The 115,343-nt window shown below is 42.7% G+C and carries 99 protein-coding genes, 1 pseudogene and 1 riboswitch (1 of these 101 cut by a window edge); of the genes and pseudogenes, 67 read left to right on the plus strand and 33 right to left on the minus strand.

The annotated features are described in order from the left end of the window. The 14 genes from DVB69_RS05835 to DVB69_RS05900 all read left to right on the plus strand — a co-directional run. Positions 1 to 833, plus strand: the 3' portion of a protein-coding gene (locus tag DVB69_RS05835; RefSeq protein WP_116017531.1) for a YfcC family protein. Its footprint begins 571 nt before the window's first position; the window shows 833 of its 1,404 coding nt (coding positions 572–1,404); its start codon lies beyond the left edge, outside the window; the stop codon is at positions 831 to 833. Positions 834 to 1,123: 290 nt separating this feature from the next. Continuing rightward, positions 1,124 to 2,551: a M20 family metallopeptidase gene (locus DVB69_RS05840; RefSeq protein WP_116017997.1), complete on the plus strand. Its 1,428-nt coding sequence runs from the start codon at positions 1,124 to 1,126 to the stop codon at positions 2,549 to 2,551. Between the two features lie 14 nt (positions 2,552 to 2,565). Continuing rightward, positions 2,566 to 4,089: an AbgT family transporter gene (locus DVB69_RS05845; protein ID WP_116017533.1), complete on the plus strand. Its 1,524-nt coding sequence runs from the start codon at positions 2,566 to 2,568 to the stop codon at positions 4,087 to 4,089. 18 nt (positions 4,090 to 4,107) lie between these two features. Then, positions 4,108 to 5,394: an amidohydrolase gene (locus DVB69_RS05850; RefSeq protein ID WP_116017535.1), complete on the plus strand. Its 1,287-nt coding sequence runs from the start codon at positions 4,108 to 4,110 to the stop codon at positions 5,392 to 5,394. 1,014 nt (positions 5,395 to 6,408) lie between these two features. Then, the gene (locus DVB69_RS05855) at positions 6,409 to 7,107 is read left to right on the plus strand and encodes an MgtC/SapB family protein (protein ID WP_116017537.1); all 699 of its coding nucleotides are present in this window, start codon (positions 6,409 to 6,411) and stop codon (positions 7,105 to 7,107) included. 85 nt (positions 7,108 to 7,192) lie between these two features. Then, entirely contained in the window at positions 7,193 to 8,833 is a 1,641-nt protein-coding gene (locus tag DVB69_RS05860; protein WP_116017540.1) for a glycerol-3-phosphate dehydrogenase/oxidase, read from the plus strand. A 64-nt stretch (positions 8,834 to 8,897) separates the two neighbouring features. Next, entirely contained in the window at positions 8,898 to 9,284 is a 387-nt protein-coding gene (locus tag DVB69_RS05865; protein ID WP_116017542.1) for a DUF302 domain-containing protein, read from the plus strand. Positions 9,285 to 9,639: 355 nt separating this feature from the next. Continuing rightward, entirely contained in the window at positions 9,640 to 9,936 is a 297-nt protein-coding gene (locus tag DVB69_RS05870) for a rhodanese-like domain-containing protein (RefSeq protein ID WP_116017999.1), read from the plus strand. A gap of 38 nt (positions 9,937 to 9,974) precedes the next feature. Continuing rightward, positions 9,975 to 10,589 carry a sulfurtransferase TusA family protein gene (locus tag DVB69_RS05875; protein ID WP_116018001.1) on the plus strand — a complete coding sequence of 205 codons (615 nt, stop codon included), beginning with the start codon at positions 9,975 to 9,977 and terminating at the stop codon, positions 10,587 to 10,589. Beyond that, on the plus strand, positions 10,543 to 10,938 hold the full coding sequence (locus DVB69_RS05880; RefSeq protein ID WP_116017544.1) for a DsrE/DsrF/DrsH-like family protein: 396 nt from the start codon (positions 10,543 to 10,545) through the stop codon (positions 10,936 to 10,938). The genes DVB69_RS05875 and DVB69_RS05880 overlap by 47 nt, the downstream gene beginning before the upstream one ends. 33 nt (positions 10,939 to 10,971) lie before the next feature. Further along, entirely contained in the window at positions 10,972 to 12,093 is a 1,122-nt protein-coding gene (locus DVB69_RS05885) for an MBL fold metallo-hydrolase (protein ID WP_116017546.1), read from the plus strand. 19 nt (positions 12,094 to 12,112) lie between these two features. Next, positions 12,113 to 12,340 carry a sulfurtransferase TusA family protein gene (locus DVB69_RS05890; RefSeq protein WP_116017548.1) on the plus strand — a complete coding sequence of 76 codons (228 nt, stop codon included), beginning with the start codon at positions 12,113 to 12,115 and terminating at the stop codon, positions 12,338 to 12,340. Between the two features lie 61 nt (positions 12,341 to 12,401). Next, a complete protein-coding gene (locus DVB69_RS05895; RefSeq protein WP_116017550.1) occupies positions 12,402 to 13,178 on the plus strand; it encodes a sulfite exporter TauE/SafE family protein in 777 nt (258 codons plus the stop codon). Positions 13,179 to 13,226: 48 nt separating this feature from the next. Next, a complete protein-coding gene (locus tag DVB69_RS05900) occupies positions 13,227 to 14,108 on the plus strand; it encodes a DMT family transporter (protein WP_116017552.1) in 882 nt (293 codons plus the stop codon). A gap of 59 nt (positions 14,109 to 14,167) precedes the next feature. On the opposite strand, the gene DVB69_RS05905 is transcribed toward DVB69_RS05900, so the two are convergent. Then, complete coding sequence (locus DVB69_RS05905) at positions 14,168 to 14,455, minus strand: hypothetical protein (protein WP_116017554.1); 288 nt, start codon at positions 14,453 to 14,455, stop codon at positions 14,168 to 14,170. A gap of 76 nt (positions 14,456 to 14,531) precedes the next feature. Further along, positions 14,532 to 14,629, minus strand: a riboswitch (SAM riboswitch). 523 nt (positions 14,630 to 15,152) lie between these two features. Between DVB69_RS05905 and DVB69_RS05910 the strand changes: the two genes are divergently transcribed. The 8 genes from DVB69_RS05910 to DVB69_RS05945 all read left to right on the plus strand — a co-directional run bounded on the left by DVB69_RS05910 (position 15,153) and on the right by DVB69_RS05945 (position 22,009). After that, on the plus strand, positions 15,153 to 15,497 hold the full coding sequence (locus tag DVB69_RS05910; protein WP_116017556.1) for an antibiotic biosynthesis monooxygenase: 345 nt from the start codon (positions 15,153 to 15,155) through the stop codon (positions 15,495 to 15,497). A gap of 125 nt (positions 15,498 to 15,622) precedes the next feature. Then, the gene (locus DVB69_RS05915; protein WP_116017558.1) at positions 15,623 to 16,633 is read left to right on the plus strand and encodes a dipeptidase; all 1,011 of its coding nucleotides are present in this window, start codon (positions 15,623 to 15,625) and stop codon (positions 16,631 to 16,633) included. Further along, positions 16,633 to 17,859 (plus strand): DUF819 family protein, encoded by a 1,227-nt coding sequence (locus DVB69_RS05920; RefSeq protein WP_116017560.1) that lies wholly within the window; start codon positions 16,633 to 16,635, stop codon positions 17,857 to 17,859. Before DVB69_RS05915 ends, DVB69_RS05920 begins: the two co-directional genes overlap by 1 nt. Positions 17,860 to 18,019: 160 nt before the next feature. After that, positions 18,020 to 18,916: an ABC transporter ATP-binding protein gene (locus DVB69_RS17670; protein WP_199562810.1), complete on the plus strand. Its 897-nt coding sequence runs from the start codon at positions 18,020 to 18,022 to the stop codon at positions 18,914 to 18,916. Beyond that, complete coding sequence (locus DVB69_RS05930; RefSeq protein ID WP_199562811.1) at positions 18,917 to 19,654, plus strand: ABC transporter permease; 738 nt, start codon at positions 18,917 to 18,919, stop codon at positions 19,652 to 19,654. It abuts the gene before it with no gap. A gap of 3 nt (positions 19,655 to 19,657) precedes the next feature. Then, on the plus strand, positions 19,658 to 20,773 hold the full coding sequence (locus DVB69_RS05935; RefSeq protein WP_116017562.1) for a sensor histidine kinase: 1,116 nt from the start codon (positions 19,658 to 19,660) through the stop codon (positions 20,771 to 20,773). Next, on the plus strand, positions 20,770 to 21,375 hold the full coding sequence (locus tag DVB69_RS05940) for a response regulator transcription factor (RefSeq protein WP_116017564.1): 606 nt from the start codon (positions 20,770 to 20,772) through the stop codon (positions 21,373 to 21,375). The genes DVB69_RS05935 and DVB69_RS05940 overlap by 4 nt, the downstream gene beginning before the upstream one ends. A 133-nt stretch (positions 21,376 to 21,508) precedes the next feature. Next, entirely contained in the window at positions 21,509 to 22,009 is a 501-nt protein-coding gene (locus DVB69_RS05945; protein ID WP_116017566.1) for a DUF1648 domain-containing protein, read from the plus strand. 254 nt (positions 22,010 to 22,263) lie between these two features. Here DVB69_RS05945 and DVB69_RS05955 read toward each other — a convergent pair whose 3' ends face one another. Next, positions 22,264 to 22,527, minus strand: a complete 264-nt coding sequence (locus DVB69_RS05955; RefSeq protein WP_116017570.1) for an excalibur calcium-binding domain-containing protein — start codon at positions 22,525 to 22,527, stop codon at positions 22,264 to 22,266. Positions 22,528 to 23,100: 573 nt separating this feature from the next. On the opposite strand from DVB69_RS05955, the gene DVB69_RS05960 reads away from it, so the two are divergent. The 5 genes from DVB69_RS05960 to DVB69_RS05980 all read left to right on the plus strand — a co-directional run bounded on the left by DVB69_RS05960 (position 23,101) and on the right by DVB69_RS05980 (position 29,145). Continuing rightward, positions 23,101 to 23,940: a MurR/RpiR family transcriptional regulator gene (locus DVB69_RS05960; protein WP_116017572.1), complete on the plus strand. Its 840-nt coding sequence runs from the start codon at positions 23,101 to 23,103 to the stop codon at positions 23,938 to 23,940. 110 nt (positions 23,941 to 24,050) lie between these two features. Beyond that, on the plus strand, positions 24,051 to 24,944 hold the full coding sequence (murQ, locus tag DVB69_RS05965; RefSeq protein ID WP_116017574.1) for an N-acetylmuramic acid 6-phosphate etherase: 894 nt from the start codon (positions 24,051 to 24,053) through the stop codon (positions 24,942 to 24,944). A 50-nt stretch (positions 24,945 to 24,994) separates the two neighbouring features. After that, complete coding sequence (locus tag DVB69_RS05970) at positions 24,995 to 26,374, plus strand: PTS transporter subunit EIIC (protein ID WP_116017576.1); 1,380 nt, start codon at positions 24,995 to 24,997, stop codon at positions 26,372 to 26,374. A gap of 79 nt (positions 26,375 to 26,453) precedes the next feature. Beyond that, the gene (locus DVB69_RS05975; protein ID WP_116017578.1) at positions 26,454 to 27,524 is read left to right on the plus strand and encodes a DUF871 domain-containing protein; all 1,071 of its coding nucleotides are present in this window, start codon (positions 26,454 to 26,456) and stop codon (positions 27,522 to 27,524) included. 187 nt (positions 27,525 to 27,711) lie between these two features. After that, positions 27,712 to 29,145 (plus strand): GGDEF domain-containing protein, encoded by a 1,434-nt coding sequence (locus DVB69_RS05980; RefSeq protein ID WP_158541038.1) that lies wholly within the window; start codon positions 27,712 to 27,714, stop codon positions 29,143 to 29,145. Between the two features lie 106 nt (positions 29,146 to 29,251). On the opposite strand, the gene DVB69_RS17530 is transcribed toward DVB69_RS05980, so the two are convergent. From DVB69_RS17530 to DVB69_RS06030, 9 genes are all read right to left on the minus strand, one after another. Further along, complete coding sequence (locus DVB69_RS17530; protein WP_158541039.1) at positions 29,252 to 30,496, minus strand: Ig-like domain-containing domain; 1,245 nt, start codon at positions 30,494 to 30,496, stop codon at positions 29,252 to 29,254. A 241-nt stretch (positions 30,497 to 30,737) separates the two neighbouring features. Then, positions 30,738 to 32,471 carry an AMP-binding protein gene (locus DVB69_RS05995; RefSeq protein ID WP_116017586.1) on the minus strand — a complete coding sequence of 578 codons (1,734 nt, stop codon included), beginning with the start codon at positions 32,469 to 32,471 and terminating at the stop codon, positions 30,738 to 30,740. Between the two features lie 81 nt (positions 32,472 to 32,552). Further along, on the minus strand, positions 32,553 to 34,031 hold the full coding sequence (locus tag DVB69_RS06000) for an aldehyde dehydrogenase family protein (RefSeq protein WP_116017588.1): 1,479 nt from the start codon (positions 34,029 to 34,031) through the stop codon (positions 32,553 to 32,555). 431 nt (positions 34,032 to 34,462) lie between these two features. Next, a complete protein-coding gene (locus DVB69_RS06005) occupies positions 34,463 to 35,611 on the minus strand; it encodes an acyl-CoA dehydrogenase family protein (RefSeq protein WP_116017590.1) in 1,149 nt (382 codons plus the stop codon). Between the two features lie 22 nt (positions 35,612 to 35,633). Beyond that, positions 35,634 to 36,827 carry an acyl-CoA dehydrogenase family protein gene (locus DVB69_RS06010; protein ID WP_116017592.1) on the minus strand — a complete coding sequence of 398 codons (1,194 nt, stop codon included), beginning with the start codon at positions 36,825 to 36,827 and terminating at the stop codon, positions 35,634 to 35,636. 223 nt (positions 36,828 to 37,050) lie between these two features. Further along, positions 37,051 to 37,485, minus strand: a complete 435-nt coding sequence (locus DVB69_RS06015; RefSeq protein WP_116017594.1) for a Zn-ribbon domain-containing OB-fold protein — start codon at positions 37,483 to 37,485, stop codon at positions 37,051 to 37,053. Between the two features lie 13 nt (positions 37,486 to 37,498). Then, positions 37,499 to 38,662, minus strand: coding sequence for a thiolase C-terminal domain-containing protein (locus tag DVB69_RS06020; RefSeq protein WP_116017596.1), 1,164 nt, complete (start codon positions 38,660 to 38,662; stop codon positions 37,499 to 37,501). A 17-nt stretch (positions 38,663 to 38,679) separates the two neighbouring features. After that, positions 38,680 to 39,123 (minus strand): MaoC/PaaZ C-terminal domain-containing protein, encoded by a 444-nt coding sequence (locus DVB69_RS06025; protein WP_116017598.1) that lies wholly within the window; start codon positions 39,121 to 39,123, stop codon positions 38,680 to 38,682. Next, entirely contained in the window at positions 39,124 to 39,573 is a 450-nt protein-coding gene (locus DVB69_RS06030) for a MaoC family dehydratase N-terminal domain-containing protein (RefSeq protein WP_116017600.1), read from the minus strand. 139 nt (positions 39,574 to 39,712) lie between these two features. On the opposite strand from DVB69_RS06030, the gene DVB69_RS06035 reads away from it, so the two are divergent. Next, on the plus strand, positions 39,713 to 41,761 hold the full coding sequence (locus DVB69_RS06035; protein ID WP_116017602.1) for a helix-turn-helix domain-containing protein: 2,049 nt from the start codon (positions 39,713 to 39,715) through the stop codon (positions 41,759 to 41,761). Between the two features lie 50 nt (positions 41,762 to 41,811). Here the strand turns inward: DVB69_RS06035 and DVB69_RS06040 are convergent, their stop codons facing one another. From DVB69_RS06040 to DVB69_RS06055, 4 genes are all read right to left on the minus strand, one after another. After that, a complete protein-coding gene (locus DVB69_RS06040; protein WP_116017604.1) occupies positions 41,812 to 42,138 on the minus strand; it encodes a DUF378 domain-containing protein in 327 nt (108 codons plus the stop codon). A gap of 145 nt (positions 42,139 to 42,283) precedes the next feature. Continuing rightward, positions 42,284 to 42,784 carry a competence protein ComK gene (locus DVB69_RS06045; RefSeq protein WP_116017606.1) on the minus strand — a complete coding sequence of 167 codons (501 nt, stop codon included), beginning with the start codon at positions 42,782 to 42,784 and terminating at the stop codon, positions 42,284 to 42,286. Between the two features lie 585 nt (positions 42,785 to 43,369). Continuing rightward, entirely contained in the window at positions 43,370 to 44,863 is a 1,494-nt protein-coding gene (gene glpK, locus DVB69_RS06050) for a glycerol kinase GlpK (protein WP_116017608.1), read from the minus strand. A 137-nt stretch (positions 44,864 to 45,000) separates the two neighbouring features. Next, complete coding sequence (locus DVB69_RS06055; RefSeq protein ID WP_116017610.1) at positions 45,001 to 46,011, minus strand: YsnF/AvaK domain-containing protein; 1,011 nt, start codon at positions 46,009 to 46,011, stop codon at positions 45,001 to 45,003. A 306-nt stretch (positions 46,012 to 46,317) separates the two neighbouring features. Between DVB69_RS06055 and DVB69_RS06060 the strand changes: the two genes are divergently transcribed. Then, a complete protein-coding gene (locus DVB69_RS06060; protein ID WP_116017612.1) occupies positions 46,318 to 48,138 on the plus strand; it encodes a cation:proton antiporter in 1,821 nt (606 codons plus the stop codon). A 23-nt stretch (positions 48,139 to 48,161) separates the two neighbouring features. Here the strand turns inward: DVB69_RS06060 and DVB69_RS06065 are convergent, their stop codons facing one another. From DVB69_RS06065 to DVB69_RS06075, 3 genes are all read right to left on the minus strand, one after another. After that, positions 48,162 to 49,073 carry a methyl-accepting chemotaxis protein gene (locus tag DVB69_RS06065; protein ID WP_233505334.1) on the minus strand — a complete coding sequence of 304 codons (912 nt, stop codon included), beginning with the start codon at positions 49,071 to 49,073 and terminating at the stop codon, positions 48,162 to 48,164. A 396-nt stretch (positions 49,074 to 49,469) separates the two neighbouring features. Continuing rightward, entirely contained in the window at positions 49,470 to 50,171 is a 702-nt protein-coding gene (locus DVB69_RS06070; protein ID WP_116017614.1) for a YflT domain-containing protein, read from the minus strand. A 227-nt stretch (positions 50,172 to 50,398) separates the two neighbouring features. Beyond that, positions 50,399 to 51,628 carry a polysaccharide deacetylase family protein gene (locus tag DVB69_RS06075; protein ID WP_158541040.1) on the minus strand — a complete coding sequence of 410 codons (1,230 nt, stop codon included), beginning with the start codon at positions 51,626 to 51,628 and terminating at the stop codon, positions 50,399 to 50,401. 207 nt (positions 51,629 to 51,835) lie between these two features. On the opposite strand from DVB69_RS06075, the gene DVB69_RS06080 reads away from it, so the two are divergent. The 6 genes from DVB69_RS06080 (at position 51,836) to DVB69_RS06105 (ending at position 59,308) form a co-directional block, all read left to right on the plus strand. Continuing rightward, entirely contained in the window at positions 51,836 to 53,272 is a 1,437-nt protein-coding gene (locus tag DVB69_RS06080; protein WP_116017618.1) for a carbon starvation CstA family protein, read from the plus strand. A gap of 110 nt (positions 53,273 to 53,382) precedes the next feature. Then, positions 53,383 to 54,783 (plus strand): MBOAT family O-acyltransferase, encoded by a 1,401-nt coding sequence (locus DVB69_RS06085; RefSeq protein ID WP_116017620.1) that lies wholly within the window; start codon positions 53,383 to 53,385, stop codon positions 54,781 to 54,783. A 13-nt stretch (positions 54,784 to 54,796) separates the two neighbouring features. Beyond that, the gene (locus tag DVB69_RS06090) at positions 54,797 to 55,858 is read left to right on the plus strand and encodes a hypothetical protein (protein WP_116017622.1); all 1,062 of its coding nucleotides are present in this window, start codon (positions 54,797 to 54,799) and stop codon (positions 55,856 to 55,858) included. A gap of 126 nt (positions 55,859 to 55,984) precedes the next feature. Next, positions 55,985 to 57,391, plus strand: a complete 1,407-nt coding sequence (locus tag DVB69_RS06095) for a GGDEF domain-containing protein (protein ID WP_116017624.1) — start codon at positions 55,985 to 55,987, stop codon at positions 57,389 to 57,391. Positions 57,392 to 57,641: 250 nt separating this feature from the next. Continuing rightward, positions 57,642 to 58,448: an SDR family NAD(P)-dependent oxidoreductase gene (locus DVB69_RS06100; RefSeq protein ID WP_116017626.1), complete on the plus strand. Its 807-nt coding sequence runs from the start codon at positions 57,642 to 57,644 to the stop codon at positions 58,446 to 58,448. Positions 58,449 to 58,666: 218 nt separating this feature from the next. Further along, the gene (locus DVB69_RS06105; RefSeq protein WP_116017628.1) at positions 58,667 to 59,308 is read left to right on the plus strand and encodes a class D sortase; all 642 of its coding nucleotides are present in this window, start codon (positions 58,667 to 58,669) and stop codon (positions 59,306 to 59,308) included. Positions 59,309 to 59,701: 393 nt separating this feature from the next. On the opposite strand, the gene DVB69_RS06110 is transcribed toward DVB69_RS06105, so the two are convergent. Together DVB69_RS06110 and DVB69_RS17925 are read right to left on the minus strand one after the other, a co-directional pair. Beyond that, positions 59,702 to 61,033, minus strand: a complete 1,332-nt coding sequence (locus DVB69_RS06110) for a S1C family serine protease (protein WP_199562821.1) — start codon at positions 61,031 to 61,033, stop codon at positions 59,702 to 59,704. A 12-nt stretch (positions 61,034 to 61,045) separates the two neighbouring features. Beyond that, positions 61,046 to 61,108, minus strand: a pseudogene (locus DVB69_RS17925) (zinc-ribbon domain-containing protein); the annotation flags it as partial. A 302-nt stretch (positions 61,109 to 61,410) separates the two neighbouring features. Between DVB69_RS17925 and DVB69_RS06115 the strand changes: the two are divergent. The 5 genes from DVB69_RS06115 to DVB69_RS06135 all read left to right on the plus strand — a co-directional run bounded on the left by DVB69_RS06115 (position 61,411) and on the right by DVB69_RS06135 (position 68,280). After that, the gene (locus DVB69_RS06115; RefSeq protein ID WP_116017632.1) at positions 61,411 to 62,625 is read left to right on the plus strand and encodes a hypothetical protein; all 1,215 of its coding nucleotides are present in this window, start codon (positions 61,411 to 61,413) and stop codon (positions 62,623 to 62,625) included. Positions 62,626 to 62,651: 26 nt separating this feature from the next. Then, positions 62,652 to 64,715, plus strand: coding sequence for a hypothetical protein (locus tag DVB69_RS06120; protein ID WP_116017634.1), 2,064 nt, complete (start codon positions 62,652 to 62,654; stop codon positions 64,713 to 64,715). A 207-nt stretch (positions 64,716 to 64,922) separates the two neighbouring features. Beyond that, the gene (locus DVB69_RS06125; protein ID WP_116017636.1) at positions 64,923 to 66,002 is read left to right on the plus strand and encodes an S-layer homology domain-containing protein; all 1,080 of its coding nucleotides are present in this window, start codon (positions 64,923 to 64,925) and stop codon (positions 66,000 to 66,002) included. Between the two features lie 40 nt (positions 66,003 to 66,042). Next, the gene (locus DVB69_RS06130; protein WP_116017638.1) at positions 66,043 to 67,119 is read left to right on the plus strand and encodes an S-layer homology domain-containing protein; all 1,077 of its coding nucleotides are present in this window, start codon (positions 66,043 to 66,045) and stop codon (positions 67,117 to 67,119) included. Between the two features lie 93 nt (positions 67,120 to 67,212). Then, on the plus strand, positions 67,213 to 68,280 hold the full coding sequence (locus DVB69_RS06135; RefSeq protein ID WP_116017640.1) for an S-layer homology domain-containing protein: 1,068 nt from the start codon (positions 67,213 to 67,215) through the stop codon (positions 68,278 to 68,280). A gap of 509 nt (positions 68,281 to 68,789) precedes the next feature. Here the strand turns inward: DVB69_RS06135 and DVB69_RS06140 are convergent. From DVB69_RS06140 to DVB69_RS06150, 3 genes are all read right to left on the minus strand, one after another. Then, positions 68,790 to 70,643: an LTA synthase family protein gene (locus tag DVB69_RS06140; protein ID WP_116017642.1), complete on the minus strand. Its 1,854-nt coding sequence runs from the start codon at positions 70,641 to 70,643 to the stop codon at positions 68,790 to 68,792. A gap of 114 nt (positions 70,644 to 70,757) precedes the next feature. Next, positions 70,758 to 73,271 (minus strand): phosphodiester glycosidase family protein, encoded by a 2,514-nt coding sequence (locus DVB69_RS06145; protein ID WP_116017644.1) that lies wholly within the window; start codon positions 73,269 to 73,271, stop codon positions 70,758 to 70,760. 295 nt (positions 73,272 to 73,566) lie between these two features. After that, complete coding sequence (locus tag DVB69_RS06150) at positions 73,567 to 74,187, minus strand: S-layer homology domain-containing protein (protein ID WP_116017646.1); 621 nt, start codon at positions 74,185 to 74,187, stop codon at positions 73,567 to 73,569. Between the two features lie 481 nt (positions 74,188 to 74,668). On the opposite strand from DVB69_RS06150, the gene galU reads away from it, so the two are divergent. Then, entirely contained in the window at positions 74,669 to 75,553 is an 885-nt protein-coding gene (galU, locus tag DVB69_RS06155) for a UTP--glucose-1-phosphate uridylyltransferase GalU (RefSeq protein WP_116017648.1), read from the plus strand. Positions 75,554 to 75,598: 45 nt separating this feature from the next. Here the strand turns inward: galU and DVB69_RS06160 are convergent, their stop codons facing one another. Genes DVB69_RS06160 through DVB69_RS06175 form a run of 4 tightly spaced genes read right to left on the minus strand, consistent with a single transcriptional unit; the run spans position 75,599 to position 78,949 of the window. Next, positions 75,599 to 75,940, minus strand: coding sequence for an EamA family transporter (locus DVB69_RS06160; RefSeq protein WP_233505335.1), 342 nt, complete (start codon positions 75,938 to 75,940; stop codon positions 75,599 to 75,601). After that, positions 75,930 to 76,274: an EamA/RhaT family transporter gene (locus DVB69_RS06165; RefSeq protein ID WP_116017650.1), complete on the minus strand. Its 345-nt coding sequence runs from the start codon at positions 76,272 to 76,274 to the stop codon at positions 75,930 to 75,932. Before DVB69_RS06165 ends, DVB69_RS06160 begins: the two co-directional genes overlap by 11 nt. Further along, positions 76,267 to 78,012 (minus strand): DUF6020 family protein, encoded by a 1,746-nt coding sequence (locus DVB69_RS06170; protein ID WP_116017652.1) that lies wholly within the window; start codon positions 78,010 to 78,012, stop codon positions 76,267 to 76,269. The genes DVB69_RS06165 and DVB69_RS06170 overlap by 8 nt, the downstream gene beginning before the upstream one ends. Before the next feature lie 4 nt (positions 78,013 to 78,016). Then, positions 78,017 to 78,949: a glycosyltransferase family 2 protein gene (locus DVB69_RS06175; protein ID WP_116017654.1), complete on the minus strand. Its 933-nt coding sequence runs from the start codon at positions 78,947 to 78,949 to the stop codon at positions 78,017 to 78,019. 678 nt (positions 78,950 to 79,627) lie between these two features. Here DVB69_RS06175 and DVB69_RS06180 point away from each other — a divergent pair. Next, positions 79,628 to 81,349, plus strand: a complete 1,722-nt coding sequence (locus DVB69_RS06180) for a phospho-sugar mutase (RefSeq protein WP_116018007.1) — start codon at positions 79,628 to 79,630, stop codon at positions 81,347 to 81,349. Positions 81,350 to 81,657: 308 nt separating this feature from the next. Next, positions 81,658 to 84,174: an S-layer homology domain-containing protein gene (locus tag DVB69_RS06185; RefSeq protein ID WP_116017656.1), complete on the plus strand. Its 2,517-nt coding sequence runs from the start codon at positions 81,658 to 81,660 to the stop codon at positions 84,172 to 84,174. Positions 84,175 to 84,240: 66 nt separating this feature from the next. Here the strand turns inward: DVB69_RS06185 and DVB69_RS06190 are convergent, their stop codons facing one another. Further along, positions 84,241 to 84,729: a YflT domain-containing protein gene (locus DVB69_RS06190; RefSeq protein WP_116017658.1), complete on the minus strand. Its 489-nt coding sequence runs from the start codon at positions 84,727 to 84,729 to the stop codon at positions 84,241 to 84,243. Positions 84,730 to 84,929: 200 nt separating this feature from the next. Between DVB69_RS06190 and DVB69_RS06195 the strand changes: the two genes are divergently transcribed. The 3 genes from DVB69_RS06195 to DVB69_RS06205 are packed head-to-tail and all read left to right on the plus strand — an operon-like array spanning position 84,930 to position 87,910. After that, positions 84,930 to 85,391, plus strand: a complete 462-nt coding sequence (locus DVB69_RS06195; protein ID WP_116017660.1) for a MarR family winged helix-turn-helix transcriptional regulator — start codon at positions 84,930 to 84,932, stop codon at positions 85,389 to 85,391. Beyond that, positions 85,388 to 86,035, plus strand: a complete 648-nt coding sequence (locus DVB69_RS06200; protein ID WP_116017662.1) for an HlyD family secretion protein — start codon at positions 85,388 to 85,390, stop codon at positions 86,033 to 86,035. The genes DVB69_RS06195 and DVB69_RS06200 overlap by 4 nt, the downstream gene beginning before the upstream one ends. A 15-nt stretch (positions 86,036 to 86,050) precedes the next feature. Next, positions 86,051 to 87,910: a DHA2 family efflux MFS transporter permease subunit gene (locus tag DVB69_RS06205; protein WP_116017664.1), complete on the plus strand. Its 1,860-nt coding sequence runs from the start codon at positions 86,051 to 86,053 to the stop codon at positions 87,908 to 87,910. A gap of 54 nt (positions 87,911 to 87,964) precedes the next feature. Here the strand turns inward: DVB69_RS06205 and DVB69_RS06210 are convergent, their stop codons facing one another. From DVB69_RS06210 to DVB69_RS06220, 3 genes are all read right to left on the minus strand, one after another. Next, the gene (locus DVB69_RS06210; protein WP_116017666.1) at positions 87,965 to 88,189 is read right to left on the minus strand and encodes a hypothetical protein; all 225 of its coding nucleotides are present in this window, start codon (positions 88,187 to 88,189) and stop codon (positions 87,965 to 87,967) included. A 70-nt stretch (positions 88,190 to 88,259) separates the two neighbouring features. Then, positions 88,260 to 88,751: a VanZ family protein gene (locus DVB69_RS06215; protein WP_116017668.1), complete on the minus strand. Its 492-nt coding sequence runs from the start codon at positions 88,749 to 88,751 to the stop codon at positions 88,260 to 88,262. A 603-nt stretch (positions 88,752 to 89,354) separates the two neighbouring features. Beyond that, complete coding sequence (locus DVB69_RS06220; RefSeq protein WP_158541041.1) at positions 89,355 to 89,753, minus strand: helix-turn-helix domain-containing protein; 399 nt, start codon at positions 89,751 to 89,753, stop codon at positions 89,355 to 89,357. Positions 89,754 to 90,062: 309 nt separating this feature from the next. Between DVB69_RS06220 and DVB69_RS17930 the strand changes: the two genes are divergently transcribed. From DVB69_RS17930 to DVB69_RS06325, 20 genes are all read left to right on the plus strand, one after another. After that, positions 90,063 to 90,293, plus strand: coding sequence for a helix-turn-helix transcriptional regulator (locus tag DVB69_RS17930; RefSeq protein ID WP_116017672.1), 231 nt, complete (start codon positions 90,063 to 90,065; stop codon positions 90,291 to 90,293). 33 nt (positions 90,294 to 90,326) lie between these two features. Continuing rightward, the gene (locus DVB69_RS06230) at positions 90,327 to 90,605 is read left to right on the plus strand and encodes a hypothetical protein (RefSeq protein WP_116017674.1); all 279 of its coding nucleotides are present in this window, start codon (positions 90,327 to 90,329) and stop codon (positions 90,603 to 90,605) included. 63 nt (positions 90,606 to 90,668) lie between these two features. After that, positions 90,669 to 91,304 carry a CpsB/CapC family capsule biosynthesis tyrosine phosphatase gene (locus tag DVB69_RS06235; RefSeq protein ID WP_116017676.1) on the plus strand — a complete coding sequence of 212 codons (636 nt, stop codon included), beginning with the start codon at positions 90,669 to 90,671 and terminating at the stop codon, positions 91,302 to 91,304. A gap of 88 nt (positions 91,305 to 91,392) precedes the next feature. After that, a complete protein-coding gene (locus DVB69_RS06240; RefSeq protein WP_116017678.1) occupies positions 91,393 to 92,325 on the plus strand; it encodes an NAD-dependent epimerase/dehydratase family protein in 933 nt (310 codons plus the stop codon). Between the two features lie 433 nt (positions 92,326 to 92,758). Next, entirely contained in the window at positions 92,759 to 93,736 is a 978-nt protein-coding gene (locus DVB69_RS06245; protein WP_116017680.1) for a glycosyltransferase family 2 protein, read from the plus strand. Between the two features lie 10 nt (positions 93,737 to 93,746). Then, on the plus strand, positions 93,747 to 95,243 hold the full coding sequence (locus tag DVB69_RS06250) for a lipopolysaccharide biosynthesis protein (RefSeq protein ID WP_116017682.1): 1,497 nt from the start codon (positions 93,747 to 93,749) through the stop codon (positions 95,241 to 95,243). A 96-nt stretch (positions 95,244 to 95,339) separates the two neighbouring features. Then, positions 95,340 to 96,551, plus strand: a complete 1,212-nt coding sequence (locus tag DVB69_RS06255) for an ATP-grasp domain-containing protein (protein WP_233505337.1) — start codon at positions 95,340 to 95,342, stop codon at positions 96,549 to 96,551. Positions 96,552 to 96,586: 35 nt separating this feature from the next. Beyond that, positions 96,587 to 97,855 (plus strand): type III PLP-dependent enzyme domain-containing protein, encoded by a 1,269-nt coding sequence (locus tag DVB69_RS06260; protein WP_116017684.1) that lies wholly within the window; start codon positions 96,587 to 96,589, stop codon positions 97,853 to 97,855. 224 nt (positions 97,856 to 98,079) lie between these two features. Then, on the plus strand, positions 98,080 to 98,922 hold the full coding sequence (locus tag DVB69_RS06265) for a lipid II:glycine glycyltransferase FemX (RefSeq protein ID WP_158541042.1): 843 nt from the start codon (positions 98,080 to 98,082) through the stop codon (positions 98,920 to 98,922). A 44-nt stretch (positions 98,923 to 98,966) separates the two neighbouring features. Further along, a complete protein-coding gene (locus DVB69_RS06270) occupies positions 98,967 to 100,115 on the plus strand; it encodes a DegT/DnrJ/EryC1/StrS family aminotransferase (RefSeq protein WP_116017688.1) in 1,149 nt (382 codons plus the stop codon). Beyond that, a complete protein-coding gene (gene rfbA, locus DVB69_RS06275; protein WP_116017690.1) occupies positions 100,112 to 101,002 on the plus strand; it encodes a glucose-1-phosphate thymidylyltransferase RfbA in 891 nt (296 codons plus the stop codon). Before DVB69_RS06270 ends, rfbA begins: the two co-directional genes overlap by 4 nt. A gap of 43 nt (positions 101,003 to 101,045) precedes the next feature. Then, positions 101,046 to 102,077, plus strand: coding sequence for a dTDP-glucose 4,6-dehydratase (gene rfbB, locus DVB69_RS06280; protein WP_199562812.1), 1,032 nt, complete (start codon positions 101,046 to 101,048; stop codon positions 102,075 to 102,077). A gap of 27 nt (positions 102,078 to 102,104) precedes the next feature. Further along, positions 102,105 to 103,157: a glycosyltransferase family 2 protein gene (locus DVB69_RS06285; protein WP_158541043.1), complete on the plus strand. Its 1,053-nt coding sequence runs from the start codon at positions 102,105 to 102,107 to the stop codon at positions 103,155 to 103,157. A 44-nt stretch (positions 103,158 to 103,201) separates the two neighbouring features. Beyond that, on the plus strand, positions 103,202 to 104,413 hold the full coding sequence (locus tag DVB69_RS06290; RefSeq protein ID WP_147300759.1) for an O-antigen ligase family protein: 1,212 nt from the start codon (positions 103,202 to 103,204) through the stop codon (positions 104,411 to 104,413). Next, the gene (locus DVB69_RS06295) at positions 104,406 to 105,251 is read left to right on the plus strand and encodes a glycosyltransferase family 2 protein (RefSeq protein WP_158541044.1); all 846 of its coding nucleotides are present in this window, start codon (positions 104,406 to 104,408) and stop codon (positions 105,249 to 105,251) included. The genes DVB69_RS06290 and DVB69_RS06295 overlap by 8 nt, the downstream gene beginning before the upstream one ends. Beyond that, positions 105,208 to 105,870 (plus strand): sugar transferase, encoded by a 663-nt coding sequence (locus tag DVB69_RS06300; protein ID WP_116017698.1) that lies wholly within the window; start codon positions 105,208 to 105,210, stop codon positions 105,868 to 105,870. Before DVB69_RS06295 ends, DVB69_RS06300 begins: the two co-directional genes overlap by 44 nt. A 33-nt stretch (positions 105,871 to 105,903) precedes the next feature. Continuing rightward, on the plus strand, positions 105,904 to 107,247 hold the full coding sequence (locus DVB69_RS06305; RefSeq protein WP_116017700.1) for a tyrosine-protein kinase domain-containing protein: 1,344 nt from the start codon (positions 105,904 to 105,906) through the stop codon (positions 107,245 to 107,247). 1,076 nt (positions 107,248 to 108,323) lie between these two features. Beyond that, positions 108,324 to 109,250: an LCP family glycopolymer transferase gene (locus DVB69_RS06315; RefSeq protein WP_116018013.1), complete on the plus strand. Its 927-nt coding sequence runs from the start codon at positions 108,324 to 108,326 to the stop codon at positions 109,248 to 109,250. Between the two features lie 881 nt (positions 109,251 to 110,131). Continuing rightward, positions 110,132 to 111,157: an acyltransferase gene (locus DVB69_RS06320; protein WP_116017704.1), complete on the plus strand. Its 1,026-nt coding sequence runs from the start codon at positions 110,132 to 110,134 to the stop codon at positions 111,155 to 111,157. A gap of 871 nt (positions 111,158 to 112,028) precedes the next feature. Continuing rightward, complete coding sequence (locus tag DVB69_RS06325; RefSeq protein WP_116017706.1) at positions 112,029 to 112,724, plus strand: uracil-DNA glycosylase family protein; 696 nt, start codon at positions 112,029 to 112,031, stop codon at positions 112,722 to 112,724. Positions 112,725 to 113,003: 279 nt separating this feature from the next. On the opposite strand, the gene DVB69_RS06330 is transcribed toward DVB69_RS06325, so the two are convergent. Beyond that, entirely contained in the window at positions 113,004 to 114,050 is a 1,047-nt protein-coding gene (locus DVB69_RS06330) for an IS30 family transposase (RefSeq protein WP_199562818.1), read from the minus strand. A gap of 88 nt (positions 114,051 to 114,138) precedes the next feature. Here DVB69_RS06330 and DVB69_RS06335 point away from each other — a divergent pair, with 88 nt between their 5' ends. Further along, positions 114,139 to 114,756, plus strand: coding sequence for an Ltp family lipoprotein (locus DVB69_RS06335; RefSeq protein ID WP_233505339.1), 618 nt, complete (start codon positions 114,139 to 114,141; stop codon positions 114,754 to 114,756). Between the two features lie 215 nt (positions 114,757 to 114,971). Here the strand turns inward: DVB69_RS06335 and DVB69_RS06340 are convergent, their stop codons facing one another. Next, positions 114,972 to 115,181: a hypothetical protein gene (locus tag DVB69_RS06340; RefSeq protein ID WP_116017712.1), complete on the minus strand. Its 210-nt coding sequence runs from the start codon at positions 115,179 to 115,181 to the stop codon at positions 114,972 to 114,974. Between the last annotated feature and the right edge of the window lie 162 nt (positions 115,182 to 115,343).

Raw genomic sequence — 115,343 nt, forward strand, 5'->3', positions numbered from 1 at the left:
AGTTGCCTTTATTCTCAGGAATCGGGTATCGAGTGATAATTTATATCGCTATTCTTTTGGCGACAATCCTTTATATAGCATGGTACGTTAAAAAAATTCAAAAGAATCCAGAGAAAAGTGTACTAGGTTCAAATCCATTTCCAAAGATTGAAGAACGAGATGAATTGAACAAAGAAGTGAAAATTACGGGCACACATAAACTAGTACTTATATGGTTGGTTCTAGGAATTGCTGCATATGTATTTGGTGTATTTAAATATGGATGGTCTTTAAATGAAATGGCGGCCATTTTCCTGATCATTGCAGTTGGAACCGCTGTGATTGCAAAATTAACACCCAATCGACTAGTCAAAGAATTCTTTAATGGTGCCAAAGGATTGGTTTATGGTGCGATGATTATTGGAATGGCTCGCTCGATTGTGGTCGTACTAGAAAAAGGGAACATTCTAGATACAATCGTAAATGGAATGGCCCACGTAATGACACCATTTACAAGTGTCAGCGGTGCGGTCGTCATGTTCATCGCAAATGAGCTTTTCAATGTCCTTGTATCATCAGGAAGTGGACAGGCTGTTATCGTCATGCCAATCATGACACCGCTTGCTGATCTAATGGAAATCCCAAGACAAGTGGCGGTTCAAGCGTACAAAATGGGGGACGGATTCACAAATGTCATTACGCCGACTTCCGGTATTTTGATGGCGAACTTAGCAATTGCAGGGATCTCGTGGACAAAATGGGTGAAGTTTGTTTTCCCGCTTTTATTAATTTGGACGGCATTGGGAATTATCTTCCTCGTTATCGGCGTGTTGATGAATTGGGGCCCTATGTAAGTGCATAGACTAACTCATAAAAGAATAGACTTCAAGATCAGGTAGGTAGTCCAATAAAACACTTCTCCACAGAATGACTGTGGGAAGTGTTTTTAATTACTTCCCTAATTTATTGGAAGACTTAAAGGCGAAGAAATGAATAACCTACTAAATTTTAGTAGTTTCCAGAACTTTTAAAAAATTTATTCGACAAAAGTGCTGTCGACTATTGACGAATCTCGAAAACCTATTTACTATATAATCATTCTATTGAAAGTATTCAATATATCGAGGGGGAGAAATTAGTGAGTTTGCAAACGTTCACAAAAGAGTATATCGAGAAACACGCAGCCTATTTCGAGGAAATCAGTGAATACATCTTCAATCATCCAGAAACACGATTCGAAGAATATGAATCTGCCAAGTATTTATCCGAAAAATGTGAAGAGCGAGGCTTCCACGTAGAACGAGGTGTTGGCGGAATTGAAACCGCATTCACCGCGACTTTTGGAGAAGGCCATCCTGTCATTGGATTTCTGGGGGAATTCGATGCGTTGCCTGAGCTAAGTCAGGAACCAAATTCTATTGAAGAAAAACGCTGGGAACGACATATTGGCCATGGTTGTGGTCATAATCTGCTAGGGACAGGTGCTTTTGCAGCCGCATGTGCGGCGAAAGCCTATTTGGAACAACATCAGCTATCCGGAACTGTGAAATTTTACGGTTGTCCTGGTGAAGAGGGGGGATCTGGCAAGACGTTCATGGCTCGTGAAGGCGTGTTTGACGGAACGGATCTCGCACTCTCGTGGCACCCATCACCGACGAACAGCATTATGAGTTTGAGTACACTTGCGAACATTCAAGTGTTTTATCGATTCAAAGGGGTTCCATCACATGCCGCTAGCACACCGCATTTAGGTCGCAGTGCACTCGACGCATTGGAACTAATGAACACGGGTGTTCAATACCTACGAGAGCATATGCCGGACCAGGCACGCATTCACTATGCAATCACTAATACAGGCGGATTTGCACCGAACGTCGTTCAAGCGAATGCAGAAGTACTGTATTTGATTCGCGATGTCGATACCGAAAGCGTTATGGATTTGTTTGAACGAGTGAACAAAGTAGCTCAAGGTGCTGCTCTCATGACTGAAACAACTATGACCTATGAAGTAGATAAAGCGTGTTCAAATTATATTCCGAACCGCGCACTGGAAGGCATTCTGTATGAAAGTTTAACGGAAATTGGAATTGAGCCGCCTACTGAAGAAGAGAAAGAATATGCAAAAGGAATTTTTGAATCACTCTCTAAAGGAGAACAGAAAGATTACCTTGGCGTCATGAAAGGATTCGGATATGTAGGGAACGGCTCTGAATTCAAAGGAAAGTACGTGTCAGATTGTATTGCACCGTACGAAGTACCAACCGAAGTTTTGACCGCTTCCACAGATGTCTCCGATGTTAGCTGGATATTGCCGACAGCGCAGTTATCAACATCGACATCAGCACTCGGGACACCGCTTCATACGTGGCAGATGACGAGCCAAGGGCTATCAACAAATGCACATAAAGGGATGTTACGAGCAGGGGCATCTATGGCGCTCACGGCATTGAAGATTTTTGAAAACACAGACTTACTTGCGCCGATTCGTGATGAATATATCGAGTTTGCCAAGGAAAATCCATATACATGTCCGATACCTGACGGCGTAATGCCTTCACCACTCGGAAGCTAAGAAGAATAGGGGGAATGAGCGTGGAAACAGCGAAGAAGGGGTTTTTTAACAAAGCATTGAACGGCATTGAACGAGTGGGGAATCGTTTGCCGGATCCGTTCATCCTATTTGTAGGAATGGCTGTAGCAGTCATGATTGCATCGTTCATCTTCAGTATGTTCGATGCATCGGTAAAGCACCCGGGTACTGGCGAAATAATGCCAATTAACAATTTACTATCAGGTGAAGGATTAAAGTACATTCTAGAAACGATGATTACGAACTTTACAGGCTTTGCACCACTTGGCATCGTACTTGCAATGATGCTCGGTATTGGATTGACTGAAAAAGTTGGATTATTCGATTATGCAATCAAGAAATCGATTATGAAATCACCGCCTTGGTTGCTAACTTATGCAGTTGCATTCGTAGGTATCATGGGGAACATTGCATCAGATGCAGCGATGCTTCTAGTTCCGCCGCTAGCAGCAATGATTTTCTACAAAGTAGGACGTCATCCACTTGCGGGTCTAGCAGTTGGTTATGCTTCAGCAGGTGCAGGATTTACCGCCAATCTTTTCATCGTAGGAACAGACGCATTGCTATCTGGTATATCAACAGAAGCTGCGAAGATTGTAGATGATTCAATTACTGTTTCACCAGTGGATAACTGGTACTTCAATATGGTTTCTGTATTCATGCTTACACTTCTCGCAGGTTTCATCACATCTAAATTTATCGAGCCGCGTCTAGGTAAATACAAAGGCGATGCTGTTGAATTGGAAGTGGAAGAAGAAGATCCGCGTTCTGGAAAAGCGCTACGCAACTCAATGATTGCAGGTCTTTTATACCTCGCAATCCTAGCAGTAGGAATCTTTTGGCCAAACAGTCCTCTTCGTGGTGAAGGAGGCACAATGATTCCGTCGCCGTTCATCTCAGGGATTGTTCCAATTATTCTATTCCTGTTCTTAGTAGTAGGAATTACGTTCGGGATCTCGGTAGGGAAGATTAAGAGCGGAAAAGATATTGCGGGTTACATGGCGGATTCGATGAAAGACATGTCAGGTTATATCGTTCTGATCTTCGCTATTTCTCAGTTCATTGCCTACTTCAGCTGGTCGAACATCGGTACTTGGATTGCAGTAAATGGTGCCGAGTTCTTAGAATCTGTTAACTTTACCGGAATCGGTCTTATTATTGGCTACATTATTTTTACAGCAATGATGAACTTCTTAATTACATCCGGATCTGCAAAGTGGGCATTAGAAGCACCAATCTTCGTGCCGCTCTTTATGCAACTTGGCTATCACCCAGCGTTCACTCAAGTTGCGTATCGTGTTGCCGATTCATCGACAAACATTGTTACACCACTATTGCCATACATGGTTGTCGTGCTGACATTTATGCAAAAGTACGATAAAAAGGCGGGAATTGGAACGCTCATTTCACTTATGCTTCCGTTTTCGATTTGTTTCTTGATTGCTTGGATTCTGCTTATTCTCTTATTCTTCTATGCAGGCATTCCATTCGGACCAGGAATCACACCATTTTTGAAATAACCGTTAGGGGGAAACAAGATGGTTTACACGCTTGAAGAAAAACTAACGGAATGGCGCCGCGACTTGCATCGCCATCCTGAGCAAGGATTTCTAGAAATGCGGACGGCTTCTATTGTAGCTGCGGAAGTAACTAGGCTTGGATTTGAAGTTCGACTTGGAAAAGACGTAATGGTAGAGAATGAAATACTAGGCAAACCGTCAAATGAACAGGTAGCGGCACACGTACAGTGGGCTATTGATCATGGAGCAGTTGAAGAGTTTTTACCTTACTTTAAAGAAGGCTTCACAGGAGTTGTCGCGGATTGGAATACAGGTCGGCCTGGGCCTATTACTGTATTCCGTGTCGACATGGATGCGCTGCCGATCTTTGAGTCAAAAGATGATGCACACGTACCAGGGCAACTGGGTTTCCGCTCAATTGCGGAAGGCTCCATGCATGCATGCGGTCACGATGCGCATACAACTATCGGACTTGGACTTGCGACAATGGTTGCAGAAGATCCGGATGCATTCAATGGAACGATCCGAATTGTGTTCCAGCCAGCGGAAGAAGGCGCTCGCGGTGCTAAATCGATGACGGAAGCAGGCGTTGTCGATGATGCAGATTTTTTCATTGCAATCCATATCGGCACAGGCGTCCCACACGGTGAATTTGTGTCAGCGGCGAACGGATTTATGGCGTCCACGAAAATGGACGTCACGTTCAAAGGACGCGCATCCCACGCTGGAGCACAGCCGGAAGAAGGAAAGAATGCATTGCTCGCAGCAGCGAGTGCAACATTGAACTTGCATGCAATTTCACGGCACTCAGGAGGAACTTCACGAGTGAACGTCGGTGAGCTTCAAGGTGGTGGAGGACGCAATGTCATTGCGGATACAGCCATCATGCAACTTGAAACTCGTGGTGAAACTTCTGAAGTGAATGAATTCATCCGGAAGCAAGCAGAGAACGTACTACGCGGTGCGGCGATCATGTACGACGTGGAGTGTTCGATTGACATTGTCGGTGAAGCAATCAGCTGCAAATGCTCGGAAGGGTTAGCCGCAATGATGGGTGCAGTTGCAAACGAGACGATTGGGATTACAAAAGTCCATCATGCAGACAATGCATCTGCAGGGTCAGAAGACGCGACGTACTTTATGGAACGCGTGAAGGAAAAAGGCGGTCAGGCGACGTACTGTATTTTCGGCACGGAGCTTGCGGCGGGTCATCATAATGAACGATTTGATATTAAGGAAGAGACTTTGCCAGTAGCGGTCGATGTATTGCATCGAACAGTTCTTGCACTGAATGGTCGAGAATAGAATAAGTAGATCCTCGGTTGAGCCGTTTAAGAAAACGGTGAAGCCGGGGGTTTTTTGATGTGTACATGGGTCATGTTTAAACAATCGAAGCTCAACTAATTAATCACTTTAAAGGGGGTGAATTGTGTCCCGTTATCGAGAAACTTCTCTATGTGTCGGAGAAATCTTGCTATGTGATCGAGAAGTTGACTGCAATGTCCGAGAAATATCCCCATGTGTACGACAAACACGAAGAACTGTCGGGCAACGAGTGAAGCTGCGTAACAGTGGAGGAGTCCATCCCCCAACAAGCGAAGCGCTACTAATTAATTCCTTAAAGCAGCTGAATTGTGTCTCGTTATCGAGAAACTTCGCTATGTGTCGGAGAAATCTTGCTATGTGATCGAGAAGATGACTGCAATGTCCGAGAAATATCCCCATGTGTACGACAAACACGAAGAACTATCGGGCAACGAGTGAGGCTGCGTAACAGTGGAGTAGCCCATCCCTCAACAAGCGAGGCGCACCCAATTAATCCCTTAAAGCAGCAGAGTTGTGTCCCGTTATCGAGAAACTTCGCTATGTGTCGGAGAAAACTTGCTATGTGACCGAGAAGTTGACTGCAATGTCCGAGAAATATCACCATGTGTACGACAAACAAGAAAAACTGTCGGGCAACGAGTGAAGCTGCGTAACAGTGGAGGAGTCCATCCCCCAACAAGCGAAGCGCTACTAATTAATTCCTTAAAGCAGCTGAATTGTGTCTCGTTATCGAGAAACTTCTCTATGTGTCGGAGAAGTCTTGCTATGTGATCGAGAAGTTGGAATAAGTGTCGGAGAAAACAACAGGTGTGTCTGACAATTATCTTGAGATGTCGGACAACGTGGATGGGGAAATCACAGGCGAGATAGGTCATTCCTAAACAAGTGAAACATTAATCTTCAATAATGTATTCACTTTCTAGCATGTTAGGGCATTCTTCGAGTACACTGAAAATACACTTATAGAAACAAATCGTTCAGGAGGTGCAGCAGATGGACTTTTGGCTGGAAGCAGAAATGATTATGAAGTTGAGCATATCGGCAGTTCTAGGTCTGATAATCGGTCTGGAGCGCGAACTAAAAAGCAAACCGCTCGGCCTGAAAACAAGCCTTGTCATTAGTATCGTCAGTTGTTTGTTGACGATTGTTTCTATTGAATCGGCATACTCGTTTCCGGATAGTATGAGCGGAGTCAAAATTCAGATGGATCCTCTCAGATTAGCTGCTCAAATTGTATCGGGTATCGGTTTCTTAGGTGCTGGCGTAATCTTACGACGTGGAAATGAAAGAATTTCAGGTCTGACAACGGCTGCGATGATTTGGGGAGCAGCTGGAATCGGGATTGCAGTAGGTGCTGGTTTTTACACGGAGGCCATTTTCGGTGTGCTATTACTCATACTGAGTGTAGAACTGATTCCTTACATTGTTACTAAATACGGACCAAAACGGTTGCGTTACCAAGAGCTAACATTACGAATCAAAGTGAACGAACAGTCGAGTATTGAAACGGTGATGCTGGAATTACAACGTCAACGCTTTAAAATATTCCAATCTCGTATTAAAGATCTTGACGAGGAAGATATGCATTTGTTGGAGATCAAGGCAAGAGTCTCCGTCAAACGAACCCTTCCGGGGATCTATAACTTGATCAAACAAATTGAATTCGTTCACACAGTGGAAGTCATCAGCTAGTAAATGCAGGACTTTGCACCTCGTAACGAGTACAGTAAGGATAGAATCTATTAATGCGAACTAGAAAAAAGGAGACGATTTGCTCATGAAGCCATTTTCACACACGAATCGAACTCATATTTTACAACAACTTTCGAACTCTCATTACGATGTCATCGTCGTTGGTGGAGGTATTACTGGAACCGGTATTGCGTTGGATGCTACGACGCGTGGGTTAAAAGTACTTCTAATAGAAATGCAAGACTTTGCAGCAGGAACGTCAAGCCGCTCCACTAAACTGGTTCATGGCGGTCTTCGCTATTTAAAACAACTTGAAGTGAAACTAGTTGCAGACGTTGGGAAAGAGCGAGCAATTGTCTATGAAAATGCACCTCATGTAACGCACCCCGAATGGATGCTGCTGCCATTTTATAAAAGCGGAACGTTCGGCAAGTTCTCGACGTCGTTTGGTCTTCAAGTGTACGACTTTCTAGCAGGAGTGAAAAAGTCTGAACGGAGAAAGATGCTGTCTAAAGAAGAAGTACTCGAACATGAACCTCTATTGAATAAGGAAGGATTAATCGGTGGTGGCGAATATGTGGAGTACCGTACAGACGACGCCCGATTAACGATGGAGGTCGCAAAAAAAGCCCATGAACAAGGGGCAGATTTGATTAATTACACAAAAGTTACTAAGTTTTTATATGATGAACAAGGTCAGGTCAATGGTGTCCAGATGGAAGACCAGCTCACTGGTGAACCGTATGCTACACTTGGTGCAATTGTCGTGAATGCAGGAGGACCGTGGGTGGAACAAGTGATGGATCTTGACGAAAAAGTGGAAGGCAAGAAATTGCTGTTGACGAAAGGTGTCCATTTAGTATTCGATCGTTCCGTATTGCCACTCCATCAACCGATTTACTTTGACACGCCAGACGGACGAATGATCTTTGCGATACCGCGCAATGGAAAAACGTACGTTGGAACGACAGACACTGTTTATGAAACGGATCTTAAAAATCCTAAAATGACTGATGAGGATAAGGAATATTTATTGCGTGCAATCACAAAAATATTTCCCAATGCGTTTATCGGAATGAGTGATATTGAATCTACATGGGTAGGGGTGCGTCCGCTGATCCAGCAAGAAGGCAAAGGGCCGTCTGAAATCTCACGAAAAGATGAGGTGTGGACTTCTTCAACTGGACTGCTAACGATCGCAGGCGGGAAACTGACAGGGTATCGAAAAATGGCACAGTCCATTACAGATACAATCAGTGAAAAGCTGGAAGCACAAGGTGTTAAAGCGGGACCTTGTGTGACGAAGACTCTGCCTTTGTCTGGCGGAGATTTTAACAAATCCAGTGATTACTCGCATTATGTAGAAGATCGAGCACACGAACTGACAAAGCTTGGTTTGTCTTTCCAAGATGGACTCAATATAGCATCTATGTACGGAACAAACACGAACCAAGTCGCAGAACTTGTGAGTCGTGTGAATCCATCCAGCGAACTACCGCGCGCGATCCAACTCACTCTGCTATACGCGATTGAGTACGAAATGGCGATGACACCTGTCGATTACTTCATGCGCAGAACAGGCGCCATATTCTTTGATATCAACTGGGTTGAGAAATGGAAAGCACATGTCATTTCTTATATGAAGGAAGTTCTTAATTGGTCAAGTGAACAAACGAACCAGTACAGTGAAGAACTCGAAGCAAGGTTAGCAGACGCGAAAGGGTAAGTATGCCAACTAGTCATTTAGAAGGAAAATATTGACAGCCGTGAAGGTGAGGAGGAACTATTAGATGAACACATATATTAAAGAAACTACTAAAACACGCAACGAAGCGATTCAAGCGATAGAAATATCTTTGCAACAAGCAAAATTCGGAGTGCTTTGGAACTTTGACTTGAGTGCAAAACTTGAGGAGAAAGGCGTTCAGCCACCAGCGCCATATACAGTTCTTGAAGTTTGCAAACCATCTATAGCTGCAAACGTTCTAAATGAAAGTTTGCTAGCAGGAGCCTTCTTGCCATGTAAGATTGTCGTGTATGAAGAAGATGAAGTCATTAAGATTGCCATGCCTTTACCGACTAAGTTAATGGAAGGCTTTGACAACGAACGTATTCTTACCGAGGTTAAAGAAGCTGAGCAGCAACTAATCAGATGCATCGATCAAGCCGCTGATTAATGATAGAAGTATGTTGAACGCCTCCTTGGATGGAGGCGTTTTTGCTTGGTTAAAGGGTACTAGGGCTGGGCAAGTTGTAGGGGGGTATGAAAGTTTATGATTTGCTCATAAATCACGAAAAGTGATCATAAAGATGAGATTGCGCTCATAATTCACAGAAAGTGATCATAACCCCAGATTTTCGCACATCGGTTTCTCTCACCTATGCTATTTATCTTATTTTCATTACTAGCCAAAACACGGACTTTGACAAGCAACTATATACTGTGTAATATACGGCATGGGGTATTTATTCCTAAATATATTTTTATCTAAAATTATACCCCTACGGGTAATTTGGAGGCGGAAGATAATGATGAAAGAAATAACACCACAAGAAGTACAACAGCTACTAGCTGGTAAGCAACCTATTCATTTGATTGATGTGCGTGAAACAGATGAAATTGAAAGTGGCAAGATTCCTGGAATCACACACATTCCGCTTGGTCTTCTTGAATTCAAATTACAAGACTTAGATAAAGCAAAACACTACATTGTGGTATGTCGCTCAGGTGGACGAAGTGGCCGCGCCGTGCAACTTCTTGATGATCACGGTTACCAAGCCATGAACATGGTAGGTGGAATGATGGCTTGGGACGGAGAAATCGTATAACACCAGTTGATGAACTAGCTGGAATTGGAGGTAGCGATGTGATTAAGACTGAACATATTCTTGATGCCAAAGGGCTCGCGTGTCCAATGCCAATTGTGCGTACGCGAAAGGCGATGAATGACTTGTTTTCCGGAGACATTTTGGAAGTATTGGCGACTGACAACGGCTCGACCGCAGACATAAAAGCTTGGGCGGCGAGTTCTGGCCACGCCTACTTAGGAACAGAAACTGAAGGGGATGTGTTGCATCATTTCATGAAGAAAGATAGCGCCAACGTGGAAGTGAAACAAGAAGTTCCAGTGATCAAACTGGATACATTTTTGAGAAAACTTGAGCAAGATTCCTCACTGGTGATTATCGACGTCCGTGAAGTGAAGGAATATAACGAAGCCCATATTCCAGGTGCTATCCATTTCGCTCTAGGTGAAATCGAAACAAGTATGCATGAATTGAACAAAAGCGAAGACATATATCTAATCTGTCAAACAGGAAGAAGAAGTGGAATAGCTGGGATCCAACTAGCAGAAAATGGCTTCAAACACGTATACAACGTAGTACCAGGCATGACCGAATGGAAAAAAAAACAGACAAAAGGGGAAATTAATTATGACAACTCGTACAGCAATTATCGCAGCAAATGGAGAACTTTTTGACGCGTACAAGGTATTCAACATCGCAACTGCAGCAGCTGCAAGCGAACACGAGGTCACCATCTTCTTTACGTTTGAAGGCTTGAACTTGATCCACAAACAAGCATCTGCCAACCTTCCATTACCTGAAGGGAAAGAGCATTTTGCAAAAGGATTCAAAAATGCAAACGTGCCAGCCATTCCGGAATTGATTGCGATATCGCAAGAGCTTGGTGTGAAATTCATTGCGTGCCAAATGACAATGGACGTCATGGGGTTGGAAGTTGACGCATTTGTAGACGGTATCGAAGTTGGCGGCGCAGTAACATTCCTGGAGTTTGCGAAAGAAGCAGACGTGACACTAACGTTTTAACTAGAGATTTAATCATAGAAAGAGGTTGTAATCATGCCAGTTCGAATTATGAAACCACAAGAAGTTGCACGATACAGTATCGACAAAAAGCCTCTCTTCATCCTAGATGTGCGGAATGAAGATGCGTTTACAGATTGGAAAATTGAAGGTGAGTCTATTGAGTACTTGAATATTCCGTATTTCGATTTATTGGACGGTGTCGATGACATTAAAGGAAAATTACCTAAGGACCGGGACATTCTTGTTGTTTGTGCTAAAGAAGGGTCTTCACAAATGATAGCGGAAATGCTTTCTGAGGAGGGTATAAAAGTTTCATATCTCGAAGGCGGTATGAAAGCTTGGAGTGAATACTTGGAGCTTGTGAAAGTTGGCACGTTAAAAAGTGGTGGAGAACTCTATCAATTCGTCCGTCTAGGCAAAGGGTGCCTCTCCTATATGGTGATTGACGCAGGCAAAGCAGCAGTCATCGACGCAACACGCATGACAGATGTATTCTTCAACTTTGCGAAAGAAAAGGGAGTTACAATCGAGCACGTTTTTGATACGCATTTGCACGCGGATCACATTTCGGGTGGACGTGTCATTGCAGAAGCAACAGGTGCGAACTATTACTTACCGAGTCAAGATGCAGAAGAAGTCGTCTTTGACTATCACAAATTAGCAGATGGGCTTTGCATCACTGTAGGCGAAACGTCAATAGAGGCTGTATTCTCACCAGGTCATACAAGTGGATCAACGTCATTTGTCGTAGATGAAGCTTACTTGCTCACTGGAGATATTTTGTTCATCGACTCGATCGGACGTCCTGACCTTGCAGGTATGGCGGACGATTGGGTAGGCGACTTACGTACGACACTCTACAATCGCTATCAACAGTTATCTGAGGACCTGCTCGTGCTACCTGCGCACTTCATGGAAATGAAAGAAGTGAATGTAGACGGTAGCGTCGCAATGAAACTCAGCACACTCTTCTCAGAAAATCACGGGTTGCAAGTTGAGGATGAAAACGAATTTCGTACACTCGTAACAGAGAATTTACCACCACAACCAAATGCGTATCAAGAAATCCGTAAAACCAATATGGGTGTCCTCACTCCAGACGATGAAACACAGCGCGAGATGGAAATCGGACCGAATCGTTGTGCCGTACGATAACTAAGGAGGAATTTTGAAAATGAAAGTAGATCACTTTTTAGACGCAACGGGACTGTCTTGCCCGATGCCAATCGTTAAAACACGCAATGCAATGAAAGACATCAACTCAGGAGAAATCCTTGAAGTGAAGACAACTGACAAAGGCGCAAAAGCTGATTTGACTGCGTGGACAAAGTCAGGTGGACATGAACTACTGGAGCAAACAGAAATAGATAACGTCCTTACGTTCTTTATTAGAAAAGGATAAGTTTGAAAAAAGAAAGAGGACATGTATGTCTCCTTCGTTTTCTTGAAAGAAGGTTTGTGAGATGAGTATCAGTTTCATCGTCGTTTTATTTCTAATCGGGTTTGTCGGGTCGTTTTTATCGGGAATGGCAGGTATCGGCGGCGCCATCGTCAAATATCCGATGCTCCTATTCATCCCACCGTTATTCGGATTAACCGCGTTGACAGCTCATGAAGTGAGTGGAATCAGTGCAGTAGAAATCTTCTTTGCGACGATTGCGGGAGTTTGGGTATATCGTGGAACAGGACTTCTGCACAAGACGCTCATCCTTTATATGGGTATATCAGTGTTGGTAGGAAGTTTCATCGGGGGACTTGGTTCGAGTTGTCTATCTGAGCAAGCGGTCAATATGGTGTACGGTGTGCTTGCAGTGGTTGCGGCAATTCTGCTATTCATTCCACGAAAAAAGGTGGAGGATCGACCAGCAAGTGAAGTGACATTCAATAAGTGGCTTGCGGCAGTGCTTGCATTTGTCGTTGGAGTAGCTTCAGGAATTGTCGGGGCAGGAGGCGCGTTTGTGCTCGTTCCAATCATGTTGACCGTCCTCGGGATCCCGACTAGAGTTACAGTTGCGTCGTCCCTTGCGATTACGTTCATTTCTTCGATTGGTTCTGCGACAGGAAAAATCGCAACAGGGCAAGTGTTATGGGGCCCAGCGATTGTCCTCATTCTGGCGGCACTCATTGCAGCACCACTTGGCGCGAAGGTCGGACAGAAAGTGAATCCCAACGTGCTGAAATGGATTCTTGCGATGCTGATTTTAGCGACTGCAATCAATATTTGGAGCGATTTGTTATGACGGTATGTGGTAAAATACTATCGTATTTACCATAGACCGGAGGCTATTATGACAAATCGTAACAAAGGAATATTATTGCTTTTAGCGTCGGCACTCGGCTTTTCACTTATGACCGCATTCGTGAAATTGTCCGGAGATGTCCCAACGATGCAGAAAACGATTTTCCGTAATGGCGTATCGATGATTATCGCATTTTTCTTCGTCATTCACTTCAAAGAAAGATTGTTCGGTAAGCGAGAAAATCAGCGTCTGCTGCTGGTGCGGTCTGCACTCGGAGCAATCGGCATCGTGTTATATTTCTACGCGATTGACCATCTCGTTTTGGCGGATGCCGATATGTTGAACAAAATGAGTCCATTCTTTACGATTGTGTTCGCAGCACTATTTTTGAAAGAGCATGTAAAACCATTTCAGATGTATAGCATTTTACTCGCGTTTCTCGGGACGTTGTTCATCATCAAACCGTCGTTTTCACTCGATGTTCTCCCCTATGCAGCAGGGATTTTATCGGCCATATTTGCAGGTGGTGCATATACCGTATTGCGTGCACTTGGGAGTCGTGAACAGTTTTACACCGTCGTATTTTACTTTTCGACATTCACGACCGTCGTGCTATTGCCGTTCGTGATTTTCACCTATCAATCCATGACATTACAACAGACAGTGTATTTGTTAGCAGCTGGCGTGTTCGCGACTGTTGGTCAATTCGGGATTACGCTCGCGTACAAATACGCACCGGCAAAAGAAATCTCCGTGTTCAACTATTTCACGGTCTTGTTCTCTGCGATCCTTGGCTTCGTGCTGCTCGGACAAATTCCGGATGTCTATAGCTTCATTGGCTATTTCATTATATTTGGAGCATCACTCTACATGTTTTTACGCAATCGTGGCGGGGAAGAAGTGCCTGCTGAATTGGTAAGTAAAAAGTAGTTTTGTTATGAATAAAACCCTCATTCTCACGAGATTTCGTGGGAATGAGGGTTTTTGCGTTATTTGAATAGATGTGTCGCATCTGGACCGAATGTGTCCTGAAGCAGTTTTTGTTTGCGTGTTTGAATCTGGCTAGTCAGCTCATCAGCCTGTCGTTGCATCGCCGCGATTTCTTGCAGTTCTTTCTGAAGTGATTTTTTCGATAGCAAGTCGCCCTGGTCGAAGTAGTCAATTTTTTGCTGTACACGTACAAGTGTCTGATGACGCTTCATAGCACCAGCTGTACTGCGTGGTTGTTCTTTTAAAATCTGCTCTTTTTCTGCAATAAATCGTTCAATCGTTCTCATCTGGATCACTCCTCAAAAATTTGCCAAACAAAAAACTCTTCCCCCGAGCAGAGAAGAGTTGCTTAAGCGCAAATTCTCCTCATCGTCCAGGTTTCCCTGTTGGCAGCAGCACCTTGCGTGAGCAGGTTGCTGAGACGTCATCGGGCCAAGTCCCTCGGTCTCTCTGGATAAGAAAAGAGTCGTTCATTTAGTTAACGTAAGTGTAGCATATCGCACCGCACAGGGCAATATGCCCTTTAGGTGGGCTACTCCGTTGTAGGAGATATTTGACCTAACACGTTGTCCGACAGTTCTCAAGGTTTGTCGGACACCTAGCTATATTTCTTCGACACATATGCCAACTTCTCGATCACGCCGCAAGATTTGTCCGACACCTAGCGAAGTTTCTCGATAACGGGACACAATTCAACAACTTTAAAGGACTAATTGGGTGCGCTACGCTTGTTTGGGGAGGGCTATACCGCTGTTAGGGTGAGCATCGGCAGATCCAGACAACAATCGGCCACATCAAGGGATTAATCGGCAACGAGACACAACTTAGCCAAGGGAATTCCCTATTTCATTGGTGGAAACATTGTCTGGGGATTCGGGGAGGCGTATGCTTGAGTAAGAAGTCATTAGCACGCCTGTGTAGACACATAATCTTAGCATCCGTGCGCACAAAAGTGGAATTGCCAACTACAAAGGAGGCGCTCATATGAGCCAGATGACAGCAGTGAACGTGATACGTATCGAAAAAGGAAAAGGAGCCGAAGTAGCCGAACGCTTCGCAAAACCCAAATCAGTCCATACCTTTCCTGGATTTGTTCGGATGGAAGTATGGATGAAAGAAAATCCTGAAGACCATGATGAGCTCCATGTTTGCACGACTTGGAAAGACGAAAAATACTTCACGGAGTGGCGTGAAAAGCGTGCAATCGAAAAGGCGAAGATTCGCGCTGAACAAGAGAAGAACCAAACCGGTACACCCCCTCATAATCCGATTCTTGGTACTGAATTATCTACGTACGTCACAATGGTTCAATATTTACCTACAGAATAAAAATAGATTCAAAAAGCTTTGCCTTGTGCAAAGCTTTTTTTTATGGAAAAGTAAAAGAAGTTACTGATAAATATGATACAATGTATTAATTCCAATATATTAGAATACTTATAAGGGAGGATTCTATGAAAATTTTCGACTTACATTCAGATTTGTTTACGGACATCGCCTTTCGAAGAGCCCGCGGAGAGACGAACGTTTTTGACAGAATCCATTATCCAGCACTAGAAAAAGGGGGCGTGAGTTCAATAATATGTGTGTTTTGGACGGAACCTATTTTTTCTGAACAACCACTAGAGCGTTTTTATGATCTTATCAAGTACGTTGAAGCAGACTTACTAGAGTCTAAATACGCGGTTGTTCAGCCTCTCGAAGGTATTCATGAAGAGTCTATTTCAGATGGGAAAGTTAAGGTTTATCTAGGTATAGAGGGTTTATCCTCCTTAGATCAGTGGATTACGGAGTCAGAAAATGAAGCAATCGACACCGCTTTCGATTTCATGAAAGAAAGAGATATTCAACACATCATCATGGCATGGAACGAACAAAATGCTTTCGCGAGCGGGACGGGAGCACCCTCTATCAAGGGGGACCTGGGGGTATCTTCACTGGGTCTCGATTTGCTAGCCCAGTCGGAAAAGTCAGGCTTCATCATCGATGTCTCCCATTTAGATGAACCAAGTTTCTGGGATGTCATCCACAACACAACCGCCCCCATTATCGCTTCGCATAGCAATGCACGTGCTATATGTGATCATGAACGAAATCTAACGGATGATCAAATCCGTGTCATATCTGAACAAAACGGGTTAATCGGGTTGAATGCTTATGGAGAATTTGTAGATGAACGGCATCCAACCGTTGACCGATTTATTGATCACATCGACCATATTGTATCCATTGCAGGCATCCATCATGTTGCATTTGGATTCGACTTTCTTGATTACTTAAGTGATCATCCGCTAGGCGGAGGGATGGATGTATTAACGGAAGGGCTAGAAGATGTCACGAAAGTTCCAGCATTACTGGAAAAGATGAAACACCGTGGGTATTCTGAAGGTGACATTGAAGCCATCAGTTACAAAAATGCCGAGCGGTTCATGACCAATCTAATATCAGAAAGAAGGCGCACATAATGACGAATACATGGATTCAGCCAGACGACACGCTCACACTATGGGGGATTATTGTCGTAGTGGCATCTCTCAGTATCTATTTAGAACAACGTTTCAGTTGGGCTTCCAAGATTTCGGGAGCAATCATTGCGCTAGTTGGCGCTATTTTTCTATCAAATACAGGTATCATACCTACTGAATCTCCAGTGTACGACGCAGTATGGGGTGTCATTATCCCACTCGCAATTCCGCTCTTACTTTTCCACGTCAACATTAAGAAAATATGGACAGAGAGTGGTAAACTACTCGCGCTATTCCTATTAAGCTCAATCGGAACAGTAGCTGGAACCATAATTAGCTTCTTTCTATTGAAAGATCACATCCCTTATCTAGATAAAATCGGTGGGATGATCAGCGCGTCTTACGTCGGAGGAGGTGTGAACTTTGCAGCGATGGCAGGCAAGTTTGAAGCACCTGGTGACCTCGTATCTGCAACAGTCGTCGCAGATAATCTCATGATGGCCGTGTACTTTGTCATCTTAATGCTCATTCCGACAATCGGATTCTTTAGAAAACGCTTTTCTACACCACATATCGATCAGGTGGAAAAAGGAGTATCAACTGAAGACGGCAAGACTCTAGCAGAAAGTTTTTGGAAGAGGAAAGACATTTCGTTAAAAGATATCGCGATGGCGGTGGGGACAGCATTCTTCCTTGTTATCGTATCGTTCAAACTAGCGGACTTTATTGGTGGTCTAATTCCTTCTGGTGAAAATGTTTCAGGAATTATGAACTTGGCAAACGCGATTTTTGGAGATAAATATCTTGTGTTGACCACGGTGACGTTTATCGTTTTGGCGTTGTTCCCATCTTATTTCGAAAAAATCAATGGCAGTCAAGAGTTCGGGACATTTTTGATTTATTTATTCTTTGTAGTCATTGGAATCCCAGCATCGATTCCATTAATCGTACAAAATGCGCCATTGCTTCTTGTTTTCGTATTCATCATTGTTATGGTTAATATGGTCGTTTCGTTGACGGCAGGCAAACTGTTGAATGCCAATCTAGAAGATACGCTTTTGGCGAGTAATGCCAACATTGGTGGGCCAACAACTGCTGCTGCATTGGCAATTGCAAAAGGGTGGAAAGACTTGATTGGCCCAATATTAGTCATAGGAACACTTGGTTATATTATTGGGAATTACATCGGTACGGTACTAGGGCTTTGGTTTTCAACTTTAATTTAAGAAGTATCCGAAATTTCACCGATACTTGTATGAATAGACAAAACGCTTTGCCTTCTGTGCAAAGCGTTTTTTGATATGACAAGTGTCATACGAACCGATGACAGAAGGGACTGCAACGCACTCGCGACTTTCATTACCATAAAGTCAAAGGAGTGATTGTATGACAACGATCATCGATTGTATGGCAGTGGGAAAGTCATTTAAAGGAAAGTCCGCTGTAAAAGACCTGTCTTTTCAGATGAAAAAAGGAGAAGTGGTGGCGTTATTAGGACCGAATGGAGCTGGGAAAAGTACAACAATCCAGATGCTTCTTGGTCTAATGGAACCTTCAGTAGGGAGGGTCACCATTTCAGGACAGAACCCTAAATTGAAGGCAGTCCGTGAACGAATAGGTGTCATGTTACAGGAAGTTCGATTGTTGGATACTGTCACCGTAAAGGAAATCCTTCAGCTAGTTCGAGGATATTATCCACGCCCGCTTTCGATGGAACAGTTAACCAGGTTAACCGGATTGGATGAATCTTCACTGAATACGCGTACTGAAAAGCTGTCTGGCGGCCAAAAACAACGTGTCAGTTTTGCACTAGCGCTAGCTGGTAATCCAGATATGCTGTTTTTAGATGAACCAACTACCGGCATGGATGCTATTGCACGAAAAACGTTTTGGAAATCAATTCGGGAACTTGCAGAACGTGGAACAACCATCATTTTCACTACACATTATTTGGATGAAGTGGAGGTTGCAGCGACCCGCGTTTTGATGATGAATCACGGGGAACTGATTGAAGATGCGACGCCCGCAATGATGAAAAAGAAGTTGGGGATGCAACGAATTTCATTCCTAACTGACGCGGTGTATCGTCCCGAAACTTATCAAGGGCTTGCTGCTACCGATATTCGTATAGACGGAAAGAAAGTGACCATTCTCACCGGGAATGCAGATCACTCATTGAAAATTTTGTATGCACTTGAACTTGAAATCAGTGAAGTGACCGTTAATAGAGGCACACTAGAAGAAGCTTACAGTCAGCTAACGGACAGTCCGGAGGTGAGCTGATTGAAAATATTATGGAATGAATGCTGGTTAGAAGCATTACGTGTCTTCAGGAATCGCTACTTCATCTTTTGGTCGCTCATAATGCCGATTGTCTTTTACGTATTTTATACTAAAGTCATGGTTCAAGATGTTGGGGATCCTAAGCTTTGGGAAAAGCATTTACTCATGTCAATGGCTGCGTTCAGTGTAATGGGAAGTTCGATTATGACGCTTGGACTTCGTCTCGTTCAGGAGCGGAATCAGGGATGGACGACATACTTGAAAACAACTCCGGTGTCTGGAGCTGTATATTTCATTGCAAAAATGGCGGGACAGACATCGGTCCATATTTTTACGATTTCAGTGATTTTTACAAGCGGTGGGTTGATTAATGGAATTTCGATGCCTGCTATCGAATGGATCACAGCAGGTATGTGGATTTTAATTGGAGCGATTCCTTTCCTCGCACTAGGCGGATTAATCGGTACGATGAAGAAATCGGATACGGCATCAGGTGTAAGCAATCTAATCTATTTAGCGCTGGCAGTAACGGGAGGCATGTGGATGCCTATGGAGTTTATGCCAAAGCTGCTACAACAAGTGGCACAATGGATACCCTCTTATCAATATGCTGCGGGCGCTTGGTCGATTATTCGCGGAGAAGCGCCTGGTTTAGTCGGTATCCTAGTTTTAATCGCTTATACAGTTGTTTTCATGATACTATCGATACAAAGAAGGCGGATGCAGGAGGCGATTTAGCGAATGAAAACATTTGAATTATTTCCACGGCGATTCGGCTGGATACCTTATGTATTTCTTGCCTATCTCACATTCCCACTATTTCATGTACTGTCGGAAACCGGTCTAAAACGAATCCTTGGGTTTGTGTTGTTAGCGGTATTTGTTATCGCTTATCGAGAAGCATATCGAGCGGTGACGGATGCTGGCCTCATTGGCTGGTCAACTATCTTAATGGTCTTCATTATCGTGTTGGCTTGGTTTTATCAACCTTATAATTTAATTTTAGCTTTTTATGTTTCGAACTTCATTGGAGGAATTGGGGATGCACGTCTGTTTAAGAGGGCAATAGAAGTATTCGGAAGTGGATTAGTTCTATGTGGAGTATTGCTAGTCTCCGAATATGGAATGGAAACAGGTATTGGATTTTTCCCTTTCATTATAGTAATGGCACTCACGCCTATCGCTGTACGTAATAGCGCAGAACGTGGCAGACTTGAAGAAAAATTGGATGCTGCGAATGAACAAATCCGTGAACTGAGTCGACAAGAAGAGCGTGTACGAATCGCACGCGATCTGCATGACACACTCGGTCATACGTTGTCATTAATCACGTTGAAGAGTCAGGTGGTCCAACGCGTTCGAAACGATTCTGATAGGGTCTTAGAAGAAGCAAAGGGGATTGAAAACACATCCCGTTCAGCGTTAAAGCAAGTAAGAGAGTTAGTGAGCGACATGAGAGGAAGTTCAGTTGCAGAGGAGCTTGTGCAAATGCAAGAAATCCTTTCGGCTGCATCCATCGAGCTAAAAACGGACTTTCCTGATCCCCTGCCAGACCTCCCCCCGCTGAAACAAACGATTATTGGGATGTGTATCCGAGAGTTGGCAACAAATATTGTCCGGCATAGCAATGCTTCAACTTGTCTGATATCAATTCGGGAAACAGACGATGGGTTAGTAACGCGCGTCAAAGATAACGGGATTGGCATGACTGGGGCTCATTATGGAAACGGCTTAAACGGTATCGTCGAACGGCTAGCGTTAGTGGAAGGAACACTTTCAATTAAAGAGCAATCCGGTACTCTATTTAAGCTAGTCGTGCCACTTCCCATTACAACAAGAGGGGGAGAGACTGGATGATTTCACTCGTGATTGCAGAAGACCAAAAGATTTTACGTGGCGCACTTGGTACGTTGCTCGATTTTGAAGAGGACCTGACAGTAATTGGGCAAGCGCAAGATGGAGAAGAAGCATTACAATTAATTCAACAACTGAAACCAGATGTATGCATTCTGGATATTGAAATGCCAAAGAAGAGTGGCTTAGATGTTGCGGATGAATTAAAAACAGCGGGCTCTTCTTGCAAAGTTGTTATATTGACGACATTTGCCCGACCCGGTTACTTTGAACGTGCTCTTCGATCGGATGTCAGAGGCTATTTGTTAAAAGATGGGTCCATAGATGAACTGGCAAATGCGATCAGAGCTGTGATGCAAGGTAAACGTGAGTTTTCATCAGAACTTGTGATGGGTCATTTCTCGAATGAAAATCCGTTAACAAAACGGGAGAAAGAAGTGCTAAACCAAGCAGCAAATGGCCTAACATCAAAAGAAATCGGGACGGCGCTGTATTTATCTCCAGGGACAGTCCGGAACTACTTATCCGAAATCCTGCAGAAGGTTAGTGCGAAAAACAAAGTGGAAGCGATTGTGATTTGTCGAGAAAAGGGATGGTTAGATTGACGAATAATAGGAAAATGGAGGCCGCCCACGCGTCATTGTGAGAGCGGTTTTTGTATGGGACAGTATTTGAAACTTATCTTAACTCCTTTCGTAAAATAGGAAGTAGAAGTGATATGTAAAGGAAGTGAACGAGATGCAAAAGCCGCCCAAACATGTAGAAACCCATAAAACAAGGATAGGTCAGGCTTGTGACGTGATCGGCATTCTCCTCTTTCTAGCGATAATCTTTTATACGGTGTTTCAATGGAATAGGCTTCCAGAAGAGGTTCCAATCCACTTTAACGCTGCCGGTGAAGTAGATAACTATGGATCTAAATGGGCCTTGTTGCTAGTACCACTAATTAGTGTGGGACTGTTTGCATTGCTTGAGTTTTTAGAGCGACATCCAGAGTGGCATAACTATCCTAAACGTTTAAATGAAGTGAACGCACCTCGGTTCTACCAATCCAGCCGAGAACTTTTAAACCGAGTGAAAAACCTTTCACTTCTTTTGATGACTTATACCCAGTGGGAAATTGTCCGCGTCGGACTTGGTGATTTAGACGCAATGAGCGAATGGGGGTTCGGCGGCATACTTGCGCTGATGTTAATCGTAATCTATATGGGTGTGGCCAAACAGAGGAAGATAAAATGAAAAGAAGCATCCTCCAGACTAACAAATGGAGGACGCTTCTTTTACTGTTCGGATTTAAGTTGTCGCATAGGGCGAATGAGATAAATATAAATCTGATAGACGCCGAATAACAAGGTTAGCGTCAAAATTGGAGCCAAGATGTTTTGTGGTTCTACGATGAAATAAACGCAAGCCAGGGCAGTTACGTAGACAAGGTAACCAATTGAAAAGAGATTTTTACTCGTCAATATCTTCCCTCCTAGTGTTTGCGGAGCTTATCGTTCGCAGGCGATACCGTCTTTGTCTCGATCCAAGCCTTTATTATTGTTGTACACAGCAGTGTTTACAGTTGGCGCATATTTAGTTTTTCCACCTTTGTTGCGAACCTTAGCATTCATCGCGACTCCGCCTTTGTACGTCTGATTCAGCATTGTACAGTTTTTGAATTTTGCAGGTGCAGCATCAGCGGGTTGTGCAGGGATGGTAGCGACTCCAAGTGCTAACACTGTTGCGGTAAGAACAGCTCCAACTTTTTTCATCATAAGCACTCCATTCGAGTATTGTATTTTAAGATAATTATACAGCCTTTCCAGCTGGATGGATAGACAAATTATTGAATAAATTGATGAAATGTGCATGGAATCCGATTAATTCTCCTATGTGACCTATTCTTGACTGGATTTTGCTGATTCATAAGGCGATTTGAGCGACTATACTTGTCAACGGGCTGATAATACGATTGATCTAGCCGAATCGACTCGCGCACAGTGAATTTCCATCCCTAAACGCGCGAAGCGCCACTAATTAAGCTCTTAATGCCATTGAATTGTGTCCCGTTACCGAGAAACTTTGCTAAGTGTCGGAGAAATCTTCCGATGTGATCGAGAAACTACGTCCAGTGTCGAAGAAAGTTCTCTACATGTCGGACAAACCTTAAGAACTGTCGGAGAACAGGAAAACGGCAGCTGGTAGAGAGGTAGCTCATCCCTAAACGCGCGAAGCGCCACCAATCAATCACTACTCCTACATAAGTAGTGGTACTTTCATTTGAGCATTGTCAAAAGGCTCGCACTTCAGTCATAATGGAAAGAATAGAGTAGGGGGCGGTCAGAGTGCTAGGACAGATTAAAGATCAATTGAATCGTTTTTCAAAAACAGAGCTAAGAATTGCAGAGTATATCTTGAATAATGCGGAACTGATCCCAACGATGACTACAAAAGAATTGGCTGCAAAGACTGACGTCAGTGAAGCCTCTGTTGTTAGGTTCACCAAGTCCGTGGGAATTGGTAGCTTCAAAGCATTCAAGATTTTATTGGCACAGGAGCTTGCGAAAACAGAAGAATACATAACTGACTTTTCCATCACACAGAAGAAAGATTCTCCCTATGAATTGTTTCAAAAAGTAGTTCATGTGAATCGTGGAGCAATCGACTTGTTACTGGCATCGATCGAAAAGAAAGAACTCGAGAAGGCAGTCAAAGCGTTTCAATCGGCGCACAGAATATTATTTTACGGAGTTGGTGGCTCAGCAATTGCAGCGATGGATGCTCAATTCAAGTTTGCAAAACTCGGGTACCAAGTGGAATATCATGCGGATTTCCATTACATGCTCTCAGTTATCCCTTTTTTAAGCGAACACGATGTGTTTGTGGCAATTAGTATGTCTGGTGAAACCAAAGATGTTGTCGAACTTGCAAGGTTTGCGAAAAAACAAGGAGCTACTCTAATTAGCATTACCAACTTGAACAAATCTCCTTTATCAAAGGAATCCGATATTCAACTCGCAACTCCGAATGTAGAAAAGGATTTTCGCGTCGGAAGTATCACATCACGCATGACGCAGCTGACAGTAATCGATAGTTTGTACATTAGCTTAGTAAACCAAATGGGCGAGTCGATTATAGATCGTTATCAGAACGCTCGGGAACAGGCGGTGAAATTGAGAAGATAATGATTTTTGCATAAAATGAAATTTAATTTCATATAATTCAACTAAACTATTGACTTGTAATTTCCTTGAGGCGTACAATAAAGCCAATGCAACGTTGAAGGAGTGAGCGCATGCTTGAGAAACTAGGTACGGAACAACGGAATGTACATACGATGTCATTGGATACGATGAGTGTTGCCGACGTGTTGAAAGCGATGAATAAAGAGGATGGATCAGTGATTGAGGGAATCCACGCACAGTTGCCAACGATAGAAAAAACGGTCAACGCCGTTATAGATTCGTTTCAAAAAGGTGGAAGACTGATTTATGTCGGTGCTGGAACAAGCGGACGTCTAGGTATTTTAGATGCAGTTGAATGTGTCCCGACGTTTGGAGTATCACCAGACATGGTAGTTGGTTTAATAGCCGGAGGATTGAAAGCGTTCACAAAGGCTGTGGAAGGTGCTGAAGATAATCCGGAGCTAGGCGTACAAGACTTGAAAGGCATCCAGCTGAATGAAACCGATACTGTCATCGGCATCGCAGCAAGTGGCAGAACACCTTATGTCATAGGCGCGCTGGACTATGCACAGAAAACTGCCGCTCATACAATCAGTATTAGTTGTAATGAAGGCGCAGAAATGAGTAGTCATGCTGACATTGCAATTGAACTTGCGACAGGTCCTGAAGTGTTAACGGGTTCAACGAGATTGAAAGCAGGCAGCGCGCAGAAAATGGTGCTGAATATGATTTCAACAGCTGCGATGATTGGGATTGGTAAAGCGTATGAAAACTTGATGATCGATGTGCAAGCGACGAACTTGAAACTGCAAGAGCGCTCGAAACGGATCATTATGGAAGCGACTGGAGTAGATTTCGAAACAGCAACGTCGTTCTATGAATCTTCCGGTAAACACGTGAAGACGGCAACTGTCATGATTTTGCTAGATTGTTCGAAGGAACAGGCGCAAGAACGAATTGAAGCAACGGATGGATTTGTTCGTAAAGCGATTCAACAAGCATAAAGATTATTGTAGAATCATTCACTAATAAGGGGAGAAAGGAAGGGTTCAAAATGAGAAAAGAGCAACAAATGGCAAATGGAATACTCGAGCATGTCGGCGGAAGAGACAACATCCGTAAGATTGCCCACTGTATGACAAGACTTCGCCTGACATTGAAAGATGATAGTAAAGCAGATATTGCCGCATTGAAAAAAGTCGACGGTGTCATGGGGGTTGTCGTCGACGAAACCTTGCAGGTCGTCATCGGACCAGGGACTGTGAACCGGGTCGCGGATGAAATGAGCCAGTTGACGGGTCTTGGTATTGGAGAAGAGTCTGAACCGGAGTATGACAGTTTGACATTTGAAGAGCGCGCTGCGGTAGATAATGAACGGAGAAAAGAGAAAAACCGTACACCGTTCAAAAGTTTCCTAAGACGTATCGGTAACATTTTTATCCCACTGATCCCAGGACTTGTCGCTTCAGGGATTATCAATGGAGCTGCAAACTTTGCGAAAAACGCAGGAGTCGATCCGACTCAGACCTGGATGCAAATTTTACTACTTCTCGGATCGAGTGTCTTCACGTACTTAGCGGTAATTGTTGGTTGGAATACGGCGAAAGAATTTGGTGGAACACCTGTATTAGGTGCAATCGCCGGTATGTTCTTATTCAATCCATTCCTTGCAGAGATTACGATTTATGGTGAACCTTTAGTTGTCGGTCGAGGTGGTTTATTCGGAGTCATCTTTGCAGCATTCCTTATGACATTTGTTGAAAAGAATGTGCGTAAAGTTATGCCAGCAGCGATTGATATCATCTTTACCCCACTCGTTACCGTACTCACTGTCGGTTTCTTCTCACTCTATGCAATTGTACCGGTTGCGGGCTTACTTGCAGACGGGATTACAAAAGGATTGATCGCCGTTCTAGACGTAGGCGGAGTTGTCGCGGGTGCTGTCCTTGCGGGATTCTTCCTACCACTCGTTATGGTTGGTTTGCATCATGGACTGACACCAATCCACTTGGAATTGATCAACACATATGGAAATACAGCATTGCTAACAGTTCTCGCAATGGCTGGAGCCGGGCAGGTTGGTGCAGCAATGGCTATCTTCGTGAAAACGAAAAACCGTCGTCTCCGTAATATTATTAAAGGGGCATTGCCTGTTGGATTCTTAGGCATCGGGGAACCGTTGTTATACGGGGTTACGTTACCACTCGGCCGCCCGTTCATCACCGCTTGTATGGGTGGAGCACTCGGTGGTGCATTCCAAGCAGTGATGCATACAGCAGCGACAGGAATTGGAGTTTCAGGAATTTCGTTAATTCCTCTAATTGCGGATGGTAAGTACTTGTACTACTTCCTTGGATTGCTCATCGCTTATGGTGGCGGATTCCTCTTCACGTATCTATTTGGATTCAAAGAAGAAATGGCACGCGATATTTAACAAAAACAGCATCCATCTCCGTTAGCTAAAATGGGGATGGGTGCCTTACTTTTTTGCCGAATAAAGGAGGAGAATTGAGATGCTTGGGTTGTCTGTCTATTTAGGAACGGTAAGCTTTGAGGAACATGAAAAGCGCATACGGGAAATGAACACAGTCGGTTTTAAATCCATTTTCACATCACTGCATATTCCGGAAAATGATGCGTCTGCGTATAAAGAAGAAGTTCAGCTCCTTGGAAAATTAGCGAAGGAACTTGGGATGGAACTGATGGTGGATGTAAGTCCAAGTGCGCTTGATAGTCTTGGCTTTACGTTGCAATCAGCAGAAGGCTTATTGGAATGGGGAATCAGCGGACTACGTCTAGACTATGGAATCTCTCCAGAAATGATCGCAAAACTATCTCGAGTAATGCGTGTGGCAGTAAACGCCAGTACAGTGACCCATGAAGAGCTAAGTGAGATGAAAGCTGCGGGACTTCGACTGGAAGGGACGGAAGCATGGCATAACTTTTATCCTCGACCCGAAACGGCGCTAGGTCTGGAAGAGTTCACTCAACGAAACAGTTGGCTTCGTGAAGAAGGAGTTTCAGTGATGGCTTTTGCACCAGGAGATGGACAACTTAGGGGTCCACTGTTCGAGACGTTACCAACGCTTGAGAAACACCGTCACAGATTACCGCTCGCAGCAAGTTTAGAGCTGATGAAAGATGCAATTGTTGATAAAGTGCTCATTGGAGATCCGGGATTAAGTGATTCAAGCTTAACGCAATTCGAAGCATATCAGAACGACATCATTCGACTTCGTGCTAAGTCTTTTGAACAAGCAGATCCAGAAGCATTGAAAACGGCTGCGACACTCCATACAAACCGTCCGGACAGTGCGCGAGACGTCATTCGTTCCAGTGGATCACGTCCTGCGGCAATGAAATCAGGAAATTCCGTTTCTGCGCAATATTGCGCATCGCGACCAAAAGGAACAATCACCGTCGATAATGAGCGCTATTTACGCTATCAAGGTGAGCTCCAAGTGACGAAAACTGATTTACCAGCAGATGAGAGAGTGAATGTCCTCGGTCAAGTTATTGAAGAAGACATAGCGTTACTGAAATACATCGGTGGCAATCAGCAATTTGAGTTAGTTTGGGTTTAAAAAGACCACCTCTGACAATGTGCAGAGGTGGTCTTTTAATAGCGTTTTATCGGTAAATAGTATGACTATGTGGAACTATTTCTCAATTTAATGATTCTATAAACGTTGGACTATGTTACTATATAGAGAATAGAGTTTTTAGCTTTTATTCCCACTACTAACTAGTATGATTACGGAGGAAATGCGTATGACTGATGAATTGTTAACTCCCTTGAGGGAAAAGGCCTTGCAGTTAAGGATAGAAGGTCGTTATAAAGAGTTAATCGAGCATTGTGATGTACTACTGGAAAAAGGGTTGAAACAACTAGACCATAAGGCTGTACTATCCGCGCATATTCATCATGCATCCGCTTTCTATAGCATCGGTGCGATTGAAGAGGCATTTTTAAGTGTGGATGCACATTTACACTATTGTTCCCAATATGGTGACGAGAATGAACAATTGAATGGCATTAATATACTTGTCATTTTATATGACTACAATAAAGAATATGAAAAAGCGAAAGGTGCGTTGAAGCGGGGCATCGAATTAGGGACACGTCTTAAGCATTGGAATATGGTTAGTAATGCCTACAGCAATTATAGTCATATTTGTGCGAGTGAAAATGATTTTGCCGGTGCTCTTGAAAATGGGCTGATTGGTCTGGAAATGGCAGAACGATATGTCACGGATAGTTCGATTTTAAAGTTCCATGTGAAGTTGAACATTGCAAATGCGTACGTGGGACTCGGGGATACTAAACATGCTGGACCTATGATTGAAGAAATGCTGGGGGATTCTATCTTATCTACCTTTAAACGTGAGAGAGCCCAAAGCTACGATTTGTACGGACGCTATTTAGTGAAGAACAAAGAGTTCTTAAGTGCTCTAGAAGCATTTGATGTTGCTAAACATGAAGCATTGGACATTAAAGATCTCCTCCTATTAAAGGAAATTCAAGAAAGACGGTGTGATCTTTGTGAAATTCTAGATGATCGGCAACTAGGATTTGTCGTGCAGCAAGAATATATTAAGCTGTTAAAAACGCTGCAAGAACAGGAACTAGCCATGACTGCGTTAAAACTGGAAGTAAAGCATAATGTTACCTCCATCGAACGCAATGCAAAAGTAGATTACCTGACTCGTTTATTCAACAGAAGACATCTAGAAGAAGTTGCAGCGAATTGGCTGGCACAAGCAGCAGAAGCAGGCAGTTTTGTATCGTGTATTGCACTCGATCTCGATAACTTTAAGTCAATTAACGACACGTATGGTCATTTGGCTGGAGATGAAGCATTGCGGGAAATTTGTAATACATGTCAGCGAATTCTCTGGAAATCGGACTCAACCGAATTATTAGCACGATATGGGGGCGATGAACTGGTCTTCCTCCTAAACGGGGCGTCCCTGGATGACGCCAAGGAGAGAGTCAACCTGCTAATAGCTGAAGTTAGGCAACTGAAAATCGCTTTTAATGGAGAACTTGTTCCAGTCACTGTAAGTGTAGGTATAGCGGATAATGCAAACGGAACATTCTCACAGTTTGCAGACGTTTTTTACCGTGCAGACCAAGCCTTGTATCAGTCAAAAGCGAATGGGAAAAACCAAATATCCGTGTTTGAAACTTCAGTAACGCAGTGAGGATGAATGAGCACCTTCTTTTAGGGAGGTGCTTTTTGAATTGGGCGTGCATCTGAGAACTAAAAACTCACCTTCTTTTAGTAGTAAGAAGGTGAGTGGAGAATTCTTATTTCACATAGAATGTTTTCTTGATTGATTTCTTCAATGTCATACCATTGTGGCTCTTAATCTCTTTGTCGATAAACAACGTATATCGCTCACCTGTTTTATAAGCCTGTTGAGGTGTGATGACAAGGGATTTCGTTGCAACATCATATGTTGTAGTGGTTGCGATCAAGTTATTATTAGAATCAACAACTACAACGTTTAATTCAGAAATTGCTTGTTCATCTAAAGGCTTACTAAACTTAATGTTCCAAGGTTTGAAAGCATCTTCAACTGGCGCCTCAGGTTTAACCTCAGCATCGTGATCATTCTTGATTTTCTCGATGACTGTGTTTTGAATACCGTTTATTTTATCTGTTGCAGTAGTTAAATCAAGTTGCAACTGCTCAATCCGTTCATAACGTGGAGCGAGTAATGCAGGGTCTGAAATACGTGTAGCCAACGAATCTAACTGGTGAGAAATTCCAACTAATTGATAACTAAGTGAAGTGAATTTACCTGTATAATCGTTATACTCTTCAACTGCCTCTTCAAGTTCTTCAGCAAGATCTTCTTCTTTTTCGGCTTTTTCTTCAGCTTCCTCTTCGGCCTTTTCCTTGTCTAGATCAGCTTGTTTTTCAGCTTCTTCATTATCTTTCTCGGCTTGTTTTTCGGCTTTTTCTTTATCTTTTTTAGCTTGTTTCTCAGCTTTCTCTTTTTCCTTGTCTGTTAATGGTTTTTCAGAAGGGGCTGCGTCCTTTTCAGGTGATTCAACAGTCTCATCGGAAACGCTTAAAGGCATAACCAGTCCTGGAATCTCTTCGGAGGGTTGTGGTTCTTGGTTTTGATCTTTAACCTTATCCTTGTCTTTATCTTTATCTTTATCTTTGTCTTTATCCTTATCCTTATCCTTATCTTTATCTTTGTTTTTATTTTTATCGTCATCAGTCGTCATTTTCTCAAATTTGTTTTGGTATTTGAAGATGAGCTCTTCTACTTTCGTCAATTGCTTATCAATTGAAAGTAATTGTTTTTCTGCACCTTTATTTGCGTAATCTCCACCGTTTTGTTGTCCGCCGGCATATTCAGGGTTTTGTCCGTTTTGGTTATTTGATCCTGACGGGTTTCCATTATAATAAGGGTTTTCATAACCGTTAGGATTTCCGGGGTTTGACGAATTATCATAAGCTGATGCAATAGAAATTGGTGACAAAAATGTACTAGCTGCGAACGTAGCGGCAATGATAGGTGCGTATAACTTCTTCATACTAATTCTCCTCTGGCCATTTAGGCAATTTATCGTTTTATGTAACTAAATCGTACACCTGGAAAGTTGGATAATCCTAGTGCCAAATGAAACCATTTACGTAAATGGAAATGTAATTTTGGTTATATTATAGGTAATAATACCTTGTTTTTGGAATTTCTTTAATATAAATAGGACTTCGTAATAATAACCTATGGAGAACACAAAAAAACACCCCGCCACTAGGGCGAAGCGTCCAGAATCATTGGTTTTTAAGTTCCATCTTCTTCAAATGAACTTTTGAAATCTTTCCAGCAGCCGTCATTGGGAATTGTTCCATGAACTCGAGTTCACGCACTTTAGAGTAGTGGACGACACGCTCGTTCGTATACGTCATCAGCTCTTCAACACTTAACGTACTCCCAGGTTTAACGATAACAAACGCTTTTGGAATCTCACCGACCGCATCAACAGGCTTCCCAATCACAATCGCATTTTGCACTGCGGGGTGGGAGACGATTACTTCTTCGATTCGGCTAGGATACACGTTATATCCGTTGTAGATCAGCATCTCTTTTTTACGATCCACGATTGCAAGGTAGCCGTCTTCATCGATAATTCCGATATCACCGGTATGCAGCCAGCCACCGCGCAATGTGGCTGCAGTTTCTTCAGGTTTGTTGAAATAGCCTTTCATCACTTGGGGCCCTTTAATACAAATTTCTCCGCTTTCTCCTGAAGGAAGAGGTTCTTCACTGATTCCGTCGAGCGAAACGACTTTGATTTCTGTATTATACGTAGGCAGTCCAACAGTCCCGATTTTATGGACTCCGCCAGAAATCATAACACTGCCGGCCACAGATGCAGTGGCTTCCGTCAATCCGTAGCCTTCTCCGACACGTGCATTCGGGAACATTTCTTTCAGCAAGCCCATTTCTTTTTGAGAAAGCGGGGCAGCTCCAGAACTGATGTTGCGAATGGCAGAGAAATCATATGAGTCGATTCCGGGCAAATTCAGCAATACATTCCACATCGCAGGTGCTCCATTAATGGAAGATACCTTATAAGTCTCCATTAACTCCAAAAATTGCGCAGGAACGAAACGATCAGGCAGGAGCGTCGTGCTGCCAAGTGACATTGGTGAAACAATCATGCCGATTCCGCCAGTAATATGAAATAGCGGGGAAGGGCTTAACCGAATTTCCTCCCCAAGGGGAATCAAATACTTTTTCTTGTAAGAGTCTCTGTCCTGGTCCACCGCAACAAAACGCAAGGCTCCGTCTTCATCGACAACAGGTAAAGCCCCAGCCGTCCACCCTGCAATTTGTGTAATGTTACTCACTAAATTCGCATGCGTGATCATAACGCCTTTCGGACTGCCTGTCGTACCACCTGTGTAAGCGATGTGTACCAAGTCTGTCTGAGGATCAATGCCAGGATCAAATTCTTCATCTGAAGCAGCCGCTTTTAGTGCCGCAAAACTGTGCCAGCCCTCGAAAATCGAGACATCTACCGGCGTATCATTCGAATAGATCTCTGATTCACCTGTTATTATGACGTGCTGCACGTCTGTATCCGCTAAAACTTCTTGAATCTGATTAGCTACCGATTCGTGAGTAATGACGACTTTCGTTTCAGAGTCATTCAACTGAACCGTTAAGTCACCCGCAGGCAAGTACGGATTCAAAGGGGAGTACGCAGCGCCGGATAAAATAATTCCATAATATGCAGCTACGTATTGGGGACACGTAGGAAGGTGTGTGGACACCGTCATCCCACGCCCTACGCCAAGCATACGCAGTGCATTCGCAAACCTTTTAGCTTCTGTGTAAATCTGGTCATACGTAATCCGCGTGTCGCGATAAATATAAGCATCTTTAGCACCGTATTGTTTCACACTGCCTTTTAAAATAGCGCCCGCTGTCACGTTCGGAATGTCGAGTGTTTCTGGCAAATCTTGATCGTAATTTTCTCTTTTTGAAAGTTTCACGTTCATTTGACCACCGCCTCTCTCGAATATAGACCCAATCCCTGCAGTACAAGCTGAATGAAGTATCTCGGTTACCGAGACTGTAAATTAAAGCTCGATGACACATGCCTTTTCACGTGAATACTCTTCAATTGAATCTGTTCCAAATCCACTGCTCTTCACACCGCCAAATGGTAGCTCTACACCAACGCGCGCATAGGTATTGACCCAAACGTTTCCTGCTTCAAGTGCGGCAACCATGCGGTGTGCTCGGCTTAAATCTTTCGTCCAGACGCCAGCAGCCAGTCCAAATTCCGTACCGTTCGCAAGTTCAATCGCTTCTTCTTCGGTATCGAAAGGAATCATGACAGACACAGGACCAAAGATTTCTTCCTGGCAAACTCGTAATGAATTTGACTCGGACTTTAATAGGGTAGGCTCAATCCAATAGCCATCTGCCAAGTCACTTCGATCAGGAACGAGTTCTGACCCACCAGAGCGCCCGCCGTAAACGAGTTCTGCTCCTTCATCCAAACCTAATTGAATATAAGACTTTATTTTTTCGTATTGAGATTTATTGGCGATAGGACCTGTTGTTGTCGTTGGATCTAGCGTTGGACCAAACTTTTTCAACTCTGGATTTGAGAGATAGTTTTTAACCCCTTCAGCTACTTTGTCAATAATTGACCAGTGAACGAGAAGGCGTGAACTTCCAACACAAAGTTGCCCGGAGTTACCTGTGAATATACTGTATGAACTAATAGCTTCCACTGCTTTTTCAATATCAGCGTCTTCAAACAGCACATTAGCCGACTTACCGCCAAGCTCAAGAATCAATGGCTTTGGCTTTCCAGCAGTTGCTTTTGCAATGGAGCTCGCAGTGCCGCCTGAACCAGTCAAACTCACTTTGCTCACGGCAGGATGCTCGACAAGTGTGTCACCGATCTCTGAACCTGGTCCGCAAATGACGTTGAGGACGCCTTCAGGTAAAACATCTTTCAACAGCTTTGCTAGATGAAGGGAAGAGACTGCTGATTGTTCGGATGGTTTGATGACAACCGTGTTCCCTGCAGCAAGTGCATAAGCAGCCTTAATGGAAAAAGTAAACAAAGGCGCATTCCAAGGCGTAATTCCAACGACCACACCATAAGGTTCACGTAGCGTATAACCAAGGCTGGTTTTAGTAATGGGCACAGTTTGCCCGCGATTCGATTCGACCGCTTTACTTGCGGCATCTAACCATACTTGCTGCAGCACAGGAATCAGCCCGTACGAAGTTTCCCGAATCACCCACCCATTGTCTTGCGTTTCAAGCGAAGCAAGCTCGCCGCCATTGGATGCAATGACTTCTGCAGCGTCACGTAAACACGCGGCGCGTTCGCCTGCAGAGAGTGCTTTCCATGCAGGGAACGCATGCTGTGCTGCTTCGATAGCAGTCACCGCATCTTCCTTTGAACTTTTCGGAACGCGTGCCCATACTTTTCCAGTGGAAGGATCAATACTATCCGTAATGGCTCCACCCGTTGCTGCCCGTAATTCTCCACCAATCAAGTTTTGATACTCTTTCAAGTCTGTCGACACTGCCATAATTGTTCTCCCCCTTAGTTGGGTGTTTATATTTTGTGATTTGCGTAGATTTCTATGGGAACTGACCGCGAATTGTGGAAGGCGCTCATAAATGTCATAAAGTGCTCATAAACAGCAGAATGTGCTCATAAATCACGAAAAGTGCTCATAAATGCCAGAATGTGATCATAAACTGCGAAATACGCTCATAAATCGCGGGAAATGCTCATAAACCTGCAGAATGCGCTCATAACTGGTGGTATCGTCATAAACAACCAAGAGCACTCATGACCTCCAACACTTTTTCGTAACGCAGAAGTCCCGTAGTTAATTTGACTTTATCCACACATATCAATAAGTTATCAACAAACTACCAACAAGATATCCACTCACTGTGCACTAACTATTCATAATATATCCACAGCCGTTAGCGAGTTATCCACAAGTACTCCTCAAGATGCCGGAACAGCGTCACGCGTAGCCGAACCTAAGTGCCATCCAAGAGAATGTGCAGTCTCTTTACGTGAATCGTGCACAGAACCGAAATAATTCTCATAATACCGGGCACGCTTCAAGAAAAGCTGTACATCTAGCTCTTCCGTAAACCCGATACCGCCGTGAATCTGGATCGAATCACCAGCCGCCTTGATATACGCTTTTGAGATGAACGACCGAGCACTGTGCACAGCTGAGATTTTATCCACAGCATCTGACTCGACAGCCCACGCTGCATAATAGGAAAGAGAGCGTGCTGTCTCCAGATCAAGCTTCATGTTAACGATTCCATGTTTAATCGCTTGGAAACGTCCAATCGGCTGATTGAACTGAACGCGGATCTTTGAATACTCCGCTGTCATTTTGACAAGTTCATCCATTCCGCCGACCATGCTTGAACAAAGAGCAGCGTTGAAATGGAGAAGACCATGTTTCATCATATCGGCAGCGTTTCCAGGTTCGCCTAGCAGTTCACCAGGTGCAGCATCGAACGTTACTTCAGCAAGACGCTGAGTTTCATCTATAACAGAAAGCATGCGGACCGATGCTAGGTCGCTTGCTTTTACGAGAAACAGTGATTTCCCTTCAGCCGTTTGTGCTCCTGTGATGAAAACGTCCGGCTCACCAATGACAGGAACCAACGTTTTCGTACCTGTTAGCGCATAGCCATTCTCCGTCTTTGCTGCAACACAGCAGAAAGAATTGGGGAAGAGGCTCGTGCCTTTTTCGTACCAAGCAACAGACATTGTACTTCCCCCTGTTGCAACATTCGGGAGCCGTGCAGCTTTTTGTGCAGGTGTTCCGTATGACTCAAGTAACGGAACAGCAAGGGCGAGTGTCTCAAGTTGCGAACCAGGCAGTAGCACGCGTCCGGTTTCTTCAAACACGGGAACTAAGTCGAGTGCACCGAGACCAAGACCATCTGACTCTTCAGAAACGGGGATCGCTGTGACGCCCAATTCTGCCATACCTGAAGCAAATCTTGTGACGACGTCGAGTTTACCGTCAATGACAGCACGCGCGGCTTCCGTTCCGTTAATATTGTTCATGTATTTACGAATCGCTGTCCGAAACAGCTCTTGTTCTTCGCTTAATGCAAAATCCATATCGATCACCTCTCCAGTTCAGTTATCGTCCTAAGTCTTTTGGCAGACCAAGAATGCGTTCCCCAATCGTATTGCGCTGCACTTCACTTGTGCCGCCGCCGATTGTTGCGCCGAATGATGCCAGGTATTGCCGCTGCATCTCTCCGTCAAACAGCGCGTCGTCATGGGTTAGTACACCTGCATGACCTTGAATTGTCATCGCAAAGTCGAAAACTTCTTTCGTCAACTCGCTGACAAGGAGTTTATCCAACGAACTTTCAGCCCCGGGCTTACCGTTTTTGAGTGTATGGGTAATGTTTCGATAATAATTCAGCTTCGCTCCGTTAATGCGAGCGTGTAAGTCAGCGAGCCCGTCTTCTACAAATGGATCTTCGATAAGAGGAGTGCCATTCACTCGGATTGTTTTAGCCATTTCAATGACGCTGTCAAATTGCTGTTCAAGCGTAAACACTTGCGCCGCAATTCCTGAACGCTCATGAAGCATCAATGCAATCAGGACAGACCAGCCTTTCCCTTCTTCACCGACTATGTCAGCATCCGTCGCAATGGCATCGGTCAAATAGACTTCATTAAACTCTTGGTGTCCATCCATTTGAACAATCGGTCGAGTTTCTACGCCTTCTTGATCCATATCAAGAAGGAACACAGTTATACCTTCATGTTTCTTTTCAGACTGACTAGTTTTCGTGAGAAGGAAACACCGGTCTGCCAGATGTGCAAAACTCGTCCATACTTTTTGTCCGTTAATGATCCATTTGCCATCTTTTTTCACAGCGGTCGTTTGCAGTGCAGTCAGGTCAGAGCCGGCACCAGGTTCTGAATACCCTTGGCTCCACACTTGCTCGCCCGTTAAGATTTTTTCGATATACTTATCCTTCTGCTCGTCCGTTCCCATTTGGATCAGGGTCGGTGCGACCATATGGATCCCGATGTAGTTCACAAGGGGAGGGGACTGAACGCGAACCATTTCTTGGTGATAAATGATTTCTTCCATAAGCGTCGCATCACGCCCGCCGTATTCTTTTGGCCAGGATATCGCTGCCCATCCGCCTTCATAAAGCGTCCGTTGCCAATCGCGGAGGAACTTTGAGTAGTGTTCATTGTCTTCAGGAAGTTTCCGATCGCCTTGCAGCCAACCTTTCGGCAAGTTCATCTCTAGCCAGCCACGCAGTTCCCCACGAAACGTCTCCTCATTTTCCGTAAATGTAAAGTTCATCGAGACACACCCTTTCTCATTCGTTCACTTTATCTTTCTCTCTTCTCTTTTCTTTTTAGAGGGAGATAGTTTCGCTAACCATATCTGTTGATTGAAGCGTAAGACGGCGACTCCTGCGGAATCTAATGGAAACAACCTAAGTTCGCGGCGTCCTGCCGCAACGGTTGCATGACCTACATCCTGTAGGCCCGCGTCCGCTTGCAGCGTAAATCAACCCAGTCTGTTACCCCCGAGCCAGCACCCACTGTGGCAACGCGCGGTCATCCGTAATATCCACCCACGTCATCTTCAATGGCACGCCAATCTCAACATCTTCCGGATCACACTCAATAATATTTGCCATAATCTTCACATCAGGATCAGCATCCAGGGCAGCAACCGTAATCACAGTCGGCAACTCATGCTGGAATCCTGGCAAAAACGGTCGATACGACACAATATAGGAATACACCGTCGCCGTAATATCCGAACCAAGCAGCTCCCACTCCGTCTCCGGACTTCCGCAAGTCGGACAAGCCGGACCAGGCGGGTGAATGAACGTGCTACACGCCGAACACTTCTGAAGTTTAAGTTCATGCTGATCCGCGGCGTCCCAATACTCATGATTATCTTGGGTCTTCAACGGAATCGGCTTTTCATATGCAGTCTGTTTAGTCATCAAGACGCCTCCTTTAGTTTCGTAAAATCATCGCACCTGCGATATCTGGACCTGCCCAGCCCGTTGAAATCCCGAGCTCACAATCCTTCACTTGGCGATCCGTCCCTTTATAGTCATGCCGTAATTGCCGAACGAGTTCCAATACATTATTCATGCCATGCGTATAGCCTTCTGAAAGCATGCCACCCGCAGTGTTGGAAGGAAGACTTCCTCCCATCTTCAAATTGCCCGCCGCAACGAAATCACCGACTTCACCACGTTTAGCGAACCCATACGATTCAAGCTGTCGCAGCACGACCCAGCTGAAGCAATCGTAAATCGAAGCAACTTGAATATCTTCTGGTTTCACGCCAGCCGATTTGTACAGCTCCGCAGCTGCGTGATCAGCCGCAACTTCATCGACTTGCGTCCAATAATGCACGTGTGAATGCGTTGTCCGAGGCGCCATTCCAGCGATGAAAACCGGCTTAGATTTGCAGTTTTTCGCATTCGATGCAGACGTCACGATGATTGCATTCGCTTCATCCAACTCCACACAACAATCATGGATATTGAATGGCATACTGATGTCAGGCGTTGCGAGATACGTTTCCATATCTAGAGGTTTTCCATTCAAAAATGCATTCGGATTCCGTTGTGCATGCTCGTAGAAACTAATACAAACATGTCCTAAGTGCTCTTTCGTAATTCCCGTTTCGTGCATATGACGATTCGCAAACATCCCGAACCACTGCGTAGGGGATGCAGAACCGTATGGCATGATGAAACTGCCGCCTGGAAGCATTTCCTGAAGCATATTTGGATCATATCCGCGTCCAACTTTTTCACCGGAACTTCCATTCATCGAACGATAGATGAGGACGGTTTCTAACATGCCTGCTTCAATTAATGCAACTGCATCTGCAATCAGCAATTCCGTACTGCTCCCACCGCCGCTCACATCTTTTACATACTTCGGATGGCATCCCAAGTAAGTCGCGAGCTCGTGTGATGGGCACGAATCTCCAGCAGTTGAATAGTTCATAATCCCGTCAAGATCTTTCGCTTCAAGGCCGGCATCTGCAAGCGCATTACGTGCTGCAGTAAGTGCCATATGAAGGGGAGTCGTACCTGATTTGCGGGAGCGCTGATTTTCCCCGACACCGACGATTGCGCATTGGTTTGAATAAGTTGACATCTGTGCGACCTCCTTAGTCAGTCGTTCTCGATTTTACAAGTAAGCGTTGCCGTTCCAGTTCCAACCCGTTCGCCAGGTGCTTTTTCTGCAATCAATTCAAGTTCGGCTATACCCTGGCCATCCGTTTCAGTGAGTTGTTTCACAGCACCGCTGCACGTAATGGCATCCCCTGGTTTCGTCATAGCCCCAAACCGCATATTAAAGTTGCTGACAACAGATTCAGTCCCAGCTAATTCCTGTACGTATTGTCCAAGGAATCCCATAATAAGCATGCCGTGTGCGATCACACCATCCATACCGATGCTTTTCGCAAATGCATCATCTGTATGGAGAGGATTCAAATCGCCAGAGGCTTGTGCATACTGGACGAGCTGTTCACGTGTTACAGGTGGTTTCGTAAGCGGTGGAAGTTGCATCTCCACGTGCAGCTCAGAAAAAGGAATTGTTGTAATCGCTTTCATTCAATAGGCCCCCTTTTGTGCGGGCCTATAGATAATCGTGTTCCGCGCGACTGCCGCGAGAACGCCATCTTCATTTTTCATTTCCGTGTCGAGCACTAGAAACTGCATCGTCCCACTTTTCCCGACGCGATCGTACACGTCAGTTACAGCCATCGTGCATTCGAGACGATCTCCAATTCGGACTGGCTGATGGTAGATGAATTCCTGTTCACCGTGAAGCATCCGTTTGAAATCCCACTTCAATGGAAACTCCGCATTGCTGCCAAGTGCAACTAAAAATGTGGGCGGTACGGTTACGCCTTTATAAGCCGTATCAGCCGCATAGGTTTCATCAAAATAGAGGGGATTCTCATCACCAATTGCTTGCGCGAAGCGGGTTACACGCGCTAGATCGATCTCAGCAATATAAGGTTTGCTAGTGATCCCAATCATGCTTTTATCTAAATCCATGAGGCACCTCCAAGTGTTAGTGTATTAAAATTCTACCTACTTAAAATAGTATGTCAATTTGGTTGACAGTACAATGTAGAAGTCTCTATAGTTAGTAGTAGATAATTAGAGATTTTTCCATAGAGAGAAGGGAAGGATTATGTCTTTACCCATTGAAAGCTTATTAGAACGGATTGGAATGAGTTCTCCCTATTCGATTTGGATTGCAAAGGGCGAACTTCAGCAAGTGTATGCACTTGTTAACTCAAATGGAATGATGCCACCAAAAACGAAGAAGATAAATAAGAAACCTATTGAAATCCTACAAGAAGAGGATAGAAGTATCGTACAATTCACGTATTCACAAGAATATCGGGTCATCTTATTAATGGAAGGAGATTCGACGTTAAGCGAAATCGAATTGGAGATGCTGTTCGACTTTTTGCACAAAGGTTTCTCGGAATATGCAGATGAAACCGGACGTGCTAAGCTAGCGCGCATTGTCGACAGCATTCGCTACACGACAGCTTCACTAGACTTGGAGGACGTATTTTCGAACATTATGGCGCATACACTCGACGTTATTACGAATGCCGATTACGGAACGCTTTGGTTGTTTGATGAAACGCGGGGGAAAATCGTCTGTAAAGCATCAGAAGGGTATCGATTTGAAGAAATTCAACAGATGGAATTCGATTTAGGAGAAGGCCCAGTCGGCTATGCTTTTGAACATGGAAGCCCAGTCTTAATTACCGATCCAAGGGATTTGGAGAAAGGAAAAGTCAAACGGATCTCCCTTGAGAACAGGAGACGTTGGGGGAGAAGGGTCGAGGATATTACCAATATTAGATCGGTCATTGCCTATCCGATCGGAGTGGATGGCCGTATTGAATGCGTCATGTATTTAGGGCAAATAAATTCAGAACAACTTTTGACTGAACGTGATTTGTGGCTGTTGCAAATCTTTACTACGCAAGTTGGAATTGCGATAAGAAATGCGAAGCAGTTTGCCAATATACGTGAGTTGAACGATAAGTTAGTGCAGCGAGATGCCATTCACGCAACGCTCACCGAGTTGACGGTCCGAAATATGGGAACGGAGAAAATGATTGATGAGTTAAGCAGGATGGCGGGACACCCCTTAGTATTCGCGGATCTGTTGATCAACGAAATGATCCCTTCATCTGCTAACCTGCCTCAGGGAATATCCTACAAAGATCTGCTTGAAAAGATTCAGCTAGAAGGGATTTCAAAGACAATTATCCTTACGAGAACGGGTGATATTGTTTTATACCCGATTCGTTCGGGATCTGTTGTTCTCGGCTGTCTTATTTCTGCATCCTCAAAAAAGTTAGAAAGAATTGGCGAGTTAGCAATTGAGCAAGGAAGTGTGCTGCTTGCACTGGAGCGGGTGCAAAAGCAGAATGTATTAGCATTTTACTATAAAAACCAGCGCGAACTGTTTGACGAATTACTGCACACAACGAATCCAGACGTTTTAAAGGAAAAAGTGGAAGCACTCGGCATTCGAAATATGGATGGGTTTGCGGTCGCGATGCTTCAAGTAACTGGAACATCAAATCCTCAGGAGCTCGAAGCACACATATTCAGATTGATAACAGAACTACGTTCATCAGCAAGTGGCCAGATTCAAACGATATTCGGATGGCAAAACAAAGTGATTTTGGTAGCAGGGGTTAATGGTCAATCGGAGTTATCGTTTTTGGAGAAGAAGCTGGAGGAGTTAGTATTCCATCGTTCAAAGGCGAACTCAGACTATACGCTTCACGGCGGAATTGGTTCACTCGTTCATACGACCAGCCAAATCGAACAAACGTATCGAGAAGCAGAAATCGCACTCACTAATCCGATTGCTGGCCAGAAAAATCATCGATTTATACGCTATATAGATATTGGAATTAGTCGATTATTTACGAGCCGAAATACAGAAGAAGTGAGTAAGTTTATAACAGATGTATTTGGTCCACTGCGTGAAGCAGATCGCTCAGACGGTACCTTGGAGCAGACGCTGCTTGCATACTTTGCCAGTAATCGTTCTGCAGGGGAAGCCGCTAATAAGTTACACATCCACATTAATACGCTGTATCAACGTCTCAAAAAAATTGAAGATACCTTGAATCTTTCATTGAAGAATACAGACGATGCGCTTCAGTTGCAGCTCGCTTGCTATTTGCGACAGAGAGCATGATTCATAAAAAACACCGCCAAAAATCTTGATTGATTTGGCGGTGTTTTCATTTAATGCATCGTATCATCGTCTGAACGTCGTCGAGCAGCATCCCGTTGTTCTGTGAAATCAGGTTCATCTCCAAATTCAGTCCCATAATTCGGATTAGAGAACCGAGTGTGCTCTACATCAGGATCCGTTGCATCATGTGTCTCGAACAAAACCCCGAGACTGACGATTCCACTGATTCCAACTAACGTGTAAACAATTCTGGACAAAATAGAAGCCTGACCGCCAAACAAGGTGGCAACTAAGTCAAATTGAAATAGTCCAATGAGACCCCAATTTAACGCCCCGATAATGACGAGAACGAGTGCAATTCGTGTAACGAGTCGCATGTTTTCAACTCCTTTTCAAATTAGGACGACATTTCGCGGTAGCAAAAAATCATCCATCCTTAGCTTTTGTCAAAAGTTGTTTTTCATACATCCATAAAAATTAAAAAACGATCAAGAGAATGATCGCTTTTAGCAATGTAAATTGTTATCGATTCAACCGTTCGTTATTAAATAGAAATTGCTCAAAGTAGAGCTCTTTCTGTGTCTGGTAAGAATGACTAAGTAATGTGTGCAACCGACCATTTTGTTGATGAATGATATGTAAAGAGGCGGCTACCACTACTTTGATGTCTGTTGGAAACGTAAGTTCAGTTGTCTTTTTGTCGATTTCCTTAGTTGTAAAGAAATGGTTGAAAATCCAACAGCACGTATCGTGTTTAGAGGAGCTTGTCGGAAAAACACCGACACCTTCAGATAGAATGAAAGGAGGTTTTTGCTTGAACTTCAAAATTTCACAAGCCGTTTGTTTTTGTCTAAGCTTCGTCGAACGACTCCTGACACAAGCTAAGTTGAGAAGTTGCACTGGTGATTTTTTTGAAACGTAAGTTCCATGTAGTGTTACAATTTTGGATCGACTTCCATGGTCATCTTTATGAGCCATTAGTGCTAAAGCCTGGCTATCCAGCAAATAACTTTCACAATGCATTCCGAATCAGCTCCTATAACTGTTTAATAGTTCCATTATACGACATGTTTTGAAGATAGAATAGTATGGAAATATAATTATTTATCGACATAATTCGACAATTTAGTAGGCCCTTGTATTTATTTTGGGATTATACGACAGGAGTCTTACACTTATTCACAAAACCTAACAGGGTTATCATACTGTACGATTGGGTCTCTTGGAAAACCAATGATTTTACACAAGATGTATAGTCCTTTAAATGAACTCCTGTTATTTGAATAAGTATGATTTGCTTTCGTTTGAAATTTGCAATCCCCCCAAAATGATTCGCATGATTTTTCTATGGCGGACATGTTAATTTTTAATGAAGGTAGACACTAAAAAACATTTCTCCATCAGATAATGGGTTTTATCCGACACATGGAGCGTTTTCTCGATCATCTAGCGTCTTTTCTCGATCACATGGATGAATTTCTCCGACACCTAGCGAAGTTTCTCGATAAAGGCACACAATTCAACAGATTAATGGCTTTAATTGGTAACGCTTCGCTACTATAAATACAAAAAAACGCATCCAACTCACTGGATGCGCTTCCTAAAACCTCATTTAAACACTTGTGCAGCCTTCACCGCTTTTTGCCAACCACTATACAATGAATCGCGTTCTGCATCGTCCATCTTCGGGTCAAACTCACGATCCAGCTGCCAGCGACCCGCAATCTGAGAGGAATCTTTCCAGAACCCGACGGCAAGCCCTGCGAGATAAGCGGCACCGAGAGCAGTTGTTTCATTAATAGAAGGTCGTTCAACGGGGACACCTAATAAATCCGCTTGAAATTGCATCAAGAAGTTGTTTGCAACCGCACCGCCGTCCACTCGTAACGACTTCAACGAAATACCGGAGTCGGCTTCCATCACGTCTAAAACATCCTTTGTCTGATAGGCGAGTGATTCAAGTGTCGCACGGATGAAGTGCTCTTTCGATGTCCCGCGTGTCAATCCAAATACAGCACCGCGCACATCAGCGTCCCAATGAGGTGTACCCAGCCCGACAAACGCAGGGACCACGTATACACCATCGGAAGAAGTGACACGATCTGCATAGGCTTCGCTTTGTTCCGAACTTCTCAGCATCCGCAGGCCATCGCGTAGCCATTGAATCGCTGAACCAGCCACAAAAATACTACCTTCCAACGCATACTCGACCTTACCGTCAAGCCCCCAAGCAATGGTTGTCAATAAACCATTCTCCGACTGAACCGCTTCTTCACCCGTGTTCATCAACATAAAACAACCCGTGCCATACGTACTTTTCACCATGCCTTTTTCGAAACAGGCTTGCCCGAAGAGTGCAGCTTGCTGGTCTCCTGCAATACCTGCAATTGGGACAGCACGTCCGAAAAACTTACTCGGTTCCGTATGTGCATACACTTCCGATGAGGGGCGGACTTCAGGGAGCATCGCAGCGGGAACGTCCAAAATTTTGAGCAACTCCGTATCCCACTGTAAATCGTGGATGTTGTACATCATTGTTCGTGAAGCATTCGAATAGTCCGTAATATGTGCTTCACCACCTGACAATTTCCACACGAGCCACGTATCGATCGTGCCGAACAACAAATCTCCACGTTCTGCTTTCTCGCGGGCACCCTCTACGTGGTCGAGAATCCACTTCACTTTCGTTCCAGAGAAATAAGGATCAATGAGAAGCCCCGTCTTCTTGCGGATCAAATCTGCATGACCGTCTTTCTTCAACTCTTCACAAATACTAGATGTTTGACGGGACTGCCAGACAATTGCATGGTAAATGGGGTTACCCGTTGCTTTATCCCAAACGACTGTTGTTTCTCGTTGGTTTGTAATCCCGATTCCTGCAATTTGATCAGGACTTAAATTTTTCTCGGACAAGACACCTGCAATCACGGATAGGATAGAACTCCAAATTTCAGTTGCATTATGTTCGACCCATCCTGTTTGTGGAAAATACTGCTTAAATTCCTGTTGAGCCGTGAATACGGCTTCCCCCAGCTCATTGAACAAAATAGCCCTTGAACTGGTCGTTCCTTGGTCGAGTGCAAGCATGTACGTTTCTTTCATACAACATCCTCCCAGCATAAATGGCCTCCGCCATGGAAGCGTTTTCTTCAGTCTACCATACTAAAGGCAGGTCTTTGTTATCTTAGAGAACACAATAAACCCCTTGCTTGAAATACATGCAAGGGGAGGGGCGTTATTTAGTATTTACTAGTACGGCTTCCCACCGTATTATGAAGATTGTCCTTGAAGGTCACATCGTTCGTTTCGCCTTCACGATTCACATCAACTTCTTCACGTTTCATTGTTTCATCAATACGCTCGGTATCTGTGACTCTCTTTTTGTTAATGACTATTTCTTCCGTGACAACTGGCTTTTTCGTAACTTCAATTTGTTCTTCAGTGACTGGAACGCGGATCGTTTCGTCACCGAATGCATTCGTTGTTCGGAAGTCTTCACTGCCTCTATGATCCAATTCTCTATTTACTTGACGGCGTTCAATCGTAATCTCTTCATGTTCAACAGGAATTTCCAATGTTTTACGATCTTCCACTACATTTTTGTCGACAGTGACCTCACCTTTTTGCACGTGCTGTTTGTCTACATTGAGTTGTTCCTCGTGTACTTTCATCGTTTCTGGAACTTCTTCAATGCTTCGGTTAAAGTTCCTTTCACTCCGCGCGTGTTCTGTGTCTACCATTTTTACGTGGCCATCCGCTGTATGATCATAATTGCCATGCAACGATCCAGATTCACGATCGGTTTCAAGTCCACCTGTCATGCCAATAGGATCTGTATAGGGATCTGTCTGCAAGTTCGCATCGTTTGCTGAATCGACTGTAGAATATCGAGCGTTATTTTCCCGATGGTAGGTATCTACTTCGCCTTCATCCACGTAAAGTAACATCGCACCGTCATGAATCTCACGTTTGTATCGATCTTTTTCAGCTTCACTCAGACCGGTATCACTCAGTAAAGAGTGAATATGATCTTCACCTGATAAGAACTTCATGAACTTATCCATCCAAGAACCGTCTGCCGTTTTCACTTCAGCATTTGTGCGACTGCGAAGCATGTGCAGGTCTTGTTCATCTTTTGTAATCACGTAAATATTATCATCCGAAATTCCAGTGGTCTTTAACTCTTGCACTTTTTCAAGTACTTCTGTTTCTGTCTGGAATGTCCCAACAAATCTTTTATCAGTATTCATATCTAAGTTCCTCCTCGGGTTTTATGTTCATTTTGTTATATGTTTTTGCGGTGTTAACAAGTAGATACCCGAGGGTTCATTTTCAAAAACCCAATTAGAGATTAAAACAACAATTGTCATAATCTTGTAATCTTACTGTCACACGAACAAATGAATGATACCTAGGCAAGGACGAAAAAGCATCTGAGTTATATAACGAAGATGCTAACCAAAAAACAGGGTTCAAAGTAGGCAAGAGTCATCGGTTTTGGTACACTGGTCACTAACATAATTCATGATTATTGTATTTGGTTAGGGAGTGCGGAAATGGAAAACTTAGCATTGATTAGCGTAGTCGCAGTACTCGCGCTCGGAATCTTTTCCCAGTGGCTTGCCTGGCGAATTCAGTGGCCATCTATTGTCATCATGTCGATCGCAGGATTGCTCATTGGTCCTGTTTTAGGGTGGATTAACCCAGAAGCCGCGCTCGGTGATTTATATGGACCACTTATTTCGCTTGCAGTTGCGGTGATTCTTTTTGAAGGCAGTTCGAATCTTGATATTCGTGAAATTAAAGGGATTTCTAAATCCGTAACGCGTATTGTAACGATTGGAGCGTTTCTTGCGTGGATTCTCGGATCACTTGCGGCGCATTATTTTGCGGGATTGCAGTGGGAAATTGCTTTCATCATAGGAGGATTGTTCGTTGTAACGGGTCCTACAGTGATTATTCCGCTTCTTAGAAGTGCGAAGTTGAAGTCCCGGACAGCCGCAGTGCTGAAATGGGAAGGAATTATCGTCGATCCTGCGGGCCCACTTCTAGCGCTGTTTGCGTATGAAGTCATTAAAGTATTGAGCAATGAACAATTGACGATGAGTAATTTGCTCAGTTTCTTTGGAGGCGCTGGTCTTGCGATTCTTCTGGGACTTGCAGTGGGGGTACTCATCACGGTGATGGCGACAAAAGGTCAGTTTCCGGAATACTTGAAATCACCGATTGTACTTGCCTTAGTGTTAATCTGTTTCATGCTTGCTGAAGTGATTATGCACGAAACAGGCATGCTCGCAGTGACAGTGATGGGGCTGACAATTGGTCGTTCAAAAAAATATGTTTCATCCATCGGAAACCTTGGGCATTTTGTTGAAAATGTCTCTGTCATGTTAACGTCTACAGTCTTCATACTCTTGACGGCATCCTTGCCGCGAGAGACGATTGCTCAAATGTTTACTCTTCCAATCCTTGCATTCGTATTAGTGACACTGTTCGTTGTGCGTCCGTTGTCGATCTGGATTTCAACAATCGGTACTGAACTTGATCGGAATGAGAAGATTTTAATCGGTTGGATTGCACCACGCGGAATCGTAGCACTTACCGTTGCCGGATACTTTTCGAGCATACTCGTCAATGATGGATACGACGAAGCGAGTCTTCTTACAGCTTTGACGTTTGCACTCGTCATAATAACGGTATGCGCACACGGTTTCACAATCGGTCCACTTGCGAAAAGGCTTCACTTAGCGAGCAATGAACCACCGGGAATCCTAATTATCGGCGCTAGTAACTTTGCAGCATCACTCGGTGAGGAACTGGAGAATTTGGGGATTCCAGCATTGATTATGGATCCTTCAAAAGGACGCTTGAACTTAGCCACCGCAAAAGGGGTTCAGACGTTCGAAGGACAGATTTTGTCAGAACAAGCGAGATTTGCAGTCGATCTTACGCCTTACAGTACGATTTTGTCGATGACAGGGGATGCATCGTATAACGCGCTCGTTTCTCAATCGTTTGCACCTGAATTCGGCTTTAACAATACGTTTTCATTGCCAGTTGCTGTAAATCATCAAATGAATGCATCCGAGTTGCCGATTTCACTGAAAGCCCATTTATTGTTCAGAGAAGATGCGACATTCACAGAGTTGAACAGAAAGATCAATACCGTGTATGAAATCGGTGAAATCTCAATTGCTGAGATTGAAAATACGGAGAATTGGTTGGATGAATTACCAGAGCAAATTACTCCGCTTTTCATTAAGAAAGAGAATGAAGCAATTGTATTTGTCACGTTACGTAAAAAAATAAACTTAGAAGAAGGCGATATCCTTGTCGTCTTGCAACCTAAAAATGAGAAAAAGGAGCCTACCGCTTAATAAAGGCGGGGCTCCTTTTTCCTTTAAACAATATTGGTTACTTCGTGCGCTTGGTTTTCCAACTCAGCAGCTGATGCCGCAAGATGGAAAAATGTATCCATTGCAACTTCCACTTCTTTTTTACATTCATCGATATTAGCCTGAGCCCGCTCAGTTCCGGAAGCAATTAGGGTAACTTCCTTCGTGATCGCTTCTATACCGTCACGCACTTCTACAATAGAAGCCTCTACATTAGAAGACAGTTTTCGAACTTCTTTAGCAACAACTTCAAATCCACGTCCATGTTCACCGGCACGTGCAGCCTCAATGGCAGCATTCAAAGCGAGTAAGTTTGTTTGCGAAGCAATTGCGCGTATCGTTTTGACGATGCCTTGAATATTTACTGAGTGGACTTCGAGAACTTCTAAGTTATTCGTGTTGTTTGCTGAGACCTCTGCTAATTCTCCGATTCGCTGTAGTAACTTTTCGTTCCGATTTCGGCCATCATCTGCTTGTTCAGTAAGTGACTGTGCCATTTGATTCAGTTCTGATACAACACTTAAAGCGGTATCTTGACGCTTCGTTACATCTGTTGCCACTTTGGTAACGCCGAGGACCGTTCGGTTGTCCTCAGCAAAAACAGGCATATACGTCGCTTCTAGCCATACAGCGGACCCATCTTTGGCCTTCCGTTTAATCTTCCCTGAAGAGGAAAGTCCACGCTGTAAGTCTTTCCACATTGAGTTGTAGGATGGTGTATTCACAAAATCAGGGAAACATAGTTTTTGGTGCTGCATGCCAATCATCTCTTCTGCACGATATCCAACCGCTACGGCGAATTTTTCGTTTACATAAGCGACACGTTTGTCCATTCCAAATCGGATAATGGCAAGGTTTTGTTCTAATGCTTTGACAACTAATGTATCTGATACATTTTCTGGTGTTGAAACGCTCAAGGCATAGCCTCCTATAATTTGAGATAAGGTAATTTCTATTATACCTATCGTGTATCAAATGCACTATCATTTAAGATATAGTTTAATGGCGAAATAGTGAATTCCTAAAAATCTATAACTGTAGACCTATAAACTAGTTGCTGATTTTATTTTCATACGAATGCCCATAAAAGAGCTTTAATCGAAATAGTTTTTGAATTAGGAGGAAAGATTCATCCGAACTCATCTTTACATACCTGAATTATATGAGAGAACCCTTTTCAAAAATAAATACTAACTAAGAAAAAACAGAGGTAATTAACGCAGCCTCTGTTTCTTTCTATAAAAAGAATTATTGTTTTCAACAATAAGCTTTGATTGTACATTATTCTGGAATAGACAAAGAAGCTGTTTTAGTTAATAAGGTCCCGTCTCATCATCCAGTTTTCTTGGTCTGTCATTTACTGCATCTTGGAACTCTTGTCTACGCTGTTCCTGTTCAGGGTCCCTACCAAGTTCCCCAGCAAAATCAGTTATTTCCAAACCGTTTGAAACGGAATCATCGGCAGCTACGCTGAATTCAGAACGCTCAACTGGTTGATCATGGATGGGTGTCACTCTTTCTTCTGTATATTGAGGTGTCGGTTCGCCGAAGGGTGGCTGTTCTGGTGTACGCGTGACGCCGTCGCCAGGAGGTGCGACCCATGTATTTGCGCCAAGATTAGGGTCGCCTACATTCTCTCCGATGCCGAATGGTTTACCGATTTCTTGATGCTGTCCAGGCATATCACTCGTTTCATCCACGAACAGCAACATACTGCCATTGTTAACATCTTGGTAAAATCCTGCTTTCTCATTCTCAGTAAATCCAAGGTCATCCATCATACTTCGGACGCGATCTTCTCCTGTCATGAAATCCATGAATTTCTCCAGCCAGGATTCATGGGTCGTTTGAATCTCGGCATCCGTACGACTTTGTAGCATTTTTACATCATCTTCACTTTTGGCGATAACAAAAATTTGATGGTCTGAATAGCCTTCTGTTTTGATCTCCTCTACCTTAGCCAATAGTTCTTGCTCTGTATGAAACATCCCGATGAACCGTTTGCCTTGCTCCATTTGTAAACGCCTCCTGTTAAGTTAGTTTGTTAGTATTCAAATGATGAGTTGTTAGTAGTTGAATACCCGAGCAGGAACAGACGAAAACCTAGAAACGCTCTAAAAAGGCAAACGTCATCAATTTGTAATGAATTCGTAGGAAGGGATTGGTTTTTCGGGAAGAGGTTATTAAATGAAGAAAAACAGAAGCCAAGGGTTACATATCCCTCTGGCTTCTATTTTATAAATTAGTATGCACCATATAGTTTGTTTTCGAAGTCTTTCAACGAATGACTAGGAGATATTCCTTGGCGCTTTAGTTCGTACCGATGGTCACCGAGTTTCACGTTTCCAGGATTCGTAGTAAAGGCCATTCGAATGCCAGAAGCTGAAATTACTTTTTTAACCGTTTCATTGAATTGACCGAACGGATATGCCATATATCGGATATTGGGATCCGCCATGTCAAAAGCTTTTGAAACTTGGAAACGACCGAGATCGATATCTGCTTTGATTTGTTCAGGTGTTGAAGTCGTCAAGTAAGGTTCACGCGTACCAGGTCTACGTAGGTGCAGCCCATGCGTATGGTGTTGGAATGAAAAAACATCAACGGTTTCGCGGATCTCTTTCAGTCCTACATATTGAAACGCTTGGTCATCCCAAGGTTGAGCCTGTTGTTTGATGCGGGATGTAATGAGGAATGATGTCGCCTTGAACTCGTTTTTCGCTAACAAAGGATAGGCATACTTTTGAAGAGATAGAAGACCATCGTCAAAAGTGATGAGTACGGTTTTCTCAGTCATGTTTTTACGGAGCATCAGCCAGTTATCCAAATCTTCAGGAGTGATCGTTTTCCAACCATTCTTTTTTAAATAATCCATTTGCTGTTGAAACGGAGCCAAGTCAATAACCATGTTATTGTTTGCAAAAGGCGTAGTTGCTCGATTCTCAACAATTTGATGATACATAAGAACAGGGATTCCAGGATCACCGGTCACGACCGTTTTGGGAATGAATCCCCGTACCCCGCCGAGGTTCACTTGTACATGAGTTTTTGTTTCTGCAATGATTGGCAAGCGTTGTCCAGGGTTAATATACCCGACTCGATACCCTCCACGCAGTGCGCTCGCCACGGAGACACGACTTTTTGTAATAACGGTTGTCCGTCCTTTTGGTAAAGGTTTGTCCTTCGAAGGAGCAGCGGGTTGAACAATATGGATCGGGACCGCCAATTTATCGTTTCCGAATGACAAATACCCATATTTTTCATCTTGAGCAACGAGCTCATAAGGAACGCCTTTCATGAAAGTAGCGGTACCGATTAGCTGATCTCCTTCAATTGAATAGCCGCCCGTAGAATTTGATAATGTGACAGTCGAACTTTGAGTAGCTGCTTCGGCGCTCGATTGTGACACGATGACTAGAAAAAATACCAACAGACTAGTCCATAAAATAGACCAGCTTTTCTTTGTGAACACATGCAACATTCCTTTTTTTTGTAGTAATAAAACAGTTCTAATTCCTAAAATGAGTATAACACAATAGATTCATAAAATTGGATGGAATTAGTAAAAAACATTAAATAAATCAACAATTTGATGCATTCTTAAGAATCGGGTGTTGATTTTATAATCTGAACATTTATAATAGTACAAAATAAGGTGAATATTTAAGGGGGAAATGCATTGCTAACGTTTGTATCAGCTATCGTTTTATTGTTCGCAGGATATTTTACGTATTCGAAAGTAGTGGAAAAGGTATTTGTTGTAGATGATGCCCGTAAAACTCCAGCTTATACGAAGACGGATGGAATGGATTATGTGCCAATGAGCTGGTGGAGAGGTTGGCTTATTCAACTTCTTAATATTGCAGGGCTCGGCCCGATCTTTGGTGCGATTGCAGGTGCTCTTTACGGTCCTGTAGCATTTATCTGGATTGTCTTAGGGAGTATCTTTGCTGGTGGTGTACATGACTATTTTTCCGGGATGCTATCACTAAAACATGGAGGCGCTCAATTTCCTAAATTAGTCGGTGAATACTTAGGCAGCACAGTTCGAAGAGTGACAAGTGTAGTCTCAATCGTTTTGATGGTTCTAGTGGCAGCGGCGTTTACCGCAGGACCTGCTCAACTAATCGCTTCAATAACACCCATCACGTTTACAATGGCGTTAGTGATTGTATTTGCGTACTTTACATTAGCAGCAATTCTTCCTATTAATAAAATCATTGGCCGTATTTATCCGATTTTTGGGGCCATCTTAATCATTATGGCAGTATCTATCGCGGTGGCTTTGTTATTTGGAACAGCAAAAATCCCCAACTTAACGTTTACTAATATGCATCCTGGAGAACTTCCAATTTGGCCACTATTAATGGTGACAATTTCATGCGGAGCGATCTCCGGTTTCCATTCAACGCAAAGTCCGATTGTTTCTAGAACGATGAAGAAAGAAACAGAAGGACGTAAAATATTCTACGGTGCAATGATCGGCGAAGGGGTTATCGCTTTAATATGGGCAGCTGCGGGTATGACGTTTTTCGGTGGAACGGGCGGTCTTCAAGGAGCGCTTGCTGCTGGGGGGCCAGCAGGTGCTGTAAATGAAATATCGAGTACACTCTTAGGGACTTTTGGTGGAGTTTTAGCAATTTTAGGTGTCATTATCTTGCCGATTACTACAGGCGATACGGCATTACGTTCAGCGCGTATGATGTTGACGGAAGCTACTTCTTCTTGGATCAATCCTGATAAGCGGTGGGTCGTCCTTGTTGCAACTATAGTTCTAGGGGTGCCTATGTTTTATTTATCAATGATTGATTACTCCTTTTTATGGCGTTACGTAGGGGGAACCAATCAGTTCGTCGCTGCAATCATGTTATGGACTGCAACTTCCTATCTTATACGAGAAAGGCGGGCACATTATATTGCCGGAATTCCAGCCTTGTTCATGAGTGGTGTTGTCGTGACATATTGGTTATATGCTCCTGAAGGATTGCAGTTAGGATATGGTACATCCGTTATATTCGGTTTAGGTGTTGTAGGAATACTGGCTGCATTTTATGGGATGAAGATTGTTCAGTCACGAAAACAAATCGTAAAACAAATTATACCCAAAACTACCTAGTGAAGAAGGTGCGAATCATGCACCTTCTTTTTCTTTATACCGGACGGTTCAGCGCGTATGGTATAATTCAGGACAGATTAAACTAACTAAATTTGTATGTGGGGTATTTTATGATTTTTAACTCTTTTGAATTTATTTTTCTGTTTTTACCCATCGTTTGGATTGTATTTTTCCTTATAGGGAAATTCTCTACACCATTCGCAAAAACATGGTTATTGCTCGCTTCCTTGTTTTTCTATGCGTACTGGAATCCATCGTATTTACCGCTAATTATCAGTTCTATGATTGTGAACTATATGATCGGTGTATTCCTAGGGAAAAACAAATGGCTCCGAACGCGTAAGGGAATTCTGACGCTCGGTATTTTGTTCAACGTCAGTCTTTTAGGTTATTTCAAATATCGGGATTTCTTTTCTGAGAATATTAACGTGGTCTTTGGAACAGAAATTCCTCTGATTCAGATTATCCTTCCATTGGCAATCAGTTTCTATACGTTTCAACAAATCGCATATCTGGTGGATTCATACAGGCTTGAAACGAACGAATATAACTTTTTGAACTATGGGTTATTCGTGTCGTTTTTCCCGCAATTAATTGCTGGACCTATCGTGCATCATGGCGATATGATGCCTCAGTTCAGTGATCGGAAGACATATCGGGTCAATTATGAAAACATTTCAAAAGGACTCGTTATTTTTGCCATTGGACTATTTAAAAAAGTGGCGATTGCCGATACCTTTGCAGGATTTGCAAATAGCGGATATGGGTCCGTTGAAACACTCACGATGATTAGTGGGTGGTTTACGTCGCTTGCGTATACACTACAACTCTATTTCGATTTTAGTGGATATTCGGATATGGCGATTGGTCTCGCATTATTCTTCAACATCCGCTTACCAATCAACTTCAACTCGCCTTATAAAGCACTGGATATCCAAGACTTTTGGCGTCGCTGGCACATTACTTTATCAGGATTTTTGACGAAATACATTTATATCCCTCTTGGTGGAAGCCGAAAAGGGATCCCACAGACATATATCAATATTTTCATCATTTTTCTAATTAGTGGTTTTTGGCATGGTGCGGGATGGACGTTCGTCATTTGGGGCGTTCTCCATGGGCTGGCGAGTATCATTGCTCGGATATGGAAGCGGTCAGGTGGGAAATTACCTAAACTATGGGCATGGGGTGTCACATTCCTATTCGTCCACTTAGCGTTTGTCATCTTCCGTGCATCAGATGTGACCGCTGCATTGAGTGTTTACAAAGCAATGTTCGGTCTTAAGGGGATTCAATTGACTGGATTGTATACCATGTTCAATGAAAACATCGTCTATCTAGGCCTGTATCTTCTTGTGGGACTAGCAATTGCTCTATTTGCTAAGAATTCCGTTCAAATCATGGAAACACAAAAGCGGACACCGCTCATGATGGTTTTTGTCGTCATGTTGCTCTATTATAGCTCGATGCAACTTCAGCGCGTCAGCGAATTCCTATACTTTAACTTCTAAGGCGGTGAGTCAATTGACAGACAAAAAATTCGCGAAAACAGCACTGGTGATATTTCTGACGTTGGCCACCGCAACGGCGGGAGTCAATTACTGGATAGATCCACTTTGGCATTATGGACATGCCAACGCATTTAACTCGATACAAAAAGTGACCAATGAAAGAGAACAGAAAATTGCTATGTTACACTACGGCCCGCATGATTACGATACGCTACTGATTGGAAGCAGTCGGTCCACTTATATCCATCCATCTGCATTTGAAGGATGGGATGTCTTTAACTTTTCAGTAGCTAATATGTCAGTACGCGAAGTACATAGCTTCATGGTTTACAGCCAGTCGCAGTTGCCCGAATTGAAAAGGTATTTAATCGGAGTGGATTTCTTCAAGTCGAGTGAGCAAGAAGCAGGTGCACCACGTGCATTGACGAATTACGAAAAGAAAATAGATCAGCCTTTCTATCGGACGAAAAATTTACTTTCCCTTGATTCTCTAGATATCTCCATCCAAAACTTCATGAAATCAGTGACCGATACGGTTGATGAAGACCGTCTATATAACCGAAAAGGGGAAGCGTTCGCGAATCGACTTACGAAAGAAGAAGTAGAAGAGAGTACAAGTTTGAAAATTGAACGATTCGAAGAAGAGTTTTATGGAAGCCACTATACGTACTACAAAGACTATCCGATGATTCTCCAAAAAATCAAAGACGCAGCGGGGGATGATGAACTAACAGTTTATACTACCCCTATTTCTACGGGGTTGTTTGTTTCTTTAGTTGAATCTGGTCTATTGGATGATTACGAACATTGGATTCGGGATCTTGTCACCGTGTACGGAGGAGTTTGGAACTTCATGTATCCGAACACAATTACAAATGACGATATGAACTACATTGATGGTCATCATTTTTATCCTGAAATCGGAACGTTACTTGCAAAGAGGATTCAACATTCTAATTCAGCAGAAATCCCTAAAGACTTTGGGGTATATGTGACAGCGGATAATGTGGAAGAACATCTTCAAGAAGTGCGGAAATTAGCTGAACAAGCAGTACAAGAAAAGTCGAATAAGTAAAAGGTCTTTAACTTCCCTTGCATTTCTTATGAGTGTTTATGAGTCTATAGTTGTTAGTTTGTGTTTACTGTACTAGTTCCTTGGGTAGAGAAAGAGAGGGAAATAGAACAGTATAGGAGAACATGAATGATGAGCGAACACATACAAAAACTACAAAAATCCATACAAACGTTGCGAAATCACGGTAAATATAATGAGATGATAGAAGCGTGCTACCAGCTTTTACAATCCGCGACGGATTTAGAAGATCGTCAATTGCAGATGAATGCTTATGCAAATTTCGCACTCGGTTTTTATAAAATCGGTGACATCAAGGATGCCTTTTTTTATATTGAAAAGCATGCCATGCTATGTGAAATATATGGTGATAAAGAGGATGAAATGGATTCCAATCACATCTTTTTCATGCTGTATGAGTATATCGGGAACTATGTGAAAGCAAAGCAAGTACTTGAAAATAGTATCGAACTCGCTACGAAACTTAAAAAATACAATCTTGTCAGTGAGAATTGCAGTGAACTAAGTTCAGTGCTCAGTCGAATGGGAAAATATGAAGAAGCTTTGATAGTAGGGAAAAAGGGTGCTCGTATTGCAGCGAGGCATGAGCCATATTGTCCGTTTTTATTCTTGAAAGCGATTCTCTCTGTTGCACAAGCCCTTCTAGGGATGGCTGAACTTGAAGAGGTTGACTCTCTTCTTCAGACGGTCGTACGGGATCGAGTGTTGCAGGATTATTCGATAGAAAAAACGAAATGCTACCGGTTGCTAGCCCATCTGCAAAGATTGCAACAAAATCCTCAGGACGCACTGGAAAGTTTGACGATAGCGAAAGAGAGCGCAAAGAACTCAAATAACTTCAAGCAACAAAAAGAGATTCAAGAAGTCCAAATTGAACTCTATCGTGAGTTGAAGGACTTCGAAAAGGGCTTTGACATCCAGGAAGAGCACATTCAGTTACTTAAAGAAATTCATCGTCATGACGCCGCGAATGCAGCGATGAAGCTTGAAATGAAAGTGAAATTACAAGACCTTGAAAGACAAGCGAATACCGACTTTTTAACCGGAGTTTCGAGCAGAAGAGCGCTAGAGGAAACTGCAAATGAATGGTTGGCACAAGCTCCGTTATTTGAAGAGAATATTGTCTGTATTACGTTTGATATCGATAATTTGAAGAAATTGAATGACACGTTCGGCCATCTTTTTGGCGATCAAGTCATTCGTCGTGTGGCACAGGAATGCAGTAATCTGCTCCGTCGAAGTGACAAAACGGGTAGAGTTGGCGGAGATGAATTCGTTTCGATATTGAAAGGGATCTCTATTGAAGATGGTATGAAAAAAGCGCAGCAAATGCTAGATGCGGTCACTCAACTATCAGTTGAGCATAATGGAAAGAATATTCCACTCACATTAAGTATCGGAGTAGCTGAGAATTACCACGGTAGTATCAAAGAATACAACAAACTATATCATAAAGCGGATATTGCGTTGTACCGTGCAAAAAACAATGGGAAAAATCGCGTATGTATCTATTAAAGCAGGGGCTATTAAATGCTTCAGAAGGATCTTGAACCATCGCTAAGAGAATTTGGAGAAAAAAGTAGTACTAGATTGTGAACAAACAAGCACATAAAAACTTCTTGATTTGGATGGGAAATTGACACATAAAAAGAGAGCAAAACAGTAACGAGAAAACTATTTTTATGTTAAAATACTTATCGTTGATCATTCAAAGTAGGGTTACATTCATCCGTGATTGCAACCCATATAAAAGGAGATTTTATAAATGGGAAGAGTCGATCAGAAAGTCGCATTGGTTACAGGTGGAGCATCAGGAATCGGTCTTGCATCTGCACAGTTACTTGCTAAAGAAGGTGCTAAAGTTGTTATTGGCGATTTCAACATTGAAGGTGCAAAAGTGGCTGCTGAAGAAATTAAAGCTAACGGTGGCGAAGCTTCAGCAATATTCTTGGATGCTACTAAAGAAGAGTCCATCAAAGAAGCAGTTGAGTTCACTGTGAACACATACGGTTCACTCACTGTAATGTTCAATAATGTTGGAGGAACAAATCTTAAAAAAGACTTGGATGTTGTCAACCTTGACTTGGACGAATGGGATCGTTTAATGAACATGAACTTGAAGAGTGTACTGATCGGTGCTCGTTTCGCAATTCCTCATATGCAAAAAGCAGGCGGTGGTTCTATTATTAACACAGCTTCAACTGCTGCAGTTGCTGGGGATGCAATCCGTTCAGCATACGGCGCTTCTAAAACAGCTGTAACTGGTTTGACTCGTTATATTGCAACTCAATACGGTAAAGATAAGATCCGTTGTAACGCAATCGCTCCAGGGCTAATCTTAACCCCTGCTGCAAAGGATAACTTGCCTGCAGAAGTGCGCGACATCTTCATGAAGTACAATGCACTTCCTTACCATGGTGAGCCAGAAGATATCGGTAACACAGTTCTGTTCTTGGCTTCAGATGATTCTAAATTCATGACTGGCCAATTGCTTGTAGTTGACGGTGGTCACTACATGACAAGCCCAACTATCTCAGACGTTAATGCATATGCAGCTAGCATGCAAAAATAAGTAAAACAATACGAACTCCCTTTTGCCAATTTAGTTTGGCGATGAGGGAGTTTTTTTGCGTCTCATATAGAGGTGGAATTCAACGGAGGTCATTAGAATTATTAATCTCTAAAATTGGTTGTAATTTTTTCATATGGAATAGATAGTGGAATGGAGATTAGTAATTATCATAAAAGGGAAAGATTCAGTAACTACTGTGTTAAGAACGGAGGAGTGAAATGAAAAGGACTGCACGCTGGATTGGGAACTTCCTGCTCCTTGCAGGAGTTGGTCTGCTCGTTTGGCAATTTGTCGGAACAAAACATACGGAAAATGTCCGTGAACAGCAGCTGGATGCGTTCGCTAATTTGAAAGCGGAAGCGAAGAAAGAAATACCATCGAAGAATAGGAATAGTACCGAGAGTTTGGAGCAAACCAAAGAGACGGCAACAGCTAAAGAAGTACAAGGGAAGAAATTCGGTGAACTCGTTGGGGTACTTTCCATTCCACAAATTGATATTCATGCCCCGGTATCATATGGAGCGACTCCAAGTATTTTAGATAGTGGATTCGGAGCGATTCCTAGCGAGTACGAACCGGGAGTCCAAAATGGAAGTTATGCGATTGCTGGACATCAGTCCCACGTTTTTGGACAATTTTTTAATAGATTGGATGAACTCCAAGAAGGTAGCCGAATCGACCTCGAAACGGTTGATGAATCGCAGACATATGAAGTCTATGAAATGCGGATTGTGTTACCAGAAGAAGTGGAGGCAATTGAGGAAGAACCGGGTATCGCAAAGCTATCCCTTGTCACCTGCTATCCCCATAACAGCAACAAACACAGGTTAATCGTAATGGCGAAGCGTGTGGGAAATTAAATAAAGTCAAAACAAAAAGCAGATGGAGCGCGAGGCCACTGAAAAAGTCCTTTAATATTTGTTGTGTATAGGAGACTGTTGATTTCCGCTTCAGGCGGACGCTTTCTGAGGGGCTTAATTTCAGCCTCCTCGTTGCTTCGCTCATGCGGGGTCTTCAATCTTCGCTGATCCCTCCAGAGTCGCCGCCTTCTGCTCCAATCAACGAGGATTCTTCATTCGTCAGTACATAGTCAAAACTTTCATATTGATAATTGGAAAGATAATGAAAGAGGCACCATATCGTTCAAGTTTGAACGATATGGTGCCTCTTTTTTGACTATACAACTTGTTAGCTTGAAAAAAGTAAGTTTTTCAGTGTCCTCATGGAGCGCGCATCTGCTTTTTTTACGTTTATTAATTATCGACGACATTGCTAATCTGGTAGTAACCATCTGAATCCATAACAATGGTGTACGTTTTTGTCTTTTCGATGTAGTTTTCTTCACCAGCGATATCTGTCACAGAATAGGAGAGATCCATTGTAACCAAAGCTCGGTCACTTTGGATATCGATAGCTGTTATGTCAGTTGAGAAAAACTGATAAACCCTTCCGTCAGCAGCAACTTCCTGGATGAATTTCTGGAATTCTGCAGTGCTTGGAGCCCCAGGCAGCAAGTAATCTAAAAGAAACGTATAATCCCCAGCCTGTATGGACATTTCATATTCGTCTCTGAACGACATCATGAAATCACTCAAATTCTCTTCGTAAAAGTCACCTTCATAAGATCCATAGTCTTCATAATCCTCAGTGGAATCAACCTCTTCATTTTCGTCAACCTCATAGAAATCTGTGTATTCATCATCGTAAGCAATATCACTTTCATAGTTATGACTAGCTGTATAACTATCGTACACACCAAACAATGAGGCGACGGCGGTTTCACTCATTGGCGAAGCTGCCCAACGGTCTACGAGACCTATCACGCTATGCATCGGGATAGAAAAACCGAACAAATTATTCTCCTTGTAAAGCAACGAGTTGATGCCGATTACTTTTCCGGTCTTCGCATCAAGTAATGGACCACCACTACTACCTTTGTCAATCTGTGCATCGATTTGATAAATTTTTTCATAGACAAACCCTAGTTCCATATCACGATTCAGACCAGTCAAGTATCCAACTGATGCCGAGTTTTCAAAACCTTGTGGACTCCCAAGTGCTATAACTTCCGTACCAATCGGTGTCTCTCGGCTCTCCATCGATAGCGGAGGAAGATTGTTGAATCCATCTGCACGTATCAAAGCAACATCATATCGATCTGAAATACCGATGACTTTCCCGCCCACGTCTTTCCCATCGGAGTTTCGCACGACTACATCTGTGAAACCTGCGACAACGTGTGCATTCGTTACAATGAGACCTCCTTTTTTATATAGAAAACCAGAGCCTAGTCCATCCCGTGTGAAAATCGTAAACACTCTTGGCAGGGAATCTTTGATGACCTCTGTTTTTTCTTTATCAGGTTTCACAGTTTTTGTCTGAATTTGTTGTGGGAGGAGAGGTTTCAAAGGCTTCTCTAGTTCGACAACTCTTTCTTCAATCGATTGAGTTGAAGAATCATCTGACAGATGCAAGAGTTTTCCGTAATCCCAATCTACCATATAACCTATTCCAGTGATGGAACCCATTAAGAGAAGCAAGGAACTGAGAGCAACTGGTAACATCCAGCCTCTTTGTTTCTTCAATTTTAGCAACTTCCCGCAATTTGAACAGAATTTCGCACCTTCTTCATTGTGCGTTCCGCAATGCTGACAGTACATATAATCCCTCCCGTATATGTAAATATTGTTAATTAAATAGTATCATAGGTTCAATTATTATGTACTACTAAATAACAATACAATTTTCGGAATGAGTAGTTACTTAGGTATATAAGAAATTTAAGAGGAAAAAACGTAATAGGACAAAATTCTTTTTATTCTCACGAAACCAACTAGGGTACATCTTCTCATTAAAATTTACAATAATGTGATGTTTAGTAGAAGCTAATTTGGGAAAGAGCGAGAATAACGGTATTCCCACTATTGGAAATCCTCAAATTTTAGCAGAAGGAGGTGAATACGTGAGAAACTTCATAGTAGTCTTTTGTACTAGTATTTTATTATTCCTATTGCCAGCAGTAGTTCTTGCAAATGAAAACCAGAAAGATCAAAAAGAAGAGAAAAGAGGACTCGTTGGAGGATTGCTCCATCAAGCGAAAGACACGGTCGATAAAACGGTGAAATCTACAGGGGATCTGGCTAACGAGACGGTCAAATTTACAGGTGATACCGTTGAACGGACAGTGGACTTCACTTCGGGAACGGTTAACACACTTGCTGATCCCAATCAGAAAAGACCAGTGAAATCGGTTGTTGAAAACACGACGAACTTTGTAGGGGAAACAATGGAGAGCACCGTTCCGGTTGTCGGGCAAACGACCAAAACCGTACAAACGGTGACGAACGAAACTGTAAAAGTGACGAAGACTCTTCCAAAAGTGCCTGTTGTAACTCAAGTTGTTGACAAAACAACGGAAACCGTCAACAAGACGACGGAGCAAGTGAAGGAAACAGTTGATAAAACTGTAGGCGCTGTGACTGAAACCGTTTCGAAGCCTCTTAAAAAACAACCTGTGAACGAGACACCTTCAGTGGTGGAGGTGAAGCCCACTGAGCAACCTAGTCAGAAACCTTCAGTGGAACAACCGAAGCGTCCAGCCGTGATTGAAAAGCCACGGGAGGAACAAGACCCTGTAGCAGATGGAAACCCATCGGAGATACCTTCATCAGGAAAGCGTTTAGAGGCTAAACCTGAAAACGACAATATTAAAAGATCTCCTGTAAAAGAAAATATTGAAGAAGATTTAATTGTCTCCATAGAACAGGTAGTGAGCAAGGAAACTGAACAATCTAGTACCTATTCAGTACAAGGTGTGAAGCGGATTGAAGAGCAGTTTACGATGGAACGAAAGGACAAGCAAACAGAGACGTCTTCAACCAATAGCAAGGCGATGAACAACAATTCCAACCAAGCGTTTCCTTTGAAACCATCCAACAGAAGTTCTTGGATGTCTGATGTCCAGCTCATTACAGGATCATCGTCGATTCGTGTGTCGGCATCATCAGTTTCTTCAGGAATAAGCGGAATTGGAGCAGTGCTTGCAGATGATTGGCTGATGAAAACGGAAATTATTCGACAGAAATGGTATTCGGAAGACATATTAGGCACGCTTCAGTGGAGTCACGCACCACCTGGACAACCACCCCAATCCACTCCTTTTTTATACGTAATCTAAAAACGATTAAAAAAGGAGAGGTAAACATGGAAATGAATTGGATGAAATACGTTGGAATGACGGCTTTTGCTGGTGCTGTATTCGTGACTATGCCTGCTACTAGTTTTGCAAACGAGGGAGAACAAATTACGGGTCAGCAACAAGAGAAAACGTCGTTGCTCGATATTCAATTGGCCGACCTTCCGATTCTGGGAGACATTTCAGTCCAGTTGCCGAAGCAACCCGAATCGGAAAACGACTCACTTGCAAATTTCCAAGTGAGTGACGGCATTGTGGAGGATCTCCAAGTGGATGTTGCTCCTGTTACTAAGAAGAAAAACGAAGAATCGAGTTCAGAAACGCATGCAGTTGCTACTGTCAAAGTGGACACAGCGTTGACGGAATCGGTGCAAGCTGACGTGGCAACGAAGCAAACCAGTCAAGATGAAACCGGTAGCGAGTCAAGTGCCGCTCTCGTAACTGTGGAAGCAGAAAAGTTACCTGTTGTAGGCGAAACCACTGCTGATGTTCTCTCAAAAGATGTCAGTCAAAAAGACGGTGTTCCGACAGTGGATAACGGAGTGGTCCAAGCGGATTTGAGCGAATCTAAACTACTTGGAGAGACCCATGTAGGGGTTGCAGAAAACCAAGTAGCAACAGATGCAGATGGATCTAAGAAATTGGACCAATCGTTAGTAGAAGTGACTGTCGAAGACGCTCCAATTCTAGAAGATACACATGTCGGTGCGTTGGATAACCACGTTGCAGTTAAAGAAGATGGATCATTCAGTAAAGACGGAGGTGTAGTTGACGTAACGGTCGGCGAAGCCCTCGGTGGTGTGTTGGAAGATACACATGTGGGTGTGTTGGATAACCACGTTGCAGTTAAAGAAGATGGATCATTCAGTAAAGACGGAGGAGTAGTCGACGCATCGGTCGGCGAAGCCCTCGGTGGCGTGTTGGAAGATACACATGTCGGTGTGTTGGATAACCACGTTGCAGTTGAAGAAGATGGTTCATTCAAGAAAGACGGAGGCGTAGTCGACGTAACGGTCGGCGAAGCCCTCGGTGGTGTGTTGGAAGATACACATGTGGGTGTGCTGGATAACCACGTTGCAGTTAAAGAAGATGGTTCATTCAGTAAAGACGGAGGCGTAGTCGATGTCATCTTCAATGATCTATTAGGGCTCGGCGGCATACACCTTGGCGTTCTCGATGATCATATCAACCACTCCAATGAAGAAACTAATCATTCAAATGGGTTGCTTCAGTTAACACTATTAGACAAACTTCTTGGAAATACAGCTGTTCATCTAATGGCGAATAAAGAACGAACCACAGAGGAGGGCACTTACCAAAAACAAGGACTCGGTATGGTTACACTCGATTTACCGTTGCTTGGAGCAATCGACCTTGACTTGCTCACACGTGAATCATTTATACTCGCAGCGAAACTTCCTGAAGAAGAAACGGAAGAACCCATTCCTGATCCAGGTGACGGGGATACAGGCACCACAACAGACGGAAATCCTGTGGTTCCTATGGTACCAATCGTTCCAATTGAGTCGAATAATCCGGGCGGTAGCAACGGAATACCAAATGAAGGAACTGATGAACCAGAAGAAGGTACGACAACTCCAGACGGAGGAACAACAGATCCTGATAATGGAGATGGAAAGTCTGAAGATGGTACAACCACTCCAGGTGGTACACCGGGCGCCACACCGGATAATCCAGAGGGTACACAAAATGGTGGAAGAGGTGACACGAATAACTCTGAAGAAGATGACGTAACACTTCCAGAAGAAAACGTTACTACACCGATTCCTGGAAATTCATCAGATGGTAGTGGATTGGAGAACGGTATTTCTGGTGGCAATGGAACAAACACAAACGGTTCCATGTCAGAGAACCCGACAATTTCACAATCTGGAATCGGGTTCAATTGGAATGGAGACGCTTCCAAATCAATGATGTCAAAACTGCCTCAAACAGGTGGATTATTGGATGGATTTAGCATGCTGCTGATTGGCGTTCTAACCTTGCTCTCAGGAGCGTTTCTACGTAAATGGGCAATCCGATATGACGAGCCACTAGATTCTTCTAATTAAAATTAGTCATCATTACAGCACAGCGTTGCATAGAGTGACTGGCGCCATCCAATCCGGACGCGGAAAGGATGGTGCTTTAGTGTGCCAACTGATATATAGATCTATTAAAATGGTGAATAAATAGTAACAATTCACAGATAATAATAGAATGATTGGAAAGGAAATGGTATACTAAATTTACCAAATACGAATATTAGGAGAGTTTAAATGAAACGTTTTTTTACAATGATTACGATGATAGCACTCATGCTAGTTCTTGCGGTACAACCAGCAGCAGCTGCGGCGAAGTTCCCGGATGTACCAACAGCAAACCGGTTCCACGATGAAATACAATTCTTAGTGGATAAACAAATTATAAGTGGCTATTCAAATGGTAGCTTCCAGCCGAAACGCAACGTGACACGGGGAGAAGCAGCTATTATGATTGGACGCACGCTTGGATTAGATGGGACAAAGCGCAATACGAAGTTCAAAGATGTACCGAAAACCAATGGAGCAAGTGGCTATATTGCTGCTGCAACCGAAAAAGGGATCATTGGCGGATATCCAGATGGATCATTCCAACCAACTAAGCAGATTTCCCGCGGAGACATGGCCATCATCCTTTCGCGCGGTTTTGAATTGCAATTGGGAAGTAAAAGAGATTTCAAAGATGTTGGGTATAACATGAAAGCATCTGAAGCTATCAATCACATGGCTGGAAATTACATTACAACAGGTTATCCAGATGGTACATTCCGTCCGAATGGTCTTGTAACCCGCGAACAATTTGCTGCATTTGTAGCACGGGGACTAAGCCCTGAGTTCAAACAGCGTACACAAAAGAAAGACGGTTATGCATACGACCTAACGAAAGTATATGTATATGGTCAATCTGACGGAGATCTTCAAGTGACTTATAAAAAGGTGAGTACTAAGTTTGTCGAAACAACGTTCACAGGTTTCCTTTGGGAGTTCAAACATTTGGGAACTGGTAAAATCACTTATTTGACACAAGATGAATCAGAAGAAGGATTAATGTTGGCTTATCCTTTGTCGAGTGGTGAATTGGAACTCGCGTATCCAATTAAGGTGAATTCAAAATGGCAACCTGGTCTCGATATGAAAGCAAGAAAGACGATTACTGGAGTCAACAAAACTGCTAAAACACCTTACAAAACATTTACGAATGCAGTCGAAGTGACGGATAATGATGGGACTAAACATTACTTCGTCAAAGGAATCGGAGAAGTGAAAGCAATCGAAAAATCGGGCAAAACCATTTCGGAATTGAAATCGGTCCAATAAAAAGTTTTCCTATATCAGTCTAATATAAGGAGGAATAGCGATGAAGAAATTTCCAACGTTTTTAGCAGCAGGAGCCCTCTCACTTGTCCTAGCAGTGCAACCTGCTGCAGCCGCTGCAAGTTTCCCGGATGTACCAAAATCCAATCGTTTTCACGATGAAGTCAACTATCTAGTGGATCAAAAAATTATTAGCGGCTATTCTAATGGAACCTTCCAGCCGAAAAAGAATGTAACCCGTGGAGAAGCGGCTATTATGATTGGACGCATGTTAAAACTGGATGGATCTAAACGTAATACGAAATTCAAAGATGTATCGAAGAGTGATGGAGCTAGTGGCTATATTGCTGCCGCAACAGACAAAGGGATCATCAGCGGCTATCCAGATGGAACATTCCGTGCAAATGAGAACATTTCGCGAGGTGATATGGCGATTATTCTAGACCGTACGTGGAGGTTAGAATTCGGAAGCATACAGAAGTTTAAAGACGTCGGAGATAATATGAAAGCTAGCGAAGCAATCTATAATATTGCAAGAGAATATATCACAACGGGATTTAGCGATGGCACGTTCCGTCCAAAGGGTACGGTCACTCGTGAACAATTTTCCGCTTTCTTAGCGAGAGGTATAAGTCCCGTCTATAGACAGCGTGTGGTAGGGAACAACGGATATTCTCATAACATGACAAAGCAATATATATTTGGCACGCTTGATGGGGATGTCCAGTCCATTTTCCAGCAAGGGATTCAAAGTGATCAAGCTCCAAATTACAACGGTTTTGCTTGGAAAAGCACCAACCTGAAGACAGGTAAAGCGGTTTATTCATTTCAGGAAGAAACTTCGTCTGCATTGATAACAGGCTATCCGTTCTCAGAATACTATACTGACTTGAAGTTTCCACTTAAAGCTGGTGTTCCATGGCTTAACGGCCAGGGTGAAGGGACAGCTAAGATCACAAACATTTCTAAAACCGTGAAAACACCTTACAAAACATTCACGAATGCGGTGGAAACGACAACTGAGATGGGTTACAAGGACTATTATGTAAAAGGTGTGGGTCTGGTTAAGATAATCGATCCTGCAGGAAAAGTAGTCCAAGAATTGAAATCTATGAAGTGATGAATTGCGTCAGCCATGTGCTGGCGCTTTTTCCATATTAAAAAGTAGAGTTTTGGTATACTAGACTTATTCATTATAAAAAGGAGTGAGTCCATGAAACGTTTAGTACCAACAATTACAATTCTATTAGTATCAATTTTGCTAGTAGCACAACCTGCTGCGGCCGCTGTCAGTTTCCCGGACGTTCCCAAATCGAACCGGTTTCATGATGAAATTCAATATCTTGTATCTAAAACGATTATTTCAGGGTATCCGAATGGCACGTTTGCCCCTAAGAAAGAAGTTACGCGTGCAGAAGCTGCGATCTTTATTGGGCGATTGCTAAATCTAGATGGGACAAAACGTGCCACTCAGTTTAAAGACGTAGGAAAGAATTTATCTGCAAGCGGGTATATTTCTTCTGCTACGAAAGAAGGTATTATTAACGGATATCCAGACGGTACCTTTAAGCCGGATGCGTTAATATCCCGTGGAGATATGGCAGCAATCGTCGATCGTACATTTGACTTGCAGTTCACGTCTCAATTTTTGTTCAGTGATGTCGGTCAGAACATGCGAGCTGCAACTTCCATCCGAAAAATTTCAGCAGCTTCGATTACAGCGGGATACCCAGACGGTACATTCAAGCCAACGGGTAATGTCTCGCGCGAACAATTTTCCGCATTCTTAGCACGCGGTCTGTCTGCAGAATTCAAGCAACGTTCAGCAATCGCAGACACGTTTGCTCATGACAAAACAAAGCAATACACATATGGAGGATCTGCAGGAGAACGCCTACTCACTTATGTGAATAGTACGCTTAAAATATCCGGGAGTAAACTAGGATTCGTTTGGCAAGAGAAGGACATGAAGACAGGGGAGAGCCAATACTTCATCGAGGATGAAAATTATCAGGGCTTCGCAACTGGACTCCTTCAATCCGATTACTATACCGAATTGCTCTATCCAATCGAAACTGGCAAGTCATGGAGCTATTATCAGGAAAAGAGTACGTACACAGCAGTGCATAAAACAGTGGCAACACCATACAAAACATTTTCGAATGCCGTGGAAGTCACAACATCTACTGGATACAAAAACTATTATGTAAAAGGCGTGGGACTCGTTAAAGTAATCGATAAAAACGGAGATACCGTGTCTGTGCTGAAAGGAATTAAGTGAGTTGATTTGTTAAGTGCACTTAAGTTCTTGAAGTGCGGGTAAACCAGTTTCATAAGTAAAAATGGTGAAAAGACATACCTCATCATTGAAAAAGGAGTTTATCATTCCGCGGTTGCTTTACGCTACAGACGGACGCTTTCCGAGGGGCTCGATTTCAGCCGCTTCCTTCGCTTTGCTCAGTAGGGTCTTCAACCTTCGCTGATCCCTCCGGAGTCGCCGTCTTTCGCTCCAAGCAACGGATATCTCTTTATGCAGAACAAGAGGGGGAGAGGTTGAACACAGACATAGAGCATATTAAATCTCTAGACTAGTTAGACGGTAGAACCAACATAATCTTTTGTATGTGATCATAAAACATGAAAAGTGCTCATAAACCTGGGAAAGTGATCATAACCCATAAATTGTGCTCATAAATCTCGTTAAGTGATCATAATCCCTAAAAAATGCTCCATAAACACAAAAAGCCGCCACCCCTTACCTAGGAGTGGCGGCTTTACGCATTCAAAACATCACTTCACAGCATCTTTTCCATACTGTTTCCCAAACAGCAAATCATACTGCAGCAACTGATACTCTTTGCTCAAGTTTTTCACATTTGCAGGCGTTTCGCGGGATAGTTTTCCATCCCCGTCAATCTTCACATCGCGTGTGAATCCAGGCATTTTTGCACCAAATTGCTCAAGCAATTCATAATACGCAGGCTTACGGATCCCTGCCATAGTAAAGACTGCAGGTCCGAGCTGATTCGGGCTCAAGTGGTCGATGTCCGGAATTGGAGCATCAAAATTATTCCACATCATCAAAGGTGTAGAACGCGTCTTCTCGAAATCACCTAAATCCCACTGACTCTCACCCAATCCACGAGGAACAAAGTCAGCAATTTTATACAAGCGATAATCTTGTCCAATAGCTGGTAAGTGATCCCCGAAAAATGCGATTACAGTTGGTTCATCTGAATCTTTAAAGTGTCCAATCAACTGCTCCAATGCTTTATCCGCATCGTAAACTCCTTGTGTATAGGAACGCAATAACACGTTATACACATCATCGATATCGTCCGGAACTGTTGTCTTCACGTCAAAATTATCGTATTTATCTTCCGCATAACCGGTATGATTTTGCATCGTTACCGCGTATATGAACATCGGATCCGCAGAAGCCTCGGTACGCTCGATGATCGTCTTCGTCACTTGTTCATCAGAAATGAACGGCCCTTTATAAATAGGGTCTTTAAACGACGCATCATCTAGGAATTCATCAAATCCAAAATGCTTGTACACATTCTCGCGATTCCAGAACCACTTCGCATATGGGTGTATGGCAAGTGTGTCATACCCGAGCCCTTTCAAATAGTTTGGCATGGCAGCGGGTTGCGTGTCCTTTACATATTGCTGATAGGGCACAGAGCCAACTGGCAAAAAGTTATTAGTAAAACCGGTTAATACTTCGAACTCGACATTACTCGTTCCGCCGCCAAATGTCGGAGACAGTAACCAGCCTGTCTGATTTTCTCGAATGAACGGCATGGGATCAGGGTCAAATTGAATTTTCTCCAACAATGTCGGGTCCCAGAATGATTCATTCATTACAAAAATGATATTCGGTTTCTTGCCATTAGGAGCCTTTTGCTGGTTAGCTTCTTTCTCCAGCTTCTTTACGATATCCTCAATGGCAGACTTGCTGTAGCCACTCGGTGCCAGCACAATCGCACTTTGCATATTAAGCATGAATGCCCCGTAAAAACCATTTTGCTGATAATTACGTTCTTGGTTAAACGTGATGTTCGTAATTTCCACTTTTTTGAGCGCTTGCTCCATATTCGGGAACGTTCGATAGAAGATGAACGCACACAAATAAGTAGCACCGAGCCCGACAAATACAATTCGTACCCACCAAGGCAATCGCATAATGGGCTTAGGACGTTTCTTCAACATGTAAACAAACAGTCCAATGAGAATTGCTAAAACAACCACAATTCCGACGAGCGCTGCACCGACATTCGCTTCCTTATAAATATTCGGCAATAAGTTAAAGACATTATTGGCTAGCAATAGATCCCATGGAAATAAATTCTCTCCTAGGAAACTGAATTTAAAATAGCTGAATACTGCGAGTAAGATAGCAATGACGTTCGTCACAAGGAAACTGATGACGAATCGATTGATGATTCCCATAACGATTAGAAAAAGGGCATATACAATAAGGACATTCAACAAATAGGTAGACGTTCGTTCCTGGCTCCACGTGAGTGCTTGTTCAAATGAGCCAAGTAAGAAGGATTCCACACCAATAATCAGGAGGAGGAACCAAATTATCGCAAACATCATGGCGATAAAAGACTTCACATCAAATTTAAATTTCATAATAGAACCTCTTCTCGTCTAGCAGACTTTCATTCCTCTATTGTAACATATTGGACGTATGCACAACTTTTGAGCAATGAAAAACCCTGCAGTGTAAGCCTGCAGTGCGATCATTCACCGAACTTTAAATTCTGTTACACTGTCTTTCACCATTGAAATGCCTTGTGCATTTTTTGCAAAGTGTGTAACAACGAGACGATAGTTTTTGCCAGACGTATACCCGGAAGCAGGTGCTTTCACGCTAACTTTACGAGCATCCGATGTTTTAGAAACAGTGACAGGTTGACGCTCTCCGAATTCGTCTTCTACGTAAACATACAGATTTGTGAAGAATTGCTCATCCATAGCTTGCGTGAATTTGACGGTGAATGTTTTATCCGCATTTTCAGTACGAGCAGATGAAGAAGGCTGGAAGGTGCGCTCTTGATAGGTTTTATCAGAATAGCGAACTTGCAGCTGATCAAAAAGTAAGAACCCTTTGTCCTTCTTCGCAGATGACTGTTCTGCAACATAGATTTTATCTAACGTTAATGGTGCTGGGGCAGAGGAAGGGATGCTAGCTGTGACGTATCTCCAGCCAGTCCAATCTTGTCCGTTTTCCTTCGTGAAGTCTACGACAACTTCCTTGCCATTAGCATCTCGCAAAGATCCTCGTAGCCAATGAGCATTTCCATCGCCATACACCCAAACACCAAGTTCTTTTGGGCTGGAGGCTAACGGAAGTCCGCCTGTCCAGTTCATGTAAGCTGCAGAAACCCCATCTTTGTTAGCTGTGTAATCATAATTTAATCGGACGGAAGCCTTGCCTTCATGTGCTTGAATGCCCTTTTCTGAAGCTAGAGTAGCAGAAGCACGAATGCCCGTTGCGCTCAATCCAGCAGTGGATTCAAATGATTCAAGGCGAATCGGTTTATCGGTAACTGTAACTTGCACTTTCTTTGTTGTCCGACCATAAGTTGCTGTGAGTGTTCCGGTTCCTTCTTTTGCTGCAGCGGTAAACGTTTTGTTATCCAGCGTTCCGATACCAGCGGATGCCGTCACGTTAATACCATCTGGATTGAAGATTACTTTATTATTTTTAGATGTTCCAGATACGTTTAACTTAATCGATTCGTTAGTGCCTAGCGTTATAACAGAAGGTGTAAAGACGATGTCGTCAATTGTGTCTGTTACAGTAACTGGGACATTCACTTTCGCATTCTCATACCCGACTGTTACCGTGCCGGATCCAGCTTTTACACCAACGAACTTATTATTTTCAATCTTACCAATGCCACTTGAAACACTAAGTAATTCTACATTTGCTTGGTTTACGGATCGCACATTCAAGTATTGGTCAAGTGCAGAGTCGACTTTGAATCCAACGGAAGCACCAATCCCAACTTGTCCTACTTGAGCTTGGCTTGCTGAAATCGTTGCTGCTTTGTCGTAAGGGGCTGTGCTGACTGCTTCAAGAATTGCGCTAACGGATCTGTCAGTCGCACCAGAAGGACGGTTCGCAAGTGTTGGGTATACATTCCCAGGTTTGCGGGTCACCATTGTTGTTGAGCCGCCACCATCCAAGTTCAACGCGTTATAAGCACCGATCGAAACTAGATATTGAGCGAATTCCTTCAAGGTCATACCTGTACTCTGACCTTTATACCCTGAATCAGCAGTGACAAAGTAAACTTGCTGACCGGTTTTATCCGTTGCAACTGCAGTTCGTGCTGTACGTTGTGTTGCTTTCCCACTATTCGGATCAATTGTCATATCAACTTTTCCGTTCTGGACGAGCAACGGACCTGATGCAAGCATGAATTTCGAATCACGCCATTCTGGATCGACATTGTAGGAAATAGAAACGGTATCGCCTTTTTTTATATTTCTGATTTTATCCACTTCCGTACCATGAGCAGAAAGGACAAAACCTTTACTATTTGCAGGGACCGTCGCGGGTGTTGCTTGTCCGAATGGGCGGATACCTGTTACAGTACCAGTCACTTTTTCACCGAGGGCAAAGCCTCCCTCTGCAGATTTCGAAGTTGAAACGACCACTTCAAGTCCTGTTGCATTTGTACGAGTGGTCTCGTATGGCCAGCTGGAAGTGAAAAGGATACTTTCGTTATCTTTACGCTCTCGGTTAAACGAATTCATGGTGACAGACTTTCCATTATGTTCAATCGTAGGGGAGAGCGTATATGTACCGATCTTTCCTTTATTGTCTGCAGTCATTCCGAAAGCTGCAGGGGTATACATGAAGTCGTTATAGTTGGTGGAAACTGCACCAATATGTTGGATTTGACCATCTTTTGTCAATAAATAACTAGGATATCCATTTTTGAAATGGAAAAGAGAAGCATTAATAGCGCCAACAACATGGTGGTTAATCTGCGTGTGTGCAGTAGCGAGCGAATTGACCGTTGCCAGTTTGTTGAATGGTGTGTTGATGCCGACATCGACAGTTGTGTAAGGCTTTGATAGATTGATGTTTAGCTGATTGAGCGTTTGTGGATTCCCATTGACGGTAATGGATTGCTTGGCATGATAGACGCCATGTGAGACATTTGCAGCTTCTGCTTGCAGCAATGTCGTGCCAAATAGTGCGATAGCCGCAACGCCAGAAAGCAGTGTGCGTTTCAAGTTCATGAAAAAACTCCCTTAACTCTTATTATAAGACCAGTATAAGGAAAAAAATATAGGAAGGATATAGGACTAACAATCTAATGATTACAATAATAGAGATAAATAGACAAAAAGAAGCCTGGAGACACAGGGGGTCTCCAGGCTTCTTTTTCGGCCTCAACAATTCTTGCTATATTCAATAAAACAGGGTTTACCTACACGTATTATCTTACCACACTTTCAAGATAACACAAACACATTCGTTCACTTTTTTTAGAACTTTTACAAGGGTGTCTTCGGCCTTATTTTTTCGGAAACATCAAGAAACTTCTTCGACTTCAGGTGGTTCAATTTTAGATAACCCTTCCGCCTTGTAAACGAAGATTGCAAATTCACCACGTGTGATCGGATCCACAGCTCCAAACTTAGTAGGAGATTTCCCTGATGTAATGCCGTTTTGAACGAGAGCGCCAACAAATGGTGCGAAACGCTGATTGACATCACTGAATGGAATTGGATTAAGTGACGTTTCCATTCCATAAGCAACAGATATTACTTTGGCCATTTCGTTCCGTGTCATCGTATCAGATGCTCCAAATTGTGTTGCTGTTTTACCTGAAATAACATCACGTGAAGCTAGCGCATTGACGGCCCATGCTCTGCTTTTAGGGACATCGGTAAATCCAGCGTCAGGCAAGTTGCTCGACTCAGAAAATCCAAGAGCGCGTGCGACCATTACGGCAGCGTCGATACGCTTTATTGAATTGGATGTCCCGAAAGTCGTGTTAGTGAGACCTTGGGCATAATTGTTGGTTATAAGATAATTGACTTCCTTTTCATAACGAGGGCTGACATCTGAAAACGCAGCGAGAGATGTGGACGCGGACATTGTAAATGCTAAGACGCCAGCGGCAAGTGTAACTATAATTTTTTTCTTCAAGTGAAGTGCCTCCTTCAGTAAGTGCTTTGTCTAAGTCTACAATGTTTTCCAGTTATGTGCAAAGGGACGAATGGTCTGTAGGTGAAAAGTCATTGCGAAGGAGGAAGTGGGGCATGACTGACTGAGGGAATAGTGGTCTCCGACAGTTGTGAGGGATTGTCCGACACTCCGGGCGTTTTCTCCTACACGGGGGCATGATTCTCCATCACAGCCGATCATTTCTCCGACACATAGCAGAGTTTCTCGATAACGGGGCACGATTCAACTAATTTCAATGGATTAATTGGGTACATATCGCTTGTTTAAGGCTTGTCTAAACCACTAACTTTTTAATATCTACAACTTAGGGTATTGAAACTTTAGTAACACACACTGTATATAGAAGAGAGTGGCGAAAAAGCAACGGAGTAGCCCGTAGATATGAGCTATATCGTTCTATGCTATACTTCAGCTATATGAAATGAGCGTTTAGGAGGTTTCCATGAAAACAGTTAAAAAAGTAATCATTCCAGCAGCGGGGCTCGGTACGCGCTTCTTGCCTGCTACAAAAGCGATGCCGAAAGAAATGCTGCCTATTGTCGACATGCCGACGATTCAATATATTGTAGAAGAAGCGATTGCTTCTGGGATTGAAGATATCATTATTGTTACAGGAAAAGGAAAGCGTGCGATTGAAGATCACTTCGACCATGCGCTTGAATTAGAGGAAAACCTCATACAGAAAGAAAAATTTGAGCTACTAGAGAAAGTTAAGGCATCAGCCGAAGTAGACATTCATTACATCCGCCAAAAAGAGCCACTTGGACTTGGTCATGCAATTTGGTGTGCAAGAAACTTTATTGGAGATGAGCCTTTTGGTGTCTTACTTGGGGACGACATCATCCGAAATGACAAGCCAGCACTTAAGCAACTGATTGAACAGTATGAAGCGACGGGTTCCAGTGTGATTGGTGTCCAAGAAGTTCCTCACAAAGATATTCATCGATATGGAGTCATTGATCCGATTACGACAGATTCACCGCTGATGAAAGTTCGTAACTTCGTCGAGAAGCCGAGTCCAGAAGAAGCACCGTCTGACTTTGCGATTGTTGGTCGATACGTGTTAACACCGGAGATTTTCAATATTCTTGATCAGAAGGAAATTGGCAAAGGTGGAGAAATCCAACTTACTGATGCGATTGAAAAGCTGAATGCAACACAAGATGTATACGGCTATGCGTTCGAAGGACGACGATTTGACGTCGGTGAGAAACTGGGTTTCATCGAAACGACAATGACATTTGCGTTGGAACGTGATGATTTGAAAGACGATGTTCTTAAACTGATAGAACGGTTACTGGCTGCTTACAAAACGGAAGCAAAATAAAAAGCATCGGCGAGAAGAGGAAAGTTCTCTTCTGCCGATGCTTTTTCAAATGACAAGACAAACCGCGCCGATAATAATCAATCCGATCCCGACCAATTTTCGCTTCGTAATTGGTTCTTCTAAAAGAAAATACGAGAGTACAAATGTCCAAATGTACGTGATCGAAGTGAGTGGAAACACGACGGTGTATGGCAAATATCGGAGGACAATAATATTCAGGATCGCACCTGAGCCGTAGCTCAATAATCCGACAATGAGCCATTTCACGAGTACGGGTAAATCCTTTTTTAAATCAGTATCTGATGCGAGTTTCAGAAAGTATCCTCCGAACGCACCACACCATGTCATGACGAGCAGCATGAGTATTAATAGAAGATTAATGCCCATCACCCCCGATTAACCAGACGCCCGCAAGGATTAGAACAGTTCCAATCACAAGGGTAAGGCTGATGGGTTCATCTAAAAAGCCTACGCCATAGACAAGTGCGATGACGTACCCGATTGTCAGCAGGGGATGTAACACCGATAGCCGACCAAAGCGGAAGGCGACGGTCATGAGAATCGCACCCATTCCATAGAATACGAATCCAAGCCATAAATGCCAGTCGAATAACCCTCCACCTGCAGCAAGTTTCCAGAAAAATTGACCGGTCGCCGTACTAAATGCCGCTGCCACCATGAGGAGTATTCCGATTGGAGATGTCGAGCGCGTTTCAGTCATCTTCCGCCACCTCCAATGACATAGGGTGGAACTTCACAAAACTAATGAGTAGTAGAGGCAACATGATCATTGAATTCGCTAGCAGATAGCGGAAATCCTGAGCAGGTATGCCGACGAAGACCGCTCCTGTATTTAAAGCAACGGGTAGAAGCAATAACCATGCGCGCCATCCGTTCCGCAAATATGCAATGTATGTGAACAGTAAGGCGAGCGCTGTGTAAAATGCAGGTCTCCATAAGAATGGAATCGATTCGTCTGCATCTTTCAAGTAATTGAAAGCATTCATTTTACGGTCTTCATTCAACACAGGATTCACAAGTCCGAACTCATTGTTTCGGGAAATGTGAGTTGTATATTTACTCGTATAGCCATCTTCCGGTTCATTGATTTGCCAGATGAGCGATGTTTGTTTGAAAAGCGCTCCTGCAGCAATATCCGGATTCTGTTTCACGAGTTGTAAATAAGTCCGTGCGTAACGACCCCAGTCATTGTAAATCGTAAAGCGATCATAGTCCCCCCAAGAAAACTTAATGGAATCGACGCTATACGGATTGTATTTTTCATACCACTTTTCAATCGGGAAAATACGATTCACGTAATCACGCTGTTTCTCCGTCATGTCACCATCTTCCGTTACAATCGCCGCAATTTGCTGCGTCGGTAAAGCTAGCATTTCTTGCGGGTCGGAAGGATAGACATTGAGTGTAGTATACACAGGATGCACAACAATCTGATAGATCAATATCATCGCCGCAGCAACTGGGAACAGCTTCACCCAGTAAGGGCGATACATAATCAGTACAAATGCTGTGACGATCAAAAATACTGGGAATCCGTTATGACGGAAAAACATCACCATGAATCCGGTCAATGCATATCCGACAATGAACGGCCAGCTCATCAGCACGCGTCCAGCAGATCGGACAATCATGAACATGAGCAACGTGAATAATAACAACGCGGCACTATAGGCTACGTCTTTCCATAATGTAATGGAAGATATCGCGTGAACTGGACTGAGTGCAAACAAAATTAGCGTAATCCAGATGAAAGGTTTAGGAACCCGTGCTTGGTCAAGCGACCAGCCGGCAATACCAGTCCCAGTTCCAATCAAGACGATTTGAAAAATCGCAACGATTGCAGGAGACTTCCAGATTGAAAGTAAAACACTTAATAACATCGTATGCACAACGGGGTGCCAATCTGTGTAGTGATGCGTCAGTGCCTGATCCCATTGAGCTAGTGAATCGAGCGTCATTGCCCCTGGATAGAATGCAACTAAGAAATACGTTGAAACTAGTAAAGATGGAAGGGCATATAACGCGATCTTCCAGCGCGAGACACGAGACTCAAATGGTTTTAATGTGACGGATAAACACCAATAAATTACCGCTGTAATAATTGCTAACACAGCCAAGACAACCCCGAGCCAAACCGCCAGAATCACAACGATATGATTATCGGTTAAGAAAGGTTGCTCTCCCCGGATACTCGCTGCGATGAATAACGGAAAAAGCGTACCGAAAATGTAATAACTAATTTGCTTTCCTTTAGGGAGTTCACGTAACATCGGCCAAAATCTCAGAGCGAAATAGATAAAAGCCCCCATGACGACTGCGAGAAGTAGTACAATCCAAATCGCAACGTTTCGAATCGGCATGAAAAAGAACAGTATTGATCCGCTTAAATAGAGACTTAGAGCAGAAATGATCATCCAGCGAAGAATGTTCTTCGGCATAGGATCACCCTCTCTCTGAGCGTTCGCTAATTCGATTCAATTGCAACTCGTAATTTTTCCGATGCGTTCCAGCAACCGTATCCAAAATGAGACCGCAAGCTAACGACAGCATTGACAGTAGGACGAAGCCGACTGCAAGGATCGCAGACGGTACTTTATTAATGAAGCTTGTTTGGACGTATTCCATTATGACAGGTGCTCCAACGGCTAGACCGAGCACCAGGAAAAGTGCCGCCCACACAGAGAAGAACAGCATCGGCTTGTAATCTTTGAATAGCGTAAAGATCATCTTCAGCACTTTGATGCCGTCTGAAACCGTATTCAATTTTGACTCACTGCCTTCAGGGCGATCTCGATAATCGATCGGTACTTCTTTGATCAAAAACCGATTGTCGAGTGCATGTATGGACATCTCTGTCTCAATTTCAAATCCAGGGCTCGTAACGGGCATAGATTTTACAAACAGTCGATCGAATCCACGGTAGCCTGTCATGATGTCCGTGATGTTGCTTTTATATAGCTTATTAATGAGGCCTTTGACAAGATTGTTACCGAATCCGTGGAATTGACGTTTATTTTCATCAAAATAAGTACCATTCGATAAACGGTCGCCAATAACGAGGTTAGCTTCACCTTTTTGAACAGGAGCTAGAATTTCATGCACGAATTCTGCGGGATATGTATCGTCTCCGTCCACCATGACATAATAGTCAGCTTCAATGTCACGGAACATCGAACGAACGACATTTCCTTTTCCTTGGCGAGGTTCAAACCGAACGATGGCACCGTGTTCGCGTGCGACTTCTGATGTTCTATCGGAAGAATTATTATCGTATACATAGATTTTCGCATTGGGCAGTTCTCGTTTGAAGTCATCGATCACGTTGCCAATGGTCAGTTCTTCGTTGTAGCAGGGTACAAGTATTGCGATTTCCATATAGTATCTCCTTTTCGTGATTAAGCCTAGTGTGCATTTTACCATGAACGGTGTTGTTTATACAGTTAAGGTGGTTGGTGATGAGTATGCGATGTTGATTTACGTTCCAGGCGGACGCTTTCCGAGGGGCTTGATTTCAGCCTCCTCGTTCGCATCGCTCTCTGCGGGGTCTTCAATCTGCGCTGATCCCTCCGGAGTCGCCGCCTTACACTCCAATCAACGGGGTTGTCATGGCTTTGATTAAGAGTCTGTTTAGATAGTGTTGATTTGCGCTGCAGCCGGACGCGGGCCTACAGGATGTAGGTCATGCAACCGTTGCGGCAGGACGCCGCGTACTTAGGTTGTTTCCATTTGGATTCCGCAGGAGTCGCCGGCTTCCGCTTCAATCAACGGTGTTGTCATGGCTTTGGGGATGGAAGGTCTATTAAGGGCTATTATTCATATACCCACTTTGAATAAATACAAAAAAGACCAGTACCCACTGTAAAAAGTTGGAAAAACGATGCTGTAATAGAGTTAGGATAGGTTTTCTAAAAAGAGCTTACATTAAACCGTCATCAGTTTGATATTAAGTGAAGTTCAGCGTCTTCCAATGTTTTGAGTTTAGAGTTAGAACCTTGTATACTTTGACTATTGAACTAGGTATAGAGGACGGTAGATTTGGGGGAGCGAGATATGATGAAAGTGATGGATTTGTATAAGAAATGGAAGGCATATGAGTCCCTTCCCGAACCACTTCACAATGAATTGGAAGCGGTTGCGGGTGATGAGAAGGAGATTGCTGAACGGTTTTATCGGTGGTTGGAGTTCGGAACTGGCGGGATGAGGGGGCTTCTCGGAGCTGGTACAAATCGGATGAACCGATATACGATTCGTAGAGTGGCTGAAGGGCTAGCACGTATGATTGAAGACCATGGTCCGGGTGCGAAGCAACGTGGTGTGGCGATTGCGTACGACACTCGTTACCAGTCTAGAGAGTTTGCTATGGAGACCGCGAGCGTTCTTGGTGCTCACGATATTCGTGCATTTGTGTTTAGTGAACCACGTCCAACACCTGAACTGTCATTTGCGGTCCGTGAACTGGATACATTCAGTGGGGTGGTGATTACGGCGAGTCATAATACGAAAGAATATAATGGATTCAAAGTGTATGGAGAAGATGGTGGACAACTGCCACCGGAGAAAGTATCTACGATTGTGCATCATATGGAAGCAATCCAAGATATTTTTTCCATTGAGGCACTTCCAGAAAAGCAACTGAGAAAGAACGAATTGCTTACGATGCTTACAGAAGGTATGGATGAAATCTACCAAAGGAACTTGCAAACACTGAAGTTGGGTGATTTCCCGCGAGATGAAGTGAAAATTGTTTACACGCCTATTCACGGAACAGGCAATGTCCCAGTTCAGCAAGCATTGAAAAACTACGGATATACGAATGTCACAGTAGTTCCTGAACAGGAGCAGCCGGATCCCGCATTTTCAACAGTCCAATATCCGAACCCTGAAGAGGAAGAATCTTTCCGCCTTGCCATACAGTTAGGTGCGAAACTTGATGCGGATTTACTGCTCGCAACGGACCCCGATGCAGATCGTTTAGGTGCAGCAATTGCGCTGCCAACGAGTGGGTATGATCTGCTAACAGGCAACCAACTAGGTGCGCTGTTGCTAAATTACTTACTGGAACAACGAAAAAGGTCAGGAACGTTGCCAGACAAAGGGGTTTTACTAAAAACGATTGTTACTTCAGAAATGGGACGCGCGATTGCGTCCGAGTATGGCGTTGAAACAGTGGATACGCTAACTGGTTTTAAATACATTGCAGAGAAGATAGAGGAATACAACAAAACTCATGAATACGAGTTTTTGTTCGGGTACGAAGAAAGCTACGGGTACTTAATCGGAGATTTTGTGAGGGATAAAGATGCGGTTCAAGCTGCGCTTCTTACTGCGGAGGCGGCAGCATATTACAAAAGCCAGGGCAGTTCACTGCACGCAGAACTCCAAAAGCTTTACAAGAAAGTCGGTTATTATAGAGAATCACTTCAGTCCATTACAATTCAAGGGAAAGAGGGAGCAGAAAAGATTGATCAGCTACTGGCATCATTTCGAGAGAATCCCCCAACTGAACTTGCAGGAATGAAAGTGACAACAATTGAAGACTATGAAACAGGTACGATTCATTCTATGAATGGAACAAATCAGAAAACGACCCTTCCCCAATCCAATGTTTTGAAATTTCGACTAGAGGACAGATCGTGGTGCTGCGTCCGTCCTTCAGGAACAGAACCAAAATGCAAATTCTATTTCGGTGTTCGTGGTAATAGCGGAATGGATGCCGTCAACAAATGTGATGCACTCGAACAGTCCATTATGACAATTGTCCAGCGTTTACTATAAATGAAGAGGGATTGCATGTAATACTCAATCCCTTTATTTATGTGTGAAAAAGATATCCAAAGAAAGCCTTACTGTAAGCCTATCGAACTTTTTAACCAACTAATCTATGCAAATTAGTTTCTATTTTAATGAGATTACTATATAGTAATCTACGAAACAATTTTGTGAAAAAAGTAATGTTCTTGGAATAATTAAGTACTAACTGTAATGTTTACCACTACTATTCTTAAGGGTATTAATATACAATAGAGTCCTATTCTATTTCTATGAATAGCGTCCAATTTTCAGTTTGAGAGGAAGATTTATTAATGAAAAAGTCTAATAATTACTCTAAATTCGTTGCTACGGCAGCTACAGCTACACTCGTTGCGACTGCAGTCGTACCAGCAGCATCTGCACAAGAAATGAAATTTACTGACGTCGGCGATCGTTACGTAGACGCTGTAAACTACTTAGTAGAAAACAATATTACACAAGGTCTTACTGAAACTAAATTCGGTACACAATCAAATATTAAACGTGTAGACGTTGCAGTGCTAATTGCTAAAGCAACTCTAACTGAAGATGAAATCAATAACGCACCTGCTTCAACTTTCGGAGATGTACCAGCACGCGCAACTAAATATGTAAGTGCGTTAAAAGCAAAAGGCATCATCAATGGTAAAACAGCTACATCATTCGGTTCTGATCTTTCAATTACACGCGGTGAAGCAGCAATCATGCTATCAAAAGCTTACGAGATTGAAGGCGACACAGCGAACGTGAAGTTCGGTGATGTAGGTACTCGTTATAAAGACGCAGTAGCAGCACTTGTCGACAACGAAATCACAACAGGTAAGACAGATTCTAGTTTTGGAACTGATCTCTCTATTACACGTGGTGAGCTAGCAATCTTTTTACAAAAACTAGAAACGCTTCATGCGACTCCAGCTCCTGAAAACAAAGTAGAAAGTGTAGAAGCTATCAGTGGTACACAAGTTCAAGTGAAATTCACTGACGCTGTTAATCCTGCTAGTTTGTTCAAAGACGGTAAGATGGGTGAGTTCAAAAAAGACGTATTCACGATGTCTCCAGTAGGAAGCTCAGAAGCTGCAGGTACGGTTTCTGGAATGATTTCTAAGGACGGCAAAACATTGACAATTACAACTACAAATGTTGTAAAAGGTGACTACACAGTCGTTATCAATCAATTAATTTCTAAGGAAGACAAAGCGATTGAGAAGTTCTCTAAAGTGGTAACAATTGCTGCAGATACAACTGCACCAAAGGTTCTTACAACTGAAAAAGTGAACTCTACTCAATACGTTGTTAAGTTCTCAGAACCGATGCAAACACTAGGAACAATTACTTACAAAGATGAAAACGGCAAAACAATCGAAGCATTAGAAAACTCTTTTGAAAAAGGTGACTCGCAAGTTCTATTCACACTTCCAGCTGATTTGGCTGCAGGCAAATCAATCACTGCACAAGTTGTCGCAGCAAAAGACATGTCAGGTAACTTGGTAGCACCGAACCCAACAGATATCACATTCACAAAAGGACAGCCGGACGGAGTAGCACCTACTGTGAAGTCGATTGAGCAGCTGGATGCGAATAAATTTACAGTCACGTTCTCTGAAGAACTAGTCGGAAATCCGACAGTAACAGTTGGCGGAGTGTCAACTACAGTTGAAAAAGATGCAACGAACCCACTTCAATACGTGGTCACGGCTTCAGGCAATCTAACAACTGCACAAACTGTAGTCGTTAAAGATTTCACTGACTTGAGTGGTGAAAACGGAGCATCTTACTCGAAAGTTGTCACGTTTACAGAAGATGCAGAAGCACCAGTAGTGACAGCTACTAATATCGTAGCCGATTCAGAAAACTTGCAGCAGTACGTAGAGTTCACTTTCAATAAAGATGTGAATCTTGACGAAGCAAAAGTTTCTGCAACTGGTAAATATGTGAAAAATTATGTTACAACATCTGGTTTAACACTCCCAGCAACAGCTGTTGATTACAAAGAAGCTGGAAACAAAAAAGTGGTTCGAGTAGCAATGAAAGACTTGGTGAAAGGTAATGATGTGGAAGGCGCTGCGTATGAGTTGCTCTACACGTTATCAGGCGTCAAGACCCTATCAAACGTTGAATTGAAAGAAAAGACAGGTCAATTAAAATTCACGCGTGTTGCTGACGGCACGAAAGAAAACACAAAAGTAGTAGCTGTTAAAACAGCAGAGAAAGATGCAGAAGATAACAATAAAGTAATTGTTACATTTGACCAAGCGGTTGAAGGGGCTACTGCAACGAACAAAGAAAATTACACAATCAATGGAGCTACCATTGAGAATGTAACACTACTTCCTGTTGCAAAAAACAAAACACAGCAAGCAGTCTTAAATTTGACTCCAGGCTCAAGCACATTCAATGGGGAACGCGCAATGACAATCACGAACATCAAAGCGCTCGGTTCCACTAAGACTATGGAATCATGGAACAGCACAATCACGTTGAACGAAAACGTTGCTCCAACAGTTACAACTGCTATATTGACAGGCACTAAAGAAATTACATTGACATTCTCTGAAGCTGTAACAAGTGGAGATGAGTTTGATTTTGAAATCCTAGTTGACGGTAAGTCTATGACAACAGCACTAAACGTGAATGCTGCAGTCAAGGAAGGCACAAAAGAAGCTGTCATCACACTTGGTAAGAAAGATGCTGCGTTTACAACTGACCAAATCAACAAAGGCATCACATTGAAGCCAGTTGATACTATGGATATCAAAGACGTAAACGGCAACATGCTTTCTGTACCAGCAAATATCACAGTTACAAAATAAGATGAATTCAAAAAGGCTTCCCCTCAGAGGGGAAGCCTTTTTGAATCTCTAAATTTAAGCTGAGGGTCAATACTTATGATGAATTTCGTCTCCATCCGCAACCCACTCATCATCATGGATTTCCCGTTTTAACATTTCATTACTCTCAAGAACATTGTAACCACCCAGGTCCTTCTTCTCTGTCACTGCAGAAGTCAAATCCCCTTTATCGTGACTAGATGCATCCCAGAAATCACCTTTGTCTACATATAATAAGAAAGCACCGTTTTCAACAGCCGCTAAATAGCGATCTGTCTCATCTTGCGTCAAATCCATCTCAGTCAATGCTTTTCTAGCGGGGTGTTCATCGGACAGAAATGCCGTAAATCGATCCCACCACGAAGCATCGACATCTTGTATTTCAGCGTCTGTTCTGCCGCGTACAATCGAAACGTCATCTTTGTCCTTCGTCACGACATACATATTGTCTTCTGCAATCCCATTTTTGTGCAGTTCATGGATCTTAGCCAACAATTCGGTTTCACTATGGAAAACTCCAGCAAATTCTCGATTCATCTTCTATTTCCTCCATTCAAAGTAGGTTTTGGACTATGAAGCTTTGTTTATGGATACCCCTTCCACCTAACCTGAAACAAATCATTTCGTATGCGAAACAAATAGCTTGTTATCCGCAAGAAATCCTTGTAAGATATTTCGAGTACGAAACATTACCATGCGAAATGAAAACAATCAAAAGATAAAGGAAGGAGACGATCATGAAAAATGCATACAGTAGTCCAATTTTGAATTCATTTTCATCCATCAACCAAGCGCTTTTCCAACTGTCAAAAGAGGACGCAGAGCGAAATGGACTTACCGTACCACAACTGAAGGCACTCTATCGTGTTTCGTCCAAGCCAGACCAGGGACTGGTTGAACTTGCAGAATCATTAAAACTGACGAATAGTACGGTGAGCGGCATCGTCGATCGTCTCGTTAAAAACGGACTTCTCAAACGGCACCATCAGGAAGGTGACCGCAGAGCGGTTGTCATCAACCTGACAGAGGAGGGAGAACGTAAACTTGAAGACATTATTCAGCACGGCTCCCATCTTGTTGACAAACTAGCTGAAATCGAACAGCTGCCAAAGGAAGAGTTAGAGCAACTATTCCACCTGCATTCTCGAATTTTAAATCTATTAACATCACAGTCATCAACAGGAGGAATGGAACAATGAATATGAAGAAAATGTTATTGCTTAACATCGTCTTACTTGTCGTGCTCGTCGGAGGCGGCTTTGCAGGGTACTATTTCTACAACAAATCCGTCACGTATTTATCTACAGATAACGCACAAGTCGCCGGGCAGCAAGTGCACGTCGCATCGCCTGCAAGCGGTAAACTGACAGAATGGAACGGTAAAACAGGCCAAACATATAAAAAAGGCGACAAAATAGGCACAGTAGATGCTACAACAGAACAAGGTCAAACTAAACTACCAATCACTGCACCTGCGGATGGCACCATTGTCCAGTCAACAGCAGTTGAAAACACAATGGTTGGGGCGGGCACACCGCTTGCAATTAGCTATGATATGAAAAATTTATGGATTACGGCAAATATTGAAGAAACTGAAATCGATAACGTGAAGCCAGGCCAGGAAGTTGATATTTATGTTGACGCATACCCAGATATGAAACTATCAGGTGAAGTGCAGGAAGTAGGTCTTGCAACTGCGGGTACGTTCTCGCTGCTACCTTCAACGAATGCATCCGGTAACTATACGAAAGAAACACAAGTTATCCCAGTTCGTATTTCAATTGATGATTATGCAGAAAAACTGATCCCAGGCATTAACGTAACCGTTCGAATCCATAAGTAAGGGTGGGGAAAACGAATGACACTATATCTCATCGGGTATCTTGTGATAGCGGTCATTCTGATTGTCACCGTCAACTATATGGTGCGGAACGCTGACAAAAAGAAGATGGACCAATCACAACAGCCCGCAGCACGTGATGCAGAAAGACAGTCGGAACTTGAGTCTTCATTCGTTGAAGAGGAACAGGAAAAGCTGGAAGAAGCGGAAGCTCTTTTAGATGAATCCGACCCTCAATCTGTCGTCACACAAGCAGTCGCTTCCAGCAATCCTCCGAAAACGGATCAGGCACTGGAAGATGAAACGCCGTTAGAACAAGCAGGTACAAAACCTGCAGTCGATCCATATCAATTTGAAGGAGGACGTGGCAAGATCATCGTGACAATGATGATCGGCGCATTCGTTGCCATTCTAAATCAAACACTATTGAATATCGCGATTCCTCACATCATGAACGACTTGAACGTCTCAGCAAGCACTGTCCAGTGGTTATCCACAGGATACATGCTAACGAACGGAATCTTCATCCCAATCACCGCATTCCTAATCGCACGGTTAGGAACAAGGAAGTTGTTCATCTCAGCAGTCACCGCATTTACAATAGGTTCAATTATCTGCGCATTGTCCACGACGTTCTCGATTCTTATGCTCGGACGTGTCGTACAGGCAGCAGGTGCAGGGGTCATGATGCCGCTCTTGATGACCGTGTTCTTGACGATCTATCCACCTGAAAAAAGAGGAGCAGCTATGGGGATGTTTGGCGTTGCGGTTTTGTTCGCACCAGCAATCGGACCCACTTTGTCTGGATGGCTCATCGGTCATTACGATTGGCACGTACTTTTTGACATCGTCATCCCGTTCGGAATTGCTGCACTTGTCATGGCGTACTTCTGGATGATCGATGTCACTGAGATTACGAAACCGAAGTTCGACACATGGGGATTCATCTTCTCAACAATCGGTCTTGGGTTCTTATTGTATGGATTCAGTGAAGCCGGAAACAATGGCTGGGACAGTGCGATCGTCTTGGTCACATTGGTCATCGGGGTGATCGGTATCATCGCGTTCATCACACACGAATTGACAACGGAGCAACCGATGCTCGAACTACGGGTATTCAAATATGATATCTTCGCACTGACAACAATTATCGGTTCCATCATCAACATGGCGATGTTCGCGGCGATGTTGTTGTTACCGATCTATCTACAGAACATCCGTGGATTCTCGGCGCTCGATTCCGGTTTGCTCATGCTACCAGGGGCGATTGTAATGGCCATCATGCTACCAATCTCAGGTAAGTTGTTCGATAAATACGGCGCACGCTGGTTAGCTGTGTTCGGACTTGCAATCACAGTCCTTACAACATGGGGCTTTACGACACTTAATATGTCGACCTCATACGGTTTCATCATGGTGTTGTATGTATTGCGCATGTTTGGCATGTCGTTCTTGTCGATGACAGTGACAACGGAAGGGATGAACCAGTTGCCAACGCGTCTTGCGGGACATGGAACTGCTGCATCTAACACCGCGAGAACAGTCGCAGGCAGTATCGGTACCGCATTCCTGATCACGGTCATGACAACACGTAGTGCATTCCATTCCGGGACGTATTCAAACGTGTTAACGACTTCGAACGGATATTTAACATCGAAGCTTTCAGAACTTGGCACAGGTATTTCGTCGATGGCGGGATTGCCAGTAGAACAAGGTCAGGGTCTAGCAACGTCACTCCTTTACGAGGAAGCGATGAAACGGGCAACCGTGAACGGCATTAATGATGCCTTCATCGTTGCGACAGGAATCGCACTCGTTGCATTCATCCTAGCGTTCTTCATCAAACGGGCACGCCCTTCTGATGCGAAAGAAAAATAAGTATATAAAAATGGACACTCGCTATTATAAGGAGTGTCCATTTTTAGTATGCAATCATAGTTCTTCCGTGTGATCATTGCGATGGTACTCAGAGAACTGGATGACACGCACGTTCGCTGTGTTAAGTTCATGATAGATTTCACGACGATCCCAAAATGAAATGGTGCGATCCCGTTCGCTTGCGAGTAACGCGATGACTTCGTCTGCAGTTTCAAAGTGGACAAATCGTCGAATGTAATGCTCTTCATCAAAGAAATAGGTAATTTTAAATTCCTTCATAGTTCATCATCCCTTCAATTTTTTAAAATGAAAACGGACAGGCGCAATAGATGCAGACTGTCCGTTTCGTTCAGCCCATAGTCCGCGATTTGCGTGATTTAGAACGGAAAAACACGAAAAGTTGAATGATGATTAAGAAAACGAGCGCACCTGACATGTCGAGACGTACATCTAGCCAGGTTGCGGTACGTCCGCCTGTCAACGATTGGTGGAATTCATCGGCTGAGGCTGCGAGAAATGTTAAAAAGGCAGCGATGATAAAGCGTAATCGAGTTTTGGGCAATAGCCAGAAGAATACTACAGCAAGTGCTCCGAACGTGAAGAAGTGTGCACTTTTTCTAAGGAGAAATTCTAGAAAGTAGTAATAGCCACGTTCTTCCACTGAAATAGTTTCCCCCCAGTATGGAATGTGCAGTTTGGATAGCGGTTGTTTGAGCGGCTCGTTAGGCAGCAGTTGTTGTAGTTTGGGAACAATCGTTTGTTGTTCGTACGTCTGACTGGAGGAGATGAAGAGCCCGGCGATAATGCCAATGAGTAGTACAACGACGACTAGTTTTTTCATGGTGCGAGTATAACATATTTTTGGCAATCTTGCTGAGAGGAGATGAGATCTGCCGCTTAATACGGGGGATGTTGTGCGACCACTTGGTGCTGTAAATCGCTTTCGCATAGGGTAAGGAAGTGCGTCTTGTCTCTATATTTCGACAACCACTGCAGCCGCCTGTGCTAGTGGCCTCATATCAAAAGTGGTGCTCAAGCAAGAGGAAAAGTGATCAAGCACAAGGAGAATCCGCTCAAGCAAGAGGAAACGTGATCAAGTACAAGGGAAATCCGCTCAAGCAAGAAGAAAAGTGATCAAGTACAAGGAGAATCCGCTCAAGCAAGAAGAAAAGTGATCAAGCACAAGGGGAATCCGCTCATACAAGAGTGAAATTGAAGCAAACGCTAATAAATTCATAATTGTCTTGCAAAATTTATGTGGACCGAGTCTGATAGATTATCCAACCAAAATGTACGAGGAACTATTAGAAAAAGAGGAACAATCATCATTTTCGATGATTGTTCCTCTTTTTTAACAATTATTGCTAGTTATGTCCCAGCCTCTTTCTTCTTGCAACAGAATAGTGTCAGGACTGTCTGTTTGATGCTCGGTGTGAAGGTGCCTCTAACGGGGATTTTTCATATCGGACATAGTTTGCAAAAAAGAAATAAGCGCTATTTTATCGGCTATTTTCAATCGGTTTCCTTGGAAGGTCACTTCGATATTCAAGATGTCTTCCAACTCGAACGACTCAGTAGAAGCGTGCTGTGCATAGCTTGTGATTTGAGGGTCATTAACAATTTCAGATTGTTCGGGAAGAAACCCTGCTAGCTTCAACAGTTCATTTACATCGGTATCTAAAGGTTTTGCGAGTAAATAAATGGATTCCCTTGAAGGATTGTAACGTCCCTTTTCCAGAGATCCGATGAACGAGTAGCTTAAACTCGATTGGTCTGCTAATCCTCGTAGGGTTAAGTTCTTGCTTTTGCGTAATTTACGTATCTGTTCTCCGAAACTGATCACTAAGTTATCACTTCCTTCCAGGATTATTTGAATTAACCAGAAATTGATTTGTGCAAATTTAATTATACATGATTTCTATTAAATAAGATGGCAAAAAGCTCTGCATTTCTGTTGAAGTGTTTTCAACTTACTGGACTTGTGCCCATTTCCGGTTTTTAAAAACCTTTTCTCGTTAAAGTAAGTTATCTAAAGTCTTGGGAATGAAAAAGCATTTCAAGAAGTTTTTTAATCTGTGTTGACAGAAAAAACAAATAGGTCTATTATGTGTTGTAATACGAAACATTTTTTTAAGAGGGGAGATACTGTTAAGTGCTAGCCAATAATATAAAGACGTATCGTAAATCAAAAGGCATCACACAGGAAGAGATGGCAAGGGATATAGAGATTAGTAGGTCTGCCCTCTCCAGAATTGAGACAGGTTCCTATTCTCCAAGTGCCAAGACAATGGGGAAGATATCCAACTACTTTAAAGTTCCCATAGGGGAAATTTTTTTTAACCCCGATGTTTTGTATAACAACACAAATAGCCATTTTGAATAAGTACTATAAATTTTCAAATGAGGTGAAACAGTATTGACTCATGAAAAGAACAAAATTACGGAAGAATATAAACGTCAGAAAATTTTTCCGAATAAAATCGGAAGATCCACGAAATCGCTGACGCCTGAGTACAGGAAAGATGATGCTACCTACCACCCAAGGAAAGCGCAATATCCAGCCGCTTCAAAAGAGATTATTTTCCATGAAAGATTAGAACTGATCAACTTAAGGAAAGAAAATCATCGGATGAAAGAAGAAATTGAAATTTTAATGCAAACCATAATGATTATGGGGAGCAAGATGAATAAATAAGAGACTAGTTCAATTAGGCATCTTTTTCTAGAAACAATGACATTGAAAGGAGGGATGGCGAATTTGGTTACTAAACGGAAGGAGTGGGCCACTACTATTCGAGATATGGAAATATTCACGGAAGCAAAGGGTCAGGCAACTTTCAAAGTGAGGAAACAGTTGGTCATTGATGAAAAAGCGTCTCTTGAAAAACTAGGAGTCGTGGAATACAGCGATTTAGTGAAGCGTTTGGAAGAGAACTCACTTCCACTTGAAATCAGGGGTGAATATATACACATTCAGTTGCCTCAATACAGTGTCCCGGGTCACATTTCGCAGATCTTTTATGAAGTTCAGTTAAGAGGATATATCCCGATCATCGTAAATGCTGAACAGAATTCCGAGTTCAAAAGAAATCCGGATAAGTTGTACGACCTGGTGACAAAGGGGGCGCTTGTACAAATAGAAGAGGAAAGCCTTATTGGCGGAAATGGAAAAGGAACACGTAAATTGGCTGTGAAATTATGTCGGCATCGTTTAGTCCATGTCATTTCACCAGAAGCGGGCGTGTTAAAAGGCAAGCCTTACCTTTCCAAAAGCGTGCATGCATACTTGCAGAAAAAGGTAGCTTCGAAATTTCCAGATTACTTGAAAACTAATGCGAACCATATCTTGGAAAGTACGCCTTTCCATCCGGAAACACCGATAAGAATATGCTGAAGTCAATGAATCACCCTTTTCTGATGACACCCTGCAACGGTTAAAGATGTACCGCAATATTAAAAAGAAAGTCGAGGAGGTAATTGTTGTGAAAGTATTAGTTACGGGAGGCGCAGGGTTCATAGGTTCTCACGTTGTGGAAGAGTTATTGAATGACCAGCACGAAGTATTTGTCATAGATAACTGTGTGTCGGGAAATCCAGAAAATCTGCCTACAGGTACAAAGCTATTCCTGATGGATATTAACGATCCGAGAGTGGAATCCGTTTTTGAACAAGAGCGACCTGATTATGTCATCCACTTAGCAGCTCAAGCTTCTGTTGTCGTATCGATGAATGAGCCGTATAGGGATTTCTTTACGAATACTGCCGGCACCGTCAACATCCTTCAATTGTCGAATAAGTTTGCTGTGAAGAAGTTCTTATTTGCTTCGACAGCGGCTGTATATGGAGAACCCTCGTATCTGCCGATTGATGAAAACCATACTACCCATGCACCATCATTTTATGCTCTATCAAAGTACTCAGCAGAAAAGTATATACAGTATTATAGCAAGTTTAACGCGTTGGATAGCTGTATACTACGTTTTTCGAATGTCTATGGGCCGCGACAGAATGTAAATGGGGAAGCCGGAGTGATTTCCATATTCATTGATCGGTTATTAAAAGAACAGGAGATCAATATATATGGAGGCAGCCAGACAAGAGACTTCATATTTGTAAAAGATATTGCAAAAGCTTGTTGTGTGGCAGTAATGGGAGGTGCAAAAGGGATCTTTAATGTCAGTTCCAGCATAGAAACAGGAGTTGATGAGTTGTTTAATCTGATATCAGAAGTATCAGGCAAGCTTGGTGTGAAACCTGAGTATAAACCTGAAAGAGTAGGTGACATACAAAATAGTGTGTTGGATAACAGAAAGGCAATGAGGGAGCTTAACTGGTATCCGAGCTATTCGCTTTCGGATGGCTTGCAAGAAACCCTCCTGCATTTTTCTAGACTGGAGCATCAGCTGATTGTTTGATAGGTCGAGTGAAGATTCGGGATGAGTCACTTCTTTAAGTGAAAGAAGGAAGTAAACAAAGTAGGGTATATCGATCTGGATTACTTGAGCGGCAAGAAAAGCAGCTTCACTAATCAAAAGCGCTGGAAGGCATAGCACTCTCCCATTTTCAAGGAAGGGTGCACAATTTAGTGATCAAAGTGCTCGAAGTTTGTCCTTTTTTTTCGGTAATCTCATATATTTCTTTTAATTATCCTTCGTCCTAAGCAGCTATGTATTCGGTGTAAAGTCGTTTGATTAATCAGGTGTTGAATTGTACAAAGAAAATATGGATGACCTGCTTGGGCGGACTGGGAAAATCGATGAGAGAAAGACGGTGCCCAAAATGATTATGCATTAAAAAGAGAAACTTTCATAAGGGGGAAGTAAACAAGTAAGAGTTAGGAGTGAGAATGTGAATGTACTTGTAAGCATATCTTGCATTACGTATAACCATGAAGATTTTATTGCGGATGCGATAGAAGGGTTTTTGATGCAGAAAACAAACTTTGACTACGAAATCCTGATTGGTGAGGATTGCAGCACGGACCGCACCAGAGAGATTGTTGAAGCTTATATCGCTAAGTATCCGGATAGGATCAAACTGGTTACTTCAGAGAAAAATGTGGGGGCGGCAAAAAACGAAGAACGACTTTTCCGCTTGAGCCAAGGTAAATATATTGCTGAGTGTGAGGGTGACGATTATTGGACTGATCCTTATAAGTTACAAAAGCAAGTGGACTATTTAGAAGAGAATCCTGAGTGTACCATGTGTTTTCATGCAGCTGAAATTGTCCGAGCACCAAAGATTCCCACGGGGAGGAGGGTAGCACCATACGGAACGGACCGGATCAGCCCCATTCGGGATATTATACTCGGAGGTGGCGGATTTTGCCCGACTGCATCGTTGGTATATCCGAAAAATGCTGTGACAGAACCTCCCGAATTCCTCATGAATTCACATGTTGGCGATTATCCATTGCAATTGATCCTATCGAGTCAGGGGCATGCATATTATATAAATGAGTGTATGTCGGTTTATAGAACTGATGTGAAAAATTCCTGGACAAACCAATTTAACACAAGCACGAATATTAAAGAACGAATGATCGAGGTGAATAAAGGCGATATCCAAATCTTGATGGCGTTCAATTTATATACGGACTTCAAATTTAAGGACTGGGTGGAACAAGCGATCTATGAGAAGAAATATGCGATTGTAATCTCCAGCAGGTTGCCGAAAGACCCGGATGACCGACGATTTGAAGAATACTTGAAGAGTTTAAGTATAAAGAAAAGATTTAAATTGCTCGCTTATAATACATTTCCAAAATCCTATGGGATACTCGCTCGATATAAAAATTATTTCCTGACTAAAAAGTTACTCAGTTAGGGGCATCGAAATGCATGATTCTAAGGAATTAAAAAGTAAAACGATTTCAGGATTGATTTGGAGCGTAGCCGACGTACTAGTGAATCACGGCTTGCAGTTTGTCATACAATTGGTCCTTCTTAGGCTATTGTTGCCTGAACACTTCGGGATTATTGGGATGATCTTAATTGTCCTGGCCATTTCTAATTCGATTGTAGACAGCGGATTTTCGCAGGCGTTGATCCGGGACCAGCATACAAGTCAAACGGATTATTCTACCGTCTTCTATTTTAATCTCTTCATCGCCGTTTCGATATATGGCGTATTGTTCATGGCTTCCCCTGTAATTAGTTCGTTTTATGGTGAACCGCAACTGATTGCCATACTGCGGGTTCTATCACTCGTATTGATTGCCAATGCATTAGGAATTGTCCAAAGGGTCATGCTTGTCAAAAACGTCGATTTCAAAGTGCTTGCAAAGATCAACGCCGTAGCGTTCTCCATTTCAGGAGGTATAACGATTGCCCTTGCACTCTATGGGTTCGGAGTATGGAGCCTCGTTTTCAATACACTCGCGATGCAATCTATTCAGACCCTGATGCTTTGGTTGTTCAATAGATGGATGCCGTCACTTGTATTCAACAGACAATCTTTTAAGAAGTATTTGAAGTTCGGCTATAAATTGCTACTGTCAGGCTTGCTCCATACATTTTACAATAATCTTTTCTTTGTCATCATCGGCAGGATGCATACGACTGCGCAACTCGGATTCTACACAAACGCGGTGAAGCTCAGTGACACGGCTTCAGAGTTATTATCCACCACTGTGCAGCGGGTTTCGTATCCTGTACTTAGTAAAATCCAGGACGATGAGGAAGTTCTGCAATCAGGTTTTAGAAAAATTATAAAGCTCGCAGCATTCATCAACTTCCCTGTCATGGTAGGTTTGGCAGCCATTGCCACGCCTTTGTTCAATCTAGTGCTTGGAGAAAAGTGGATTCCGTCTGTACCCTACTTCCAGTTACTATGCTTGGCAGGCATGTTATATCCGTTGCATGCCTTGAACTTAAATATCCTCCAGGTCAAGGGCAGATCGGATCTGTTCCTGCTGATCGAAGTGATCAAATGTGGTGTATTGACTGTCCTGATTGGTCTGTCTCTAGCACTGCAACTAGGGATTATCGGTCTAGTCTGGGCAGTGGTCCTCAACTCCTATGCTTCTTTGTATATAAATACGTATTTTTCTGCAAGGGAAATCACTTACTCTGCAAAAAATCAGATGAAAGATATATTTCCAATGTATTTGATTTCAATTTGCATGGGAGTAGGAGTCCTTTTGATCGGTTTCTTTCTTCCAGATAGCGGCTTTATCCGGCTTGTCAGTCAAGTGAGCGCCGGTGTCGCTTTGTATATCCTCCTGAGTAGGTTGGCTGGTATTGCGGAGTTAAATATACTGGTTTTGCTCCTGCTCGACGTATTGAAAAGGTTTCGTCTCTTGGCATCCAGGAAGGTCAGGGTCGAACGATAGAAGTAAGCAGGTTTGTAAATTGGAATATAAAATTTACTGAGATGGAAGGCGATGTGTCTGAAGAAGATCATGTTTCTTGGAGGAGCTGCGCATCAAGTGCCTGCCCTGCAATATGCAAAATCACAAGGATACTATACGATACTTTGTGATTATCTGGAAGACAATATGGGGAAATTTTTTGCAGACAAGTTCTATTGTGTAAGCACAAGGGATCGGGAAGCCATTCTTACAATTGCGGAGCAAGTGTGCATAGACGGAATTATCGCTTACGCGTCAGATTCTGCCCTGGAGACTGCAGCTTATGTCTCGGAAAAAATGAGTTTGTCTTCCTATACTCCTGAGGTAGTTTCAATATTGTCGAACAAAAACTTATTCAGAGAATTTTTGAAAAATAACGGGTTCAATTATCCGAAATCCAAAAGTTTCACATCTGTAAGAGATGCGGTGAGAGGGCTCAGTGGTTTTAAGTTTCCGTTAATAGTGAAACCCGCGGATTCCGCAGGAAGCAGGGGAATTGCCTCTATAGATCACATAAGCGAACTTGGACCTGTTTTCGAAAAGGCACTCTCAGAGTCGGCAAAGAAAATAGTCATTGTCGAAGAATTTATCGAGACGACTACAGATTTCATGGTTGGCGGGGACATCATCATTATAAATGGGAAAATTGAATACTTCGGTATGTTGAATGGCCACCGTGATGTGAAAAAAAATCGGTGCATCCCGGTAGGCAACAGCTATCCGACATTTCTGGATGATGAAAAATCCAGGCAGGTTCAGCTTGAGATTCAAAAGGTCATCGATATACTGTCCATCCGAAACGGTGCCATGAATATAGATGTCATCTTCGGAAAAAACGACCAACCTTACATTATAGAAATAAACGCCAGGAATGGAGCAAACATGGTGTCGATGCTTCTGAAGAAAGCGACGAATGTCGATCTCGTTGGACTTTCTGTTGAAATGGCGCTGAATAATGCACCGAATGCTATCAATCAAACTGTGTCGGATACATGCTACGCAACGTACTATTTACGCTCATATGAAAAAGGGGTATTAGAGCGCATCAACTTCAATAGCAGGATAACAGAGAATATTATTAATATGCAAATGTATAAGAGCAGCGGGGATGAGATTGAACCATTTGACGGATTGGATAAGATTATCGGGATTCTTTTATTTAAATTCGAGAATCAAGAAGAACTAAAATATAAAATGGCTCATATGAATCACTATATTCAAGTTCAATTGGTCGGTCAACTACAAACTAGAGACGGCGAATCATCACTCTGTCCGTTACAGGTCATGTAATTATGTAGTGTTATTAACTAGGAGGGAATAATTAAATGGAAATTCTTCAGATTGAGAGAAAGTCCGTAAAGATGAAAATGTTGGAACGAAGATACGGAGACTTTTTCTTTATCTATAATGCAGATCAATTGGAAGAAAACTATAATGAAATGTTTTCGGCTTTCAAAAGCAGATACGATCGTTTCATTATTGGATATTCTTTTAAAACGAACTACCTGCCAGCCCTCGTGAAAAAGATGTCTGAGATGGGGGCGTATGCAGAAGTCGTTTCCAGGATGGAATTTGAACTGGCGGAGAAGTTATGCATCGATACTTCCAAAATCATTTTCAACGGTCCCTTAAAATCGTATGAAGACATTGCCAAGGCACTCGAAGGAAACAGTATTTTAAATTTAGACTCCTCTTATGAAATAGAATTAGTGAAAGAATATGCTAAAAAAAATAAGGACAAACACTATAAAGTGGGGATCCGGGTGAATTTCGATTTGACGATAGAGGGGGAGACTACCCTGCTCGATGGATATGAACGAAGCAGATTCGGATTTTTTGTAGAAAATGGCGATGCCGAAAAAGCAATAAATGAATTGACGTCCATCCAGAATGTTGATGTGGTCGGTCTGCACGGTCATTTCTCAACGAGCATAAGAAGCTTACCAGTTTATCAAAAGAACATTCAAGTCCTTTGTGATCTAGCAAAACAGTATGTGAAGGAAACTCTGGAGTATCTGGATGTTGGGGGAGGGTTTTATGGACGTGTGCCAAAAACGATGGAAATCCCCGACGCACCGACGTTTGATGACTATGCAGAAACAATCTGTACAGTCATCAATAGAGAAAAAGTACATTTTAAAAAAGAACCGTATTTGATTATAGAACCGGGTTTGGCATTAGTGGCAGACACGTTTAAGTTCTATTGTAAGGTGATTGATGTGAAACAGTTTAAAGACGAGTCCTTTGTCCTTGTGAAAGGTAGTGTCCAAAATATTAAACCCGCCATGCATAGCAGAAATCTGCCGCTAAATCATGTGAAAAGGAACGAGAAGGCTTACAAGAAAGGGAAATTTAATGTGGTCGGCTATACCTGCATGGAAAAGGATTATTTAGTAACAGACCAGGTCGGCGAAATTCCGAAGCCTCAAGACTATCTAGTCTTTAGCAACGTAGGCGCCTACACAATCGTTTTGGCTCCGGCCTTTATAAAAGAGAGACCTGCCATTATTGAGAAAAAAGGGGATTCATACAGCGTAGTCAGAAAGCGGGAGACGTTGACAGATTTCATAAATGATAATGTATATGTCTACTAAAAAAGAATGTATGGGGGAACTTTAAATTGAAATTTGAGGTGATTAAAAGTCAAGACCGGTGGGAGGAAGTCCTTGGAAAATTGAGCATGAATGATGTGTATTACACATTTGGATATTGTAATTCATGTGCAAAACTTCAAAACGGGGTAGCACTGTTGCTTTGCTATGAAAGTGAACTAGGATATGTAGTTTATCCCTTTGTCCGCAGGGAGATTCAGACAGCTTTGAATCTGAGAGTATACGACATCATTACGCCTTATGGGTACGGAGGTCCGTTGATAACAGGGGGAGCGGAAGTCTTGAAAGCTTTCCGAAAAGAGTTCCAGCTTTACTGCGAGCAAGAAAACATTATATCGGAAGTGATCACATTCCACCCCATCCTCGAAAACGCCTTGGCGATGGAAAGCTATTGTGATTTGCAGTTCATCCGTAAAACAACAGCAGTGGACTTAACGGATGATCTGGAGAGCATACGCGACAACTATAGCAGTATGAATAAGAGGAATATCAAAAAAGCGCATAAGAATGGGCTTGTATGTAAGGAAGTAGCGAAGACTCCTGAAAACATCGGCATTTTCATGGACATATACAATGAAACGATGAATCGGCAACAATCTACTTCGTTTTATTACTTTCCCGTCAGTGTAATTGAGCAGCAATTGCTGGATACGTCTTTTTCAAAATCCCGTATATTGTTCGTCACGTATGGGGAACAAGTGATAGCAACTACCATCCTATTAAACTCAGCTCATTTTGCACATTACCACCTCGGTGGTTCAGATGAAAAGTATCTGCATCTGAAACCTAATAATCTTATATTCGATTACATGATCGAACTATCCAAAAAAGAGGAGTGTACATTACTTCATCTCGGAGGGGGTTACGAGGAGGATGACGGTCTTTTTAAGTATAAGACCTCGTTCACAAATAATAATACGTTTGACTATTACTTGGGAAAAAACATTCTCAATCGTGAAACATACAAGCTGCTGGTGGATGAGAAGAAGCAAACGCAGACGCTGCTTTTCAGTGGAAGTTACTTTCCGCAGTACAGAAGTGTTCTATAGAAGAAAGTCGCATTAAAAGTAGAGGTAAAAGGGTGGGATGAATTATGGTGGAGTCTTTTGAGGAACCGATTTTTGTCACTAGGCCCTTACTTCCTGATATGCAAGACATTACACAAAAAATGACGGAGATCTGGGCAAGTCAGTGGGTTACGAATAATGGAAGGCAACAAAACGATTTGCAGGAAAAGTTACTGGATTATGTACAGGCGGAGAACCTTACTTTGTTCACGAATGGAACGATGGCCTTACTTTTGGGATTGAAGTCTCTAGGTTTGACGGGGGAGGTCATCACAACCCCCTTCACATTTCCTGCCACTGTCCAGGCACTTGATTGGAATGGTCTGACGCCCGTTTTCTGCGACATTGAACCGGAGACGCTTACGATCGATGTATCAAAAATCGAGGCGCTTATTACAGAAAAAACGAGTGCCATTCTCGGAGTCCATGTATTTGGAAACCCATGTAATGTCCAGGAAATACAAAGAATTGCAGACAAGTATGGGTTGAAAGTGATTTACGACGGCGCCCATGCATTCGGTTCCGAAATCGACAGCCAACCTGCAGGAAGTCACGGGGATATGACAATGTACAGCTTCCATGCGACGAAACTGTTCCACACGATTGAAGGGGGTGCCTTAGTCTTCAAGGATCCGCAGCTTGCACCTGTATTGGATCAGTTGAAGAACTTTGGTCTTGCCGGTAAAGAGGAAGTCGTGTTGTCAGGGTTAAATGCGAAAATGAATGAAATCCAGGCTGCAGTCGGGTTGGAGACATTGAAACTTCTTGACATCGAGCGGGAAAAGAGGCATCGAGTGAAACGGATATATGAGGAGCAATTAGCTGATGTGCCAGGAATCCGGGCAGTGACTCATTTGGAGGGCAAGGACAGTAGCTACCAGTATTTCGTAATCGAAGTCGATGAACACAAATTCGGACGGACAAGGGATTGGCTCCACGACCACTTAGAGCAACATAACGTCTTCTCAAGGAAATATTTCTATCCTCTGTGCAGCGACTTTCAATGGTACAAGACATTAAAATCTGTACAGCCGACAAATCTACCGCAAGCTCAAAAAACAGTTAAAGAGGTGTTAGCTATGCCATATTATGGTGAATTGGAAACAGCATCGGTCATTCAAATCTGCACACTCATTAAACGCTGTCATGTAGTTGCTGCTGGTGCGGCATTATGAAGGGGATCATATTAGCAGGAGGATCAGGCACGCGCCTCTTTCCTCTCACTAAGTCCATGTCTAAGCAGATGCTGCCGGTCTATGACAAGCCGATGATCTATTATCCACTCTCGGTTTTAATGTTGGCGGGGATCAAAGAGATATTGATTATCTCCACACATCGGGACATTGATCGATTCAGGGAATTGTTAGGGGACGGAACGAAGCTCGGTATTAACTTGCAGTATACGACCCAGGATGAGCCGAGGGGACTGGCGGAAGCCTTCATCATCGGGGAGGAATTTATAGGTGATTCCTCCGTATCACTGGTGTTGGGCGACAACTTATTCTATGGCTCGGATTTCGGGAACCGGGTACAGCAGGCTGCCCAACTAACTAAAGGGAGCACTATTCTCGGGTGTTATGTAAATGATCCAAGGGTGTATGGAGTGGTGGAAGTGGATGAGCAGATGAATGCGATCTCCATCGAAGAGAAACCAGAGAAACCGAAATCATCCTATGCTATCCCGGGCCTGTACTTTTTTGATAATGACGTGGTGGAAATCGCTAAGCATATAAAACCGTCACACCGGGGAGAAGTGGAGATCACATGCGTGCTGAATGAATATCTGAAAAAAGGTGAGTTGAATGTCGAACTGATGGGAAGAGGGCTTGCCTGGCTAGATACCGGGACGCATGAATCGTTACTGGAAGCCTCTAACTTTGTCGAAGCCATTCAAAAACGGCAAGGCCTGTATGTATCGTGCATAGAGGAGATCGCTTACCGAAGAGGCTATATTTCCAGGGAAGAGCTTTTTGCATTGGCGATGCCTTTGATGAAGACCGATTATGGAAGATATCTGGTGGATGTAGCCAATGCAGGAGAACGAACGACCGTCATCATTTAGGTAAGTAATTCTGGAGAATCATCCATTGAAAAGGGGATCTATAATGAATATTTTACTGACTGGCGGAGCAGGATTCATCGGATCGAATTTTATCCACTACATGTTTTCCAATCATGGACATACGATCGTGAACTTGGATTCGTTGACATATGCAGGGAACTTGGAAAATCTGGAAAGGATTTCAGGAGATCCGCGTTATCACTTCATAGAAGGCGATATTAACGACCGGCTGCTACTAAATGAAGTGTTCCAACGCTATGAGATTGACACAGTGATCAACTTCGCTGCGGAATCGCATGTCGACAGGAGCATTGAAAACCCATCCGTCTTTCTGGAAACAAATATTATGGGGACACATACCCTTCTGCAAACAGCGAAAGAGTATTGGCAAGTAGATCCACTCGACAGAAACTGCACGACATATAAAGACAATGTACGGTTCCTTCAAGTTTCAACAGATGAAGTATATGGAGACTTGGAGAAATATGGTCATTTTACAGAGGAAACAAGCTTAGCTCCGAACAGTCCGTACTCCGCTTCGAAAGCATCCGCAGACCTGATTGCCAGAGCTTATTATGAGACGTATCACCTGCCTGTAATCATTACTCGATGTTCGAATAACTATGGACCGTACCAGTTTCCTGAAAAATTAATCCCCTTATTGATCCACCGTATCCGGAATGGTCAAAGCCTGCCGATTTATGGGGATGGTAAGCAAGTGCGTGACTGGCTTTATGTGGAAGATCATTGCGCGGCGTTGGATGCCGTATTGTCCAAAGGGAAGTCAGGTGAAGTGTATAATATCGGCGGTAATAATGAGAAAACGAACATCGATATGGCCAAACTCCTTCTTGAACTGATGGGAGAAGACGAAAAACTGATTGAATTCGTTCAAGACCGTTTGGGTCATGACCGCAGGTATGCGATTGATAATACAAAGATTACCGAAGAGCTGGGGTGGTCACCTGCTTATACTTTCGAGGAAGGAATCCGAAAGACGGTCCAATGGTATACGGATCATGAAGACTGGTTGGACCGTATGAATTCGAAAGAACCTGCCGTGCAACGTATGTAATGAATGCCGTGCAGAAAGGAAGGTCTTATGGTCGAATATTCTGTTATTGTTCCAATTTTCAATGAAGAGGCATACGTCAAAGAATTCCTATTGAATATTGAACGGCAAACGTTAGGTAAAGAGAAGTTTGAAGTCATTCTGATTGATGGATTATCCACAGATCGAACGAGAGAAGAAATAGAAAAGATTACGGATCAGCTCACCTTTGAATTAATCCTTATAGAGAATCGCCGGAGAATCATACCGGCAGCTCTGAATATCGGCTGCCGGAATGCAAGGGGCCACATGATCATCCGTCTGGATGTCCACTCGAATTTCAAGGAGACTTATTTAGAGCAATTGATCACCACGTTCCATTTACATGCAGACTGTTGCAACGTCGGAGGCAGAACGATCGCTACCGGGTATAACACTATGTCCAACCATATTGCTTTCACTCTGAATACCCCATTTGGCATAGGCGGAGCCAAGTTCCGATACTCACTGGAAATGGCGGAGGTTGATAGTGTATTCCCAGGAATATTCAGGAAGCAGGAACTGGATGCTGCGGGTGGTTGGAATGAAGACTGGGTCATCAACGAGGATGCAGAGCTCAACTATCGGTTGAAGCAACACACCGGAAAACTCATTAAATTGATACCCGACGATGGCATACAAATCGAGTACTATCCTCGAAGTACGATACAGGCATTTGCCAGGCAATTTTTCAGGTATGGTATCTGGAGGAATAAAACCAACGTCCGGCATCCTGATTCTATGAGGATTTCACATCTGATCCCACCTGCATTCGCAGTAGCAATTATGGGCGTATTGCCTTTGATTTTCGTCAATCTTTACTTAGTAACGTTCCCGTTATTACTATTGACCGTGTACGTTGGCATGATCAGGAAAGCGGTCGGAAAAAAGGTTCCGGAAGGCTTGGCTTTTACAAAGCTGCTTGTTGTATTCCTCGTACTGCATCTCTCATGGGGAGCCGGGACGCTTAAAGGGTATGTGATTTCGGGTGTTCCAATGAAAGGGATTGCCCAGGTGTTTATTCGTAATTTTGAAAAGATGTTTAAGGTGATTCAAAGAGCTTGAGGGGTAATGTGAGTTCAGGATCGCATAGGACTTTCTATAAGTGGGTGACGAACATTAACAGCCTAAATGTCAAGGAGAATATGCGTCTCTATCATTTAAGTGCATTGGTGATTTTCATATCCGTATTTTTCCAAAGTTTCTATATTGATCTCCAGTTTGCTGTTAAGCCTTTTATGATAGCTTCTGCACTAATCGCAGTTCTGATCAGTAAATACTATGTGATTCCGCGCTTTTTGAAGTTCGAATTGCTGCTGTTCACGTTTTTCATTTACTATTGCTTGACCGGATTATTTTCCACTTATAAATATTACAGTCTAAGGCTGATTGTCTTAATCGTGATTGTTTTGTTTTTCTATTCGCTAGTCCGATTTTTGTTCTATAGACTCTCCATTGCGAGTATGGAGAAGATAATAATGCAGGTAGGTCTGATTTTTAATATAAGTTCTTTACTATTTTTCTTTAATGGCGTATTCCAAGTAAACTTCGATTTTGCCGGGAACAATATCACATCCATGGGACTGCTTATTGACAGAGGAATGCCGAGGCTGATCGGCACATCGATTGATCCGAATATTTTTGTCCTGTTTAATTCTCTGTTCTTATTTTACTTCATAGAGAGAAAACACAAATTGGGGACGATTTTGTCGATCACCACCATTATCCTCACCTTTTCAAGAGGCGGTTATATTGCGGTGGGGCTTCCCCTAATTTTGGGATTGATTGTTTTTAAAAACAAAGGAAGAGCCAAAAGTATATTCGGGATTCTTCTCACTTCTATGACGGTACCGTTCATCCTCAATTTTCTATTCGATATAAATATTTGGAAAATCATTAATGGAAGGTTCATGTCCATAGGGGACGACCGAGGGTCAGGAAGATATGAAATCTGGGGTAACGCACTTCAATTGTTTTGGGAACATCCGTTTTTTGGAATAGGCATCTATAACTTCCAACAATATAATTTACATTATTTCAATGACTTCCATTATCCCCATAATACCTACTTGGAAATATTAGTAGAATCCGGGATTGTAGGGTTCACGCTGTTCCTCCTCGTGCTCGTCACATTTGCCTTCAAGTTGTATGAGTTGCAGAAAGCGAGGACGGAAACCCGCTTCTTGTTATTGACACTATTGTCGATGATGATCAGCATGTTCACCCTGTCAACAGCCGTAAGCGAGTTTCTGTTCTTATTTTTCGCATTAAGTTTCCGCTATGTCATTGAAAACGAAAAAAGGTGGGAGTATAGTGTTTAGCATAATTTTGCCCACACTGGGTACTAGGGAAACAGAATTGAAACGATTGTTGGATAGCATTCTGGACCAACAGGATGTTCAATTGGAAATTATCATTATTGCACAGGGGAACTTCAAAAAGGTTCGCTCGCTGCTTAATGAGTATATAAATAGACTTACTATCCAATTGATTGAGACGAATGAAAAAGGATTATCAAAAGCACGGAACGAAGGACTTCATCATGTACAAAATGAAAGTATCCTCGTGTTCACTGATGACGATTGCTGGTATCCCCCTGGCATTTTCAAAAAGATAGAGAACAAGATCCTGTCGTCGGACATTTCTACATTTCAAATAGCCGATCCCGAGAGGAATAAGCTGTTTAAGCAATATCCGGAACTTCAAAGCAGGCATCGCAGCATTTTCAGATCATTCAAGGTTTCTTCTATAGAAATTTTCATCAATACCAAAAAGGTAGACAAAAAAGATCTAATGTTTGATGAGAATTTTGGTTTGGGTGCCATGTACCCTTCCGGAGAAGAAAACAATCTATTGCTGGATTTGATGGAGGCTGGTTATTCGATTACGTATTATCCGGAAGTGGTTGTCTATCATCCTACAACAGAAAAAGCGTTCAGCAGTGATAATTTGTATGTGAAGGGCGCCTTTTTCAGAAGGAATTTCAATCTGCTCTTAAGCTTTTTCCTAGGAATGGCATTCTTCTTGAAAAAATTGCATCTAGTAGACCGTAAATTGGATGGTTTCCTTGCTTTGATGAGAGGTACATTGTCGTACAGATCAGGAGGTGAAATACATGAGGAAATCACATTACCTGGAGGGGAAAAGAGAGGGAGTTAAAACAGTATCTCCAATTTATCCCTCTTTGAAAAGAACAATCGACCTAATCGTAAGTTTGTCGTTGTTGATATTTCTTGCCCCATTATTGGTACTATTCGCGTTGGCGATCGTTTGCACTGCAGGAAGACCGATACTTTTCAAGCAAACCAGAATGGGGACAGACAAAAGAAAGTTCGAAATCTGGAAGTTCAGGACGATGGGAAATGAGGAGAATGCGAAAACTCTACATGCCTATGACTGGTCCGATGGCGTTCCTAATAATTTCTTTTTTGAAAAACCGACTGTACAAAAGATTACTAAAATCGGCAAAGTGTACCGAAAGTTAAGCATTGATGAATTGCCGCAATTGGTCAATGTCCTGCGCGGAGATATGAGTCTAGTAGGTCCCCGACCGGAAATGATTGAAATTTCCAACTTGTACAATGAACGTCAGGCTACGAGACTTACTGTGAAACCAGGAATCACCGGCTACGCACAAGTCAATGGCCGTTCAGCCATCACACATGGAGAAAAAATCGAACACGATCTTTACTATGTAGAAAACCGCTCGCTGATGATGGATATCAAAATCATTCTTAAGACAATAGTGCTCGTAATACGTGGTAAAGAAGCTTACTGAAAATGTACAAATCATAGGGAGGTGGAATAAGACATGAGCAATGAACTGAATTTACATGACCTGTTTATGATATTCAAAAAAAGATGGAAAATAATCGCCTCCATCACTGCATTCGTATCGTTAGCTGCCCTTTTGATCAGTTACAAAGCCCCTTCCACTTATGAAGCGAGAATGGACCTATTGGTTAACTATACCATTAAGAATAATAGTGAAAGCACTGCACTGCAGTCGAGTGATATTGAGTTGAGCCTCCAGCTTATCGAAATGTATAAGCAAATATTAAAGAGCGATCGAATGCAGGGAAGTGTGATTTCAAGACTAGATGAAGCGTACAGTAAATCTAAATTGAGAGATAATATCTCGATTGAAACGGATGGAAACTCACAAATTTTCACAATTGTAGCCAAGGAAAACAGTGCTGAAAAGGCAGCCTTATTGGTTAATACGTATGCCACAACTTTTCAGAAAGAGATAAAAACACTGCTGAATCTTGATAATATTACAATCCTTGATGAGATACCTCTTGTGTCGGATGTAAAGGAAATGAAAACGTCACCTCTTCTAATTTCTTCTATCGTTTTCATTTCAACTTTGTTCTTGACTTTCTTCATTTTACTCATTAGGGAATTTTATTTCACCAAATTGAATACCGCAGAAAAAATCCAGAATTTTCTTCGGATTCCGAACCTCGGAAGTGTTCCAGCAGGAAAGAAGGGGAAACGTTCTGCTGAAAATTACTCACCGAGTCGCAAGGAAATGTCTTCGGGCAGAAAGCTGCTTCCAATGTCGCAGGACTCAGTAGAGGAATTCAGGAGAATTAGAGCGAATGTAAAGTTCCAAATGGCACAAAAAGATATGAAGACGATCATGCTGACGAGCCCGGATTTTGTAGAGGGTGAATCTTTGATCAGTGGAAATCTAGCAATCGTCATGGCGATGGAAGGCAGAAAAACAGTCTTTGTTGATGCGAATTTACGGAAGCCGATGGGGAGAAGAATTTTTAATCTGCCGAATCGGTCAGGTCTGACTTCCTATATAGACGGTGAATTTGAAATCGAACAGATTATACAAGAGACTGAAACGGAAAGTCTATCTTTTATCAGTTCGGGTCCTCTTCCTGAAAATCCTACAGAAGTTCTGTCTTCTGAAAAAATGAAGATACTAATTGAAACGTTAAAAAAACAATTCGAGATAATCATCATTGACGCTCCGCCTCTGGCTGTTGCCGATGCAATCAGCTTGTCCACATTTGTTGACGGTTGTTTGTATATCATTAACGCGGAAAAGACCAATGGGGAAATGGCAGATAAGAATTTAGAGTACTTGCGAAAAGTGAATGCACCTATTATAGGCACGATTTTATACAGCGGGCAATAAAGCGAGAGCACGCCAGCATGTGTTAAAGTGCTGCTGAAGTCTGTTATGTGTAGTAATTTGTCGAAATTTTTGTAATTTTTTTGTTATTATAAAATCCATAAATGATGTATAGTAGTAATAGTATAAAATACTCAGTTAGTTCTTTTGGCGCAATAGACTCGAAGAAATAGTTTTACTAGATATAGTTCTTTTTATCTAGTTGAGGTTACTACTTATAGATTGGAGAATGTTCATTTAAGATAATAAAACAACTTTTACGTTGACTGTTGCTGCCGTATGATTGATTGAAATTAGAGAGGTGATGGAAATTAAAGCATATTTGGTAAACGACTATTATGTATTTACAAGTTACAATGAATTGTCAACTCACATTTATGATGTTGTACATTACACGACGTTGGAGCAGAAGGGGAGTCATCTTTTTTCAGTTATTAAAGGAGAAGTCTTCTGGGATCAGTCGATTTTCGTAAGCGATCATGGTAAGGAGTTTCCTATAAAGTATGAACGCGAATATGACCTCTACTATTCTGTCGAAGCTATGAGCGTTTAATGATGGAACATTTCGATGCTAGGAGGAAGGTATGTTGATTTTTTCGTACTTCCATTCGTGAGTGGGGAAATGATCCGGGCAGCAAGATAGTTCTGAAGTAAAAGTAATGTTTCTTCATTCAATCTTCCTCTCTAACCTTCCGAAAAGTCTTTATTATAAAGAAAAGAATGCTGGTAAGCGGTGGGAAGTTCTTATACTTACTCGTATGGTCTGTTACAAAAGAGTAGTTCTGACCCTTTGGCGTCAGAGCTACTTTTTTGAAATTGTGGGATACCAATCATTCATGAATGCTATCAGATAGGTGATTTCTATTACTACTCAACTCTGTAAGATAAGATGGCAAGCAATTCCTCTAAATGTTGTCTTCCTTTACACCAAAGAATAACACCTGAAAGAATGCGCACATGCAATTAATGTTAGGTGTAAAAATATACGACTGAACTTTTGATTTCAAGTGGACGATCGATTAACTAAATCTTCCAGAACTATCTTTAAAAATAGTGCTGACAAACTGAATTTCCAGGAGATGAACCAGTTGAAAAAGAAGAATCAGAGTAAGTTAAAATGGTTGTGGATCTCGCTTCTACTTGTATTTGTATCCGTTGCAATTACGGGAACTTATTTATATACGGTTTACAACACTCTCAAAACAACAGTTAATGAAACGAGTCATGAGACTATAGAAGCGATTGACACAGAAGTTACTAAGAATAAAGTAGAGAATCGGGAATCGTTGAATGTATTGTTGCTTGGAGTTGACGAGCGCAAAGGCGATAGTGGACGATCTGATACGATGATTGTTATGACAATGGATCCTACGCATTCCAGGCTGCAAATGGTTAGTATACCGCGGGACACCCGTACTGAAATTATCGGTAAAGGTGTAGATGATAAAATCAACCATGCATACGCTTTTGGAGGTAGTGAGATGTCTGTCGCTACTGTAGAAAACTTTTTAGATATTGATTTGGATTACTATATACGAGTGAATATGGAAGGCTTGGAGCAGTTAGTCGATGCAGTGGGCGGAGTAACGGTGAATAACGCATTTGATTTTAAACAAGAAGGACATACATTCACCAAAGGCAGGCAAACGCTAGATGGGAAGCAAGCGCTCTCCTATGTGCGGATGCGCAAACAAGACCCGGAAGGTGACGTGGGACGCAACGAAAGGCAACGTCAAGTCATTCAGGCAGTTCTTGATAATGGCGCGACTTTGACGTCATTGACTAAGATTCATAAGTTAATCGAGATACTAGGGGGGAATATGATAACAAACATGAAGTTTTCCGATATGGAGAATTTGATGTCAAACTACAGAAATGTTAGAGAGGACACGTCAACTTATCAAGTGACTGGCCAAGGGAAATTCATCGATGATATTTGGTATTTGATGGTGTCGGAAGAAGAAATATTAAAGATAAAAACTATGATTACCGAGTACGGTGGCTGAAGTTTTAAAGTTGGTTAACGTATGCCATGTCCTGAGTGTTACATTGATCCAAAACTGAACCGAATCAGTCCCTTCTGAATTCTTCCCTGAAAGTCCATTTCAATGCAGCTAAGATGAATAGTATGCACAAATAAGGGGATATATCATTACTTGAAAAAGCATAAGAGACAGCATATGCCTGTATCTTGTACAGTGTTTTTTTATGTCTGCCTTTTATATATGAGTTGTGAGAGTTCATCACAACAGACCGACAAAACATATCTCGGAAAAGCAGCAAAGGCGGTGGCGAACCTTACCGTTTCGGAGCGATCTGATTCATACTATCCGCTCAAGCGATTCCACAATTCAGGCAGCTGTATATGGTGATATTGAGGGAATAAGATGATGGCATCCTAACAAGAATACTTAGCCATCGATAAGCCTCTCATTCTTCGAGGTTCAAGGGGGAAGATTATACACTCTGTATATTGACTGCATCGTAGAATAAACAGTTGAGAACGCTCAACTTACTGCGCGGGATGGAGGGGAAGTCACAAGAGGCCATACGACTCAAGCAAGTAGAAAAGTGATCAAGCAAGAGGACAATCCGCTCAAGCGAGCCGTAAAGTGATCAAGAAAGAGGTCAATCCGCTCAAGAGAGCAGGAAAGTGATCAAGAAAGAGGTCAATACGCTCAAGTGAGTAGAAAAGTGATCAAGCAAGAGGGGAATCCGCTCAAGCGAGCCGTAAAGTGATCAAGCAAAACCCAAATCCTCTCAAACAACCCGAAAAATGACCAAGCTATCACATAAGGAAGTTAGCGACTCGATGAAAGTGGGAATAGGAGTGAAGATGAGATTCTTTCGAGGAAATGAGATTCTTTCGAGGAAATGAGGGACTGCGATGAAACGGCTTGTCTATTTAGATTGGCTGCGTATTCTTGCTGCACTTGCCGTAGTGACAATCCATGTGTCCGCGGGGGTTGTGACGGATGATGCGCAAGACTACAAAAGTCCCTGGATGTCGGGCAATTTTTACGAGTCCATTTCGCGATGGGCTGTCCCAATGTTTGTCATGATCAGTGGAGCGCTCATGCTCAGTAGCACACGCAACATCTCAATACCCGCATTTTTAAAAAAGAAGTTGGGGAAGGTTTTTATTCCGCTATTTGCATGGAGCAGCATTTATTATGCGAACGAAGTACGAAAAGGGGAAATAACGTTTTCCATTCACGACTTCATCAAGCGAATCTCGACCGATGATATCATGTATCATCTATGGTTTCTCTATATGATTGCAGGGCTGTATATCATTACTCCACTGCTGAAAATCCTGATTCAACACGCTAAGCGCACAGACATAGAGTATTTTTTAATACTTTGGCTTTTCGCATCCGTCTTTTCTAATTGGTTGGAATATTTCATAGGTTATAGTTTTAAAATCGAATTGTTCTTCGTGACACATTACATAGGATATTATGTGCTGGGCTATTATTTATTTACGTTTGAATTCCACGCCAAGTGGAGAATCGTCATGTACATAGGTGGGATTGCTGGGTTCATCACGACATTTTTCATGACCTATCATGAATCTTTGAAAATCGATGAACCACTCGAACAGTTTTGGTATGACGAGCACTCTCCGAACGTTATGTTAATAGCAGTAGCATTGTTTATGCTGTTTAAATCAACTAAGATCGGTACGCTCAAGCTGCCTTGGATAGGATCCGTCATCAGCCATACAAGCTTTGGAATCTATCTGATACATGTACTCGTTATGCAAACACTATATGAGAAGTTTGACTTTGTTTGGATCAATTTACATCCCTTAATCGGAATTCCATATAAGGTCTTATTAGTAGTTGCAATCAGTACTCTAATTGTTTTTTTAATAAAAAAGGTACCTGTGCTACGTGGGATTATCCCGTAAAGTGAGGTGGAACACTAGAAAAAGTGCTAGACCATGACGTTTTCTAGTGTTTTGACTCAAGATGAGAAACAAAAGCTTATTGAGAAAATTTTCATAAATATATAATAGGGAAAAAAACAATATGAGGAGGGATTTATAAAAAAAGGTTTGTAATCTATTCTGTACTCTTTCTAACACTCCTAATTTGACGGGGAGATTTGTAACTAGACATAGCTAAAAAGTAGAAACGAGGTAAATTCTCCAAATCTGCCTTTGACCACAACGTCCTCTAGTAACACCGGAGAGTAACAGTTGGTAAAGCGTAGGGGACTATGTTCCCATCGGAAGAAAAAGTATTTATCAGAAACAATTTCAAAGATTGAACAATTTAATATTTAATCAAGGATGATCTTACATTGATCGTCCTTTTATTAGTTTTAAATAATGATTTACTAGTTATCATCAGTAGTATACTAGTACTTTCAAGACAGAGTGTAGGAGTTTTTTGTGTAGCGGGAAGGAACGGAAAAGGCTTTAAAAAACACGCCCATGCACGATGCAATTCAGATGTAATTGTGTGAATAGAAATAAAGAGTTGAATTGAAAAGTCCAATCCCCTTACTCAGCTAGAGGGTTCCTAAATATATTACCATACACAACAAAGTTCAAAGAAATTTGTCTGAGTTGTGTGAAGGACAGATACGTACTTTCAGTAATCATCTTAACAACATAGAGTGAGTAAAATAAATAATACAGAATAATTTAAATATAATGTCATTTGAGAGCAGTATTTGGTACTATTAAAGGTAGTAAATATAGCCTGAGAGATCAGATGATAACGAGACGTGATTTGAATATGTATTTTTGGTTTGGGAAGAAAGAGGGGTGACCAATGGACAAGATTATCGATTTGCATCTATCTTTTATGGATCGTCTGGTTGAAGAAGAAGATGTGCTGCGGGAGTTGGAACGAGATCGCATTTCTATATTGCCTGGGTTTATAGATCAGGCGGAGCTTGTCCGCTCTTATTACAAGAAGTTTTACTCCAAGCAGGGCCGTCGTATCGTCTTTTGTGGAATTAATCCCGGTAAATATGGTGCGGGGAAAACGGGAGTGCCATTCATCGACTTCGACGGTATTAGTCGGCTGCTTTCGGGACACGACCGACAGGATAAGGAGAGAAGTGCCCAATTCATGCTGTCCATCATTGAGGAATATGGAGCCGGCGAGTTTCAGGATGCTGTGTATTTGACCAACCTTTCTTGGTATGGATTCCTGCGAGACGGCAGGAATTTGAATTACTATATTCTGCCTCGTAACGTTCGTCATCATTTTATCGAGTCCTTTGTGGAAGAAATGAAAATTGTACAGCCTTCTTTCATTGTCCCTCTCAGTGAAGAAGTGGGACGAACTCTCCGTCAAATGGCAAAAGACGGCCAGCTGAACTACCCGATTGCAGATCGTCTTCCTCATCCTCTTCATGGGTCGTTTCCTACGAACTTGAAAAAAACTCGGATGAGGTATCACCAGTGCATCGAACAGTTTACTGGACTGCAACGAAAAGGAAATGACGCCAGTGAGAGCTGAATGATATGAAATAAGTGCTTAAGATTAGTGGTTATAATAGTGAAATAGGACTACCTGTATTTGGTGCTATCTGGTACTCTTTTGTTAAACAATTAAGTTTAGAGGAGGAGACAGATGAATAATTTATTTTTTTATTGTTTTTACTAGCATTCATTGCCTTGATTGTAGCCTAAATTGCAATATTAAGTTAGCCACTTAGGTAAAAGCTCGTGTATGTATGAAGGCGGAGGATTGCCTTGCCGATAGAACCTCTGCTTTGTCTTTGGTGTGACGTGAGCGCTATGACACTAATCGAGCTACCTCTTGTTCGAGAAGGATAGCTGGTTGTTGGTAGCTCAGGATCTTCCTAGGGAGATTATTAAGTGTCTGGTAGATCCGTTGAATCGCTTCTCTAGAGTAATCAGAAACTGCCTTTCCTTTCGGAATAAAGCGTCGGAGGAGCCCGTTATGTCGCTCATTGGAACCTCTTTCATAAGGAGCATAAGGACGGGCGAAGTAAACATCCGTAATCCCTTTCAAGCTCTCCGATAGAGTAGAAAACTCGCTGCCGTTGTCAGACGTGATGGTCTTGAAGACTTGTGGGAAAAGGTCACCAAAATCCTGTCGTAATTGGTTCAATGCATAGTCCACTGAATCATGGTCTTGATCATCTAGTAGAATCGCATAGTAATTTCTTGTCTTCCGTTCGACGAGTGTTAATAATGCGTTATCATCTGACTTTTGTCCTTCGACAGTATCAATTTCCCAGTGACCAAATTCAGTTCGATCTTCAATTTCAGCTGGACGTTCCGCAATACTTTTCCCTAAGATCTTCCGGTTTCGTTGGACCCGTTTGGTCTTGGTGTTGCGTCTAAGTTTCATGGGTAAATCAATGTTTCGAACGCGTAACAAGTCCAAATCAATATAGTTGTACAAAGTTTTAGTGGAGACCCTGGGCTTGTCTTTCCACTCATCTAGGCGACTTGTATAGCCAACTACCGCATCTGGAGACCAGCTATCCAGGATGATTTTTTCACAGGCAAACTCAACAAATTCAATCGCGACCAGGAGCTTATTTTTAGCCCCACAATTGAGTCGGTTTCGTTCGTATACAGCTTGTCCTGTCTCAGGGAAATACGCTACGTAGGGTGTACGTCCTGTCTTCAGTTGTGTAGTTGTCCCTCGCTTTAGCTCATTGGCAATTGTTTGATGGACACGTCCTAAACGCCGTCCTATCTCTCGATTGGAGTGCCCAGCGTTGTGCAAGGCAGCAATTTGACCTCGTTCAAAAGGGGATAGGTGTTTATTTCTACGGTTTTGTATGGTATTCTCGTTGTGTGCCACTATAAAACTTCCTCTCATTGTTTGTCTCGCAACTTCAATGATACACGAAATTTTATAGTGGCATTTTTTTGTCTAGATTTAGATGGCTAACTTGATTCTACAATTGGCCGCCTTGATTGTAGGTTTAATTCGTCCAAAAATTTTATTGAGATGGATGCCTGAGTACAAGAGATCTAGGAAGTTTGCTGCACTATATTTCGGACTTGCCCTTGTAGCTTTTTTCATTTTGTTTGGTGTAACTGCACCACCTGAAAGTGATGTCGCTGGCACTAGTGAACAAGACGAAAAGTCTAAACAAGAGGATACTGCACAACAAGCAGTGAAAAAACAGGAAGAAAAGGCAAGAGCAGAAGCGGAAAAGAAAGCACAGGAAGAGATAGCAAGGGCAGAGGCGGAAAAGAAAGCAAAAGAGTCTCTAGAAACCCCTTCCCAGCAACAAGCAGTTAAGATGGCATTGAATTATATAGATTACACTGCGTTTTCCCCCAGTGGTTTAATCGATCAGCTGGTCTTTGAAGGTTTTGAACAAGCGGATGCTACTTATGCCGTTAAGGTTATCAGAATTGACTGGCAAGAACAAGCTGTATTAATGGCTCAGAACTACCTCGATTATACTGCATTTTCTAGAAGTGGATTAATAGAACAATTGGTGTTTGAAGGTTTCAGTAATGACGTAGCGACTTATGTAGTAAATCAAGTTGGACTGTAATCGCGTTAGGTAGCTGTGCAAGAAACTTTCGTGTTTGTTTTGTGTATAGCTTCTTCCACGAGTGCCCTCCTGAAAAAATGGCGGGCGTTATTTCATGCTGACTGCTGTTTTTTGAAGTAAAGAGTTTATAAGGAAATGCATAAGGACAAAGGAAATATAAAAATAGCACCAATTTCTTTGAAAAAGAAATCAGCACTTCGAGAGTTCATTATAGGTTATCGCGCTTCTTTTGGTGGTTGGCACACTTCACATTTACGTTGGTTTTTATTGTTAAATTTCGTGAATGTTTTTTCGAAGTTACTGCCACACGCACATTTAAAGAGTAATTTCTGAGAAAAACCGTGATATTCCGTACTTAACAACTTGCTTTCCGAATTGTTCTCAACAAACTTATTAATTTCATCGATTGTCCATCGCTTTTGCATTCTCTTACATCTCCTTATTTCGTCCGTTCCATTATGAGTGATGATGTTAGTTTCTCATTATAGCATGGGATGGGACACAATGAAAATACACTCAAAATCTGAAAAGTGCAAGAAGCTTTCGTGTTTGTATGTACAGTCAAGTTTGTTATGAAAATCCAGGTG

The sequence above is a fragment of the Sporosarcina sp. BI001-red genome (genome assembly GCF_003384035.1).
Lineage (GTDB): Bacteria > Bacillota > Bacilli > Bacillales_A > Planococcaceae > Sporosarcina.

What these genes read in the sequence shown, in the direction of transcription:
- DVB69_RS05975 (WP_116017578.1), top strand. Translation starts at nt 26,454, where the DNA reads ATGCTTGGGTTGTCTGTCTATTTAGGAACGGTAAGCTTTGAGGAACAT.
- DVB69_RS06140 (WP_116017642.1), bottom strand. Translation starts at nt 70,643, where the DNA reads ATGAAATTTAAATTTGATGTGAAGTCTTTTATCGCCATGATGTTTGCG.
- rfbA (WP_116017690.1), top strand. Translation starts at nt 100,112, where the DNA reads ATGAAGGGGATCATATTAGCAGGAGGATCAGGCACGCGCCTCTTTCCT.
- DVB69_RS06200 (WP_116017662.1), top strand. Translation starts at nt 85,388, where the DNA reads ATGAATATGAAGAAAATGTTATTGCTTAACATCGTCTTACTTGTCGTG.
- DVB69_RS06100 (WP_116017626.1), top strand. Translation starts at nt 57,642, where the DNA reads ATGGGAAGAGTCGATCAGAAAGTCGCATTGGTTACAGGTGGAGCATCA.
- DVB69_RS06340 (WP_116017712.1), bottom strand. Translation starts at nt 115,181, where the DNA reads ATGCAAAAGCGATGGACAATCGATGAAATTAATAAGTTTGTTGAGAAC.
- DVB69_RS05885 (WP_116017546.1), top strand. Translation starts at nt 10,972, where the DNA reads ATGCCAGTTCGAATTATGAAACCACAAGAAGTTGCACGATACAGTATC.
- DVB69_RS06000 (WP_116017588.1), bottom strand. Translation starts at nt 34,031, where the DNA reads ATGGCAGTGTCGACAGACTTGAAAGAGTATCAAAACTTGATTGGTGGA.
- DVB69_RS17670 (WP_199562810.1), top strand. Translation starts at nt 18,020, where the DNA reads ATGACAACGATCATCGATTGTATGGCAGTGGGAAAGTCATTTAAAGGA.
- DVB69_RS06325 (WP_116017706.1), top strand. Translation starts at nt 112,029, where the DNA reads ATGGACAAGATTATCGATTTGCATCTATCTTTTATGGATCGTCTGGTT.
- DVB69_RS06005 (WP_116017590.1), bottom strand. Translation starts at nt 35,611, where the DNA reads ATGGATTTTGCATTAAGCGAAGAACAAGAGCTGTTTCGGACAGCGATT.
- DVB69_RS06125 (WP_116017636.1), top strand. Translation starts at nt 64,923, where the DNA reads ATGAAACGTTTTTTTACAATGATTACGATGATAGCACTCATGCTAGTT.
- DVB69_RS06250 (WP_116017682.1), top strand. Translation starts at nt 93,747, where the DNA reads ATGCATGATTCTAAGGAATTAAAAAGTAAAACGATTTCAGGATTGATT.
- DVB69_RS05915 (WP_116017558.1), top strand. Translation starts at nt 15,623, where the DNA reads ATGAAAATTTTCGACTTACATTCAGATTTGTTTACGGACATCGCCTTT.
- DVB69_RS06260 (WP_116017684.1), top strand. Translation starts at nt 96,587, where the DNA reads ATGGAAATTCTTCAGATTGAGAGAAAGTCCGTAAAGATGAAAATGTTG.
- DVB69_RS05890 (WP_116017548.1), top strand. Translation starts at nt 12,113, where the DNA reads ATGAAAGTAGATCACTTTTTAGACGCAACGGGACTGTCTTGCCCGATG.
- DVB69_RS06195 (WP_116017660.1), top strand. Translation starts at nt 84,930, where the DNA reads ATGAAAAATGCATACAGTAGTCCAATTTTGAATTCATTTTCATCCATC.
- DVB69_RS05970 (WP_116017576.1), top strand. Translation starts at nt 24,995, where the DNA reads ATGAGAAAAGAGCAACAAATGGCAAATGGAATACTCGAGCATGTCGGC.
- glpK (WP_116017608.1), bottom strand. Translation starts at nt 44,863, where the DNA reads ATGAAAGAAACGTACATGCTTGCACTCGACCAAGGAACGACCAGTTCA.
- DVB69_RS05855 (WP_116017537.1), top strand. Translation starts at nt 6,409, where the DNA reads ATGGACTTTTGGCTGGAAGCAGAAATGATTATGAAGTTGAGCATATCG.
- DVB69_RS06120 (WP_116017634.1), top strand. Translation starts at nt 62,652, where the DNA reads ATGGAAATGAATTGGATGAAATACGTTGGAATGACGGCTTTTGCTGGT.
- DVB69_RS06030 (WP_116017600.1), bottom strand. Translation starts at nt 39,573, where the DNA reads ATGGATTTAGATAAAAGCATGATTGGGATCACTAGCAAACCTTATATT.
- DVB69_RS06135 (WP_116017640.1), top strand. Translation starts at nt 67,213, where the DNA reads ATGAAACGTTTAGTACCAACAATTACAATTCTATTAGTATCAATTTTG.
- DVB69_RS06035 (WP_116017602.1), top strand. Translation starts at nt 39,713, where the DNA reads ATGTCTTTACCCATTGAAAGCTTATTAGAACGGATTGGAATGAGTTCT.
- DVB69_RS05850 (WP_116017535.1), top strand. Translation starts at nt 4,108, where the DNA reads ATGGTTTACACGCTTGAAGAAAAACTAACGGAATGGCGCCGCGACTTG.
- DVB69_RS05920 (WP_116017560.1), top strand. Translation starts at nt 16,633, where the DNA reads ATGACGAATACATGGATTCAGCCAGACGACACGCTCACACTATGGGGG.
- DVB69_RS05900 (WP_116017552.1), top strand. Translation starts at nt 13,227, where the DNA reads ATGACAAATCGTAACAAAGGAATATTATTGCTTTTAGCGTCGGCACTC.
- DVB69_RS06285 (WP_158541043.1), top strand. Translation starts at nt 102,105, where the DNA reads ATGGTCGAATATTCTGTTATTGTTCCAATTTTCAATGAAGAGGCATAC.
- DVB69_RS06320 (WP_116017704.1), top strand. Translation starts at nt 110,132, where the DNA reads ATGAAACGGCTTGTCTATTTAGATTGGCTGCGTATTCTTGCTGCACTT.
- DVB69_RS05895 (WP_116017550.1), top strand. Translation starts at nt 12,402, where the DNA reads ATGAGTATCAGTTTCATCGTCGTTTTATTTCTAATCGGGTTTGTCGGG.
- DVB69_RS06025 (WP_116017598.1), bottom strand. Translation starts at nt 39,123, where the DNA reads ATGAAAGCGATTACAACAATTCCTTTTTCTGAGCTGCACGTGGAGATG.
- DVB69_RS06190 (WP_116017658.1), bottom strand. Translation starts at nt 84,729, where the DNA reads ATGAATCGAGAATTTGCTGGAGTTTTCCATAGTGAAACCGAATTGTTG.
- DVB69_RS06175 (WP_116017654.1), bottom strand. Translation starts at nt 78,949, where the DNA reads ATGGAAATCGCAATACTTGTACCCTGCTACAACGAAGAACTGACCATT.
- DVB69_RS06130 (WP_116017638.1), top strand. Translation starts at nt 66,043, where the DNA reads ATGAAGAAATTTCCAACGTTTTTAGCAGCAGGAGCCCTCTCACTTGTC.
- DVB69_RS06045 (WP_116017606.1), bottom strand. Translation starts at nt 42,784, where the DNA reads ATGCATTGTGAAAGTTATTTGCTGGATAGCCAGGCTTTAGCACTAATG.
- DVB69_RS06170 (WP_116017652.1), bottom strand. Translation starts at nt 78,012, where the DNA reads ATGCCGAAGAACATTCTTCGCTGGATGATCATTTCTGCTCTAAGTCTC.
- DVB69_RS05905 (WP_116017554.1), bottom strand. Translation starts at nt 14,455, where the DNA reads ATGAGAACGATTGAACGATTTATTGCAGAAAAAGAGCAGATTTTAAAA.
- DVB69_RS05995 (WP_116017586.1), bottom strand. Translation starts at nt 32,471, where the DNA reads ATGAACGTGAAACTTTCAAAAAGAGAAAATTACGATCAAGATTTGCCA.
- galU (WP_116017648.1), top strand. Translation starts at nt 74,669, where the DNA reads ATGAAAACAGTTAAAAAAGTAATCATTCCAGCAGCGGGGCTCGGTACG.
- DVB69_RS06185 (WP_116017656.1), top strand. Translation starts at nt 81,658, where the DNA reads ATGAAAAAGTCTAATAATTACTCTAAATTCGTTGCTACGGCAGCTACA.
- DVB69_RS06165 (WP_116017650.1), bottom strand. Translation starts at nt 76,274, where the DNA reads ATGACTGAAACGCGCTCGACATCTCCAATCGGAATACTCCTCATGGTG.
- DVB69_RS05935 (WP_116017562.1), top strand. Translation starts at nt 19,658, where the DNA reads ATGAAAACATTTGAATTATTTCCACGGCGATTCGGCTGGATACCTTAT.
- DVB69_RS06055 (WP_116017610.1), bottom strand. Translation starts at nt 46,011, where the DNA reads ATGAATACTGATAAAAGATTTGTTGGGACATTCCAGACAGAAACAGAA.
- DVB69_RS06180 (WP_116018007.1), top strand. Translation starts at nt 79,628, where the DNA reads ATGAAAGTGATGGATTTGTATAAGAAATGGAAGGCATATGAGTCCCTT.
- DVB69_RS05980 (WP_158541038.1), top strand. Translation starts at nt 27,712, where the DNA reads ATGACTGATGAATTGTTAACTCCCTTGAGGGAAAAGGCCTTGCAGTTA.
- DVB69_RS06010 (WP_116017592.1), bottom strand. Translation starts at nt 36,827, where the DNA reads ATGAACTTTACATTTACGGAAAATGAGGAGACGTTTCGTGGGGAACTG.
- DVB69_RS06085 (WP_116017620.1), top strand. Translation starts at nt 53,383, where the DNA reads ATGATTTTTAACTCTTTTGAATTTATTTTTCTGTTTTTACCCATCGTT.
- DVB69_RS05940 (WP_116017564.1), top strand. Translation starts at nt 20,770, where the DNA reads ATGATTTCACTCGTGATTGCAGAAGACCAAAAGATTTTACGTGGCGCA.
- DVB69_RS05880 (WP_116017544.1), top strand. Translation starts at nt 10,543, where the DNA reads ATGACAACTCGTACAGCAATTATCGCAGCAAATGGAGAACTTTTTGAC.
- DVB69_RS05945 (WP_116017566.1), top strand. Translation starts at nt 21,509, where the DNA reads ATGCAAAAGCCGCCCAAACATGTAGAAACCCATAAAACAAGGATAGGT.
- DVB69_RS05865 (WP_116017542.1), top strand. Translation starts at nt 8,898, where the DNA reads ATGAACACATATATTAAAGAAACTACTAAAACACGCAACGAAGCGATT.
- DVB69_RS06270 (WP_116017688.1), top strand. Translation starts at nt 98,967, where the DNA reads ATGGTGGAGTCTTTTGAGGAACCGATTTTTGTCACTAGGCCCTTACTT.
- DVB69_RS06305 (WP_116017700.1), top strand. Translation starts at nt 105,904, where the DNA reads ATGAGCAATGAACTGAATTTACATGACCTGTTTATGATATTCAAAAAA.
- DVB69_RS17530 (WP_158541039.1), bottom strand. Translation starts at nt 30,496, where the DNA reads ATGAAGAAGTTATACGCACCTATCATTGCCGCTACGTTCGCAGCTAGT.
- DVB69_RS06145 (WP_116017644.1), bottom strand. Translation starts at nt 73,271, where the DNA reads ATGAACTTGAAACGCACACTGCTTTCTGGCGTTGCGGCTATCGCACTA.
- DVB69_RS06160 (WP_233505335.1), bottom strand. Translation starts at nt 75,940, where the DNA reads ATGGGCATTAATCTTCTATTAATACTCATGCTGCTCGTCATGACATGG.
- DVB69_RS06300 (WP_116017698.1), top strand. Translation starts at nt 105,208, where the DNA reads ATGAGGAAATCACATTACCTGGAGGGGAAAAGAGAGGGAGTTAAAACA.
- DVB69_RS06095 (WP_116017624.1), top strand. Translation starts at nt 55,985, where the DNA reads ATGATGAGCGAACACATACAAAAACTACAAAAATCCATACAAACGTTG.
- DVB69_RS06105 (WP_116017628.1), top strand. Translation starts at nt 58,667, where the DNA reads ATGAAAAGGACTGCACGCTGGATTGGGAACTTCCTGCTCCTTGCAGGA.
- DVB69_RS05860 (WP_116017540.1), top strand. Translation starts at nt 7,193, where the DNA reads ATGAAGCCATTTTCACACACGAATCGAACTCATATTTTACAACAACTT.
- DVB69_RS06210 (WP_116017666.1), bottom strand. Translation starts at nt 88,189, where the DNA reads ATGAAGGAATTTAAAATTACCTATTTCTTTGATGAAGAGCATTACATT.
- DVB69_RS06215 (WP_116017668.1), bottom strand. Translation starts at nt 88,751, where the DNA reads ATGAAAAAACTAGTCGTCGTTGTACTACTCATTGGCATTATCGCCGGG.
- DVB69_RS06070 (WP_116017614.1), bottom strand. Translation starts at nt 50,171, where the DNA reads ATGGAGCAAGGCAAACGGTTCATCGGGATGTTTCATACAGAGCAAGAA.
- DVB69_RS05845 (WP_116017533.1), top strand. Translation starts at nt 2,566, where the DNA reads ATGAGCGTGGAAACAGCGAAGAAGGGGTTTTTTAACAAAGCATTGAAC.
- DVB69_RS06020 (WP_116017596.1), bottom strand. Translation starts at nt 38,662, where the DNA reads ATGTCAACTTATTCAAACCAATGCGCAATCGTCGGTGTCGGGGAAAAT.
- DVB69_RS06040 (WP_116017604.1), bottom strand. Translation starts at nt 42,138, where the DNA reads ATGCGACTCGTTACACGAATTGCACTCGTTCTCGTCATTATCGGGGCG.
- DVB69_RS06060 (WP_116017612.1), top strand. Translation starts at nt 46,318, where the DNA reads ATGGAAAACTTAGCATTGATTAGCGTAGTCGCAGTACTCGCGCTCGGA.
- DVB69_RS05910 (WP_116017556.1), top strand. Translation starts at nt 15,153, where the DNA reads ATGAGCCAGATGACAGCAGTGAACGTGATACGTATCGAAAAAGGAAAA.
- DVB69_RS05955 (WP_116017570.1), bottom strand. Translation starts at nt 22,527, where the DNA reads ATGAAAAAAGTTGGAGCTGTTCTTACCGCAACAGTGTTAGCACTTGGA.
- rfbB (WP_199562812.1), top strand. Translation starts at nt 101,046, where the DNA reads ATGAATATTTTACTGACTGGCGGAGCAGGATTCATCGGATCGAATTTT.
- DVB69_RS06315 (WP_116018013.1), top strand. Translation starts at nt 108,324, where the DNA reads ATGAACCAGTTGAAAAAGAAGAATCAGAGTAAGTTAAAATGGTTGTGG.
- DVB69_RS06205 (WP_116017664.1), top strand. Translation starts at nt 86,051, where the DNA reads ATGACACTATATCTCATCGGGTATCTTGTGATAGCGGTCATTCTGATT.
- murQ (WP_116017574.1), top strand. Translation starts at nt 24,051, where the DNA reads ATGCTTGAGAAACTAGGTACGGAACAACGGAATGTACATACGATGTCA.
- DVB69_RS06015 (WP_116017594.1), bottom strand. Translation starts at nt 37,485, where the DNA reads ATGACTAAACAGACTGCATATGAAAAGCCGATTCCGTTGAAGACCCAA.
- DVB69_RS05870 (WP_116017999.1), top strand. Translation starts at nt 9,640, where the DNA reads ATGAAAGAAATAACACCACAAGAAGTACAACAGCTACTAGCTGGTAAG.